Raw genomic sequence first — 111,985 nt, 5'->3', positions numbered from 1 at the left:
CCAACGCGGTGACACGCCCCTGATCCAGACCGTGGGACGACACTTCCATGGCCACGGCTTTGGCACCGGCCTTTTTCAGGTCAGCCAGGGTTGCCTGCACCGCGATCGGGTTCGGTGTGGTGTGCAGGCCGCTTTCCAGCGCGCCGTAGAAACCCGAGCCCAATGTGCCGACGATGCCGCAGTGTTGACCGAGCAGGTCCAGCGCTTGCGCCACCAACTGGGTCACGCTGGTTTTGCCGTTGGTGCCGGTCACGCCGACCAGGTTCAGGTGGCGGCTCGGGTCACCGTAAAAACGCCCGGCGATGTCCGACAGCTGCGCCGCGAGGCCTTTCACTGGGATCATCGGCACATCGGTGATCGGCAATACAGTTGCGCCTTCGACTTCATAAGCCACGGCCGCCGCACCACGCTGCAAGGCGTCGGTGATGTGCGCGCGACCGTCGAACTTGCCGCCGGGGACGGCAAGAAACAGGTCGCCTGCCCGTACGTTGCGGCTGTCCAGTGCCAATTCACGGATCAACAGATCGCGGCCGGCGTGGGCGAAAATCTTGTTCAGACTCAGAGACATCAGCCGCGCCCTCCATTGGCTTTCAGCGGAACGACCGGTGTTGCGTTGGCCTGTTGAACCGGTGGCAGGTTGTCCGGCGTGATGTTCATCAGGCGCAACGTCCCGGACATCACTTTGCTGAACACCGGCGCCGATACCAGGCCCCCGAAGTAACCGGCCTTGGTCGGTTCATCGATCACCACCACGATGGCGTAACGCGGATCGCTCATCGGGCCGAAGCCGGCGAACAACGAGCGGTAGGAATTCTCGGCGTAGCCTTTGGTGCCGACCGACGTTTTACGTGCGGTACCGGACTTGCCACCCACGTGATACGCCGGCACCTGCGCACGGAATACACCGCGCGGGGCCTCGATCACTTGTTGCAGCATGGTCTGCATGGTTTTCGCGACCGCTTCCGGCAACACTTGCGTGGTTTGCGGCGCCTTGTCGGTCTTGATCAGCGTCAGTGGCGCGAGGCGACCGTTGTTGGCCAGGGCCGAGAAGGCATGGACCAACTGGATCGCAGTCACGGAAATACCGTAGCCGTAGGACAGCGTCGCGGTTTCAGCCTTGCGCCATTCGCGGTAGTTCGGCAGGTTGCCCACGCGCTCGCCCGGGAAGCCGAGGCCCGTGTCCTGGCCGAGGCCGACTTTCTGCGCCAGACGGAAAATGGTTTCGCCGCCGATATCGAATGCGACCTTACTCATGCCGACGTTACTGGAGTTGATCAGAATGCCGGTCAGGTCGAGCACCGGACCTTCACTCTTGGAGACGTCCTTGATGGTGTACTTGCCAATCTGCAAGGTGCCCGGATACACCTCGACGGTGTCGGTCGGTTTCCAGCGGCCGGTTTCGATCGCAGCGCTCATGGAAATCGCTTTCATGGTCGAACCCGGTTCGAACACGTCGATCATCGCGCGGTTACGCATCATCGCCGGTTGCAGGTTGCGACGGTTGTTCGGGTTATAGGTCGGCTGGTTGACCATGGCGAGGATCTCGCCAGTCTTCACGTCCATGATCACCAGGCTGCCGGCCTTGGCGCCGTTCTCGATGATCGCGTTGCGCAGTTCGCGGTTGGCCAGGTATTGCAGACGCAGGTCAATGGACAACGCCAAGGGCTTGCCGGCCTTGGCGTTTTTGGTCACCTGAACATCTTTGATAAGTCGCCCGCGCCGGTCCTTGATGACCTGTCGCTTGCCGGGGACCCCGGCGAGCCATTCGTCATAAGCCAGTTCGACACCTTCACGACCGTGGTCATCGATGTCGGTAAAGCCCACCATGTGCGCGGTCACTTCGCCAGCCGGGTAGAAACGGCGGAATTCTTCAATGCCGTAGACGCCCGGTACTTTCAGGTCGAGCACGGACTGGCCTTGCTCAGGCGTCAGCCCGCGCACCAGATAAATGAATTCTTTGTTGGCCTGGGCTTCGAGACGTTCGGCCAGGGCTTTCGGATCCTGACCCAACGCGGCGGCCAGTGCGGGCCACTTCTCTTTGGCCAGCTGCATTTCCTTGGCGTTGGCCCACAGGGTGGTGACCGGGGTACTGACGGCCAATGGCTCGCCGTTACGGTCGGTAATCAGACCACGGTGAGCCGGAATCGGGATGTGACGAACGCTGCGCGCGTCGCCCTGACCTTTCAGGAAGGCACGGTCGACCACTTGCAGGTCAATGATGCGCCAGCAAATCGCCGCGACCATGACGCCGAGCAAACCCACCACCAGGCGAAAACGCCATGGGAACATTGCGCCTTCGAGTTTCATCATGGCGCCACCATCTGCACGTCAGCCGCGCCGGGGATGTGCATCTTCAGTTGCTCGGTGGCCAGGACTTCGATGCGGCTGTGGGCGGTCCAGGTGCTCTGCTCGAGAATCAGCCGCCCCCATTCCGCCTGCGCCTTGTCGCGCACGCTCAACTCGCTGTACAGCGAGTTCAACAGCTGACGGTTCCAGTGGGCGCTGTATGACACGCCGATGGCCGACACAAGCACGCCCACGAACAGCAGCAGCATGAAAAAGCTTCCGCCGGGCAGTGGCTTGGCGAAAAGCTTGCTCACCGCAGCTTCTCCGCGACGCGCATGACGGCGCTACGGGAACGTGGGTTGGCTTTGAGTTCGGCCTCGGAGGCGGACTGCGCTTTGCCATGGACTTTGATTTTCGGTTCGAAAGCGACGTGACGCACCGGCAGATTGCGCGGCAGGTTGTCGGCTTCGCCTTTCACCAGCTTGCGCATGAACAGTTTGACGATGCGGTCTTCCAGCGAATGGAAGCTGATGACGACCAGACGACCGCCGATTTCCAGGCATTCCAGCGCGGCTTCGAGGCCGGCTTCCAGATCGCCCAGTTCATTGTTGACGTGGATACGCAGGCCCTGAAACGCACGGGTCGCCGGGTTCTTGCCCTTTTCCCACGCCGGGTTGGCGACTTTCAGGACTTCAGCCAGGTCGCCGGTGCGCTCGAACGGCTTGATGTCGCGACGCTCAGCCACGGCACGCGCCATGCGGCCGGAGAAACGTTCTTCGCCGTATTCCTTGAACACCCGGGCGATTTCTTCCACCGGCGCGGTGTTGACGAACTCGGCGGCGCTGATCCCGCGGGACGGGTCCATACGCATGTCCAGCGGACCATCGTTGAGGAAACTGAAGCCGCGCTCAGGGTCGTCGAGCTGTGGCGAGGACACGCCCAGGTCAAGCAAAACGCCGCTGACCTTGCCGGCAAGACCGCGCTCGACCACTTCCGAACCGAGCTCGGCAAAGCTGCGCTGCACAACGACAAAGCGGCCGTCTTCGGCCGCTAGCGCTTGCCCGGTGGCAATCGCTTGAGGATCTTTATCAAATCCGAGCACTCGACCATCGGGACCCAGCTTGCTGAGGATCAACCGACTGTGTCCGCCGCGCCCGAACGTGCCGTCCAGATAGCAGCCATCAGGACGTACGGCGAGAGCCTCGACGGCTTCGTCAAGCAGTACGGTGATGTGGTTAAAGCCGCTATCAATAGTCACAGGATCAAATCACGCAGTTCATCAGGCATGGCGCCCGGTTGTTGAATAGCAGCCAGGTCAGCGGCAGAAACCGCATCCCAGGCATCCTCGTCCCACAATTGGAACTTGTTCAGTTGGCCTACCAGCATCGCGCGCTTGTCCAATCGGGCATATTCACGAAGACGCGGCGGAACCAGAAAACGACCACTGCCATCGAGCTCGAGGTCGACGGCATTACCAATCAGTAAACGTTGCAGACGGCGGTTCTCTTCGCGAAGCGAAGGCAGTGCGCGCAGTTTGGTTTCAATAATTTCCCACTCATCGAGGGGGTAAACACACAAACACGGATCAACGGCATCAATTGTGACGATTAGCTGCCCGGAACTACGCGAAACGAGCTCGTCACGGTACCGGCTCGGCATGGCGAGACGGCCCTTTGCGTCGAGACTGATAGCGTTAGCTCCGCGAAACACGTCAGCGTTTCTCCAAATATTAGCGTTTTGCGTTCAAAAAACCCACTTCATGCCACTTTCCGCCACTTGCGCACACTATAGGAATGCGGCCACCGCACCGTCAAGGCGCGGATTAAAGGAAAACCCTTACAGAACTGAGATTTAGGAGCGTATTAGGAGGGGTAACGAGAATCTGGCGGATGAATCTGTCCAATAACTTGAATCAGCACTGGAGGCTGCACTCAGAAGTTAAAGTAGTTTGTTAAGAGTAAGATTTTTTCGGTATTACAAAAGAGGATATGCGATGGATTATGCAAGGAGGGAAACTGCCATTACGAGCGCCCTGCTCAACGATTCAAGCAGGGAGGAAAAAAGGTGGAGAGTCGATCTGTAAGCCGGGTTCTGTCTTGAACAGTCATTCGTCTACGATGGCCATCACTGGACATCTTTAGCAACCTACCCGGTCCCAGCGCGGGCCACGCCTTGGGACCCTATTTGGTCTTGCTCCAAGTGGGGTTTACCTAGCCACGAACTGTTGCCAGACGTGCGGTGCGCTCTTACCGCACCTTTTCACCCTTACCGGCGCCGAAGCGCTTAGGCGGTTATTTTCTGTGGCACTTTCCGTAGGCTCACGCCTCCCAGGCATTACCTGGCACTTCGCCCTATGGAGCCCGGACTTTCCTCCCCCCCCTAATTTTCATAGAAGGCAGCGACTGTCCGATCGACTCTCCGCCGCGAAGGTTAACGGCAGAGCGGCCGAAGAACAAGCGTTAAACGCCTTCAGCCACGCCTGCACGTCGGGTTTTACTCGCCCTTCTGTTTATCCAGCGCCACCTGATACAGAACATTCTTGCGCTCGCCGGTAATTTGCGCCGCCAAGGCTGCGGCACGTTTGAGCGGCATCTCTTCGAGCAACAGATTGAGAATGCGCATGGCTTCACTGCTGACGGCGTCCTCGGTTTCGGGGGCCGACCAGCCCGCGACCAGCACCACGCACTCACCGCGCTGCTGATTGCTGTCCGACTCGACGAACTCGCGCAGCTCGGCCAAGGGCAGGCCTTTGAGGGTTTCGAAGGTTTTGGTCAGCTCCCGCGCCAGCAACGCCGGACGCTCCGGGCCAAAAACCAGCTCCATGTCTTGCAGGCATTCAAGGATGCGGTGTGGGGCCTCGTAGAAAATCAGCGTACGCGGCTCTTCTTTAAGCAGTTCAAGACGGGCACGACGACCGACAGCCTTCGCCGGCAGGAAGCCTTCGAAGATAAAACGATCCGAAGGCAGACCCGCCGCCGACAGCGCCGCGATCAATGCACAGGCGCCCGGAACCGGCACCACGTTGATTCCCGCCGCGCGAGCCTGACGCACCAGGTGATAACCCGGATCGGAAATCAGCGGCGTCCCGGCATCGGAAATCAGCGCCACATCGTCGCCAGCGAGCAGGCGGGTAATAAAGCGGCTACCTTCATCCCGCTCATTGTGTTCATGGCAGGCTGCCAGCGGCGTAGGAATGCCGAAGTGCTGCATCAATCGCTGGGAGTGACGCGTGTCTTCGGCGGCGATCAAGGCCACTTCGCGCAGGATCTTCAGCGCGCGCGCGCTGATGTCGTCCAGGTTGCCGATGGGCGTCGCCACCACATAAAGCGAGCCAGCAGCGGAATTCAAAGCACCTGGAGCAGTCAAAGCGCACACCTCATGATCGGTAAAAGCCGCCATTGTAGCGCGTAGCGATGCTTTCGATACGCGCAAGCAAGCCCGGTTTTTTAAGCCATTTGTGCAGTGCTGCAACATTTGTACGAGCTAAATTGATCGATTCACGCCAGCAACATCGCGCCCCGGCCAGTGCTTGGGTACAATTCCACGCTAATTTGATCGAGTATCAGGAACACTACATGATCGCTTGCCTGCGGCTGTTCACTGCCCTCTGCCTCGCTGCCTTGCTGGCGGCTTGCGCCAGCTCGCCCTCTTCCAGCCTTGGCGAACTTCCACGGACCCCGGATGCCAGCATCGAGCAACTGCTCGATCAGGCCGCCAAAAGCAAAACACCGGAGCAAGCTGCCCTGCTTCGCTTGAGTGCGGCAGACCTGGCTTATCGCCAGGGCAATGCCGGCCAGTCCGCGCAAATCCTGCAACAAGTGCCGGTCGAACAACTCAAGCCTGGCCAACAGGTATTTGCCAGCACCCTGGCGGCTGAACTGGCCATGACGCGCAATCAGCCGAAAGCTGCGCTGACGGCCTTGAGCCACCCGAGCCTGCAGCGCCTGGGCGAATTGCCTGTCGAACAACAGGTTCGCACTGGCACCGTGCATGCCCGCGCCCTTGAAGCCGATGGCCAGACCCTCGCCGCCGCACGGGAGCGTATTTTCATCGCGCCGATGCTGAGCGGTGAAGCGGCAAGCAAAAACCACGAAGCGATCTGGACCCTGATCGCCTCGCTGCCAACCGATCAACTGCAACCGACCACCAACGACGACCTCGGTGGCTGGATGGGCCTGGCGCTGGCGGTGAAAACCGCTGGCACCCTGGAGCAGCAGCAAGCCGCGATCGACACCTGGCGCGCCCAGAACCCTAAACACCCGGCCGCCGCCCAGTTGCCCCTGCCACTGACCAGGCTCAAGGAACTGGCCAGCCAGCCCCTGAGCAAGATCGCCCTGCTGCTGCCGCAAGACGGCCCGCTGGCAACCGTCGGCAAAGCGCTTCGCGAAGGTTTCATGGCGGCCCATTACCAGGCTCAACAAGCCGGTCAGAAACCGCCAGCCATCGAGTTCTATGACAGCTCGCGCCTGACCTCCCTCGACGAGTTCTATCGCAAGGCTCAGGCCGATGGCGTGCAACTGGTCGTCGGGCCACTGGAAAAGCCGCTGGTCAAACAGCTCAGCGCTCGTCCGCAGCTGCCGATCACGACCCTGGCGCTGAATTACAGCGAAGGCGAACAAGGCCCGGCGCAGCTGTTCCAGTTCGGTCTTGCCGCTGAAGACGAAGCGCGCGAAGTGTCCCGTCGCGCTCGCGCCGACGGCCTGCATCGCGCCGCCATCATGGTGCCGAAAGGCGAATGGGGCGATCGCGTACTGAGAGCGTTCAGCCAGGATTGGCAAGCCAACGGCGGCAGCATCGTTGCCACCGAACGTGTAGACCAGCCGGTGCAACTGGCCCAGCAGATTGCCGACATGTTCCAGCTGCGCCAGAGCGAAGGCCGCGCCAAGAGCCTGCAAAGCACTGTTGGTTCGCAGGTAGCCGCCCAGCCGTCGCGCCGTCAGGACATCGAGTTCATCTTCCTGGCCGCCACACCTCAGCAGGCCCAGCAGATCAAGCCGACCCTGAACTTCCAGTACGCTGGCGATGTGCCGGTGTACGCCACGTCCCACGTGTTCAGCGCCAGCGGCGACGCCAACCAGTACAACGACATGAATGGCGTTCGTTTCTGCGAAACCCCATGGCTGCTGGATGCCAATGATCCACTGCGCAAACAAGTGACTGCACAATGGCCACAAGCCGGCGGCAGCCTGGGCCGCCTGTATGCGATGGGCGTCGATGCCTATCGCCTGGCTCCACGCCTGGGGCAACTCAAGGCACTGCCGGACAGCCGCATCGAAGGCCAATCGGGCAGCCTGGGCATGACTCAGAACCAACGCGTGGTGCGCCAGTTGCCATGGGCCCAGTTCGTCAACGGCCAGGTTCAACGCCTGCCGGACACCCCGCGCTGATGCCTGACAGGTCACGCCAGCAAAGCGGTAAAGATGCCGAGCGCCACGCGCTCGAGCATCTTCAACAACAGGGTCTGCGCCTGCTGGCGCAGAACTGGTTGTGTAAACGCGGCGAGCTTGATCTGGTCATGCTTGATGGCGATACAGTAGTATTCGTTGAAGTTCGCTACAGAAAAAACACTCAATGGGGTGGCGCGCTCGATAGCATCGATGAGCGCAAACGGCAGAAACTGATTGTTGCCGCGCAGTATTTTCTTCAGCGCGAGTCGCGTTGGGCCAATTCCCCTTGCCGTTTCGACGTGGTCGCCATCGACAGCAACCACGATCAGTTGAACTGGCTGCAGAATGCCTTCGACAGCTGATCGCGTGCGTCCCGAAACGGACACTTTCACCCAACAATTTTGCTCTTTGCTTTGCGGGCTGCACATTCATGTGCCGAGTAGCCGCGCTAATTAAGGTCACACAGATGGACATGCAATCCCGAATTCGCCAGCTTTTTCAGGCCAGTATCGACACCAAGCAAATGGCGATGGACGTACTTGCACCGCACATCGAGCAAGCCAGCCAGGTGATGGTCAACGCCCTGCTCAACGAAGGCAAAATGCTGTCCTGCGGCAACGGCGGCTCCGCCGGCGACGCCCAGCATTTCTCGTCCGAGCTGCTCAACCGCTTCGAACGCGAGCGCCCGAGCCTGCCGGCTATTGCGCTGACCACCGACAGTTCGACGATCACCTCGATCGCCAACGACTACAGCTACAACGAAATCTTCTCCAAGCAAATCCGCGCGCTCGGCCAGCCGGGCGACGTATTGCTGGCGATTTCCACCAGCGGCAACTCGGCAAACATAATTCAAGCGATCCAGGCCGCACATGATCGCGAAATGATTGTCGTAGCATTGACCGGTCGCGATGGCGGCGGCATGGCGTCGCTGCTGTTGCCCGAGGACGTCGAGATTCGCGTACCGGCCAACGTCACCGCACGTATTCAGGAAGTCCACCTGCTGGCGATCCATTGCCTTTGCGACTTGATCGACAGCCAACTGTTCGGGAGTGAAGAATGACCCCTAATCGCCTAGGCCTTCTGGCCTTGACTCTGTGCCTTGGCATCAGCGGCTGCACTTCGGTGGTTAACGCCAGCCGTGAAGCACCGATCGATGATGACCGCGGCACGCGCACCTTGGGCAGCAAGATCGACGACTCTCTGATCGACACCAAGGTCGGCGTGAACATCGCCAAGGCCGATCCAGCCCTGGACAACGATTCGCACATCGTCGTCACCAGCTTCAACGGTGTCGTGCTGCTCGCCGGCCAAACCCCACGCGCAGATCTCAAGGCCAAGGCCGAACAGGCCGCCGCCGCTGTCCAGCGCGTGAAAACGGTACATAACGAACTGCAGGTGCTGCCGCCCTCTGGCTTCCTTGCCCGCCAGAACGACACCTGGCTGACCTCCAAGATCAAGACCCAGATGCTCACAGATCCGAACATTCCGGGCTCGCGCATCAAGGTTGTCACCGAGAACGGTATCGTTTACTTGCTGGGCCTGCTGACCAAACAGGAAGCGGCTCAGGCGACCAATCTGGTGCAGGGTGTTTCCGGGGTGCAGAAGATTGTGAAGTTGTTTGAGTACATCGACTGACACTGTACGAGCTATCGAGCGAAACGAGGCTGCGATCTTCTGATCGTGGTTAAAAGCAAAATCAAAAGATCGCAGCCTTCGGCAGCTCCTACGGTTTGAAAGTGGTGAAGTAATAAAAAAGGCGATCCTCTCGGATCGCCTTTTTTATTACTTCACCACTTTCAAACTGGGTCGACCGCTGGGACGCGGCGGCTCACTGTCGGGTGGCGGAAGATCATCATCCGGCTCAATCTCTTCCTCGTCTTCCATAGGCGATTCCAGATCAAACACCATGCCCTGACCGTTCTCCCGGGCGTAAATGCCCAGGATCGATGCGATAGGCACGTACAGAGTGTGCGGCACGCCACCGAAGCGCCCTTCGAAGCTGACCGCTTCGTTGTCCATGTGCAAATGGCGCACGGCGGCCGGCGAAACGTTCAGGACAATCTGTCCGTCACTGGCGAAACCTTGTGGCACCTGCACCGACGGATATTCGGAGTTGACCAGCATGTGCGGGGTGCAGTCGTTGTCCACAATCCACTCGTAGAGCGCGCGGACCAGATAAGGTCGACTGGAGTTCATAGCGGCTCCTTAAGCCTTAGCGCATATCGCGTTCGACACCAGACAGACTCGCCTGGAAAGCCTCACGCGCAAACGAGCGCTCCATATAATCAAGCAGCGGCTTGGCAGGCCGCGGCAGTTCAATACCTAGAATCGGCAAGCGCCAGAGTATTGGCAATAGGCAGCAATCCACCAGACTTTGTTCCTCGCTGAGGAAAAACGGCTTGTCGGCGAAAAGCGGCGACACGCCAGTCAGGCTTTCGCGCAGCTCTTTACGAGCCACCACGCGAGCTGCTTCCTTGGTCCGCGAATCCAGGATCAGATCCACCAGACCACACCAGTCACGCTGAATACGATGAATCAGCAAACGGCTGTTGGCACGCGCCACTGGATAAACCGGCAGTAAAGGCGGATGCGGGTAACGCTCATCCAGATATTCCATCACCACGGTCGACTCCCACAACGCCAGGTCACGATCGACCAGGGTGGGCAGGCTTCCGTAAGGGTTCACCTCAATCAGTTTAGGCGGCTGACGGCCAGCTTCCACATAAATGATCTCGGCGCTGACACCCTTCTCTGCAAGTACGATACGCACTCGGTGGGAATAGTGGTCGGCGGGGTCGGAGTAACAGGCCAACCGATTGGTCACGCCCATGGCGGTCCTCCTCGCTTGTTGAAATTATCGGAAGCGGAAAAAACGCGCGCGCCCAGAGGGCGCCTCCCGTAACGCCTGGATGACCAGACTCGTTACATTTTCAGAGACGCCCTGGGGCGCGCGCGATTAACAGCAATTGCTTGAAACTTTATCAGTGCACATCTTTCCAGTATTCGCGCTTGAGCAAGTAGGCGAATACAAAGAAGAACGCCAGGTACAGCAACACATAGGTACCGATGCGCTGATGCTCCAGCTTAACCGGGTTAGCCGAGTAAGCGAGGAAGGTTACCAGATTCTTGACCTTCTCATCGAACTGCTCTTCGGTCAGAGCACCGCTCTTCGGCACAATGGTTAGCTGATCGCACGCTTCATGAGTCAGCGCGGTACCGGTCAGCGGATCATATTGCTTCTTGCCGTCCTCGACGATCTGGACCTGTTTGCAACCGACGACCTGACGACCTTGCAGGCCCACCAGGACGTTCGGCATGCCCACGTTCGGGAAGACCTTGTTGTTCACGCCCCAAGGACGCGCCGGGTCTTCGTAGAACGACTTCAGGTAACCGTAGAGCCAGTCCGTACCGCGAACACGAGCCACCAGGGTCAGGTCGGGCGGTGCAGCACCGAACCAGGTCTTGGCGTCAGCCGGCTGCATGCCGATGCTCATGTGGTCGCCAATCTTGGCGCCGGTGAACACCAGCTTCGACAACATCAGATCGTGAGGAATACCCAGATCGTCGGCAACACGTTCGTAGCGTTGGAACTTGGCGCTGTGGCAGCCCATGCAATAGTTGGCGAACGTACGTGCGCCGTCCTGCATGGCAGCTTTATCGGAAACGTCGATGTCGACTTTTTCCAGCGCCGGGCCCGCTTGTCCTGCTGCGAAAGCAAACACTGGCAGTGCAGTGAGCATCAATACCGCAAATAGCTTTTTCATCAGCCAGTCACCCTTTCCGGAACCGGTTTGGTCTTCTCGAGCCTGGTGTAGAACGGCATCAGAATGAAGTAGGCGAAGTACAGGAAGGTACATACCTGCGACAGCAGCGTACGACCCGGCGTCGGAGCCAGAACACCCAGAATGCCGAGGATCACGAACGAAATGCAGAACACCACCAGCCAGATTTTGCTCAGCCAGCCTTTGTAGCGCATCGACTTGACGGGGCTGCGATCCAGCCACGGCAGGACGAACAGCACAGCGATGGCTGCGCCCATGGCGATAACGCCCAGGAGCTTGTCCGGAACCGCCCGCAGAATCGCGTAGAACGGTGTGAAGTACCAGACCGGAGCGATGTGCTCAGGGGTCTTGAAGGCGTTCGCCACTTCAAAGTTCGGCTTCTCGAGGAAGTAGCCGCCCATTTCCGGGAAGAAGAACACGATCGAGCAGAAGATAAACAGGAACACCACCACGCCGACGATATCTTTCACGGTGTAGTACGGGTGGAAGGCAATGCCGTCCAGCGGTACGCCGTTTTCGTCTTTGTGTTTCTTGATGTCGACGCCGTCAGGGTTGTTCGAACCGACTTCGTGCAAGGCCAGAACGTGCAGCACCACCAGACCGAGAATCACGATCGGCAGGGCAACAACGTGCAGGGCAAAGAAGCGGTTCAGGGTGATACCGGAAATCAGGTAGTCACCACGGATCCACTGGGTCAGGTCGTTACCGATGACCGGGATCGCACCGAACAGCGAGATAATCACCTGGGCGCCCCAGTAGGACATCTGGCCCCACGGCAGCAGATAACCCATGAAGGCCTCAGCCATCAGCGCCAGGTAAATCAGCATGCCGAAGACCCACACCAGCTCACGCGGCTTCTGGTACGAACCGTAGAGCAAGCCACGGAACATGTGCAGATACACCACGATAAAGAACATCGAAGCGCCGACGGCGTGCAACATACGCAGGATCGAGCCGTACTCGACGTCGCGCATGATGTATTCGACGGAGGCAAAGGCTTCTTCCGCCGACGGGGTGTAGCTCATGGTCAGCCAGACACCGGTGACGATCTGGTTGACCAGAACGAGCAGTGCCAAGGAGCCAAAGAAATAGAAGAAGTTGAAGTTCTTCGGGGCGTAGTACTTGCTGAGATGGTCTTCCCACATCTTGGTCGCGGGAAAGCGCGCATCAACCCAATCCATGAACTTGCTCATCACGCTTTCTCCGTATCGACGCCAATGACAATGATGTCATCGGTCTCATAGGAATGCGGGGGAACTGGCAGGTTCAAAGGCGCAGGTTGCGACTTGTAGACGCGGCCAGCCAAATCGTAGTGGGAACCGTGGCAAGGGCAGAAATAACCACCTACCCAATCCTTGCCCAGATCCGCGGGCGCCACTTCTGGACGGAAGGTCGGCGAGCAACCCAGGTGTGTGCAGATACCGATCAGCAGCAGAACCTCTGGCTTGATCGAACGCGTTTCCGGGTCGACATAAGTCGGTTGAGTCGAGTTCTTGGAGGTAGGGTCAGACAGCTGGCCCTCGATCTTTTTCAGATTCCCCAGGATTTCCTCGGTACGGCGGACGATGAACACCGGCTGACCGCGCCACTCAGCAATCATCTGCTGGCCTGGCTCGATTTTGCTGACATTCACTTTCACCGGTGCACCTGCGGCTTTCGCCTTGGCACTGGGAAACCATGACCCCACGAACGGGACCGCAGCCCCCACCGCTCCTGCAGCACCCACCACGGATGTGGCTGCTACCAAGAAGCGACGCCGGCCTGCATTCACGCCGTCATTGCTCATTCAGTCCTCTCCCATCAGCTTTGTGGCCTGTTAAATCAGGCATCTACTAAGTAAAACTATGTACTTATAAAAATTTTGCCGAATGGTAATGAAAAGCCCCAATTCTGACAAGGTAATTACCGAAGGGCTCCACTGCCAAGCCTTGCAGTATAGGGGCTCTACGGCTGTGGCAAGTTGTCACAGAGCAATTCTTTGATAAATCGCGCCCATAAAAAAACGCCCAGCTTCGCGAGGAAACTGGGCGTTCTTTTTGAACGCGAAAGCGAATTAACGCTTCGAGTACTGCGGACGCTTACGCGCTTTACGCAGACCGACTTTCTTACGTTCAACTTCACGTGCGTCACGGGTTACGAAGCCGGCTTTGCGCAGAGCACCGCGCAGAGTTTCGTCGTAGTCCATCAGAGCGCGAGTGATACCGTGGCGGATTGCGCCAGCTTGACCACTTACACCACCGCCGATCACGGTGACGTAGATGTCGAACTTCTCGACAGTCTCAGTCAATTCCAGCGGCTGACGAACTACCATGCGGGCAGTTTCGCGGCCGAAGAAATTATCCAGCGAACGGTTGTTGATGGAGATGTTACCAGTGCCCGGACGCAGGAAAACGCGTGCGGTTGCGGTCTTGCGACGGCCAGTGCCGTAATTTTGAGTCGCCGACATAATGAACTATTCCGTTAAAACTTCAGTTCTTGGGGCTGCTGAGCAGTATGAGGGTGTACAGCGCCCGCATAGACTTTCAGCTTACGATACATGTCGCGACCCAGCGGGTTCTTAGGCAGCATGCCTTTGACCGCGGTCTCGATCACGCGCTCAGGGGCTTTAGCGATCAGCTTTTCGAAGTTGATCGACTTGATGCCGCCCGGGAAACCGGAGTGGGAGTAGTAGATTTTGTCGGTGGTTTTAGCACCGGTTACACGAATCTGCTCGGCATTGATAACGACGATGTAATCGCCGGTGTCAACGTGAGGAGTGTACTCAGCTTTATGCTTGCCACGCAGACGGCTCGCGATTTCGGTGGCCAGACGACCCAGGGTCTGACCTGCAGCGTCGACGACAAACCAGTCGCGCTGTACTGTTTCCGGTTTAGCAGTAAAAGTTTTCATTCTTTATAGCCTCAGGGGCCGCCCTGTAAATTAGACGGCGGATCTTACTGAATAGTGCGTACTTTGACAAGTCAAAGGCAGCCGGATACAGACGCTTTCGGGGGCTCGGGTCGGCGCGTCCGTTCAACGGCAAGATTCTTCGGCGGCGGCGCATCACTTCCACTGCAGAAAGAGGTGCGCAATTATGCAGATTGCGAAAAATATTTCAACCTGCTTTTATGATTGTTTTGCCCAAGGAGCACCCGATGGACTATCGACAGCTAGGCCGAACCAATCTGAACGTGAGCGCCATCTGCCTCGGGACCATGACCTGGGGCGAGCAAAACAGCGAGGCTGAAGCCTTCGCACAGATTGAACGGGCCAAGAGTGCCGGGATCAATTTCATCGACACTGCCGAGATGTACCCGGTGCCGCCGAAGGCCGATACCTATGCCACCACCGAGCGCTACATCGGCAATTACTTCAAAAGCCGCGGCGATCGTGCCGACTGGATCCTGGCCAGCAAGATCGCCGGCCCCGGCAACACCATCGACTACATCCGCGACAAAAACCTGCGCCACAACCGCCAGCACATCACCGAAGCGGTGGATGCCAGCCTCAAGCGCCTGCAAACCGATTACATCGACCTCTATCAGTTGCACTGGCCGGAGCGCAGCACCAATTTCTTCGGTCAACTGGGCTACAAACACAAAATCGAAGCCAACCTGACGCCGCTGGAGGACACCCTCGAAGCGCTGGACGAACAGGTCAAGGCCGGCAAGATCCGCCACATCGGCCTGTCCAATGAAACGCCGTGGGGCACCATGCGTTTCCTGGCGCTGGCCGAAGCCCGTGGCTGGCCACGTGCGGTGTCGATCCAGAACCCGTACAACCTGCTCAACCGCAGCTTCGAAGTCGGCCTGGCGGAAATCGCCATCCGCGAACAGTGCGGCCTGCTCGCCTATTCGCCACTGGCGTTCGGCTTTCTGTCGGGCAAGTACGAAGGTGGCGCGCGTCCGCCGAAGGGCCGCCTGAGTCTCTACAGTCGCTTCAGCCGCTATTTCAATCCGCAGTCGGAAGCAGCGTGCAGCCGTTATGTCGCACTGGCCCGTGAGCACGGCCTGGACCCGGCGCAAATGGCGCTGGCGTTCGTGACGCAGCAACCGTTCGTGACCAGCAACATCATCGGCGCGACGACGCTGGAACAGCTGGACAGCAATATCGCCAGTTTCGAGCTGAAACTATCCGACGAAGTGCTTGCGGGGATTGAGGCGATTCACAAGGATCACCCGAATCCCGCGCCGTAAATTGTAGCGCCAAAGAAAAAATCGCAGCCTTCGGCAGCTCCTGCATGGGATTGACGTACACCCTGCAGGAGCTGCCGCAGGTTGCGATCTTTTCACCCATCACAGAGATTCAAAGCGACCGCGCAATAATCTCCTTCATGATCTCGTTGGTGCCGGCATAAATCCGCTGCACCCGCGCATCCGCCCACGCACGCGCAATCGGGTATTCCCACATGAACCCGTAGCCGCCATGCAACTGCACGCACTCGTCGAGCACCTTGCACTGCAGGTCCGTGCCCCAATACTTGGCCATCGCCGCCGTCGGCACATCGAGTTTGCCTTGCAGGTGCAACTCCAGGCAGCGATCGACGAAGACCCGGCCAATCTGAATTTCGGTCGCCATTTCCGCCAGCTTGAATCGGGTGTTCTGGAAGTCGGCAATCGCCTTGCCGAACGCCTTGCGCTCGCGGGTGTACTCCAGCGTCCATTGCAGCGCAGCCTCCGCCGACGCCAATCCGCCCACAGCGACCGTCAGACGCTCCTGCGGCAATTCCTGCATCAGATACGCGAAGCCCATCCCGGCCTGCCCCAGCAGGTTTTCCTTGGGCACCCGAACGTCCTGGAAAAACAGCTCCGACGTGTCCTGCGCCTTCATGCCGACTTTCTCCAGGCGCTTGCCCTTGGCAAAGCCGGGCGTGTCGGCCTCGACCAGAAACAGACTGGTGCCCTTCGCGCCCGCCTTCGGATCGGTCTTGGCCACGACAATCACCAGGTCCGCGAGATAGCCGTTGGTGATAAAGGTCTTCGAACCGTTGATCACGTATTCGTCGCCATCAAGCACCGCGGTGGTTTTCACCCCTTGCAGGTCGGAACCCGCGCCCGGCTCGGTCATGGCAATCGCCGTAACCATCTCGCCAGACACCAGTTTCGGCAGGTATTTGTGTTTCAGCGCTTCGCTGCCGTAATGCAGGATGTACGGCGCGACGATGTCCGAATGCAGGGAAAAACCGATGCCGGTCAGGCCCAGACGCCCCACTTCTTCGATCACCACCGCACTGTAGAGAAAATCAGCTCCCAGCCCGCCGTACTCTTCCGGCAAATGAGAACACAACATCCCCGCCTCCCCCGCCTTGTTCCAGAGTTGGCGATCGATATAGCCCTGTTTCTCCCACTGCCCATGAAACGGCACGGCCTCTTTTTCGAGGAAGGTTCGCACGCTGTCGCGAAAAAGTTCGTGCTCGGGACTGAACAAGGTTCTGGGGATCATGCGACACCTGTCGTTATTGTTAGGAGGAATTGACCTTCAGAGACTAAGCCCCGCATCCGATACAGGACACTGGACACATCCGACAAAAAATAAGACGATCCAGCCGTCTGGTGACCACTTTCCCCTATAAGAATAAAGTTGAATTATGTCTAACCAAGTCTCCACGCCCTTGCGGCGCGTCAGCATCCTGGCTATCGACCGGGTTTTCGCTTCCACCCTCATGCAAGCCAAGGATTTCTTCCACCTGGCCAGCCTGCGCTACGGCAAACAACTGGGCCAGGGCCTGACACCGGCGTTCGAAACGCGGCTGGTCAGCCCCGATGGCAAACCGGTGAACAGCTTCAGCGATGTGATCATGCCGGTGGACGGCGGCCTGGAAAACGCCGACGTCATCATCCTCCCGGCGTTCTGGGACGATTTCGAAACCCTTTGCCAACGTTACCCACAGGTCCTGCCGTGGCTGCGCCAGCAACATGCTCGCGGCGCGGTACTTTGTGGCGAGGCCACGGGGGTGTTCTGGCTCGCCGAAGCCGGGCTGCTCAATGGCAAGGAAGCGACCACCTACTGGCGCTTCTTCAATGCGTTTGCCGAGCGTTTCCCGAAGGTTCACCTCAAGCAGGACAAGCACCTGACCGACGCCGACAACCTGTATTGCGCTGGCGGTACGACCTCGGCGTGCGATCTCTATATCTACCTGATCGAGCGCTTCTGCGGCGCCAACGTGGCCCAGGCCGTGGCTCGCGACATTCTTTATGAAGTGCAGCGCAGCTATTCGCCGGGACGCATCGGTTTCGGCGGGCAGAAGCTGCACCAGGACGTGATCATCCTGCAGATCCAGCACTGGCTCGAAGAACATTTCGCCGACAAGTTCCGCTTCGAAGACGTCGCGCGCGAGCACGGCATGAGCATCCGCAACTTCATGCGCCGCTTCCAGACCGCCACCGGCGACAAGCCGCTGCATTACCTGCAACGCCTGCGCATTGAAACGGCAAAGGGCTTGCTGTCCGGCAGCCGCAAAAGCATCAAGACCATCAGTTATGAAGTCGGATATGACGACGCGAGTTTCTTCGCACGACTGTTCCGCCAGCACACGGAATTGTCTCCGAACCAGTATCGGCAGCAGTTTCAGCAGGCGGCTTAAACGCTCGACATTAAACACACGTGGGAGCTTGCTCCCACTGTGGACCTTGCATGTGCAGGGAGTTGGCCATGCATTTTCCTACGCAAATTGCTGAATAAAGAACGACAAAGCCACCGATCAGGCTCACAGACACAACCCCTGAAAAGTCCCAGCATCCTTCCCTGCTTTCAACATCAGGGAGGATCAACAGTGACCATCGGATCAAGCTACGAATACCCGGCACACGCGACCAAGACTGCCGCTCGAACAAAGCGCTCGACTGACGCCAAATGGACGGCACGTTTTCCAAATCCCCCAGACCTCTGCTTCGACTATCGAGCATTGGTCGAACAGGAAAACGGCATCGCCAAAGCCACCACCCCGCACCATAAGATCTGCATCATCGGTGCAGGTGTCACCGGGCTTACTGCCGCCAGAGAACTCTATCGTTGCGGCTTTACCGATATCACCCTCATTGAACAATCCAGGAGAATTGGCGGCCGGCACCTGACCGTTGCTGGAAGCCAGCGCTCCTCGACGAGCCACACCCCCTTTGAAATGGGCGCAATGCGCATGCCTTTCTTCAACAGGGCAGACGAACCGCCGACAGACGGCCGCTCGCTGATGGCCTACTACGCGAAGACGTTTGATTTGGCATTTTCGGATTTCGCCAATCCCGGAAGCCAATGGGTGACCTCGACCGGAATTTATCTGCGAGAGGGCAGCATGGGCGACGGTCAAACTCCGCAAATGCTTATCTGGAAGAATGAAGATGGCCAGACACCACCTCCCGGCGATGAACTGCAAAAGGTTTATGCCAAGTGGAAAACCTTTGCCGATCGCATGACTCGGCACGTCGCAGAGGTCTACGCCAGCCAGGAATGGGAAGGCATGTGGGACGCGATCGTCGAAAAGTACCAAAACATTTCATTTCGCGACCTCGTGAGCATGGCGCCCCTTGAAGATTGGGATGAACGATCGCCGGGAGACTTCGGCGGAATGGGCATGTCCGCGCAAGAGTCGGCCGTTTTCTATGCCATCGGCATCGGCGATGGCAGTTGGGGAGCGTTTTATGATGTCTGCTCCCTTTATCCCCTGCGTACTGCGATTTTCGGGTTCAGCAGCCAGTTGCAACTGATCCATGGCCGGGTGGATGCTCAGGGCGATCCGTTGGCGTCACCCTATCTGCAGAGCAAAGCCGTATTTGATTCAAAAGGGCTGACTTTCGACGGCCCCCGTTACATCGGACTCGCTGCTCTGGACGAATGTCTGCTGTTCATGAAAACCGCGGAAACCGGAAAATCTTTCTACGATCATTGCAGTGAAAGGGGCAGTGGTTTGCTGACGGATTCGTCCGTCACAAAACTCAAAAAACTGCCCGATCAAAAAATACGCGTCTGCTACGACTGGAAACACAGCCAAGACGAGCACTCCCAGGAACAGTTCGAGGACTTTGATTCGGTCATCATGACCCTTCCTTCCTGGTTGATCGAAACCCGGATCAAGCTTGAAAACTTCACGCCACACATGCTGCCTTTCGAAACGATCAATGCCTATAAAACGGCGCATTGGGAAACCAGCTGCAAAGTCTTCGCACCGCTGAAGAAATCTTTTCTTTCGAAAAACGGAAAAATCCCGCAAGCCATCGTCACCGACAGTTTTATCCACGACGTCTACACCTATCGCTACAACGATACCTACAGCTATGACTGCATCCTGTTGAGTTACACATGGGAGGACGACGCCACCAAGCTGGCCTCATTTACGGACAAGGAACTGGTAAGCAAATGCGCCAAAGAGCTGGACCGAATCCTTATGAACGCCGCCAACATCCAGGAAAAGATCTCTCCCTACATCGGGCTTGATCAAGCAGTGGTCCAACGTTGGATGACCGACAAAAATGCCCTGGGATGTGCAAAGTTGTACCGGCCCGGCACCTACTACGACGCCGTAGGCCTGATGAAATACAACAGAGACTTCGCGCATGTTTCAGGCCTGTATTTGTCCGGAGAGTCATTTTCAGTCGATGCCGGCTGGACGGAGCCTTGTTTCCGAGGCGCCGTTGATGCGGTCATTCACATCTGCAACAAAACGTCTGCGACCTTCAATGGCGGGTTTTCCTTGAGCGACTATCCACACTACAACGTCAGGGCCTGATCACTTGCAGGAGCCACGAACGGGTCTGATTAGGATCCGGACTACAACCTAAACGGAAGTGGCTGACTTACGCCGATCTGCTGATTCACCTCTTATAAACACGCAATTAAACAGCGTGAATAACTATAAAAAGAGGTCATCAACAATGAGTGAGCCAATAAGCCCTGTTCGTGTAGCAGTCGTGCAATTCGACCCTCAGGTCGGCGTGAAGAATCGTGAAGGAAATCTGCATCGCAGCCTGCAACTGGCGCTGGAAGCTGTAAACGGCGGAGCGAATCTCATCGTCCTGCCTGAACTCTCAAGCACCGGGTATTACTTCAGCAGTAGACAGGATGCGTTCGATCACTCGGAGGCGATTCCCGGAGGTGCAAGCCTGCAAGCCTGGATGGAATTCGCCCGCCAGCACAGCGTTTACCTCGTAGCCGGTCTCGCCGAGCGCGACGGCATGCAGCTGTTCAACACCGGCGTCCTGGTAGGGCCGGAAGGACTCATCGGCAAATACCGAAAGGCTCATTTGTGGAACCTGGAAAAACTGTGGTTCACGCCGGGCGATCTGGGTTTTCCGGTTTTCGATACACCGATCGGCCGTATCGGGTTGTTGATCTGTTGGGATATCTGGTTTCCGGAGGTGCCGCGAATTCTGAGTCAGCAAGGGGCGGATATCATTTGCAGCCTGAACAACTGGGTCTGGACGCCACCACCTCTGTTCGATGACGCCGGCAAGTGCATGGCTTCGTATCTGACAATGACCGCTGCGCATGTAAACAATGTGTTTATCGCCGCGGCCAGCCGAATCGGCGAAGAACGAGGGGCTCGTTATCTGGGTTGCTCGCTGATTGCCGGAACCAATGGCTGGCCGATCGGCACTGTCGCCTCGGCGGACCAACAAGAAATCCTGTTTGCCGATATCGACCTGACCAGTGCCCGCAGCGCACTCATCTGGAACAACCTGAACGATCTGCATCGCGATCGCCGAGCCGATCTCTACGATCAGATGCTCGGTTACCGCCAGCATTCGTGCCTCCCGCGCTGACAGGGGGGTTGACTCATGCAAACCACAACCCAGAAAAAACGACTTGCCCACCGATCGCCATTCGACACGGCGATCATCCTGCTGATTATCGGCACCCTACTGCTGGCGACCTGGCTTTCATTCACCCACCGTACTGCCTGGTCCGCTCATTGGCCCGGTTACGGCGATTTGCTTTCAGGTCTTCCCGAACCAAGTGCCTGGTTACGCTGGGTGCTCGGAGACATCAGCGAAGTGGCGTTCTACAAGCACGAGTTCGCCTCTATCGGGCTGTTGGCTGGCGCCTATCTGGCCTACTGGGCGAATCGGACCGGAAGATCCTGGCAAGGTTTTGCCATCTCGTACGGCAGCGGATTATGGCCGTGGCTGGTCACCAGTTCATTGCTTGGGCTACTGCTGAGCAACCTGCTTTGGGGCTGGACGGTAACCGCCACTAGCTGGCAACCCACCTTCGCCGCCTTCGTTTCACTGCCGGCAGCAATGGTGCTGATGTTTGGCGGTGGCTGGAAGGTCACGGTCAACGGCGCAATCATGGGGGCCATGCTCGTCACACCGATGTGTCTGCTGATGGTCAATTACCTGTGCAACCCGCTGGGACTGCCCGTGGTGATTGGTAATGTCTCGGGCATGGCGGTCGCCAGCGTGCTGGCCTTTCTGCTCTGCCGTTATCTGCCAAGCCTGGTGAAGTCAGAGCCATCTACAAATCCATGCCACCCAGCGCCCGAACCCACCGCCACCCAAACGCCTGACTACGGAGTGATCTGGAGTATGCGCCGAGTCTTGGCGGACTTTTCGGAAGCGCCATTCTTTGGCAACGAATGGGCGAGCCTCGGCCTGATTCTGGGCGCCTTGCTGGCGTTCACGCTTAACCCGTTGAGTCCGGTCTACGGTTCGCAGCTGCTGCCCCAGTTGATTGGTGCACAAGCACTGACCTCAGCGCTGGGTGTACTGATTTGGCGTCGGCACTGGATATCGTATGGCTGGTATCCCACCTACGTTCCGCTGGTGTCGGTGGTGCCGGCGGCGCTGCTGACGTACGGCGGCAGCTGGCAGGTCATCGTCATGAGCGCACTGCTGGGGGCCTTGATTGCGCCGCCTCTGGCGTGGGCGATTGCCAGGCGGTTGCCGGCGGACATGCATGGTTTCATCGGCAACGTTCTGTCCATGGCCATCAGTACGCTGCTGATCATTCCATTCATCGGTTTCCTGATGACCCACTAACCCCAAGCCACTCGGCTGTAGCGCGGACGCGGTACAGCCAACCTCTTCACGCTCAAGCGAGGTAGCACATGGACTTACCCGAACTGGCCATCGCGGCGCTCGGCGGCACCGTAAGCATGCAAGCCAGAAACGCCGGCGAAGGTGTTATTCCCACACTCACCGGCGAAACGCTGCTGAATTCGGTACCGGAACTGACGACACTGGCACGGGTCAACGTTGAAACACTCGGGCTTATGCCAAGCGCATCACTGGATTTCGAATTCCTGCTGAGCGTCCTGTCCTGGGCAAAATTCCAGATCAAGCAAGGTGCCGTCGGAGTTGTCATTACCCAAGGCTCGGATACCCTCGAAGAAACGGCCACCTTTTTCGACTATTTGTGGGACTGCGATGAACCGTTGGTCCTGACCGGCGCCATGCGTTCAGCGGCCCAGGCGGGGGCTGATGGTCCCGCGAATCTGTTGGATGCGTGCCGGGTAGCACTGGCTGCAAACAGCCGTCGGCGAGGCGTTCAAGTGGTCATGAACGGGCAGATTCACGCCGCGAGCGCCGTCCGAAAAACCGACTCATTGGCGTTGCAGGCGTTTTCCTCGCCCATCGTCGGTCCTGCCGGCATGCTCATTGAGACCAGCGTCCGATATATGCGCCCGCCAACCCAGCGGAACATCTTGCCGCTGCCGCAGCAAACAACGCAGAAAATCGCCCTGCTGGAAGTCTCGCTTTCTGCGGACACCCTTTTCCTGAACAACATCCTCGACCTCGGATACGACGGGCTTGTAATCGCAGGATTTGGTGCAGGGCATGTTCCCGGAAACTGGTCTGATGTGATCGAAACTATCGCCCAAAAAATTCCTGTCATCATTGCAACCCGGACAGGGTCCGGTTCTACCGCGCGATCCACCTACGGTTTTATTGGCGGCGAGATGGACTTGATCCGTAAAGGCGCGTTGATGGCTGGATTGCTTTGCCCTCGCAAAGCCCGAATTTTGTTGTGGTTGCTCGTTGGTTGCCAGCGGCAGCATCAACTGACGAGTTATCTCTGGGAAATCTGATACTCCCCCCTGTGGGAAATTCTATGGCGCAGGCTCGTTCCCAGAAATTGTGGTGAGCAGACAGCGCACAAAAAAAGGGCCTGCATCAGCAGGCCTTTTTTATTTTCCGAAACGTCCTACGGCTTATGCGCCCGGGACAGGAATTCGTGGGACTGCATTTCCAGCAGCCGGCTGAGGGTGCGCTGGAACTCGAAGTTCAGGCGACCGCCGGTGTAGAGGTCTTTGAGCTCGACCTCAGCGGAAATGATCAACTTCACGTTACGGTCGTAGAACTCGTCGACCATGTTGATAAAGCGTCGGGCGATGTCGTCGGTGGTGACGCTCATCTGCTCGACACCGCTGAGCAACACGGCGTGGAAGATCTTGCCCAGTTCGATGTAATCGTTCTGGCTGCGCGGACCGTCACACAGTTCGCGGAAGTCGAACCAGGCCACGTCATCGCAGGTGCGCAAGGCACGTATCTCGCGGTTCTCGATCATCAGCACATCGTTCTCGATGGCTGCCGTGCATTCCGGCGTCAGGGCGCGGAAGCTCTTGCGCAGGCTTTCGTGGGACGCTTCGTCGAGCGGGAAGTGGAACAGCTCCGCTTGCTCGAGGTGACGCAGGCGGTAATCGACGCCGCTGTCGACGTTGACGATTTCGGTGTTCTGCTTGATCAGCGCGATGGCCGGCAGGAAGCGTGCGCGTTGCAGGCCGTCCTTGTACAGGCCGTCCGGCACGATGTTGGACGTCGCGACCAGGGTCACGCCGTTCTTGAACAGCTCTTCCATCAACGTACCGAGGATCATCGCGTCGGTAATGTCGGAGACGAAGAACTCATCGAAACAGATCACTCGCGACTCGTCAGAGAAGCGCTTGGCGATGATGGTCAGCGGGTTTTTCTCGCCGCCGAGGGTCTTCATCTCTTCGTGCACGCGCTTCATGAAGCGGTGGAAGTGAGTGCGGGTCTTTTCCTTGAACGGCAACGCTTCGAAGAAGGTGTCGACCAGGTAGGTCTTGCCGCGGCCTACGCCACCCCAGAAATACAGGCCCTTGACCGGCGCCTGCTCTTTCTTGCCGAACAGCTTGCCGAGCAGGCCCGGTTTGCTCTGCGAGGCGGCGACCAGATCGTCGTACAGGCGCTGCAAATGGCGCACGGCAGTTTCCTGCGCGGCGTCATGGAAGAATTCCGGGCGTTTCAGATCAGCTTGATATCGTTCTAGGGGCGTCATAATTCGTTAGCAAGGCAACAAAAACGGGCCGTCACTGTAGCGACGGCCCGCAGGAATGGCAATCAGCCCTTGGTCGGGCCGAGCCGTCGATTATTCCTGAACCGGTGTCAGCGCAATCCGCAGGGCGTCGATGGCGACGTCGCGAGCGGCACTGTCGGCGAAGGCCGGGCTATCGGCAACGCACTCGCCTTCCAGCCAGACACTGAAGCTCAAGTCTTCGCTGCGCACGTCCAATGGCTGGCCCGCTTGCAGTTGCTTGGTCACCTGACCGGCGGTTTTACCATCGGCGAAGTTGCGCGACAGCAGCAATTGCTCTCCATCGGCCGCCAGCAGACGGAAGCGGAAGCTGCCGTCGTCTTCACGGAAGCTGACAAAACGCGCGGCTTTTGCGGCTTTCTTCTTGGTGGTCGCCGCGACCTGAGTCTGAGCAACGAAAGAACGCAGGCCCACCGCTTCACGCAGTTCGTGGAGGAACGGTGTCGCCACCGAGCGAGCCTTTTTGGCACCGACTTGCAGGATGTCTTCCAGATCCGCCGGGCGCTCGATCAGCTGGTGATAACGCTCACGGGACTCGCCCAATTCGCTGTCGAGCAGCTGGAACAGGCGATTCTTCGCCTCGCCCCAACCCAGCCCCTGCAACAGTTCGCTGCGGAATTCGTCGGACTGCGCCGGGGTGGCGAAGGCCTGGAACAGCGTGAACAGGTGCGAATTGTCCGGATCCTTGGCTTCGCCCGGCGCGCGGGAGTCGGTGACGATCCGCGAGATGGCGTCCTTCATTTCCTTGGCGCTGCTGAACAACGGGATGGTGTTGTCGTAGCTCTTCGACATCTTGCGACCGTCGAGGCCTGGCAGCGTGGCGACGCTTTCTTCGATCAGCGCCTCGGGCATGGTGAAGAATTCTTTGCCCTGGCCGAACAGGTGGTTGAAGCGCTGGCCGATGTCCCGGGCCATTTCCACGTGCTGGATCTGGTCACGACCGACCGGCACCTTGTGGGCGTTGAACATCAGAATGTCTGCGGCCATCAGCACCGGATAGCTGTACAGGCCCATGGTGATGCCGGCATCCGGGTCTTCGCCGGTTTCGACGTTCTTGTCCACCGAGGCCTTGTAGGCGTGTGCGCGGTTGAGCAGCCCCTTGGCGGCGACGCAGGTCAGCAGCCAGGTCAGCTCGGGAATTTCCGGGATGTCGGACTGGCGATAGAACGTCACGCGGTCCACATCCAGGCCACCGGCCAGCCAGGTCGCGGCGATTTCCAGACGCGAGCGCTGGATGCGCAGCGGGTCATCGCATTTGATCAGGGCGTGGTAGTCGGCCAGGAAGTAGAACGAATCGGCATTGCTGTCGCGGCTGGCAAGGATCGCCGGGCGGATGGCGCCGGCGTAGTTGCCCAGGTGCGGCGTGCCGGTGGTGGTGATGCCGGTGAGAATACGGGTACGAGTCGTCATGGGTAATCGCTTGTCAGACTGCAATCAATTCGAAAGACGCGGCAGGATCAGATCCTTGAGATCAGTCAGCTTGCCATGAAAAAAGTGTCCGCATTCTGCCACTTTCAGCAGCTCATGGGGGCGCTCGAGTTTCGAGGACCAGTCGTAGACAAGTTGCGGATCGATGACTTCGTCGGTTTCCGGCTGGATCAGGGTCAGTTCGCCATGCTGCGGCAGTTGATCCTGATCTCCCAGACGCATGACCGCAGGCGCGATCATGAACACATGCTTGAGCTGCTCGCCCTTCACTTCCAGGCGTCCGCCGAGACTGGCTGCAACAAATCCGCCGAAGGAGAAACCGAACAGCGTCAGCGGCAAATCAGGATGCTCGGCCCGCAGCCATTCGGCCGCCGCCTGAGCATCGTCGACTTCGCCGGTGCCCATGTCGTGCGTGCCTTCGCTGGCACCGACGCCACGGTAATTGAAACGCAAAGTAACCAAACCGGCATCGCGCGCGGTGCGCTGCAGGGTCGAGACCACTTTGTTGAGCATGGTGCCGCCCTGCACCGGGTTCGGGTGGCAGATCAGCGCAATGCCGCGAGGCGCTTCATTGTTCAGGTAAAGCGCTTCCAGTTGGCCGACCGGGCCATCAATCACTACAGGGGTTTCGCGCATAAGCAAGGAAGGAACTCCGTGACCTCGAATCGGGTCGACTCGTCTAGCAAATTGTCTGTGCCGATGTATTGCGAGTGAATCGCGGTATACAGCGCAGGTTCGAGCCGTTAACGTAAAGCAAAGCCGTTTATAGAGGAAGGACTCGTGGAACACTCGCTCTTAGTTTGGTTGTTGCCGACTCTTGCCCTGGTTGTGGGTGTCGCCATTGGTTTCCTGATCGCTCGCCTGGTGCCGAACGCCGCGCCGAGCAGCACACAACGTCAGCTGGAAGACATTCAGGAACGTTTCGACAGTTATCAGAACGAAGTGGTCACCCACTTCAACAGCACTGCAACCCTGGTCAAGAAACTGACTCAGAGCTATCAGGAAGTGCAGGATCATCTCGCCGAGGGTGCCAATCGCCTGGCCCTGGACGAGCAGACCCGCCAACGCCTGCTGGCCTCGCTGCACGCCGACGCGGCAGCCGCCCCACGGGAGCGCCTGACGCCGCCGCGCAATCAGGAGCCGCCTCGCGATTACGCCCCCAAAGCCCCGAACGCGCCGGGCATGCTCGATGAGCATTACGGCCTGAAGAAGTAATCAGGTTTCACGCGACATGAAAAAGCCCCCGGATGAGTGATTGTCCGGGGGCTTTTATTTCCAATGAGCTCTTCGCTGAAACGGGCGGCCTCCGGTAGGAGCTGTCGAGTGCAACGAGGGCTTTTGATTTTTTTAGAAGCAAGATCAAAAGATCGCAGCCTGCGGCAGCTCCCACACAAAAAAAACCGCCCGATCTGTTGAGAATCGGGCGGTTTTTTTACGCCTGGGGTTCAGTCAGACGATTATGGATACTGTTGAACAGTACCTTGCTGCTGACCACCATACTGCTGACCCGGAATGGCCTTCAGGTTGACCTCGACCCGACGGTTCTGCGCCCGGCCATTGACGTCAGCGTTGCTGGCAACCGGATTGTCCGGACCGGCACCCCGTGCCGACAGGTTTGCACCGCTCACGCCTTGCGACGTCAGGTAGGTTGCCACGCTCTGGGCGCGACGCTGGGACAGGTCCATGTTGTGCTGACGGCTGCCGGTGCTGTCGGTGTAGCCGACGATCTCGATCTGGTTCTGGTTGAACTCCTTGAGCGAGCCTGCCAGGTTGTTCAGCGGCTGATAGAAGCTTGAGGCGATGTTCGCCGAATCGGTGGCGAACGTGATATTGCCAGGCATGATCAGCTTGATCTGATCGCCCTGGCGCTGCACTTCGACGCCGGTATTGGCCATGCTCGCGCGCAGCTTTTTCTCTTGCTGGTCGGCGTAGTAACCGTAACCGGCAGCGGAAGCCCCCACCACGGCGGCACCAATCAGCGCCCCCTTGCCTCGGTTGTTGTGGTCAATGGCGGCACCGGCCAATGCGCCGGCCAGAGCACCGAGGCCACCGTACTTCGCGGTTTTGCTCATGCCCGTGGAACCACCGTCGGCCTGGCCTTGATTGTCGTAAGGATTAGGCGAGGCACAGCCCGACAGCAAAGCCACAGCCGTAGCGACAATAATCAAACGCTGCTTGGTGAACATGAAGAGCTCCTACTTTCTGCATTCTAGGGTGCAACGGAACAAGGCATCGGCCTTAGCGGGCTTTGGATCATTTCGGGCGGCGAAAATTCCATCGGCTACCGTCAGGCCCGCACAAAAGGGTTGTCACGCATTTCATCGCCCAGGCGCGTGTCCGGCCCGTGCCCCGTCACCACTGTCGCGTCCTCATCAAGCGTATACAGCCGTTGCTTGATCGAACGCACGATGGTCGCCTGATCGCCACCCCACAAATCCGTGCGCCCTACCCCGCGACGAAACAGCGTGTCACCGGCAATCAGCAGCTTGGCCTCTGAAAACCAGAAGCTCATGGACCCCGGCGTGTGACCGGGCGTATGCAATGCCACGCCGCAGCCGCAGGCCAGTTCTTCATCATCAGACAACCAGCGATCGGGGGATGGAACCGGGGTATAAGGCACACCGAACATCTGGCATTGCATCTCCAGATTGTCCCAGAGGAACTGATCTTCCTTGTGCAGATGCAAGGTCGCGCCGGTTTTTTCCTTCAACTGACCGGAAGCCAGGAAATGATCCAGGTGCGCGTGGGTGTGAATGATGCTGACTACCTTCAGGCCCAAGGCGTCGAGCCGAGCCAGGATCAGCTCGTGATTACCACCCGGATCGACCACGATGGCCTTTTTCGTTACCGGATCGCCGATGATCGTGCAGTTGCACTGCAACGGGCCGACTGGGAAAGTTTCGCGGATGAGGGTCGGTAGTTGGGACATCGGGGCATGCTCGATAAACAGGGACGGGGGATTTTCGCACACATTGGCATCCCGCCCTTTACCGCCATGTGTATCGACAAACGACGTCAGCCCAAAACGCCCAACGCCTTCGCCCGAGCCACCGCCTGCGTGCGACGCTCAACCCCGAGTTTGCTGTTGATATGGCTGGCATGGGTTTTAACCGTGTGCAGGGAAATAAACAGCTGGTCGCTGATTTCCTGGTTCGAGCAGCCTTGGGCAATGAGTTTCAGAACTGACAGTTCCCGGGAGCTGAGCTGTTCGCAGGATTGTGAGGGTTCCGGGGCAATGCGTGCAGCGACAAGGGGGAGCCGTTCTGAAAGGCTCTGCGAAACCGCCGCTTTTGCGCAGTTCTGCAGCTGCTCGCGAACCCAGTCAGGATATCTGCTCAACAAACCGTCAAAAGGCTGCAACGCGCCGCCGCTGGCCGCTTCCAGGGACTGAGCGAAGGCTTGACGGGCTTCAGGCTCACGGTTGTGCGCAAGGAGCAGTTCGGTTTTCTGTGTCAGGGCCATCACACTGAGCAACTGCCGACCGGATTGCTGACCATGCTCGAGCAACGCGTTCAATCGCCCCTCGGCCAGCATCGGTTGCGCCTGAATGACCTCCAGCAAGGCCTGTTGCAACTCGATATGCAGCGGCAGTTGCGGATGGAACTCCGGAGGCGCCGCCGGCTTTTCGCCGTTGTAGGTCTGGCCCAGTCGCGCCAGCCAGGCCTCCGCCAGATCGGTACGGCCCTGAGCCAGCCAGAGTTCGCATTTGACCAGGGTGATCATCGCCAGGTAGTAGATCGGCGGTACGTCCCAGATGTGCATCAGCCGTTCGGCTTCGGCGAGTTCGGCAAACGCCTTGGCGAATTCACCGCTGCTGCCTTCGAGCCTGGCGATCACGCAGTGGCCGATCAGTACGCTGATGTCCCGGCAAGCACGAGCTTCAGTCAACCCCGCCTGCAAGCGCACCTGCGCCGCCTGCGGTTGCAGGCGCAGGGCCAGCAGAAACCCCTCGTACAAGGTCAGCCGGGCGCGTACGGCATAGAGTCGTTGCGGCGACAGACCTTGCAGTCGTTGCAGCCCTTGGCGCACCTCATCCAGCGAACGCAGGATTTCCCCTCGCGCCTGCAGCACCCGGGCGCGATCGTAATGGGCCAACGCTTCGAACAATGGATTGCCCACCCGTTGCGCCAGCTCCAGGGAATCACGGTTCAGGCCGCGCGCCCGCCATAAGTCGCCGTCGGCAATCGCCAGGTTGGACAGGGTTGAAAGGCACATCAGGCGCTGGCCGTAACGCTTGGACGGCAGACTCTCCAGCGCTTCGGTGCAATACAGCAGCGTCAATTCGCGATTGCCGCGACCGCGCGCAATGATCCCGCTCAAGGCCAGCCATTGCGCCAGCATGGACTTCTGCGCAGTGGCCGACGGCGCCGGCAGGAAGCGGCTCAGGTGACTGGCCAGCTCCTCGGCGGCATCCAGCTGACAGGCCAGCCCCAGCGCCCAGCTGTAGAGCACGATCAAGCGTGGCGTGCTGATCAGCAGGCTGTCGGGCAAGTCCATTTTCCAGCGCAGCAACATGCCGACGTTCTGTTCGGCCAGCAGTTGTTCTTCGGAAAGGTTCTGTACCAGGTTGGCCGCCACGTCCAGGTGCCCGGCGCGCAACGCCTGTTCCACCGCTTCATCGAGCAGGCCCTGGGCATTGAACCAGCGACAGGCGCGCAGGTGCAGGCTGGCCGCCGGCACCATTGCCTGACGGGTAGGCCGGGTGCGCAGCAGGTCGGAAAACAGGTGGTGATAACGATACCAGTGACCGTGTTCGTCCAGCGGTACCAGGAACACCTGATGCGCGAGCAGAAAACCCAGGATCTCGGCACTGTCATGCGCCTCGCGAACGGCGTCGCACAGTTCGCTGCAAAAACGCTCCTGAGGCGCTGTGTCATACAGAAATGCCTGCACCTCGGCGGGCAGGCAATCGATGACTTCTTCGAGCAGGTAATCGCGAATCAGCCCTTCCCCACCGTGCAGGGACTGGGGCAACGCGCCTTCGGAGCCGGCTTCGGAAGCCGCCAGCAACCAGAAACGCAAGCCAGCGACCCAGCCCTCGCTGCGCTGGATCAGGCTCTCCAGCGCTTCGCCGCGCAGGGAGGTGCTGTGTCGATCGAGCAGGGTCAAGGCTTCGTCGTGGGTCAGGCGCAGATCCTGTTCATGCAACTCGAGCAATTGCCGCGACAGGCGCAGGCGTGCCAGATGCCAGTCCGGACGCTGGCGACTGGTGACCATCACCAGCAAGCCGTCGGGAAGATGATTGAGGAAAAATTGCAGGCAACGATCGAGCACCGGCCCCTGGGCCAGATGGTAATCATCGAGTACCAGCAGCAGTGGCGCCGTCGGCAACAAATGCACGGCCAACTCGTCGAGCAAACCGTCCAGCCATTCTTCGAAGGCAAACGGCTGATGCCGCTGACGCATTTTCAACAGGCCCAGGGACTGCCTGCCCAATTGCGGGAAAAAATCCTGAAGGCCTTCGAGCAATCGCTCGAGAAATCGGCCGGGGTCGTTGTCTCGCGGACTCAACCCCAGCCACAGACTTTGCCAGTGAGCTGGCAGCCCTTGGCAGAACTCTACCGCCAGCGAACTCTTGCCAAACCCCGCCGGTGCGCTGACCAGCAACAGCCTGCCACCAAGGCCGGCACTCAGACGCTCGCATAAACGAGGCCGCAGCACGTGCCCGTCAGGCAGCGGTGGCCGAAAGAAACGGCCGTCCAGTGTCGCGACGGCAACGCTTGCGGGGCCCGGGAGTGGGGACAGATCAGTCATGGCCGGCTCTTGTTTGAAATGCTGTTGGCGGCGTTGCAGATGTCCGCAGACTAGCGGTAAACGAAGAGGTATTGAAGGTTATTGCTACAAATGGCTACAAAAAGTCTACACGCAAAAAAAAGCCCCGAACCAGTCGGGGCTTTTTTTCGAGGATGCGGCCTCAGTTCAGTTCAGCTTATCGAACCCCGGACTGACGCAATGCCGCCGGTGTGAAGTCGCTGGTCGTGGCGGTGAAGCCGAAGTTATACGCCGACTTCTCTTCGTTCTTCATACCGAGTGCCAGGTAACGACCGGACTGCAGGTCGTACAGGGTTTCCAGGGTGTACCACGGCACTTGAACGTTGTAGTAGTTCTGGGAGTGAGCTTCCGCCACACGCCACAGTTGGTTACGACCGTCGTAGTGATCGATGACCGCTGCTTGCCAGGTGTCTTCGTCGATGTAGAAGTCACGCTTGGCGTAGATGTGACGCTGACCTTCCTTCAAGGTTGCCACGACATGCCAGACCCGACGCAGCTCGTAACGAGCCAGGTCCTGGTTGATGTGACCCGCCTTGATGATGTCGCTGTACTTCAGCTTCGGATCGTCGAGTTTGTAGCTGTCGGAGGCGATGTACATCTCCTTCTTGCCTTCGAGTTTCCAGTCGTAACGATCCGGTGCACCGTTGTACATGTCCAGGTTGTCAGAGGTACGCAAGCCGTCTGCCGCAGTACCCGGCCCGTCATAGGACACTTGTGGCGCACGACGCACGCGACGTTGACCGGCGTTGTAGACCCACGCCGAACGAGGTTCCGCCACCTGGTCGAGGGTTTCGTGCACCAGCAGCACACCACCGGCCAGACGCGCCGGCGCGGTCACTTCCTGCTTGAAGTAGAACAGGATGTTGCCCGGGTTCGCCGGATCGTAATCCTTCATCTTGTCGCGGAACACGAACTGGTCCTGGAAGTACACCAGGCTGTACGAACCGTTCGGCTGCGGCGTGGCCTGAGTCACCAGACGGGTCACGCTGCCACCGCGGTAGCGGGTGATGTGGTTCCAGATAACCTCGATGCCGGTCTTTGGAATCGGGAACGGTACGGCTGTCTCGAAGTTTTTCAGCCCGTTGCCGCCGGACACCAGTTCCGTGGCAGTGGCGTTTTTCTTGATGGCCGCGAACACGTCATCCGGCACGGTCGCGCCGCGATGGGACGGGTAGACCGGCATCTTGAAGGTTTCCGGGTAGCGCTTGAACATCGCGTACTGGCCCGGAGCAAGCTTGTCCTTGTATTGGTCGACGTTCTGCGCCGTGATGGTGAACAGCGGTTTTTCACTGGCGTACGGGTCGGACAGGAAACCCTTGCTGTCGACAGCGCCAGCGTTTTTCGGCAACGGCTTCCAGGCCGGAATCGAACCGTCGGCATTGCCGGCCATCTCGGCGCCCATCGGGGTCAGACTCTTGCCCAGCTTGTCCGCTTCGGCCGCAGGGACCGCTGCCATGACGCTGGTCGCCAGCAGCGTTAGCCCCAGAAATCCAGCGTGGAACAGACTCTTTGTTGTTTTCATAGGTGTGTTCGTCCTGAAAATGCAGTGCTTAGAAGTTCACGCCGAAGCTGAGCGCAACGAAGTCGCGGTCATCCACAGTGGTGTACTTGCCGTCAAAGAAGTTGGTGTACGCCAGGGACGCGGTGTAGGTGTTCTGGTACTCGGCGTCGAGACCCAGGCTGACCGCTTTGCGACCTTCCTCGAAGTTGCCACCAGGGCCAGGCGAGTAGCCGTCCACGTCATGGGACCAGGCAATGTTTGGCTTGAGGTTTACACCGGCGAACACGCTGTTGTAGTCCCAAATGGCACGAGCACGATAACCCCAGGAATCTGTGGTGGTGAAACCATCGTTTTCGCAGTAGCGATTGACGTTGTTTTGTGGTCCGCCCGCTCCCAGGGTGCTGGCGTTCAAAGCCTGGCACTGACCGCCTGGCAATGGGCCAGGGCCGTAGCTCGGGTCACGGCCGTAACGTGCTTTCGAGGTGCTTTCCAGGCCGCCGACGTGGGTCCAGCCCACCTCGCCCACCAGGGTCAGTCGCTCGGCGCCCATCACTTGGTCGAAGAAGTGAGTGAAGGTTGTCTGCAGCTGGCTTACTTCCTTGCGGCGATAGCCATGTTGATCTTCACCTGGACGACCTTGCAGCACGGAAACGTTAGGGTTCAGTGGTGTCAGGCCGGAAAAGAGGATATCGGTGGTGTTGAGCTGTACCGGTGCGTTCGGACGGTAGCTGAATTCACCACTCCACGCGGTACCGGTAGGCAACGTGGTGGAGAAGCTCAGGCCATACAGGCGAATATCTTCAGGGTACTCGACGAAGTAGCTGGAGTTAGCCGCTACCACCAATGGCAGGGTTTGCGCCGTCAGTCCGTTCGCACCACCCACGATGCCACCCACAGCACCCGGCGGAATGCCCGCGCCAATCAATGCGCCGCCCAGTGCGCCACCCAATGCCTGTGCGTTATAAGCGCTCGCTGGAGCACCCTTGCCACTGAAGATCGGCGCACGGCTGTGGTAGTTCATGAAATAGGCACCGAACTCGGTGTCCAGCGGCTCGAACATGTACTTGAAGGACACGCCGAACTGGCCGCTGTCACGCGCATCACGGTCCGGACCACGCTTGACAATGGCGCCTTCGTCCGGACTACCCCAGTTCACGCCCCTTGCAGCCAGTGTATTGATGACAGCGTTACGGGCCCCGGGCGGCAATGCACCCAGTGAGCTGTTGATCCCGTTACGGGTCCGCAGCACGGCCAGGTTCTGGTCGCAGCCATCCGAGATCACGTCAGGTTGCGAGAAGAACGTGCCGCAGTTGTCGGTAACGGTCTGGTCCCATTCCAGTTGATAGAACGCTTCGGTCGACAGGTTCTCGGTCAGGCTCTGGGACACGTAGAACATGTTGACCGGGATCAGGCCTTCCTTGATCTCGGCACCTGGACGGCGGAACGCGGAAACGTCGATCGGGTTGATCGAGTTGATGCCGCCGCCGATGAACGTACTCTCACCCCAGCTCACGACCTGCTTGCCCAGACGCACGGAACCCGGCTCATCGGCAATCGAGTAGTTGTGGTAGATGAAGGCGTCGAGAATTTGCCCGCCGGAGGACTTGGCGCCTTCCTTGCGGTTGCTGTCGCTGATGTCCTTGAACGGACGGTCTTCGTCCTTGAGTTCGAAGTCATACCAGTATTTGCCCCGGACGAAAATGCCGGTGTCGCCATATTTCAATTCAAGATCATGGATGCCTTTGAAGATCTTCGAGAAGGTTTCCCCGCTCTTGAAGTTCAAGTGACCGTCATCGGAGGTCTGGGACAGGCCGCGACCGCCGTTGTTGACGCCGATGAGGTTCTTGTTGGCGCTTTCGGTAGACCAACTGGCACCAATCGACAGGGATGAGTCGAACTGACCTTCGATTTCACCAACGTTGAAACTGACGCCGAATGCGGGCCCGGCGAGCGAAGAGGCAAGACTGACAGCCAGGGGCAGTTTAGCCCGGCGCCAGAACTGGTTTACTGATGTCATCGACGCTACTCCATGTGCATTATTGTTATGGCAGTGAGTACTTTTAAAAACGCTGTGGTTGACCGGGGGCCAAGGCCTCCCGAAATCATTCCAAAGTTGCATCGCCCCGTTTTGTGCGTGTGCCCCGTTCTTAAAAATCCTTGAGCGGACTATAGCCAGCAGGTAGTACTGCTTGATCCCTCTAAAGTGTGATTTGCAGCTGCCAGCCACTCTGGAACAGTCCTTTCGCCAGACCGACACCTGTCGGCACGGGAAGGATGGCTGAAAATTCGGATTTCACAAGCCAAGCGCTTGCTTGGTGGGGCTGGCGTGCCCTTTTGGGGCACGCCGGAAGACGCTAAAGCGTCGAGAGGAAGGTGCTGTTGTTGGCTTGCCATTCGGTGATGTCGACGCGGATGCGTTTCTTGTCGAGCTTGCCGACGCTGGTCTTGGGAATTTCAGTAACAAGGGCGATCTGACTAGGGATAGCCCACTTGCTCAGGTGCCCCAGCTCCACAAACGGCTTGAGGTGCTCCTTGAGTTCTTTGGCCCCGATTGCATGGCCCTCGCGGATCACCAGCAGGGCAAACGGGCGCTCGCCCCACTGCGGATCGGCAATGCCCACCACTGCTACTTCGCGTACCGCTGCGTGGCGACTGATCAGGTCTTCGAGGTCCAGGGAGGAAATCCATTCGCCACCGGTCTTGATCACGTCCTTGATCCGGTCGCGAATATCGATCACGCCCATGCTGTCCAGCGTCGCCACGTCTCCGGTGTGCAGCCAGCCGCCAGCCCAGAGCTCGGCGCCCTTTTGCGGCTCATTGAAATAACCTTCGGTGAGCCACGGCGCGCGCAGCACCAGTTCGCCCTGAGTCTCGCCATCGGCAGGCAGGAAGTTGCCATCGGTGTCGACGATCGCCGCCTCCACCAAAGGTCCCGGCACGCCGGCCTTGATTCGATACGTGGTGCGCTCGTCTTCGGTGCCGGCCATCAACTCGTCATTGAGGTGCGCGCACGAAACCAGTGGCCCGGTTTCCGACATGCCGTAAGCGGCGGTCAGCTGAATGCCCTTGGCCTTGGCCGCTTCGTACAACGCACGATTCAACGCGCTGCCGCCGATGACGATTTTCCAGCCAGCGAAATCCGTGCCTTGCGCAGCCTTGGCATTCAGGACCATTTGCAGGATGGTCGGGACGCAGTGCGAAAAGGTGACCTTTTCCTTGCGCCACAGCTCCACCAGGTATTCCGGATCGTAGCGCCCCGGATAAACCTGCTTGAGCCCGAGCATCGTCGCCACATATGGCAAACCCCAGGCGTGGACATGGAACATCGGAGTGATCGGCATGTACACGTCGTTAGTGCCCAACAGCCGCACGCTGTCGATGGCGCCCATGATGGTCGACACACCCATGGTGTGCAGCACCAGTTGCCGATGGGTGAAATACACGCCCTTGGGATTGCCGGTGGTGCCGGTGGTGTAGAACGTGGTCGCAACCGAGTTCTCGTCGAAATCCTGGAAGTCGTAGTGCGTGCTCGCGTCCGCCAGCAATTGCTCGTATTCGCCGACGAGGTTCGGCAAGTCGGCGGTTTTTTCCGGCAGATCGGTCAGCAGCAGGGTTTTTTCCACCGTGGTCAGGTGACCGGCAATCGCGTTGTACAGCCCGACGAACTCGCTGTTGACCAGCACGAAGCGGTCTTCGGCGTGGTTCATGGTGTAGAGAATCTGTTCCGGCGACAGGCGCACATTGATGGTGTGGATCACCGCGCCGATCATCGGGATGGCAAACATGCATTCCAGGTAGCGATGGCTGTCCCAGTCCATCACCGCCACGGTATCGCCGGCCTTGACGCCGGCTGCCGTCAGTACGTTGGCCAGGCGTGCGACCCGTTCGATCAGGGTCGGATAGCTGTAGCGCAACTGATCGCGGTAGATGATCTCGCGGGTTTTCTCATAGCGCGCGCCAGACATCAGCAGCCGTTTGATCAGCAACGGGTACTGGTAAGCGCCTTCGGCTGGGGGGATAACGCGAGTCTGCAACATAAGAATCCCTTTTCTGACTGCACGGTCGTGACTGAAAGTAAGCACTCTAGTGCCCTTCCATGACAACCAAATCAGCCGAAGGAATGATTTGCAACATCCAGCAAATGCTAGCGTTGCGCCAGCACTCGACTGCAATCCGGTCCTGTAGGAGCTGCCGAAGGCTGCGCCTACAGGGGTTATCGTGCGATCAATGCATCTCGGTAAAGGCCAGTTTCACGCCAATGGCGATCAGCACCGCGCCCATGGTCCGGTCGAACCAGTGACCCATGCGGGCGAAACCGGCGCGCACGCGTTGCTGACTGAACAGCATCGCTACCAGGCAGAACCACAGAGCCGTCGCCGCCGCGAGGTAAATCCCGTAGCCCGCCTGCACCGACAGCGGTGTATGCGGATTGATCACCACGGTGAACAACGACAGAAAGAACAACGTGGCCTTGGGGTTCAGACCATTGGTCACGAAACCCGAGGTGAAGGCGCCGCGAGCGGTGCGCTCACCCGCTTCCTGGTGCAGGTCGTCGGCCACCGGTCTGGCCGGTTGCGCACGCAAGGCCTTGAAGCCGATATACAGCAGGTAAGCGGCGGCGGCCCATTTCAAGGCGTTGAACAGCACAATCGACTGGGACACGATCAGGCCGATGCCGAGCAACGAATAGCCGACGTGCAGGAAAATCGCCGTACCGACGCCCAGCGCGGTCCAGGTGCCGGCGCGACGACCGTGGGTCACGCTCTCACGCACCACCACGGCAAAGTCCGGGCCGGGGCTGGCTACGGCCAGCAAGTGAATGAGGGCAACGGTCAAGAACTCGGTCCAGTACATGGGGGCTCCTATAGGGCAGGCCGATCAATAAAAATTTTCAAGGTGAACTCACCTTTTTGCCATCTTCAATTTTGTGGCGAGGGAGCTTGCTCCCGCTGGGCTGTGTAGCTGCCTCAACTCAGGCGACCGCGTTTTGTCAGGCGCATTGCGTCATCCGGCTTACGGCTGCTTCGCTGCCGAGCGGGAGCAAGCTCCCTCGCCACAGGCTTTGTGCCAGACCAGCCAGCGAAGTAACCATTTGTTTCTATCTGGTAGGCTCGGCAGATTACGCCTTCAATTCCATGCACAAAAGGTACAGTTGATGACGAACCCTCGCCGCGCCGTTTTCCTCGACCATCCCTCGCTGGACCTCGGCGACCTCGACCTCAGCCCATTGCGTGCTTGCTTCGACGATTTGCAGCTGTTCGCGCAGACCGCGCCGGATCAGGTGATCGAACGTCTCAAGGGCGCGACGGTTGCCATCAGCAACAAAATCCTGATCGACGCCGCAGCCATTGCCGCCAGCCCCGAGCTGAAGCTGATCCTGATCACCGCCACCGGCACCAACAACGTCGATCTCGCCGCCGCCCGCGCCCACGGCGTTACCGTCTGCAACTGTCAGGGTTACGGCACGCCGTCGGTGGCGCAGCACACGATCATGTTGCTGCTAAACCTCGCGACGCGCCTCGCCGATTATCAGAAAGCGGTCGGCGAAGGTCGCTGGCAACAAGCGAAACAGTTCTGCCTGCTGGATTACCCGATCGTTGAACTGGAAGGCAAAACCCTGGGCTTGCTCGGTCACGGCGAGCTGGGTGGCGCGGTCGCACGGCTGGCCGAAGCCTTCGGCATGCGCGTGCTGCTCGGGCAGATTCCGGGGCGCCCTGTCCGGCCGGACCGCTTGCCGCTGGATGAGCTGTTGCCGCAGATCGATGCGCTGACCCTGCATTGCCCACTCAACGAACACACTCGTCACTTCATCGGTGCTCGCGAACTGGCCTCCATGAAACCGGGCGCCTTCGTGGTCAACACCGCCCGTGGCGGCTTGATCGACGAACAGGCGCTGGCCGATGCCTTGCGCAACGGCCACCTGGGCGGCGCCGCCACCGACGTGCTGAGCGTCGAGCCGCCGACCGCCGGCAACCCGTTACTCGCTGCCGACATCCCACGCTTGATCGTCACACCGCACAACGCCTGGGGCAGTCGCGAGGCGCGGCAGCGGATCGTTGGCCAATTGACCGAAAACGCTCAGGGATACTTCAGCGGTAAGGCGCTGCGGGTCGTCAGTTGATAAACTGCGGCACTTTTTTTCACAGGAGCAGAGTATGGATCCGCGCAGTGAAGTACTGCTTCGTCAGGCCGAGTTATTCCAGGGCCCGGTGTTGCTGGCCGGTTTGCCCGCCGATGATTTGCTCGGTCGCCTGCCCGACGCCCATGGCTGGTGCTGGCACGCTGGCGACCAGGCTGCGCTGGACGCTCGCTTCGCCGAGCGCAGCCATTTCGGCGTGACCGCGCCCGAGCGCGAGTTCGATACCGCGGTGGTGTTTCTGCCCAAGTCCAAGGACCTTACCGATTACATCCTCAACGCCCTGGCCTCGCGGCTGGCCGGTCGCGAGCTGTATCTGGTGGGTGAAAAACGCAGCGGCATCGAAGGCGCGGCCAAACAACTGAACCCGTTCGGCAAACCGCGCAAGCTCGACAGCGCGCGTCACTGCCAGCTCTGGCAGGTCACTGTGGCCAACGCGCCAGCGGCCAAGTCGCTGGAAAGTCTGGCTCAGACCTATGAATTGCCGTTGGCCGAAGGCCCGTTGAAAGTCATCAGCCTGCCGGGCGTGTTCAGCCACGGTCGCCTGGATCGCGGCAGCGCATTGTTGCTGGAGCATCTGGACAAATTGCCGAGCGGTCATTTGCTGGATTTCGGCTGCGGCGCGGGCGTGTTGGGGGCAGCGGTCAAACGTCGTTATCCGCACAATCAGGTCACGTTGCTCGACGTGGACGCTTTTGCGGCCGCCAGCAGTCGCCTGACGCTGGCTGCCAACGGTCTTGAAGCAGATGTCATTACCGGTGATGGCATTGATGCGGCGCCGATGGGTTTGAGTGCGATTCTGAGCAACCCGCCGTTCCATGTCGGCGTGCACACCGACTATTTCGCTACCGAGAACTTGCTGCGAAAAGCGGCCAAACATCTGAAAAACGGTGGCGAACTGCGCCTTGTCGCGAATAGCTTCCTGAAGTATCAGCCGCTGATCGAAGAGCACCTGGGCGTGTGTGCGATCAAGGCTGAGGGACAGGGTTTCAGAATCTACCGGGCCAAACGCGGCTGAAAAATAAGTGCTTGCCTAACGGGTTTCGCCTAGGCAGAATCCGCTCCGTCCTAGGGGAGTAGTCTCCCACGAGCGCCATGCTCGTCCGGCATACGTCAACATACTTGGTCCTCAGACCATGGCGTATGCGACCCAAGCGTCCGCATCAGACGGCTCGCCAGGGTTTGACAAGACCTATGACACGAACACCTTACCCGGGGCGGGAAGGCTGTACGTGTCATAGCCGTGTCGACCCGCCCCTTAGGAAAACCCTGATGCTGGATTCACTTCTCGTTCCCACCGCAATCGTTGCCTTGGCCGAAATCGGCGACAAGACGCAACTGCTCGCACTCATTCTCGCTGCCCGCTTTCGCAAACCGTGGCCGATCATTGCCGGCATCGTCGCCGCCACCCTGGCCAACCACGCGGCAGCCGGTGCGGTAGGCGCCTGGGTCGGAGGTTTCTTCTCGGATGCGATGTTGCACTGGATTCTCGCCGCAAGCTTCACCGCGACGGCGTTGTGGACCCTGGTGCCGGACAAGATGGATGACGACGAAGCCAGCACCGCCCGCAAGTTCGGGCCGTTCCTGACGACACTGATTGCGTTCTTTCTGGCCGAAATGGGCGACAAGACTCAAGTCGCTACCGTGATGCTCGCCGCGCAATACCCTGAGCTATGGCTGGTGATCATCGGCACCACCGCCGGGATGTTGATTGCCAACGTGCCAGTGGTACTGGCGGGTAACTTTGCGGCGGACAAACTGCCCTTGACGTTGATCCGTCGACTGGCGGCGTCGGCGTTTTTCGTCCTGGCGATTGTCGCGGTGTACAAGGCGATGCAGAGCAGTGGGTGGGTATGACGGGCGAGGGAGCTTGCTCCCGCTCGCTGCGTAGAAGCCGTAAATTCGGATGAGCGACAAAAACGCGCTCATCTGAAATGGGGCTGCCTTGCAGCCCCAGCGGGAGCAAGCTCCCTCGCCACAAAAGCCCTATCTACATCAGGATTTAGGCGCTTTCTCGTACAACGGCATCACCTTCGGAATCGCTGCCTGCAACGAAGCAATCCGACTGGACGACGCTGGGTGAGTGCTCATGAACTCCGGTGGCGAACCTTCCGAGGCCTTGCTCATCTTGTTCCACAGGGTGATCGCGGCATTCGGGTTGTAGCCGGCGCGAGCCGCCAATTCCAGGCCGATCAGGTCAGCTTCGTTTTCATTGGAGCGGCTGTTGGGCAACGTCATGCCATAGTTGGCCACGGTGTCGGCCAGCGCCAGGCTGTCCTGACCCAGACCGAACAAGGCACCGGCGCCCTGCTTGGCCATTTCGATGCCGTAGGCCTTGGACATCGCTTCACGACCGTGCTCGCGCAGGGCGTGGGCGATTTCATGGCCCATGATCGCGGCGATTTCATCGTCGGTCAGTTTCAGGCTGTCAATCAGCCCGGTGTAGAAAATGATCTTGCCGCCAGGCCCGCAGTTGGCGTTGAGTTCGTCGCTCTTGATCAGGTTGACTTCCCATTTCCACTGGGCCGAATCCGGACGGAAAACCGGCGCCTGGGCAATCAGCCGATTGGCGATCGCCTGGATGCGCTTGGCATCGTTGCTGGTCTTGTCCAGCACACCTTTGCTGGTCGCTTCGCCGACCGTCTTCTGGTACGACTGGGCGTACATCTGGTTGACTTCGTCCGTGGACAACATACTGAACATGTACTGTTTGCGCTCCACACCCACGGCGCCGCCGCTGGTGGTGTTGACCGACTGACAACCGGCGAGCAACAGACCCGCACTCAGAGCACACAAAACCAATCGCTTGTTCATCAAAAAACTCCCTGAAAACATGCCGGGTATCCTAGGCGGGGAAATGTATCGACGCCAGATACAACAGACATTCAGACGCATATTTCGGATAAAGCTCTCATCGCCGTAGGAAAAAATTCACATAACCTCCCCCGCCGCGGCGGGTAACGGCCCGCAATGATTCATTTGCGACATCTACCACTCCAAAACAGCCATTTCACCCTGCCTCGCTCATGGCCCTCGAACCGCGTGCCGATACAGCACCGCAGATGTCCTCTTGCGTGCGGAGCACCCATGAAATTCAAGTCGATCCAGTTTTCCGTGGCGGCCCTGGCCGGCGCCATTGTTTTAAGCGTCGTGGCGGCACTGGTGCTTTACGCCCTGTTTTCCGGTGCCCGGACCCAAGACATGGTCCAGGAGCGGACCCAGGCGCAATTCGAGCAAGTCATCGAACAGCGCCTGACGTCCCTGGCGCAAACCCAGGTCAGCCAGATCCAGCGCGAACTCGAGGCTCCCCTGTTGATTGCCGGCGGGTTGGTGCGGGTCAACGCCCTGATCGGCACGCCGGGCGCCGACGGCCAGCCGCAACTGAGCCTGAGCCGTGAGCAATTGATCAGCCTGATCAAGGAAAACGTCGCCAAAAACCCGAAAATCCTCGGGACTTACATTGGCTGGGAAAAAGACGCACTCGATCACAACGATGCGGCTTACGTCGGCACCAAGGTGGTAGGGATCGACCCCAGCAACGGCCGCTTCCTGCCATGGTGGTTCCGCAACGAAGACGGCACTCTGGGCCTGGACAAACTGGTGGACGTCGACGACCAGAAAACCCTGTCCACCGGGGTGCGCGCCAGCGAGTACTACCTGTGCTCGAAAGAAACCAAAAAATCCTGCGTGATCGATCCGGCGCCCTACAAGGTCGGCGACAAGATCGTCATGCTCGCCTCCTTTATTGAACCGATCATGCTCGACGGCGCCTTCCAGGGCATCGTCGGCGCCGACCTGTCGGTGAACTTCATCCAGGAAATGCTGCTGGGCGCGAACCAGAAGCTGTACAACGGCTCGGGCGTCATGGCCCTGATCGGCGGCAACGGCCGGATCGTGGCCTACACCAAGGACCCGAGCAAATTCGGCGAGAAGGTCAGCGACATCCTCGATAGCCAACAGATCGCCAACATGGCCAATCTCAAGCGCGGCGAAGTGACCTACACCGTCGACAAGGCCCAGGGCCGGATCGAGTTGTACCTGCCGTTCGGCATCGGCCAGACCGACGCCCGCTGGACCCTGATGCTGCAACTGCCGCTGAACGCGGTGATGGCCGACCTGCAAAAACTCCAGGCCGACCTCGACACACAGCGCAAATCCGACACCTTCGGCATGGCCATGGTTGGCCTGCTGATTGCCGGCATCGGTCTGCTGGTGATCTGGCTGGTGGGCCACGGCATTGCCCGGCCACTTAAACAGATGGTCGCCATGCTCGACGACATTGCCAAAGGCGAAGGTGACCTCACCCGTCGCCTGACCAGTGATCGTGCCGACGAACTGGGCTCGATCGCCAAAGGCTTCAACACTTTCCTCGCCAAGTTGCAGGCGATGATCACTCAGGTCGTGACGTCGGTGCAGAGCGTCAGCGATTCGTCGGAACACACCGCCGACATCGCCATTCGCACCAACATCGGCGTGCAGAAACAAATGGTCGAGATCGATCAGGTCGCCACGGCTGTGCATGAAATGACCGCCACCGCCCAGGACGTGGCGCGCAACGCGACCCAGGCGGCGCAAGCGGCCAGTCATGCGGATCAGGCGGCGGCGCAGGGCAAACAGATCGTGCGGGACACATCGAATTCGATCGGTGTGCTGGCAGTGGAAATCGGCAAGGCTGTCAGCGTGGTGCAAACCCTGGCCAAGGACAGCGAGAACATCAACGCGATCCTCACGGCCATTCGCGGGATCGCCGAGCAGACCAACCTGCTGGCCTTGAACGCGGCCATCGAAGCGGCACGCGCCGGTGAACAGGGCCGCGGTTTTGCAGTGGTGGCCGATGAAGTGCGCAACCTGGCGCAGAAAACCCAGAAGGCCACCGAAGAAATCCAGACCATGATCCAGCAACTGCAACAAGGCACGCGCGATGTAGTGCGGGTCATGGAGGACAGCCAGAACCGTACCGATGAAAGTGTTCAGCACGCCGCGAAAGCCGCCGAAGCGCTGGATGCGATCACTCAGGCGGTGTCGGTGATCAACGACATGAACACGCAGATTGCCAGTGCGGCCGAAGAACAGAGCGCGGTGGCGGATGACATCAACCGTAACGTGATCAACATTGGGCAAGTGGCCAATGAAGTGGCCGGTGGGGCGGATGAATCGAGCGCGGCGAGTGCGGACCTGACCAAGCTGGCGGAACAGCAGCGGCGGTTGATCAACCAGTTCAAGGTTTGAGGTTTAAGAGCAAGATCAAAAGATCGCGGCCTTCGGCAGCTCCTACAGGGTATACGCCTACCTAATGTAGGAGCTGCCGCAGGCTGCGATCTTTTTGATGACACCACTTAACCTGGGGTCAAACACTCCGGCCCGTTCAACTTCGGATCATTCACCAGATTCGCCAACACCCGCTCGCGCAACGCAGCGGGTTCACTGGCCAACAACCCCTGCAACACATGCAAAGGCGTCTCGGGATCAAGCCACGCCTCCTGCCCCGCTGCATCCAGAATCAACGGCCGACGCTGACTCGCCGCCGGTTGCGTGATCACTGCCGTGCTCAACCACACTTGCTCCTGCACCGGATACGCTTCCCAGATCGCCGCAAAAAACAGCGTCGAGCCCTCCCCCGGAGTCAACCAGTACGGCCGCTTGCGCGTCGTGCCGCGCCATTCGTAAAAACCGTTGGCCGGCAGCAGGCACCGGCGCTCGCGCAGGGCCTGACGGAACATCGGTTGCTCGGCCACGGTTTCGGCCCGGGCATGGGCCGGCGTGCGGGACAGATCGGTCAGCCACGGCGGCGTCAAACCCCAGCGCGCACGGGCCAACTCGCGTTGGCCGTCGGCGCCGGCACGCAGCATCAACACCGAATCGTTTGGGGAAATATTCCACTGGGCCTGCTGATCGGCAGGGAAGCCAGGCAGGGCCGCGAAGGCGGGGTTCCAGCGAAACAGGGCATAACGTCCACACATGGGGCAACACGACTCTTGATAAAACGAACGTCAGCCTAACAGACCAGCGTGCCGGGAAAGCTTTCCGGCTCATCGCCGGGTAGCGGCAGCGCGGCATTGTACGCGGCGATCAACTCGCGGGCGTATTCGGCCTGGTCATTATCGACCGACAACCCCAACAGACCGAAAATGGGCAACTCCCCGCTGCCACCGAGCAAATCACGCCCGACCAGATGCGCCTCGATGCCCTCACTGGCCAGCATGCCTTGCAGCAGCTCACCTTCCATCAGGTTTTCCGGTTCATAGATTCGCTGCATGGAGCGCCCCTTCATTCGTTTTCGCTGTGAACTTCAAGTAACCATTCCTGACCATCAGTCTGCAGGACAAACGTGATGGGGCGGCAACACACCGGACAGTCTTCGATATAGGTCTGATCGCCACCGGACAAATCCAGCACCGCCTCGGCCTCTTCACCACAATACGGACATTCGTAGCGCTCGGTTTCCAGCATCGCGGTCTCCAGGGTGACTTGTGCGTATAATCGCCGGTCTATTTGCAGGGCTATTTTTGTCTGGCTACCTTTTCAGACCGTGCCCCGTTGGTTTTCGATCAAAACCTTTACTTACCCTAGCCGTTTCTAACAAGAGAGCATGATGGGCGAATTCGATGCCATCCGACCTTACGACGACAGCGAAGTCCCAGCGGTGCTGGCACGATTGCTCGGCGACAAGGCGTTTCTAGATATCCTCACCCACTTCCGCTTCCCGCGTTTCGCCGGTGCTTTCGGCTGGATGCTCAAACCTCTTATAGCTCATCGGTTGCGCCGTGAGTTCGCCGGCATCAATTCGGTGGCCACACTGCAGGACAAAGTCGAGTATTACGTCGACCACACCATCGAACGCGCCACGGACGGGGTAACGTACACCGGCGTCGAGCAGTTCAAGTCCGGTAGCGCCTACCTGTTCATCGCCAACCACCGCGACATCGTCATGGACCCGGCCTTCGTCAACTATGCCGTGTACCACGCCGGCCTGCCGACACCGCGCATCGCCATTGGCGACAACCTGCTGCAGAAACCCTTCGTCAGCGACCTGATGCGCCTGAACAAGAGTTTCATCGTGCACCGTTCGATCACCGGTCGCCGAGAGAAAATGGCGGCCTATCAGCTATTGTCAGCCTACATCAACCACTCGATCCGCAACGATTGCGCGTCGATCTGGATCGCTCAGGCCGAAGGCCGGGCCAAGGACGGCGACGACCGCACCGAGTCAGCGATCCTCAAGATGTTCCACATGAGTCGCAAGGATGAACCGTTCGGCGAGGTCATCCGCTCGCTGAACGTCACTCCGGTGTCGATCAGCTACGAATACGACCCGTGCGACCAGGCCAAGGCCCGCGAGCTCTACATCCGCGCCACCACCGGCAGCTACACCAAGGTGCCGGGCGAAGACGACGTCAGCATCGCCAAAGGCATCACCGGCTACAAGGGCCGGGTCCACGTGAACTTCGCCGCGCCGATCACCGAGTTGTTCGAAGACACCAAACAATTGGCGATCGAAATGGACAAGCAGATCCTCGGCGGTTATCGCTTGTTCCCGGTGCACTACCTGGCGTACGCGCAGTGGAAAGACGCCGATCCGCAGTTGCAGGTGCCGAAAGCGGCTGACGTGTTTGCAGCCGACGAGCTGGCGAAGGCCCAGGAAGAATGGCAGCGGCGCCTTGAGGCCTGCCCGGAAGAACATCGTCCTTTCCTGGTGCTGCAATACGCCACACCGGTGCGTAATCAGTACCGGGTGAAAGCCGGGTTGGCGCTGTAGGTTTTTACAGCAAGATCAAAAGATCGCAGCCTTCGGCAGCTCCAACATCAATGTAGGAGCTGCAGAAGGCTGCGATCTTTTGCTTTAAGGGATCAAACCCGCGTGCTGATCCACGACACCAGCAACGCCAAGCCCAGGCAGGCAAAACCGAAACGATAGAAAAACCGGTTCATGCGCAAGGTCGCCCAATCCAGCACGGGCTCTTCACTGGGACGGCTCTGACGCTGCGCTGCCAGACTGGCCTGCGCGCGCTGTTCGCGGCGACGCGTAGCGTGCAGCAACCAGCTGCCCGGAAAGGCAAACAGCAAGGCGAGCAGGTTGATCAATTTGGCGGGATGGGCGGTAAACAGCGTCATCAAATGCAGCGACATCACAAACCTCAGTCAAAACAGGTGTGGCGAACGCCGGACCGACGACCGCGGCGCAAATTCTACCGAAAGCCGTCCCTCCTGCCCGCCGCTTTACGACAAATAACTCACCATTTGGCAGATTCCTGCTCTGCGTCACGGCTTCGTCATCTGAATGCGCCAGTCTCTCGGCCCATCGAAACCGACACGGAAACCGTCATGCTCCACGCCGAAAACCAGGATCGCCTCTACCTCATCGCTCAAAGCGACGAACAACAAGCCCTCGTCGGCAGCCTCGCCTTCAACGTTCAGGATTGCCATTGGCTGGTGTATTGCGCACTGGGTGGGCATCAACATGCGGATTTACCGGAGGCGGACTTGCTGACGGGCGTGAGTGTGCTGGATTTTTATTCGCAAGCCGCCTGACTCCGCAGAATCCTGCCCCGCAGGAGCTGCCGAAGGCTGTGATCTTTTGATTTTTTGAGGGAGTAGCCGAAGATCAGGATCAAAAGATCGCAGCCTTCGGCAACTCCTGCGGGGCTCGCATTACTCGCTGAGAATCTGACCAATCGTCGGGTCCTTGAACAGACGCGTCAATGCGTCGCTCAATACATCGCTGACCAGCTTGGTGTTGGTTTCCTGATTCGGCGCCATGCCGAAACGCTGATCCAGCGACGCACCGTAACGACCGCTGTAGCGGCGGTTGGCGTTCTGTACGTCGGAGCGGAAGGTCGCGCCAATGGTCGCCTCGGTCACGTACATGCCTTCCTTCGGCGACTGATACTTCAGCTCGGCGAGGGTCACGGTCAATTGCGGGGCATTCATCGCATTGGATGTCGGGGTAAAGCCCAGCAAACGCACGGCCGCTTCAGCCTGGGCCTGCAACTTCGGCAGGATCTGCGCGCCCTGCACCGTGATTGCACTCGTTTCCGGATACAGACCGCCACGGGTGCCCAGGGTTGGCGACGGACGACCGTCCACCACACGCACCACCACTGGCTGACCATGGCCGACCGGCGCCAGCTGAGTTGTCAGCTTCGGCTCCGGGTTCAGTTGTTGCGGGCTGTGGGCGCAGCCAACCAGGGTCAAACTGGTCACAGTGATCAAACCGAACAACAGGCGTTGCAACATGCTCTTCTCTCCAGAATCAGGCACAAACAGGCCGGCAGTATAGCGGTGGGCCACTGCGGGTAACCAGCGCCTCGCAGTGAATACTGAAATGTCTGACAAACCCTTGGGAAGCCGGTTCCTGTCACACAGATGTCACCGCCCATACACTTGCATGTCACGGCGCTTTGACAACCTTCACGACAGTCACCCCTTGAAGGTACTTTGCCATGCGCCACCTGATCTCGCTGTTCGCTCCGCGCCCATTGCATCGCTGCTTTGCCCTGCTCGACCGCTATGGTCATTGCCAGGCGTTCAAGCAGTGCAGCCTGCAGCCGATGGGCGATGGCTGGGTCGAAATCGAAGAAATCCGCCTCAACTGGCTGCACCATCCCCTGCCTGCCAGTGCCCGTGTCAGCCAGCACAAACCACGCGCGCGGGCGCAGCAGCTGTTGACCACCTGACCAGACGCCTAATAAAAGTCATTAAACACGTCCATTTCCCTGCGTTTCTTAGATACAATCTCCCCCCGATTATAAGGACGTCTCCTGATCGGGCCTCGCAGCATCGTCAATGCTTCGGTATTGGCACCCCGCACCGCCCACAGAGAGCCGCCCACACAGATCGAGTGAAGCTGGCGTGCTTGCTGTTCCTTGAGCAAAACCCCCACTTTTCGCGAATCTGCAGAGCTGTCATTACGCTCGGTCACTGAGCTGTTTGCCCGTTTTGCCTGTCATGCATCCCATGGCGGCAATCCATCCGGGCACGGTGCCAGGCTGGGGCAGCCCTTTTTTGAGGTTCACGTCTTCAAAAGAGCGTGAAAAAAACGGGTTTTCACAACTTCACAAGAGTGTGGCGAGCAAATGAATAGTTTTGCGTCTGAATATGCACCATTAGCGTCTGGAACAGCCCAACGACACAGGACCGAGTATTCCTCGAACACCGGAGCCTGAAGCCTGTCCGCTACGGATTTGGTTGCACAAACGGATGTCTCGACCATAAGTCGAATTGCCAGTCGCGCGTTGAAATGAGTTCATAGACCTCATTGACCCGGCCGGTAGCGTCCGTCGAAGTTGCGATAAATTGCGAAGATTCGGACATGGCGATACTGCCATGAGTACCAGGGGCATCACTGACTCGCCCCGGAACGCCTGGCAGCCATGCCGACAATTTGGTGCTGCAGATTTTGGAGACGCGTTAAATGGCGCATAACGAAGCAGTCGACGTAGTACTGGTTGGGGCCGGCATCATGAGTGCCACCCTCGCAGTACTGCTCAAAGAGCTCGACCCCGCGATCAAGCTGGAAGTCGTCGAGCTGATGGATTCCGGTGCCGCGGAGAGTTCGAACCCGTGGAACAACGCCGGTACCGGTCACGCCGGGCTGTGTGAGCTCAATTACACGCCGCAGGCCGCCGACGGCACCGTCGACATCAAGAAAGCCGTGCACATCAACACCCAGTTCGAGGTGTCGAAGCAGTTCTGGTCGTACCTGACCAAAAAAGGCACCTTCGGTTCGTGCAAGTCCTTTATCAGCCCGGTGCCGCACCTGAGCTTCGTGCAAGGTGACAGTGGCGTGTCCTTCCTCAAGGAGCGCTTCAACGTGCTGAGCAAGCACCACGCCTTCTCCGACATGGAATACACCGAAGACAAGGCAAAAATGGCGGACTGGATGCCATTGATGATGCCTGGTCGTCCGGCTGACGAAGTCGTCGCCGCCACCCGCGTGATGAACGGCACCGACGTCAACTTCGGCGCGCTGACCAACCAGTTGCTCAAGCACCTGACCAGCGCACCCGATGCCCAGGTCAAGTACTGCAAGCGCGTGACCGGTCTGAAGCGCAACAACGGCGGCTGGACCGTCAGCATCAAGGACGTGAACAGCGGCAACACCCGCGAAGTCGACGCGAAGTTCGTCTTCCTCGGCGCGGGCGGTGCGGCATTGCCGTTGCTGCAGGCGTCGGGCATCGAAGAAAGCAAAGGCTTCGGCGGCTTCCCGATCAGCGGCCAGTGGCTGCGTTGCGACAACCCGGAAGTGGTCAAACACCACCAGGCCAAGGTGTATAGCCAGGCCGCCGTGGGTTCGCCACCGATGTCGGTGCCGCACCTCGACACTCGCGTGGTCGATGGCAAGAAGTCCCTGCTGTTCGGACCTTACGCCGGTTTCACCACCAAGTTCCTCAAGCACGGCTCCTTCATGGACCTGCCGATGTCGGTTCGCGCCGGCAACATCGGCCCGATGCTGGCCGTGGCGAAAAACAACATGGACCTGACCAAGTACCTGGTCAGCGAAGTGATGCAGTCGATGGAGCAACGCCTGGATTCCCTGCGTCGTTTCTACCCTGAAGCGAAAGCCGAAGACTGGCGCCTGGAAGTGGCCGGCCAACGGGTTCAAATCATCAAGAAAGACCCGAAAAAGGGCGGCGTCCTGCAGTTCGGCACCGAGCTGGTCGCGGCCAAGGACGGTTCCCTTGCTGCACTGCTCGGCGCTTCGCCAGGCGCGTCTGTGACCGTTTCGATCATGCTGGAGCTGATCGAGAAATGCTTCCCGGCCAAAGCATCCGGCGAGTGGGCGGCCAAACTGGCGGAAATCTTCCCGGCCCGTGAAAAGGTTCTGGAAACCGATGCTGCGCTGTATCGCAAGATCAATACGCAGAACAACATCGCGCTGGAACTGGTTGAAGAAAGCAGCGAGACCCCAAGCTACGCTTGATCGTCGCGCATAAAAAACGCCCCGTTCTCATTGAGAGCGGGGCGTTTTTTTATGGGCGGCAAAACAATCTTGTGGCGAGGGAGCTTGCTCCCGCCGGGCTGCGAAGCGGCCCCAAAAATCTGCCAACGGCGTAGATTTTGTGAGTGCTGCGCACTAAAGCGGGAGCAAGCTCCCTCGCCACAGGTATTCGGTTCGCTTCGGATACGATCAGCCGCGAGCCTTGTTGATCAGTTCGATGTACTCGGCCGCGTTGCGCTGATCCTTGATCAGGTCAACGAAGGTCTTGCCGTGTTCATCCTGGCCATCAACGTCGTAGCCGGCTTCGACGAAGAACGTCAGAAAACGCTCGAAGTCGTCAATGCGCAGGCCACGGTAGGCCTTGATCAGTTTGTGCAGGGACGGCGAAGTGGCGTCGACCGGTTCGAAATCGAGAAACAACTTGATCTGCTCGTCGCCGATCTCGTCACCAATCACTTGTTTCTTATCTTTACGCATTGCCGACTCCAGCTCGCAGACATTTCACGGGGCGGGCAGTTTACCCCTCACAGGGCGCCGGGCTCAACGCGGACGAACGGCCCCGGTGTGCAGGTCAGCCCAGACATGGCCATTGGCGTAGCTGAGGAACTGGCAATACACCGTGTCATTGCGCAACAAGTCGATCACCACGCGGTACTGCGCCATCGGATAAAACAGCGTCAGGGTTTTGCTTTTGTCGTCGTAGATCGGCTTTTTCAGGCTTTTGCTCTCGCCATCGAAGTTGACCAGTACCTGATTGATGGTCGCGCCCTTGTTCAAGGGTTTGCCCTTGAGGCGGATCAGCAACGGAGACGTCACCGGGATCGGTTGTTGGGTGGACTGGCGCTGACTGCCGACCACCACCGAATATTCGGTGACCTGCAGCAGTTGTTGCTGCTCGGGTTCGGCGTCACGCAGGGTCAGGTCGTCCGGTGGCAGAAACTGCGCATGCATCGGCGCCGGCGCGGCGGCCAGGGGCAGGCTGAGGGTCAGCAACAGGGCGGCGCAGCTGCGGATCAAAAGGCTCATGACGGGCTCCCAGGGCGAAGCGGAGCACTCTAGCATGAGGATCATCTGCGCGAATTAGCGATATGGGTCAATACTTCGCAGTACCAAGCTGGCCATGCTGGAAGAGCTTTCAGCCGTCGATCAATGGTGCACCGTCTACCGTGGAGTGCTCATGTCGTTCTCCGTTCCCCCGTTATTCGCCGCCTGGCGTCAGACCTGGCACGCCGGCTACACCCTCAGACGCTTACGCGGCGACATCAGTGCCGGAGTGACGGTAGGGATTATCGCCATCCCATTGGCCATGGCCCTGGCGATTGCCGTAGGTGTACCGCCCCAGCAAGGGTTGTATACGGTACTGATCGCCGCGCCCCTGATCGCTCTCACCGGCGGTTCGCGTTTCAATGTCAGTGGGCCGACCGCCGCGTTCGTGGTCATCCTGCTGCCCATCACCCAACAATATGGCCTGGGCGGCTTGCTGCTCTGCACCATGCTTGCCGGCGTCATCCTCATTGCCCTGGGACTGATTCGCGCCGGGCGGTTGATTCAGTACATTCCGTATCCGGTCACGCTGGGCTTTACCGCCGGGATCGGCATTGTCATTGCCACCCTGCAATTGAAGGATTTGCTGGGCCTGAACACCCCCAGCCAGGCAGAACACTACATCGAACAGCTGGGTGTACTGATTCTCGCGTTGCCCACCGCTCGGCTGGGGGACGGGATCATCGGTATCGCCTGCCTGGCCGTTCTGATTGTCTGGCCACGGTGGGTACCGAGGATCCCGGGGCATCTGGTGGCGCTGACCGTCGGCGCCCTCCTGGGGTTGGCGCTGGAACACGGCGGGTTGGCGGTGGCGACCTTGGGTGAGCGTTTCAGCTACATGGTCGAGGGCGTCAGCCATCCCGGCATTCCACCGTTCCTGCCGAGCTTCGATTGGCCGTGGAATCTACCCGGTCCCGACGGCCAGCCGCTGCACCTGTCCTACGACTTGATCCGTCAATTAATGGCGCCGGCGTTCGCCATTGCCATGCTCGGTGCCATCGAGTCCTTGTTGTGTGCGGTGGTGGCGGATGGCATGACCGGCAGCAAACACGACCCCAACGCCGAACTGCTGGGCCAGGGCCTGGGCAACCTTATCGCACCGTTGTTCGGCGGCATTACCGCCACGGCTGCGATCGCCCGAAGCGCCACCAATGTGCGCAGCGGAGCCTTTTCGCCATTGGCCGCCATTATTCACAGCGCGGTGGTACTGATGGCGATACTGGTGCTCGCACCGCTTTTCAGCTACCTGCCGATGGCTGCGCTGGCCGCATTGCTGGTCATGGTGGCGTGGAACATGAGCGAAGCCCGGCACGTGCTGCATACACTGCGCATCGCGCCCCGCAGCGATGTGCTGGTCTTGCTGACCTGCCTGAGCCTGACGGTGTTATTCGACATGGTAATGGCCGTCGGTGTCGGCCTGTTGCTGGCCGCCGGGTTGTTTATCAAGCGTATGAGCGATCTGACGGACACCGCCGAACTGCCACGCGCCTACCATCAAGCCTTGCAGGACATGCCGGCGCACGTTCGTTGCTACGCGATACGCGGGCCGTTGTTTTTCGGTGCGGCCGAAAAGGCCTTGGGAGTCCTGCGCAAATTCAGTCCGGAGGTCAAAGTGGTGATCGTCGAGATGAGCGCCGTGCCCATGCTGGACATGACGGCGCTGGCGGCCTTCGACAATATCCTCAGGGATTACCGCACGGACGGCATTGGCCTGATTCTGGTGGCGACCTCCCCGCGGGTGCGCCTGAAGCTCAGACGCGCGGGTATCCATCGGGAGCAGCGTCAGTTGGCCTACGTGAACAACCTGGAACAGGCTCGTCGCAAAAGCGAACGCTGGCTGGCCGGGAAAAACTGAGCGCGCTTCAGGCGAACTGCGCGCGCATCCACGCCTGATATTCAGCCACACCCGGCTCGCCTTCGCGCGGCGCCCAGTGAGCAAGCTCTCCCTCACCGACGGGACGATAAGGGCCGGCCTTGCACTCGAACATCAGGCTGTCGGCTTCCAGCACCACCAGGCCATGGAACACACCGGTTGGCAGGTCAACACCCACGCAATCGCCACCGGCCTGCAGAATCTGCTTGCGCACCACCACACCAGACTCATCGAAAATCAGCAGACCAAGCCGACCTTTGAGGACCAACAAGGTTTCAGCCTTGCTCTCACACAGATGCCGATGAGGCGGAATGTACGTGGACGGCTGCAGACCCACCGCCATGCGATGGCAAGCGTCTTCCATCCGATGGAAGTTGTGATGCTGGCGCCCACGTGGATTTGCCGCAGCCTTCCCGGCCAATTCATTGAACAAGGATTGATCAAGAAAGCTCGGCGCGCTCATCGCTTACATCCCTTTAACGGCGAAAATTCCGTTGGCGTTACGCCAGTAGCCTTTGTAGTCCATGCCGTAACCGAAGATGTAACGGTCGATGCACGGCAGGCCGACGAAATCGGCTTTCAGGTCCGGGCGAGCCTTGCGGTCGTGGTCCTTGTCGATCAGCACGGCGGTGTGCACTTTGCGCGCGCCAGCGTGTTTGCAGAAGTCGATGATCGCGCCCAGGGTGTGACCTTCGTCGAGGATGTCGTCGATGATCAGCACGTCACGGTCAATGAACGACACTTCCGGCTTGGCTTTCCAGAACAGGTCGCCGCCGCTGGTTTCGTTGCGATAGCGGGTGGCGTGCAGGTAGGACGCTTCCAGCGGGAATTGCAAATGGGTGAGCAGCTTGCCGGCGAAAATCAGGCCGCCGTTCATCACACAGAACACCACCGGATTTGTTTCAGCCAGTTGTTCGTTGATGTGTGCACCGACGCGGGCGATGGCCGCCTCGACTTCAGCTTCGGTGTACAGGCAGTCAGCCTCTCGCATGATTTGACGGATATGCTCGAGATCAGCGGACATGGCGCTCTCCAGGGGGGACGGGATTCGGGAAAAGCGGGCAAAGGTACGCATCCCGCACGGCCAGATCAAGCGTTTGTGGACTAACGTACTCTATGTCTATAGGACAACACCCTCGGATAGATTAATCTAGGCCGGTTTTTTTGCCCGCCGCCGGAGCCTTTCCCATGCCCATCCTCGAGATCCGCCATCCGCTGATCCGTCATAAACTCGGCCTGATGCGCCGCGCAGACATCAGCACCAAGAATTTCCGTGAGCTCGCTCAGGAAGTCGGCGCCCTTTTGACCTATGAAGCCACCAAAGACCTGCCGCTGGAATCCTACGACATCGAAGGCTGGTGCGGCACTGTGTCGGTCGAGAAAATCGCCGGCAAGAAGATTACCGTGGTGCCGATCCTGCGCGCCGGTATCGGCATGCTCGAAGGTGTGCTCAGCCTGATTCCGGGGGCCAAGGTCAGCGCCGTGGGCGTGGCCCGCAACGAAGAAACGTTGCAGGCCCACACCTATCTGGAAAAACTGGTTCCCGAAATCAACGAACGCCTGGCCATGATCATCGACCCGATGCTCGCCACCGGCAGCTCCATGGTCGCCACCATCGACCTGCTGAAAAAGGCCGGTTGCCGCGACATCCGCGCCATGGTGCTGGTCGCCGCGCCGGAAGGCATTGCCGCCGTGGAGAAGGCTCACCCGGACGTGACCATCTACACCGCTTCCATTGACGAGAAACTGAACGAACACGGTTACATCATCCCAGGCCTGGGCGATGCCGGTGACAAGATCTTCGGCACCAAGCAGAAGGACGCGTGACCATGCAGCAAGAGTTCAACGATCCGCTCTGGCGCACGGTGCTGTCCGGCGCCCAGATGCTGTTCGTGGCGTTCGGCGCGCTGGTGTTGATGCCGCTGATTACCGGCCTCGATCCGAACGTAGCGCTGTTCACGGCGGGCCTGGGGACGATTCTGTTCCAGATCGTCACCGGGCGTCAGGTGCCAGTGTTCCTGGCTTCGAGCTTCGCCTTCATCACCCCGATCATTCTCGCCAAGGGCCAATTCGGCCTCGCGGCGACCATGGGCGGTGTGATGGCGGCCGGTTTCGTCTACACCTTCCTCGGCCTCGCCGTGAAGATCAAAGGCACCGGCTTCATCGACCGCTTGCTGCCACCGGTGGTGATTGGCCCGGTGATCATCTCCATCGGCCTGGCCATGGCGCCGATCGCCGCCAACATGGCGATGGGCAAGGCTGGCGACGGTAGCGAGCTGATCCACTACCAGACGGCCATGCTGATCTCGATGCCTGCGCTGCTGACGACGCTGATCGTCGCGGTGTTCGGCAAAGGCATTTTCCGCCTGGTGCCGATCATCTCCGGCGTGCTGGTCGGTTTTGCGATGGCGTTCTATTTCGGCGTGGTCGATACCGCGAAGATTGTCGCGGCACCGTGGTTCGCGATCCCCAACTTCACCGCGCCGGAATTCAACTGGCAGGCGATTCTGTTCATCGTTCCGGTGGCATTGGCCCCGGCCATCGAGCACATCGGCGGCGTGATCGCCGTGGGCAGCGTGACCGGTCGCGACTACCTGAAGAAGCCCGGCCTGCACCGCACCCTGCTCGGCGACGGCATTGCCACCACCGCCGCCGGTTTGTTCGGCGGTCCGCCCAACACCACCTACGCCGAAGTGACGGGCGCGGTGATGCTGACCAAGAACTACAACCCGAAAATCATGACCTGGGCGGCGATTTTTGCCATCAGCCTGGCGTTCATCGGCAAGTTCGGCGCGCTACTGCAAAGCATTCCGGTACCGGTGATGGGCGGGATTCTGTGCCTGTTGTTCGGTTCGATTGCGGCGGTGGGGATGAACACGCTGATTCGCCACAAGATCGACCTGGGCGAAGCGCGCAACCTGGTGATCGTTTCGGTCACGCTGGTATTCGGGATAGGCGGCGTGCTGGTCGGCACCGGCACCGGTCCGGACGACTTCGGCCTCAAAGGCATCGCGCTGTGCGCGGTGGTGGCGATTGCGCTGAACCTGTTGCTGCCGGGCAATGACAGCTGGAAGCACAAGAAGGCGGATGAGCCGCTGATCTAAGGCTGACACAACACCCTGTGGCGAGGGAGCTTGCTTCCGCTTGAGTGCGCGCAGCACTCACAAAATCTTCATGGATTGCGAGAATTTTGGGGCCGCTTCGCGACCCAGCGGGAGCAAGCTCCCTCGCCACGGTTTGTATTTCTACAGCGCCAACGGCGCTCTTTCGCACAAAGTTCTCAGCGCCTTGGCCCACTGCGGATCATCGTTGAGACACGGCACCAGCACCAACTCATCTCCCCCCGCTTCGCGGAACAGTTCATTCCCGCGATCACCGATTTCCTCAAGCGTCTCGATGCAATCGGCAACGAACGCCGGGCACATCACCAGCAACTTCTTCACGCCCATTCCCGCCAGCTCATCGAGGCGTGCTTCGGTGTAGGGTTCGATCCATTTCGCCCGACCCAATCGCGACTGAAACGACACCGACCACTTGCCGTCCGGCAAGCCCAGCCGCTTGGCAAACTCGGAAGCAGTGCGCAGGCATTGGGCGCGGTAGCAGGTCGACAAAACTTCTGGCGAAGCGTTCAGGCAGCAATTATCGCTTTGGAAGCAATGGTGACCGGTAGGGTCGATTTTCTTCAGATGCCGCTCCGGCAAACCGTGGAAGCTCAGCAGCAGGTGATCGTAATCCTGCAGTAAATACGGCTTGGCGCTGGCCACCAACGCATCGAGGTATTCCGGCTGATCGTAGAACGGCTGGAGAATCGAAAACTGCACGTCGAGTTGCTTCTCCCGCACGACCCGCCGGGCTTCCTCGATCACCGTCGTGACGGTGCTGTCGGCGAACTGTGGATAAAGCGGCGCGAGGGTAATTTTCTTGTGACCCTGGGCAGCGAGCTGCACCAGTCTCGTTTCAATCGACGGCTCGCCGTAACGCATGGCCAGTTCTACCGGACCGTGAGTCCACTCAGCGGTCATGGCCTGCTGCAAGCGACGGCTGAGCACCACCAGCGGCGAGCCCTCCTCCCACCAGATCGAGGCATAGGCGTGGGCCGACTGCTCCGGGCGCTTGATCAGAATCAGCGACACCAGCAAACGTCGCACCGGCCATGGCAGGTCGATCACGTACGGGTCCATCAGAAATTGATTGAGGTAGCTGCGCACATCCGCCACAGAGGTGGAGGCAGGTGAACCCAGGTTGACCAGAAGCAACGCGTGATCGGTCATGCAACGTCCTATTTCAGAGGCGGCTGGACAAGTCGTCCAGGGCCGCGCGCAAATCAGTGAACTGGAATGTAAAACCCGCTTTCAACAAACGCGCCGGCACGGCTTTCTGGCCGCCCAGCAACAGCAATGACAATTCGCCCAAACACACCTTCAACGCCAGGGCCGGCATGGGCATGAATGCCGGGCGATGCAACACGGCGCCCAGCGTGCTGGCAAACTCACGATTGCGCACCGGTTTGGGCGCGCAGGCATTATAAGGACCGCTGGCGTCTTTCTGATGCAGAAGAAAATCAATCACGGCGATTTGATCCTTGATATGGATCCACGGCATCCACTGCCGACCATCGCCAAGAGGCCCGCCCAGCCCCAGTTTGAACGGCAACAACAGCCGCGACAAAAAGCCGCCCTCGGCAGACAACACCAACCCCGTGCGAATCAGGATCACTCGAATGCCCAAGGCCTCGGCGCGCTGCGCGGTTTCCTCCCAGGCAATGCACAACTGGCTGGCGAAATCGTCGATGACGGGTGGAGATTCCTCAGTCAATTCCCGCTCGCCACCGTCGCCGTACCAGCCCACGGCGGAGCCTGAGATCAACACCTGCGGTTTCTGTTCGCGGGTGTCGAGCCAGGCCAGCAGGGTTTCGGTCAGGGTGATGCGACTGCTCCAGAGCAAGGCCTTGCGCTTGGTCGTCCAGGGCCGGTCGGCAATCGGAGCACCCGCCAGGTTGATAATCGCGTCCACGGGCTCTTGTCCGAGATCTTCCAACCGCGCGACACCACGAACTTCTGCACCGCAGATTTTCGCGACTTTTTCAGGTGCCCGACTCCATACCGTCAGACGATGTCCCTGGCTCAGCCAGTGTCGGCAGAGTTGACTCCCTATCAAACCAGTACCGCCGGTCAGCAATATGTGCATGACTTCTTCCTCGCGTGGCGTTTTACCCTGATCACTAGTCTATTTTTATAAGCAGGGATCTTTGATATCGGGCAGGCTCTGTTGATAACAATAGGCCAAGCTGTCAGAACGAGAACGCTAAAAGTTATACCAAAAAACAATATTGTACAGGTTTCATCCACGGCGTAGTCTGTACAGAAAGGCAAACGAGGCCCCTATGACTGTACCTATCGCAATCATCGGCACCGGCATCGCCGGACTCTCAGCCGCCCAGGCGCTTACGGAGGCCGGGCATGTCGTTCAACTTTTCGATAAAAGCCGCGGCAGTGGCGGACGCATGTCGAGCAAACGCAGCGACGCGGGTGCCCTGGACATGGGCGCGCAATATTTCACTGCCCGCGATCGCCGCTTTGTCACGGAAGTCCAGCGCTGGCAAGCCAACGGCTGGGTCGCCGAGTGGACGCCACAGCTCTATACCTTCCACGGTGGTCAGCTCAATCTGTCGCCGGACGAACAGACGCGCTGGGTCGGCACGCCGCGCATGAGTGCCATCACCCGCGGCTTGCTCGGCGATTCGGAAGTACATTTCGCCTGTCGCATCACCGAGGTCTATCGGGGTGAGGAGCATTGGCATCTGCAGGACGCCGAGGGATTCACCCATGGCCCGTTCAGTCATGTCATCGTCGCCACGCCCGCGCCCCAGGCGACCGCATTGCTGGCCTCCGCGCCGAAGCTCGCCGGTGCCGCCGCCGGGGTAAAAATGGACCCCACCTGGGCGGTCGCGCTGGCCTTCGATACACCGCTGGACACCCCCATGGAAGGCTGCTTCGTGCAGGACAGCCCGCTCGACTGGCTGGCCCGCAACCGCAGCAAACCGGGGCGTGACAACACAATGGACACCTGGGTGCTGCACGCCACGAGTGCCTGGAGCCGGCAACATATCGACCTGCCCAAAGAGGCTGTGATCGAGCAATTGCATGGCGCGTTCGCCGAACTGCTCCACAGTGCGATGCCAGCGCCTACGTTCAGCCTCGCCCACCGCTGGCTCTACGCCCGCCCCGCCACCAGCCATGAATGGGGCACCCTGGCCGATGCCGATCTGGGGCTTTACGCGTGTGGCGACTGGTGCCTGTCCGGTCGTGTCGAGGGGGCATGGCTCAGTGGTCAGGAAGCCGCTCGCCGCCTGCACGAGCACCTGCAATGAACCGAATCAACCCGAGCAAGCTGCTGCTGTCGAAATGGACAGCAGCCCAGCCGCAAAACCGCGAAAAACATTTTCTGGTCACCGAGCTGTTCCGCGACGAGGAAGGCACGGTGCTGGACGTCGAATTGCAGGCGGTGCTGACCAAGCGCAGTGAGCGGCTCGACTGGCAAACGCTGAAAAACAGCGACGCCTGGATACTCGGCTGGAAATAGATCGCCTGTAGAAGCGAACTCGCAATGTCCGTCAATGCCTTCGCTTTAAACCTGACACGCTTCAGCAATCTCAGGTTCATGGTGATCAGCCTCGCTCCCACAGGGCTCCCGCAAAAACCTATACAAATAATTTGACTTGTACACCTTTGAATCTATGATGAAGGCATGTTGTACAGAAATTTAATTTTGTACAGGTCTTGGATTCGAGGTGCACCCATGCCCCACGCCAGCGCGAAACCGAAAATTGCTATCAGCGCCTGCCTGATGGGCGCCGAGGTGCGTTTCAACGGTGGGCACAAGGAATCGCGGCTGTGCAGCCGCACCCTCACTGAATATTTCGAATTCGTCCCGGTCTGTCCGGAGGTCGCGATCGGTCTCGGCATCCCTCGGCAACCCATACGACTGGTCGGCGACGCTGAACAACCTGAAGCCCTTGGCACTGTTGACCCTGAACTGAATGTCACCCGAGCGCTGGCCGATTACGGCGAGAAAATGGCTATTGAGCTGGACAATATCTGCGGCTACATCTTCATGCAGAAATCACCGTCATGCGGCCTGGATCGGGTCAAGGTCTACCACGCCAACGGCGCGCCCGTAGACGGCGGCGGCCGAGGCATCTATGCCCAGGCTTTCTGCGCGTTGCATCCGGACCTGCCAGTGGAAGAAGACGGTCGTCTCAATGACCCGGTGCTGCGGGAAAACTTCCTTACCCGAGTGTTCGCCTACAGCGCCTGGCAAGAGCTGCTGCAAGCGGGCCTGACTCGCCGCGGACTGACGGAATTTCACTCGCGGTATAAATACCTGCTGATGGCCCACAATCCGGTGCAGTACAAAACCCTGGGCAATCTGCTGGGCAACATGGGCCAGATCGATCCGAAAGAACTCGGCCCACGCTATTTCAGCGAACTGATGGCGGCCTTGAAGAAGTGCGCCACGCGCCGCACCCACACCAATGTTCTGCAACACATCAGTGGATACCTCAAACAGGTCATCAGCGCTGACGACAAACAGGAAGTGCAACACGTCATCGGCCAGTACCGCCACGGCATCGTGCCGCTGGTGGTGCCGCTGACGCTGCTCAAACATCACTTTCGCCGACATCCGGATCCGTACATTGCACAACAGGTTTACCTGCAACCGCACCCGGAAAACCTAAGCCTGCGAAACGCGATCTGATGAAAACTCCACTCGACACCAGTGCCCGCGAAGACCTCGGCGCCGACTTTAAAAAAGCCCTCGATGAAGGCTGGCTGCCGATTCGTGAAGTGGCCCGGCAGACCGGCGTCAACGCCATCACTTTGCGCGCCTGGGAACGACGTTACGGGCTGATCGTGCCGCAACGTACGCCCAAAGGGCATCGACTGTTCAGCGCCGAACACGTGCAACGCATCCTGACGATCCTCACCTGGCTCAATCGTGGCGTGGCCGTCAGCCAGGTCAAGCAACTGCTCGACTCCCCGCAAGCTTTTAGCGAGTCGGTCGAAAATGATTGGCAGGTGCTGTGCAACACGCTGCTGCAAGCGGTCACTTCGCTCAACGAACGCACCCTCGATGACACCGTCAACCAGGCGATCGCTTTGTACCCACCGCGGACCCTGTGCGAACAGTTGCTGATGCCGTTGCTGGCCGAGCTTGAACAACGCTGGCAGGGCCAGTTTGGCGCGCAGATGGAGCGTGTGTTTTTTTACTCCTGGTTACGCAGCAAATTCGGCGCGCGCATCTACCATAACAACCGTCAGTTGCGCAGCGCACCGCTGCTGTTGATCAATCACTCCGACCTGCCGCTGGAACCACACCTGTGGCTCACCGCGTGGCTGATCAGCAGTGCCGATTGCCCGGTGGAAGTGTTCGACTGGCCGCTGCCGGCGGGCGAGCTCGCACTGGCGGTCGATCACCTGCAAGCTCGCGGCGTACTGCTGTATTCCAGCAAAGCCATGAACCTTGCGCAGTTGCCGAAACTTTTCAACGGCGTCGGCGGCCCAAAAATGATTGCCGGACCAACGGTGTGCATCCACCACGCCGAGTTGTCCGTAAAAACGACAGAGATTGCAGAATTGTTCCTGGCCGAAGATCCGTTATCGGCGCATCAGGACCTGCTTCAGCGCGGGCTTATTTAAATGAATCGTACGGATACCACCCTGCAATTGATCTGGCTGCGCAGCGACTTGCGCCTGCATGACAACACCGCCCTGTCGACCGCCGCATCCCGGGGCCCGAGCGTGGCGGTGTACTTGTTGAGCCCGGAACAATGGCGCGAGCATGACGATGCACCGTGCAAAGTGGATTTCTGGCTTCGCAACCTTCGCGAATTGAGCCGCGCACTCGGCGAGTTGAACATCCCGCTGCTCATCCGCATGGCCTCGCGCTGGGATGAAGCGCCGAAGGTTTTGCTCGATCTGTGCCAGCAGTTGAAGATCGACGCGGTGCACGTCAACGAGGAGTACGGCATTCACGAAAGCCGCCGTGATGCGGCAGTAGCCGACGCACTGAAAACCAAGGGTATCGACTTTTATAGCTACCTCGATCAGTTGCTGTTCAAGCCCGGCACCGTGCTGACCAAGACCGGTACGTACTTCCAGGTCTTCAGTCAGTTCCGCAAGGTTTGCTACGACCGTCTGCGCAGCTCGTTGCCGAGCCTGGTGAGCGCGCCAATGGCTCAATCGCGCCTGACCGTCGACAGTGATGAAATCCCTTCAAGCGTTGCAGGCTTCGCCACGCCCAGCGAAACCTTGCGCGCGCTGTGGCCCGCCGGTGAAGCCGAAGCCCGTCGCCGCCTCGATACCTTCGCCGATGCGCAGATCGACTACTACAAAAGTGAACGCGACTTCCCGGCCAAACCCGGCACCAGTCAGCTCTCGGCCTACCTCGCGGCCGGCGTCATTTCCCCGCGCCAGTGCTTGCATGCAGCCCTGCAAAGCAATCAGGGCGAGTTCGAAAGCGGCAAAGTCGGCGCCGTCACCTGGATCAACGAATTGCTGTGGCGCGAGTTCTACAAACACATTCTGGTGGGCTACCCACGCGTCTCCCGCCACCGCGCCTTCCGCCCGGAAACCGAAGCCCTGGCCTGGCGCGACGCCCCCGATGAACTGGCGGCCTGGCAAGAAGCGCGTACCGGCCTGCCGATCATCGACGCCGCAATGCGCCAACTGCTCGAAACCGGCTGGATGCACAACCGTTTGCGCATGGTCGTGGCGATGTTCCTCACCAAGAATCTGCTGATCGACTGGCGTGAAGGCGAACGTTTTTTCATGCGGCACCTGATCGATGGCGACCTCGCGGCGAACAACGGCGGCTGGCAGTGGAGTTCGTCCACCGGCACCGACTCCGCGCCCTACTTCCGGATTTTCAACCCGCTCAGCCAATCGGAAAAATTCGACAGCGAAGGCCTGTTCATCAAGCACTGGCTGCCGGAGCTGGCCGGGCTGAACAAGAAAGACGTGCACAACCCGGAAAACCTCGGCGGCCTGTTCGGGGTGGCAGGTTATCCGTCGCCAATCGTCAATCTGAGTACGAGCCGCGCTCGCGCGCTGACCGCGTTCAAAAACCTGCCATCGCGACAAAATGCCGGAGGTGGCTATGAGTGATTTTCTGCGGCGTTTCGCCCGGCAGTTTGGTGAACTCAACAAAGACAACCTGCAACGCCTGAATGAGTTGTATACCGCTGATGTGCATTTCACCGATCCGCTGCACGAAGTACAGGGCATCGGGCATTTGCGCAGCTATTTCAGTGAGCTCTACGCCAACGTCAGCGAGCTGCGTTTCGATTTTTACGGCTTCGACCAGACCGGCGAAGGCGAAGGTTATCTGCGCTGGGTCATGAGCTACCGCCATCCACGCCTGGCCGGCGGGGGCTTGATTCGGGTGGATGGCTGCTCGCACCTGCTCTGGAGTGACAAGGTCTATCGCCACCGGGATTACTTCGATGCCGGGGCTCTGCTTTACGAACATGTACCCGTATTGGGCCGGGCAATCGCTTGGTTGAAAAGGAGAATGGGATGAGCCTTACACCTCCACGACGATATTGGCTGACCGGGGCCAGCAGCGGCATTGGCGCCGCGCTGGCCGAGGAAATCCTGAAAACCGGCGCCCACCTGGCGGTCAGCTCACGCTCGCTGGCGCCGCTGAAAGTCTTGTCGCAACGCTATCCCGGGCAAGTGTTGGTGGTGGCGGGAGACCTGACCAACAGCCAGACCGTGCGCGAAATCGGCGAGCAAATTACGCATGACTGGGGCTCGCTGGATACGGTGATTCTCAATGCCGGCACCTGCGAATACGTCGACGTTCAGCAGTTCGACTCGTCGATCATCGAGCACGTGGTGCGCACCAATCTGCTGGCCAGCAGTTACTGCATCGAAGCGGCGCTGCCGCTGTTGCGCAAAGGCACCGCGCCGCACCTGGTGGGCGTCGCCAGTTCGGTGACTTACCTGCCGCTGCCACGGGCGGAGGCGTATGGCGCGTCGAAGGCCGGGCTGCGTTATCTGTTCGAATCGTTGCGCATTGACCTCGCGCCCGAAGGCATCGAAGTCACCGTGGTCAGCCCGGGGTTCGTCGACACACCGCTGACGGCGAAGAACGATTTCCCGATGCCGCTCAGTTGGCCGGTGGGCAAAGCGGCGCGGCACATCTTCGCCAAACTGAAAAACCGGCCACTGGAGATCGCGTTCCCGGCGCTGTTCATGGCGGCGCTCTGGCCGCTGTCGAAAATGCCCAACCGGGTGAAGCTCGCCATCGGCAAACGCATGGTGCGCAGCAGTCCGCCGATCAAGGACGTGCCGTGAACATCGCTATCATAGGCAGCGGCATCTCGGGGCTCACCTGCGCTTACCTGCTGAATCGAAGCCACGCGATCACCCTGTTCGAGGCCGGCGACCGGGTCGGCGGTCATACCCACACCGTGGACGTGAAGGTCGATGGCAAGGAGTATGCCGTGGACACCGGTTTCATTGTGTTCAACGACCGGACCTACCCGAATTTCATTCGCCTGCTGGGCCAGATCGGCGTCGGTTTCAAAGCGACAGAGATGAGTTTCTCGGTCACCGACCCGGACAGCGGCCTCGAGTACAACGGCAACAACCTCAACAGCCTGTTCGCCCAGCGCCGCAATCTGCTGTCGCCGAGGTTCTGGGGCATGCTGCGGGATATCCTGCGCTTCAACAAGCGCGCTCAGTCCGACCTGTCCGAGGGCCGGATCGCGGCCGACACCACGCTCGATGAATACCTCAAGGCCGGCGGTTACGGCGAACGGTTCATCCTGCATTACATCGTGCCGATGGGCGCGGCGATCTGGTCGATGCCGATGGCCCAGATGCTGAATTTCCCGGTGGAATTCTTTGTGCGGTTCTTCAAGAATCACGGTTTGCTGTCGGTCAACAATCGCCCGCAATGGCGGGTGATCGAGGGCGGTTCGAGTGCGTACATCGCACCGTTGACCGCGACCTTCAAGCAGAAGATCCGCCTCAACTGTCCCGTGATACGGGTCGAGCGCGATGCCGATGGTGTCGTGATCCACAGCAGCGCCGGCAGCGAACGCTTCGACAAAGTCGTGTTTGCCTGCCACAGCGATCAGGCGCTGAAACTGCTGGCCAAGCCCAGCGAAGCCGAACGGTCGATCCTCGGCGCCCTGCCCTATGCCGACAACGAAGTGGTGCTGCACACCGACACGCGCCTGCTGCCGTCGCGCAAACGCGCCTGGGCCAGTTGGAATTACCGCCTCGGCGGTGCCGGACATACGCTGGCCGCGGTCACCTACGACATGAACATTCTGCAAGGCATCCAGAGCGACACCACCTTCTGCGTCAGCCTCAACCAGAGCGCCGGCATCAGTCCGTCCATGGTGCTCGGCCGATTCACCTACGCCCATCCGCAGTACAGCCTGGCGGCAGTGGCCGCACAGGCGCGCTGGGAAGAATTGAATGGCGCGCAACACAGTTTTTATTGCGGCGCCTACTGGGCCAACGGTTTCCATGAAGACGGCGTGGTCAGCGCGTTGCGCGTGGCCCGCTCGTTCGGGGAAGTGCTGTGAACAGCGCCCTCTACAGCGGCTGGATCGCCCATCGGCGGTTTGCCCCAAGGCGCCATGAATTCCGTTACCGGATCGGCCTGCTGTACCTCGATCTAGATGAACAGGACGTCGTGCTCGGGTTGTCACCGCTGGCGGGCAACCGCCGTTTCTCGCCGTTTTCGTTTCGCGAAAGCGACTACCTCAAAACCTGCACCGGCAACGGCATGCGCCTGATCGATGCCGTGCGCGAACAGGTCCGCCTGGCCATTGGTCATGCGCCACAAGGGTCGGTGTGCCTGTTGACCCAGCCTCGCAGTTGGGGCCTGGCGTTCAACCCGGTGAGTTTTTTTTATTGTTACGAAGCTGACGGCCAACTGGCGGCGATTCTTGCCGAAGTCACCAATACCCCGTGGCGCGAGCGTTATCACTATGTGCTGCCAGCCAGGACGCCGGAGGACCTGCGTGACTTCCATCAGCATTTCGCCGTGGCCAAGTCGTTTCATGTGTCGCCGTTTCTGCCACGCGATCTCGAACACCGCATGAGCTTCAGCCCCGTCGCGAAAAAGCTCGGCGTGCACATGGCCGACTGGCAGGGCGAGCTGAAGCTGTTCGACGCCACGCTCAACCTGAAACGCGAAGACTTGAGTCGCGCCAGCCTGCACCGTTACTTGCGGCGCTTTCCGTGGATGACCGCGAAAACCTGCCTGGCGATTTATTGGCAAGCCCTGCGCCTGCTGCTCAAACGCACGCCGATATTTGCTCATCAAGCTGCCAATGGCAGCTTTCAAACCGCCACCGTTCCGCCCAAGGATCGCCGCCATGAAATCCTCTAGTGTCTCGGCCAAGGCCACACCGCGACGCATCAACGGTCTGACCGAGATGTTGCTGCGTCGCGGTGTGCTGCGGCAACTGGCCCACCTCAAACATGGACAACTGGTGGTCGTCGAGGACGGCGAGCGTCTGGTCTTCGGCACCGCTGGCAGCCATTTGCTGGGGGAGATTCACATCCTCGATGCCGCAGCGTGGGGACTGGTGGCAAGCAACGGTTCGATCGGCGCGGGCGAGGCGTTTATCCACGGTTACTGGAGTTCGCCGGACCTCACCGCAGTGGTTCGCGTGTTCGTCAGCAACCTGGAAGTGCTGGATGCGCTGGAAGGCGGTCTGGCAAAACTCAGCCGGCCGTTCGTTCAAGGGTTGCACTGGCTCAACCGCAACACGCGCAAGGGCTCGCAGAAAAACATCGCCGCGCACTACGACCTCGGCAACGACCTGTTCGAACAGTTTCTCGACCCGACCATGATGTATTCGGCGGCACAATTCCTGAGTCCCGAGGACAGTCTGGAACAGGCTCAGTTGAACAAACTGCAACGGATCTGCCAGAAACTCGACCTCAAACCAAGCGATCACCTGCTGGAAATCGGCACCGGCTGGGGCAGCATGGCGCTGTACGCGGCACAGCATTATGGCTGCAAAGTCACCACCACCACGCTGTCCAGGGAGCAGTACGCCTTTACCGCGCAACGGATCGACGCCCTCGGGTTGCAAGATCAGGTCACGTTGTTGCTCAAGGATTACCGCGACCTCACCGGGCAGTACGACAAACTGGTGTCGATCGAGATGATCGAAGCCGTGGGCCATCGCTTTCTGCCGACCTATTTCAAGCAGTGCGCGCACTTGCTCAAAAGCAATGGCTTGATGCTGTTGCAGGCGATCACCATCCGCGAGCAGCGCTACGAGCAGGCCAAGGGCAGCGTCGATTTCATTCAGCGCTACATCTTCCCTGGCGGCGCCCTGCCCTGTGTGCAGAAAATGCTCGAGATCGTCAGCCGCGACACCGACATGAACTTGCTGCACATGGAGGATTTCGGCCTGCACTACGCACGAACCTTGCGCCTGTGGCATGAAAACTTTCGCCGCGCCCAAGGTCGCTTGAGCGAATTGGGCTATGACGATTATTTCCTGCGGCTGTGGGAGTTTTACCTGTGCTACTGCGAAGGGGGTTTCCTGGAGCGCACCATCGGCACTGCGCAGTTACTGCTGGCCAAACCTTCGGCGATCACCGAGCCGCTGCTTGGCCGCTTCGATGCTTGAACGCTTGGCCAACGCGGCGCTGTTCCAGCTCGGCTGGTTTGTCTGCGTGATCGGCGGCAACAGCTTGTGGTTGTTGGTGGCGGTGGGCGCTTTGGTGATTCATCTGCTGTGGATAAGTCGTTGGGTGGACGAAGGCCGGCTGATTCTCAGCGTGGTGTTGCTGGGCACGACCGTCGACAGTTCATTGCACTGGCTGGGGGTGTTCGAGTTCAACGAGATCGTGCCGCTGATTCCTCTATGGCTGATGCTGTTATGGGCGTTGCTGGCAACGACGTTGCGCCATTGCCTGCAATGGACCGCAACGCCCTGGTGGCTGGGCAGCCTGCTGGGCGCCGTGGGTGGACCGTTGTCGTATTACGCGGGAGGACAACTGGCCGGGGTGCAATTCCCTTATGGCCAAGTACCGACGCTGATCGGCATCGGACTACTCTGGGCACTGCTGTTTCCCACGTTGCATTTCATGGCCCAGCGGTTGGCGGCGTCCGACACCCATGGTTGAGCGTCCGTCAGGCCTTTCACACAGCGCCGACCGACTGACTTACACTGCGCGCCATGAAGACCATTCCCCACACACAAATCGCCGAAACGGCGGTCACCTGCTCGACCTGCGCAGCCTGCTGCTGCCAGCTCGAAGTGATGCTGATCACCGACACGGGTGTGCCCGAGCGTTTTATCGATACCGATGATTGGGGCGGGGAAGTCATGCTGCGTCTGGACGACGGCTGGTGTGCCGCGCTGGATCGCAACAGCATGATGTGCACGATCTACGAAAAACGCCCGCTGATCTGCCGGGAATTCGAAATGGGTGCACCGGAGTGCATCGATGAGCGCCAGGGGATTACTACGGCGTATCGGTGATCTGCATTAATGCCGTCACAGTCGCCAAAGCGAGACACAGAACCTGTGGCGAGGGAGCTTGCTCCCGCTGGACAGCGCAGCAGTCCCCTTTCTTATTGACAAGAAATGGGGCCGCTCTGCGCCCCAACGGGAGCAAGCTCCCTCGCCACAATTTTTAAACCTTACAACGGCATCGTGTAGTGCAGTGCGTAACTTTCTACGCCATCGTTCGGGCTGCTGAACCCTGCATTGGAATAGTGCGTCGCACGAATCCCGACTTCATGTCCGCCCGCAAAACGCAGACCGAAGCCGAAACGGTCTTCGAACTGAAAGGCACTGCCCAGTTTGTTGTCTTCAAGTTCGGTATTCGAGAACAACGCCACGCCAACCCCGAGCTCTACATAAGGTTTGACGTTCTGACCGGCAAACTCATAAACAAGAACCGGCGAAAACGAAAGGCTGTTGTTGCTGGAAGTCTTGTCGCCTTCCCAATAGGTGTAGGCGCCGCTCCAGTACCCGGTCAATCGACCGACATCACTCTGCAACCAACTCGTGTCCCAATCGAATTGCATGCCCAGTCGATAGGTCATGGTCGAATCGCTGGTCTGGCCGACCCCGAACTCCACGCCTGCCGCCTGTGCGCTAACACTTTGCCCCATTAGTGCGGCCGCAATCGCGGCCAAGCAGAATAGTCGCTTCACTAGAAACATCCTTTTCCGAACGATTTCATAGGTTTTTTTTGTTGCTCACCGCTATAGAAGTCCGCGCTTAATCAGAAGTTCACCCCAATTATTCGTTCCCCCAGGATTTTTTTTCATCTCTTGAAGCTTTGCACAACGCCAGCGGTATTCCACAGGATCGGCAAGATATTCCTGAAATGCTCCGGATCGGCACTCGTCCAGAACTGCGCAGCACGTGCAGGTCCCTCGGCGAGCAATTCACGCTCAGCCAACAAGCGCTGAAGTTGCCGCGCTACAGCGGCGCCGGTATCAATCAAGCTGATATCTTCAGGGATCATCTGCTTTAGCAACGGTTTTAGAAAGGGATAATGCGTGCAGCCGAGAATTATCGTGTCGCAGCCGGCGGCGAGCAGCGGCCCTACATAGCTGGCCAGCAATTCACGCAGGGCAGGACTGTGCAAATCGCCGTTTTCAATCAACTCCACCAGCCCCGGACACGGCTGAGTGATCACCCGTACATCGGTGGCGAAGCGGTCGAGTAACGCGGCGAATTTGGCACTCTGCAAGGTGCCGGTGGTGGCGAGCACACCGACCACTCCGCTGCGGGTAGCCGCTGCAGCCGGCTTGACCGCGGGCTCCATGCCGACGATGGGCCAGTCTGGATAATCGCGCCGCAAATCCGCAACGCCGGCGACCGTTGCCGTGTTGCAGGCCAGCACCAAGGCCTTGGCGCCCTGCTGCTGAAAGAAATCGGCCATCACGCGGCAACGCTGCTGGATGAATTCCGGGGTTTTCTCGCCGTAGGGAATATTTCCGCAATCGGCGACGTACAGCAGGGTTTCGTTGGGCAGCAATCGCTGGATCTCGGCCAGCACCGACAGCCCACCGACACCGGAGTCGAACACGCCAATCGGCGCTTCACGCATGTGTCGACCCACAGACGCTGCAACCCGGATCACGCTTGACCCGCAGCTCGCGAAAACGCGAACCCAAGGCATCAATCAACAACAACCGTCCCACCAGCGGCTCGCCGAAACCCACCAGCAGTTTCATCGCTTCCAGCGCCTGGAGGCTGCCGACCAGCCCCACCAGCGGACCGACGACGCCGGCTTCACTGCACGTCAGTTCAGCTTCACTGCCGTGCCCGTATAGACAGTGGTAGCACGGACTTTCCGGACGACGCGGGTCGAACACCGACAATTGCCCTTCGAGGCGAATCGCCGCGCCGCTGACCAACGGCTTGCCCGCGGCCACGCATGCGGCGTTGACCGCTTCGCGGGTGGAAAAATTGTCGGAGCAGTCCAGCACCAGATCCACGGCCGCAACGGCGGCGGCCAAAGAATCTTCGTCCAGCGCAGTGCGATGAGCGACTAACGTGATCTCGGGGTTGATTGCGCTCAGTCGGCGAATGGCCGAATCGACCTTGGTCTGACCGACGCTGTCGGTGTCGTGAACGATCTGGCGTTGCAGGTTGGTCAGGTCGACGGTGTCGAAGTCCGCCAGATGCAGTTCACCGACGCCAGCCGCGGCGAGGTAAAGCGCAACCGGTGAACCGAGACCGCCAAGACCGACGATCAACACGCGGCTTTCTTTCAGTCGCAACTGACCGTCGATATCGACGTGCTGCAACAGAATCTGCCGACTGTAGCGCAACAATTCCTGATCATTCAGCACGGCAGGCGCCCCAGGCTGATCCGTTGGTGGCCGCCCAGATCGGTGCGGCTGTGGACTTCTTCAAAACCGTGGGTCTGCAGCAGATCGCGTACGGCTTCGGCTTGATCATAACCGTGTTCGAGCATCAACCAGCCACCCGCGTCCAGGTGATCCGGTGCCTGGGCGACGATCAGACGCAAGTCGTCGAGCCCGTCGATACCCGCTACCAGCGCACTGGCCGGTTCGAAACGCACATCGCCTTCCACCAGATGCGGATCGGTTGAAGCAATGTAAGGTGGATTACTGATGATCAGCTGAAAACGCTGACCTTCCAGCGCGCCGAACCAATGGCTGTTCAGCACGGTGGCATTGTTGAGGTGCAGGCGCTGACGATTGCGCTCGGCCAGGGCCACGGCTTCGAGCACGCGATCCACAGCGGTGACGCTCCACGCCGGACGTTCACTGGCCAGGGCCAGGGCGATGGCGCCACTGCCGGTGCCGAGATCGAGGACCTTGGCGGGTGCCGCGGGCAACAATTCAAGCGCGGCCTCCACCAGCAATTCGGTGTCGGGGCGCGGGATCAGCGTGTGCGGGGCGACTTCCAGATCGAGTTTCCAGAAACCTTGCTGGCCGAGAATGTACGCCACCGGCTCTCCGCCACGGCGGCGTTGCAGGTATTCGGCGAATTTCAGCGCAGCGTCGCTCGGAACGATGCGCTCCGGCCAGGTGTGCAGAAAACTGCGGGACTTGCCCAGCGCCGCCGCCAGCAGCAATTCGGCATCCAGACGCGCCGTCGGCGAGTCGGGCAAATCAGCGGCGCGCAACAGACTGGCAATGATCGTCATTCGATGGCCGCCAGTTGGTCAGCCTGATATTCGGCCAGCAACGGCTCGATCACCGCATCGACACCGCCCGCGAGAATTTCATCGAGGGAATACAGCGTCAGGTTGACCCGGTGATCGGTGACCCGGCCCTGAGCAAAGTTATAGGTACGGATCCGCTCCGAGCGATCCCCCGAACCCACCAGCAATTTACGCTCGCTGGCGATGGCATTGGCGGCGGCGCTGGTCTGCTGGTCGTTGAGCTTGGCCGACAGCCAGGACATCGCCCGGGCGCGGTTTTTGTGCTGGGAACGTTCTTCCTGGCACTCGACGACGATACCGGACGGCAAGTGCGTGATGCGGATCGCCGAGTCGGTCTTGTTGACGTGCTGTCCACCGGCGCCAGAGGAACGATACGTGTCGACCCGCAAATCCGCCGGGTTGATCTCGATCGCTTCCTGTTCGTCCGGCTCGGGCAATACCGCCACGGTGCAGGCCGAGGTGTGGATGCGCCCCTGGGATTCAGTGGCCGGAACCCGTTGCACGCGGTGCACGCCGGATTCGAATTTCAGCTTGCCGTAGACGTTATCGCCTTCAACCCGGGCGATGACTTCTTTATAACCGCCGTGTTCGCCGATGTTCTCCGAGAGGATTTCCACCCGCCAGCCACGCCGCTCGGCGTAACGCGAATACATGCGGAACAGGTCGCCGGAGAAAATCGCCGCCTCGTCGCCGCCGGTGCCGGCACGGATTTCGAGGAACACGTTGCGCCCGTCGTTCGGGTCCTTGGGCAGCAAAAGCCGTTGCAGGCTGGCTTCGATCTCGATCAGTTGCTCCTTGGCTTCGCGAACTTCTTCCACGGCCATTTCGCGCATGTCCGGGTCGCTGTCCTTGAGCAGGGCCTGGGCGCCTTCGAGGTCGCTTTGCACCTTGAGCAACTGTTTATAGGTGTCGACGATCGGCTCGACCTCCGCGTACTCCTTGGAATAGGCGCGGAATTTGGTCTGATCGGAAATGACCTCGCCATCGCCAAGCAAGGCGGTCAATTCCTCGAAACGGTCCTGGAGGATGTCCAGCTTATTGAGCAGTGACGCTTTCATTGCGGTTTTTTATCCGAAAAGCTATCCGATGAGCCCTCACCGAGGGCAAAGAGTTCCTGGGCCATGGCCAGTGCGTCGAGGCGACCTTCGGCAGAGAGCTTTTTCAACTGCACGCTCGGTGCGTGCAGGAGTTTGTTGGTCAAGCCTCGCGCCAATTGCACCAGCACGTCTTCGGCGCTGCTGCCATTGGCCAGCATCCGCTGGGCCTTCTGCAATTCTTCGTCACGCAGGCGCTCGCTTTGTTGGCGATAGGCCTTGAGCACATCCACCGCCGCCAGTTCGCGCAGCCGGACCATGAAATCTTCAGCGCCGACCGACACCATCTCTTCCGCCGCTTGCGCAGCGCCCTGACGGCTCTTGAGGTTTTCGGCGACCACTTCGTGGAGATCGTCGACGCTATACAGGTAAACGTCGTCAAGCTCGCCGACTTCAGGCTCGATATCGCGCGGTACGGCGATGTCCACCATGAAGATCGGCTTGTGCTTGCGCAGCTTCAAGGCACTTTCCACCGCGCCCTTGCCGAGGATCGGCAACTGGCTGGCGGTGGAGCTGATGACGATGTCGCTGCGCACCAGTTCTGCCGGAATGTCCGAAAGCAACACGGCATGAGCGCCAAACTGCTCGGCCAGAATGCTTGCGCGTTCCAGGGTGCGGTTGGCGACAACGATGCGTTTTACGCCAAGCTCATGCAAATGCCGGGCGACCAGGGTGATGGTCTCGCCGGCGCCGATCAGCAAGGCCTGGCTGCGTTGCAAGTCGCTGAAAATCTGTTTCGCCAGGCTGACCGCGGCAAACGCCACGGACACCGGGTTTTCCCCGATGGCGGTATCGGTGCGCACTTGCTTGGCGGCATTGAACGTCGCCTGAAACAGACGCCCGAGCAGCGGACCGATGGTGCCAGCCTCGCGGGCCACGGCGTAGCAGGATTTCATCTGGCCGAGAATCTGCGGTTCGCCCAACACCAGCGAATCGAGCCCGGAAGCAACCCGCATCATGTGACGAACTGCCGCATCATCTTCGTGCACATAAGCGCTCGCGCGCAGCTCGTCGAGGCTCAAATGGTGATAATCGGCCAGCCAGCGCAGCACGATGTCAGCCGAAAGGTGATCCTGTTCTATATAGAGTTCACTGCGATTGCAGGTGGAGAGGATCGCAGCTTCGCGGCTGTCGGTGAGTCGGCAGAGCTGCTGCAAGGCCTCAACCAGCTGCTCAGGGGTAAAGGCCACGCGCTCGCGGACGTCTACTGAAGCAGTCTTGTGGTTAATACCGAGTGCAAGGAAGGCCATTCAAGGTCGCTGATGGTGACGTGAAGCCGGCAATTGTCCTACTTCGACACAACGAGAACAACTACTCGATCTCTATTGCCCCGGTAGGCCATGCCCGGCTTTGCGAGCGGTTCTCGTTTACACGAAGCGTACACCGGCCCCCGGGGGCGCTGGCTTGCCGGCGATGGACTGAGACACACAGCCAGTTCCCTGTAAAAACTCGTCATCGTTAACGACCATCGCTGGCAAGCCAGCCCCCACAGGACACGACGCAGAAGGGAAAATGCCCGGCCGGTTATGTTTGGCCGAAGGCTTGTGTCATGATGATCCGACCGCAGGTTAGTCGTCCTCTTCCTATATGAATAGATCTTCCGCGTTGCTCCTCGCTTTTGTCTTCCTCAGCGGCTGCCAGGCCATGGCACCCGTTTCGTCGGACGGTACGCCGCCGGTCGAAGACAGCACTCCGGCCCCTGAAAAGCCCAAGGTTTACAGCTCATTCAGTGAAGAAACCGTCTTCAGTCTGTTGAGCGCCGAACTGGCTGGCCAACGCAATCGTTTCGACATTGCGCTGGACAACTACGTGACCCAGGCCATCAATACCCAGGATCCAGGCATCTCCGAGCGGGCGTTTCGCATCGCCGAGTACCTGGGCGCCGACCAGGCCGCCCTGGATACCGCGCTGATATGGGCGAAAAACGCACCGGACGACCTCGAGGCGCAACGGGCCGCCGCCGTGCAACTGGCGCGCGCCGGGCGTTATGACGACTCCATGGTCTATATGGAGAAAGTCCTGCAAGGCAAGGGCGACACGCATTTCGACTTCCTTGCCCTGTCCGCGGCCGATACCGATCAGGAAACCCGCAACGGCCTGATGAAAAGTTTTGACCGCTTGCTGCAGCGCCATCCCCACAACAGCCAGCTGATTTTCGGCAAGGCCTTGTTGATGCAACAGGACGGCGACAGCAAAGGCTCGCTGGCCTTGCTGGAAGACAACCCGCCGGACGACGGTGAAATCGCCCCCATTCTGCTGCGCGCACGCTTGCTGCAAACCCTTGATCGCGGCGATGAAGCGTTGCCTCTTCTGCAAAAAAGCATCAAGAAATACCCGGACGACAAACGCCTGCGCCTGACTTACGCACGCATGCTGGTCGAACAGGACCGCATGGACGACGCCAAAGCCGAGTTCTCGAGCCTGGTTCAGCAGTACCCGGAAGACGATGAACTGCGATACTCCCTGGCGCTGGTGTGCCTGGAAGCCAAGGCCTGGGACGAGGCCAAGGGCTACCTCGAAGACCTGATCGCCCGGGAAAGCCATGTCGACTCGGCCCATCTGAACCTCGGTCGCATCGCTGAAGAGCGCAACGATCCCCAGGGTGCACTGATCGAATACGCCCAGGTCGGCCCGGGCAACGATTACCTGCCGGCGCAATTGCGTCAGGCCGATATCCTGATGAACAACGGCAAGACCGCCGAAGCACAAAGCCGTCTGGCGAGCGAGCGCGATGAGCAGCCCGACTACGCGATTCAGCTGTACCTGATCGAAGCCGAAACGCTGTCCGCCAACAAACAGCCGGAAAAGGCCTGGAGTGTTTTGCAAAAAGCCTTGCAGCAATACCCGGACGATCTGAATCTGTTGTACACCCGCGCCATGCAGGCGGAAAAACGCAATGACCTGGCGCAGATGGAAAAAGACCTGCGCCTGATCATCAAGCGTGACCCGGACAACGCCATGGCACTGAACGCCCTCGGCTACACCCTGTCCGACCGCACAACGCGTTACGCGGAAGCCAAGGCCCTGATCGAACAGGCACACCAGATCACCCCGGAAGACCCGGCGGTACTCGACAGCCTCGGCTGGGTGAATTTCCGCCTGGGCAATCTTGATGAAGCCGAGCGGTATCTGCGCCAGGCACTGGATCGCTTCCCCGATCAGGAAGTCGCGGCTCACCTGGGTGAAGTCCTGTGGGCCAACGGCAAGCAACGGGAAGCCAAGCAGATCTGGGGCAAATTCCTCAAGGCACAACCCGACAGCCCAATCCTGCGCGGCACCATCAAGCGCCTGACCGGATCAGAGACTCTTTAAGATTATGTTTTTGCGCCACTTCATCGTTTTCAGTTTTATCGCCCTGCTCGCCGGTTGCGCGGGCTTCGGTGCCCGCGAATCGGTTCAGGGCCAAGGCGACGCCAGTCTATGGCGCGTTCACAAAGAGCAACTGACCAGCCTCGACGGCTGGCAGATCAACGGCAAGATCGGCATCCGCGCGCCAAAGGACTCGGGGAGCGGCACGCTGTTCTGGTTGCAACGCCAGTCCTATTACGACATTCGCCTTTCGGGCCCCCTGGGTCGCGGCGCCGCACGCCTGACCGGGCACCCCGGAAAGGTTTCGCTGGAAGTCGCCAATCAGGGGCGCTACGAAGCGCCGACGCCGGAAGTGCTGCTTGAAGAACAGCTCGGCTGGAAGCTGCCGGTGTCGCACCTGGCCTGGTGGGTCCGCGGACTCCCGGCGCCGGACAGCAAAAGTCGCCTGACACTGGATGCCGACAGCCGCCTGGCCAATCTGGATCAGGATGGCTGGCAAGTCGAATACCTGAGTTATGCCGAGCAAAACGGCTTCTGGCTGCCCGAGCGGATCAAACTGCATGGCACCGACCTTGACGTCACGCTGGTGATCAAGGAATGGCAACCGCGCAAACTGGGGCAATGAACATGACGGCCCCACGCTTGACGCTGCCCTCCCCGGCCAAACTCAATTTGATGCTGCACATCCTCGGCCGCCGCGAAGACGGTTACCACGAGCTGCAGACGATTTTTCAGTTTCTCGACTACGGCGATGAAATCACCTTTGCTGTGCGCGACGACGGTGTGATCCGACTGCACACTGAATTCGACGGTGTGCCTCACGACAGCAATCTGATTGTTCGTGCTGCAAAAAAACTTCAGGAGCAATCCGGTTGTTCGCTCGGTATCGACATCTGGATCGAAAAAATTCTGCCCATGGGCGGTGGCATCGGTGGCGGCAGTTCAAATGCCGCGACGACTTTGCTCGGCCTGAATCATCTCTGGCAGCTGGGTTGGGATGAGGATCGGCTGGCCGCACTGGGCCTGACGCTGGGCGCCGACGTCCCGGTTTTCGTGCGTGGCCACGCGGCTTTCGCCGAGGGCGTGGGAGAGAAACTTACCCCTGTAGACCCCGAAGAACCGTGGTATCTCGTGCTTGTGCCGCAAGTATCTGTAAGTACAGCAGAAATTTTTTCAGATCCGTTGTTGACACGTAACTCTTCTCCCATTAAAGTGCGCCCCGTTCCCAAGGGAAACAGTCGAAATGACTGCTTACCGGTGGTAGCAAGGCGTTATCCAGATGTACGTAACGCATTGAATTTGTTAGGTAATTTTACCGAAGCAAAACTAACCGGAACTGGAAGTTGTGTGTTTGGGGGCTTCCCAAGCAAAGCTGAAGCTGATAAAGTCTCGGCCCTTCTTACAGAGACCCTTACAGGGTTTGTAGCAAAAGGAAGCAACGTTTCGATGTTGCATCGCAAGCTGCAAAGTCTGCTCTAAAGGAATCGAGTACTGGGTACTCGTTGCAACAGATACAGGGGCGTCGCCAAGCGGTAAGGCAGCAGGTTTTGATCCTGCCATGCGTTGGTTCGAATCCAGCCGCCCCTGCCATTTTCCTATACTCATCCAGGTTACCCTCAGCCTCTAGGTACTGCGCGTGTCCAAGATGATGGTCTTTACGGGGAACGCTAACCCCGATCTGGCTCGACGTGTCGTACGTCAGCTGCATATCCCTCTCGGTGACATCTCTGTCGGCAAGTTTTCCGACGGCGAAATTACAGCCGAGATCAATGAAAACGTCCGCGGTAAAGACGTCTTCATTATTCAGCCGACTTGCGCTCCGACCAACGATAACCTGATGGAACTGGTAGTGATGGCTGATGCCTTCCGCCGCTCCTCGGCTACTCGTATCACTGCTGTTATTCCTTACTTTGGTTATGCCCGTCAGGATCGCCGTCCGCGTTCCGCACGTGTGGCTATCAGCGCGAAAGTCGTCGCTGACATGCTTACCGTAGTCGGCATCGACCGTGTTCTCACGGTTGATCTGCATGCTGACCAGATCCAGGGTTTCTTCGATATTCCGGTAGATAACATCTACGGCTCCCCAGTATTGGTGGATGACATTGAAGATCAGCGCTTCGAAAACCTGATGATTGTGTCCCCGGACATTGGCGGCGTCGTGCGTGCACGTGCTGTTGCCAAATCCCTGGGCGTGGATCTCGGGATCATCGACAAACGCCGTGAGAAAGCCAATCACTCTGAAGTGATGCATATCATCGGTGATGTCGAAGGGCGTACCTGTATTCTGGTCGATGACATGGTCGATACCGCCGGCACTTTGTGCCACGCGGCAAAGGCTTTGAAAGAGCATGGCGCTGCCAAGGTTTTCGCCTACTGCACACACCCTGTGCTGTCCGGTCGGGCGATCGAAAACATTGAAAATTCCATGCTGGACGAACTGGTGGTGACCAACACCATCCCGTTGTCCGCTGCTGCTCAAGCCTGCTCGCGTATCCGTCAACTGGATATCGCGCCGGTAGTTGCCGAAGCGGTCCGCCGCATCAGCAACGAAGAATCGATCAGCGCGATGTTCCGTTAAGGGCCCTGCCCTTCTCGAACATCTCGTTGACGAAAAGCGCCCCGCCCCGGCATTCCTGTCGGGGCGGGGCTTTTTTGCCCATATCGCCTTTAGCGCTGGTCGCAAACGCTGGGGCGAATGTGGTTATTTTGGAGATACAACATGAACGAATTTACTCTGAATGCTGAAGTGCGTTCCGACCTGGGGAAAGGTGCGAGCCGCCGCCTGCGTCGTCTCGCAAGCCTGGTACCAGCTGTAGTTTACGGTGGCGAAAAAGCCCCTGAATCCATCAGCATGCTGGCTAAAGAAGTTGCCAAACTGCTCGAAAACGAAGCGGCTTACAGCCACATCATCGAGCTGAACGTTGGCGGCACCAAGCAAAACGTAATCATCAAGGCTCTGCAGCGTCACCCGGCCAAAGGCCACGTGATGCACGCTGACTTCGTACGCGTTGTAGCTGGCCAGAAACTGACCGCTATCGTGCCTGTACACTTTGTTGGTGAAGAAGCTCCGATCAAGAAAGGCGGCGAAGTTTCGCACGTTGTTGCCGAGATCGAAGTGAGCTGCCTGCCTAAGGACCTGCCTGAATTCATCGAAGTCGACCTGGCTAACGCCGAAATCGGCTCGATCATTCACCTGTCCGACCTCAAAGCCCCTAAAGGCGTTGAGTTTGTTGCTCTGGCACACGGCGATGACAAGGCTGTTGCCAACGTCCACGCTCCACGTGTTGCTCCAGAAGCTACCGAAGAAGGCGCAGCAGAGTAATTTACTCTGTGATGCCGGAGTGACCCGGTAACATCGCGGACTGGAACGTAGCGAGAAAGCGGGCGAGAACGCGGAGTTTACATAATGGTAAATGAGCACTTGTCGTCCACTTTCGCCGCACACCCAGGTTGCGGCGATGTTATCCACCACTCCAAGGAAGGGCCCCTATCGTGACTGCCATCAAACTGATCGTTGGCCTGGGAAATCCAGGCGCTGAATACGAACAGACCCGGCATAACGCAGGGGCCCTTTTTGTTGAGCGCATCGCGAACGCACAAGGCGTGAACCTTGTGGCGGATCGCAAATATTTCGGCCTGACCGGGCGCTATTCGCATCAGGGTCAGGATGTTCGTCTGCTGATCCCCACCACGTACATGAACCGTAGCGGCCAGGCCGTAGCGGCGCTTGCCGGCTTCTTTCGCATCAAGCCGGAAGAAATCCTCGTGGCGCATGACGAACTCGACCTGCCACCGGGCGTTGCCAAACTCAAACAGGGCGGCGGCCATGGCGGTCACAACGGGTTGCGCGACATCATCGCGCAACTGGGCAATCAGAATACCTTCTACCGCTTGCGGCTTGGCATTGGCCACCCGGGCGTAGCCAGTATGGTTTCAAATTTCGTCCTGGGTCGTGCGCCACGCGCCGAACAGGAAAAACTCGATGCCAGCATCGACTTTGCCCTCGGCGTGCTGCCGGATATCCTCGCCGGGGAATGGAACCGCGCGATGAAAAACCTGCACAGCCAGAAGGCCTGACTCTTATCCGAGGGGAAACACCATGGGATTCAATTGCGGCATCGTCGGCCTGCCTAACGTCGGCAAGTCCACCCTGTTCAACGCCCTGACCAAATCCGGGATCGCGGCCGAGAACTTCCCCTTCTGCACCATCGAACCGAACACCGGTATCGTACCGATGCCGGATCCACGACTGGAAGCCCTGGCGGCCATCGTCAATCCAAAGCGCATCCTGCCGACCACCATGGAATTCGTCGACATCGCGGGCCTCGTTGCCGGCGCCTCGAAAGGTGAAGGCCTGGGCAACAAATTCCTCGCCAACATCCGTGAAACCGATGCCATCGCCCACGTGGTCCGCTGCTTCGAAGACGAGAACGTGATTCACGTCTCCAACAGCGTCGACCCGAAACGCGACATCGAGATCATCGACCTGGAACTGATCTTTGCCGACCTCGACAGCTGCGAAAAGCAACTGCAGAAAGTCGCCCGTAACGCCAAGGGCGGGGACAAGGACGCCGTTGTCCAGAAGGGCCTGCTGGAGCAGTTGATCGCTCACTTCACCCTCGGCAAACCTGCGCGCACCTTGATGAAGAACATGGCAGCCGACGACAAGGCGGTGATCCGTGGCTTCCACCTGCTGACCACCAAGCCGGTCATGTACATCGCCAACGTCGCTGAAGACGGTTTCGAGAACAACCCGCTGCTGGACATCGTCAAAGCCATCGCCGAAGAAGAAGGCGCCATGGTGGTTCCGGTCTGCAACAAGATCGAAGCCGAAATCGCCGAGCTGGAAGACGGCGAAGAAAAAGACATGTTCCTCGAAGCCCTGGGCCTGGAAGAACCTGGCCTTAACCGCGTGATCCGCGCCGGCTACGAAATGCTGCACCTGCAGACCTACTTCACCGCCGGTGTCGAAGAAGTCCGCGCCTGGACCGTCCGCGTCGGTGCCACCGCACCGCAAGCCGCCGGCGTGATCCACACCGACTTCGAAAAAGGCTTCATCCGCGCCGAAGTCATCGCCTACGACGACTTCATCCAGTACAAGGGCGAAGCCGGCGCCAAAGAAGCCGGCAAATGGCGTCTGGAAGGCAAGGACTACATCGTGAAAGACGGCGACGTGATGCACTTCCGCTTCAACGTCTGAGTCATTCAGGACGGGACACCCGCCCAAGAAAAAGCCGCGTTTGATACGCGGCTTTTTTGCACCTGAAATAAATACCTGCCACACCATCAATCTTCTGAGCGAGCAGCTCGCTCCCTCAGGAGGATGCTGTCAGATCATGCCTTATTGGTTCTTGGCAGCAAGATTGCCAACACACCCAACAGCGGCAGGAACGAGCACAGGAAGTACACGTATTCGATACCGTGCACGTCCGCCAGGTGCCCCAGCAACGCCGCGCCAATCCCGCCGAAACCGAACATCAGCCCGAAGAACACCCCGGCGATCATCCCGACATTGCCCGGCACCAATTCCTGTGCATAAACCACAATGGCCGAGAATGCCGACGCCAGGATGAAGCCGATCACCACGCTCAGAATGCTGGTCCAGAACAAGTCAACATGCGGCAGGATCAAGGTGAACGGCGCGACCCCAAGGATCGAAAACCAGATCACCGCCTTACGCCCGATCTTGTCGCCGATCGGTCCACCGAAGAACGTCCCCGCCGCCACCGCCCCCAGAAACAGGAATAAATGCAGCTGCGAACTGGCCACCGACAGGTCGAACTTCTCGATCAGGTAGAAGGTGAAGTAGCTGGTGAAACTGGCCATGTAGAAGTACTTGGAGAACACCAGCAACCCGAGCACCACCAGCGCGCTGATGACCCGGCCCTTCGACAAGCCATGCGTCGCCGCCTGGCCTTGCTTGAGTTTGAACAGGCTCAGGTGATTGGCGTACCAGCGGCTGATCCGGTAAAGCACAAACAGCGCAAACACTGCGAACAAACCAAACCACGCCACATGGCCCTGACCGAACGGAATGATGATCGCCGCCGCCAGCAACGGGCCGAAAGCGGAGCCCGCGTTACCGCCGACCTGGAAAGTCGATTGCGCCAGGCCAAATCGCCCGCCCGACGCCAGCCGCGCCACGCGAGACGCTTCCGGGTGAAAGGTCGACGAGCCAATGCCGATCAACCCCGCCGCCAGCAGAATCAATGGAAAGGTGCCGACCACCGACATCATCAAAATACCGATCAACGTGCACACCGTCCCGGCCGGCAGCAGCCAGGGTTTGGGGTGGCGATCGGTGTGGTAACCGACCCACGGCTGCAATAGCGAAGCGGTCAGCTGGAAGGTCAGGGTGATCAGGCCGACCTGGGTAAAGGTCAGGCCATAGTTGGCCTTGAGCATCGGATAGATCGAAGGCAGCACCGACTGAATCAGGTCGTTGATCAAATGCGCCAGCGCCACGGCGCCGATGATGCGCATGACCAGAGGGCTGCTTTGTGAAGTCGCGGATGCCGGCGTCGCGCCGGTCTGGGCATTGCTGATAGCCATGGGAAATTCCGTACAACAGATGGGTGCACACGGGCAGGTGGGTCAATGTGCCATTTTTCAGTGCAGCAGCGCCATCCCCTTAGCCAGCTAACGAACTAAATTCAGACGGTAATAGCGCAACGCCATGGTCTGAATCTTGCCTTGTTTATTCCCTTCAACGCGGCGCCCTTACAAAGGGCACCGAGAATGGGAAGTTTCGCTACAGAGTCGGCCTACAGAGCTGGCGAGGGTGAACTTTCGAGGCCTTTAAAACGGGCACATGTCGCGGTCGCTACGACCTCGACGCACGCGATTGGTGCGTGGTGTCCAGGGGAGTCATGGGGCATGCAGGCTTTTTTATCTCCGGGGATCGGGTTGCTGGGGCGTTTTGGCTTCGCCCGCAAGTTTCAGCTGTTGTTTCTGCTGTTTATCCTGCCACTCGCAGGCAGCCTGCTGATGATCGGCCAGGACTATCGCGCCAAACTCAACCTGATTTCCGGCGAGCGTGCCGGCGTCCGGCAACTGCTCGCGCTGGATGCGCTGGATAACCTGCTCGCCGCCCAGCGTGACCGCGCCGCGCGCTGGCGTGCCACCGAGACCAATCGCCAGCCGACACCGGCCACTCTTGCTGCGATGGCTGCGTTCGATGCGGTTCAGCCAGCGGTCGCCCAAGCCACCACGGACCTTGGCAACGCGTTGCAAACCGAAGGCGCCGTGGGCGAAACCCTGGCCCGCTATCAAGCCCTGCAGACAGCCCTCGATGGCCTCGACTCGAAAAGCCTGAGCAGCGTCGGCTGGTGGCCGGACGGTTACGATCGTTTCACCAATGCCTTGAGCGCTCTGCAGGCCTTGCGTGAACAGATCGCCATGGACAATCGTCTGACGCTGGCACCATGGCTGGAAACCTACCTGCTGACGCAGATTTCCACGCAACACGCGCCGGACCTGATTGAGCGCGTAGGCCGTCTGGCCAGCGTCGGCCAGGCGTCGGTGGTGTCCGGTCAGTTCACCCTGCAAAGCCGTCTGCAATTGCGCGATCTGCGCAGCCGCATCGGCGACGCCCGTGAGCAGCTGGCGAAAACCGCCACGCTTCTGGAAGCACGTCTGCCCAGTGCCTTGCAGACTTGGGCCGGCCAATACCATGACAGCCTCAAACACCTCGATGCCGAGCTGAAAGTCCTTGATGACGGCGTGTTTGGCGGCAGCATCAAACTCAAGCCCGAGGAGTTCGAGCGCAGCCTGGACAGCCTGCTCACCGACCTCGCTTCGCTGCGCCAGCAGTCGTTGGTCTCGCTGGATCAGCGTCTGGATTACTACCACGGCTCGGCGATCCGCCAGTTCATGGTGGTGGCGGCGATTTTTGGTTGCCTGTTGCTGGCCGCGCTGTACCTGTTTATCTGCTTGCAGGCCTCGATCCGTCGCAGCGCCAGCGGCATCACGCTGCTGGCCGAAGCCTTGCGCGACGGCAATCTGAGCCTGCAAGTGCCCGTTGAAGGCCGCGACGAACTGGCGGCGATCAGCACCGCGCTCAACGTCGCAGTGGTGCAACTGCGCAACAGCTTGCTGGGGGTCGATCACGAAACCCTGCAACTGAGTAATGCGGTGCGCACGCTCAACCATCATTCCAGCGGTGCGCTGGGCGAAGTCGAAGCCCAACAATTGCAGATCAGTCAGATCGCGGCGGCGGCAACGCAATTGGCCGCCACCTCCCAAGGCGTCGCCCAGAGTTGCGAACAGGCTTCCGGCAGCGCCCAGCACACCCAGCGCATTGCTGCCGACAGCAGCCGTGACAGCCAACGTACCACCGCGAGCATTCAACAGCTCAACCAGCGTTTGAACGAAACGGCGGCGGCACTCGGACGGGTCAGCGAACAAGGCCAGCAGATCCAGTTGGTGGTCGACACCATTCGCGGGGTTGCCGAGCAGACCAACCTGTTGGCGCTCAACGCCGCCATCGAAGCCGCTCGTGCGGGTGAACAGGGTCGAGGCTTTGCGGTGGTCGCCGATGAAGTGCGCAGCCTGTCGCAACGCACCCAATCGTCCACCGCGCAGATCGCCGGCACCGTCGACAGTTTGCGTAGCACGGTGAATGAAGCCGTAAGCCTGATGGAAGCCGCGTGCGGCCAGGCGCAATCCGATGCGCAGTCGGTCACAGGGTTGGGTGAACGCCTCGGGGAAATCGCCCACGCGGTACAAGGCGTCACCGACACCCTGGCGCAAATTGCTACGGCGGTAGAAGAGCAAGCCAGCACCGCCGACGAAGTCAGCGGCAACATCCAGCAAGTCGATCAGGCGGCGGTACGCCTGCTCGAAGGCGCGCGGGCGGTGAACCTGGCTGCAGACACCTTGAGCCAAGGCAGCAAAGCGCTGAGTGCCAATACCGGGAGATTTCAGCTCGGTTGACGCCCTCCCCTGGCCCGATTTTGCGGGTCAGGTGGATAAGCGGTTGAAAGCGTAGAGAAATATTTTAGATTTACGCTTGACACATCATCATTACGAGCCAATAATGCGCGCCACTTGGCTACATAGCTCAGTTGGTTAGAGCATAGCATTCATAATGCTGGGGTCCGGGGTTCAAGTCCCTGTGTAGCCACCAAGTACTAAAAACGGCTTACCGAAAGGTAGGCCGTTTTTTTATGCCTCGAGAAAAGTGCCCCGAAAACACAGAGGTGACTTCAGGCAACAAGAGCAAGCCTCAGGATCGCACCAGCGCCAACGCGGACAATGCCCGCTCCCATATCTGCCACGTACGCAACCAGACCATCGCCTGCCAGTCGTTGTCGGCAGGATAGAACTGCTCCAGCAGATTCAGTTTGATTTCCCGCCCGACCGCATCACTCGGATTGCCGTGCAGATGCAGCCAATGGTCGTCGCGCAAATGACGATGAACCTCGGCTCCCGGATAAGTCCCGCATTCGATCACGAAGGGCATCAATCGCACCTGCGGCAGCGCGTCGATCAGCGCCTGCGAGGTGTAGCCGGTGGCCGTGGCCGCCACACCGGTTTCGCTCAGCGTGTCGGCGCCGGTCAGCAGCGTGTAGAGCCACGGTCCATAGATCGACTGCGCCTCCGGCAACGCTGGATAGGCGGACTCGGTAATGGTCAACAACATCGGATGGCCGTATTCCCCGGCGCCGGTGTGCAAGTCGAAGCACATCGCAACATCGGCATGAGCGACATGTTTTTGAAGGATCTGGTGCAATGTGCGGTTCGACCAGCTCGGCGCTCGTCCGCCGTAAAACAGACCGTCGGGATGACTGTGCTGGCCGCCCTCGACAATCGACATCACCGCCGGCCAGCCGTGTTCCTGGATCTGCTGGTCAAGCAGTGCATCGGCGCGATCACGCTCCGGGCCTGTCAGCTCGGTGCAGGCATAGATTTCATGCAGCGCGGCGTAGGCCGGATTGTCCGGCAGCGGATGTTCGAAGTTCAGGTGATTGCGATTAAGGTCGATGTTGTCTTCGTTGACCCGGCGCAGCCACGCCGTGCCCCACGGATTGATCAGATGAACAAACATCACCGCGACATCGGCCGGCAATGAACGCTTGCCCAACTCCTGCAGCCACTTGATCTGACAGCCCGAGCCATAGAAGCCTTCGACCCCGTGAGTGCCACTCAGCGCTATCAGCAAGCGCTTGGCGGCCGGATCACCGAGCACCGCCACATCGGTGCTCAGAGGCTCCCCGAACGGTCCTTTGAGCGGGTGCGGATACTCGGTCAATCTCGCGCCGGCCGCCTTCGCGGCTGCCAGAAACTGTTCACGCTGAGCGCCATAGCTCGGCTGTGCGGGGAAGTCGGTCTGCATATCTGCCTCTTGTTGATCTTCTGACTCGTCTACTGCCCTTGACCCTACAGAAATTCCGTCAATGGATGAAGGACAAAAACGGCCATGGTTTGCGTCACTGGCTGTCGGCCGATAAAGTCCCCTGACCTTTCCCACGGACGGAGTGCCCCGCGTGTTTACAGCCATTCACTGGAATCGCTATCGCCTGCCAGCCCTTTCGCTGATTGTCGGCGCATTAACCCTCGCGGCGTGTAACGTTCCGCCCGCGTCGAAGTTGCCGATCGCACCGGAAGCCGCCTCGGGTTATCGCGCCGACCTGCAGACCCGGCACGCCTCGAAGCATATGGCTGCGGCGGCGAATCCGCTCGCCGCCGAAGCCGGGCGAGCAATGCTGCGTCAGGGCGGTTCGGCGATTGATGCCGCTATTGCGATGCAAGCGGTGTTGACGCTGGTCGAACCGCAATCCTCGGGTATCGGCGGTGGTGCGTTTATCGTGCTCTGGGACGGTAAAACCGTGCGCACTTACGACGGTCGAGAAACCGCGCCGGCCGGCGCCACCGAGAAGTTGTTCCTGCAAGCCGACGGCACACCGATGCCATTCACTCAGGCGCAGATTGGCGGTCGTTCCGTGGGCACCCCCGGTGTGTTGCGAGCGCTGGAACTGGCCCATCGGAAACACGGGCGCCTGCCATGGGCGCAGTTGTTCGAACCGGCGATAAAACTCGCGGAGCAAGGTTTTCCCATCTCGCCACGCCTGCATCAGCTGATTGCTTCGGATTCGTCCATGCAGCGCTCGCCAGACATGATGGCGTATTTCCGGAATACCGATGGCAGCCCGAAAGCCGTCGGCACCCTACTGAAAAATCCGGCGCTGGCCGCTGCGTTCAAACGCATCGCCAAGGAAGGTCCTGATGCGTTGTATAAAGGCCCTATCGCGCAGGAAATCGTCGCCAAGGTTCAGGGCCACGCCAACCCCGGCAGCCTGTCGCTGAACGACCTCGGCGGCTACTCCGCCAAGGAACGCGCGCCGCTGTGCTCCGATTACAAACGCTGGCAGGTCTGTGGCATGCCTCCACCGTCGTCGGGCGGAATCGCCGTGGCGCAGATCCTCGGCACCTTGCAGGCGCTGGAAACCCGCGATCCGCGTTATGCCCTGGCGCCACTGAAACCAGTCAAAAGCACCCGCTCCGCAGGCATCGAACCGGCCCCGGAAGCCGTGCACCTGATCTCCGAAGCCGAGCGTCTGGCCTATGCCGACCGCGCACTGTATGTCGCCGACAGCGATTTTGTGCCCGTCCCGGTCAAAGGCCTGGTGGACCCGACCTATCTGGCCAGCCGCGCCGCCCTCATCGGTGATCGCAGCATGGGCACGGCCAAGCCTGGCACGCCGCCGGGCATTCAGGTGGCCTACGCGCCGGACCGTTCGCCGCTGCGCATTTCCACCTCGCAAGTGGTGGCGGTCGATGACCTGGGCGGTGCGGTGTCGATGACCACCACGGTGGAATCTGCATTCGGCTCGCACCTGATGGTTCAAGGCTTTCTGCTCAACAACCAGATGACTGACTTCTCGTTCATCCCCGAAGAAAACGGGCAGAAAGTCGCCAACCGCGTCGAACCCGGCAAACGCCCACGCTCGTCCATGGCACCCACCCTGATCTTCGACCGCCAGAGCGGCGAATTCCTCGCCACCCTCGGCTCTCCTGGTGGCTCGCAGATCATTGAATACGTCGCCAAATCCACCGTCGGCCTGCTCGACTGGAACCTCGACCCGCAAACCGCCATCAACCTCCCCAACTTCGGCAGCCGCAACGGCCCGACCGAGCTGGAACAGGGGCAGTTCAGCGCGGAGCTGATTCAGGCGTTGAAGGACAAGGGGCATAGCGTGAGCGAGATCGACATGACCAGCGGCACTCAAGCGATTGTCCGGATCAAGGATGCGCAGGGGAAAGCGTCGTTGGCGGGTGGGGCGGATCCACGACGCGAGGGGGAAGCGTTGGGGGATTGAGTCTTGCCATGGCATGGAAAAGGCTTACCGGGAGGTAAGCCTTTTAGTCCCGCGCAGCCTAGCGAGAAATCTTCAGCGCCTGCCGCGCCTGGTGTTTCTCCAGCGCCAGCTCGATCAGGCGGCTGACCAGTTCGCTGTAGGTCATGCCGGCGGCCTGCCACAGCTTGGGGTACATGCTGATGCGAGTGAAACCGGGGAGCGAGTTGATCTCGTTGATCAGCACTTCGCCGGTCTCGGTCAGGAACACATCGACCCGCGCCAGCCCGGAACAGCCCAACACCTGAAACGCCTCGACGGCCAAGGCTCGAATGCGTTCGCTGGCTTCGCGGCTGATGTCGGCCGGCACCACCACTTCAGCGGCCTGTGCGTCGATGTACTTGCTGTCGTAGGAATAGAACCCGCTGCGCACGACGATTTCGCCGCAACCGCTGGCGATGGCGTCTTCGTTGCCGAGCACCGCGCATTCGATTTCGCGGCCGCTGACGGCCGACTCGACCAGCACTTTCTCATCGAAACCCAGAGCCAGTTCGACTGCTGCCGTGTACTCGGCTTCGTCGTTGACCTTGCTCACGCCCACCGAAGAGCCCTGGTTCGCCGGTTTGACGAACAGCGGCAGGCCGAGCTTGCCCTGGACCTCGGCGAACCCGATGCGCCTCGCTGTGGCGCGGGTCAAGGTCACGAACGGCGTGACGGCCAACCCGGCATCACGCAGCAAGCGTTTGCTGATGTCCTTGTCCATGCACACCGCCGACCCGAGCACATCGGAACCTACAAAAGGCAGATCGGCCATGCGCAGCAACCCTTGCAGGCAACCGTCTTCACCCAGGGTGCCGTGGACGATCGGGAAGATCACGTCAACGTGGCCCAGCAGCTCCTGACTTGAGGTTTCCAGCAGTTGCTGACTGGCCTTGCCCGGCACCACGGCAAGTTCGCGGTTGGACTGGTTGAGGGCGATCAGCGCCGGGTTTTCCTGGTTGAGCAGGAAATTCGACGGATCATTGAGGTGCCAGTGGCCCTGCTTGTCGATGCCGATCAGCACCGGTTCGAAGCGCGACCGGTCCAGCGCGTCGACGATGTTTTTCGCCGATTGCAGCGACACCTCGTGCTCCGCCGAACGGCCGCCAAAAATAATGCCTACCCGCAGTTTGCTCATTCAGGATTCCTCAACGATTGGCCACCAGATGCGCACCGAACAGCACGTAGCAACTGCCGGCAAAGCGATCCAGCCATTTACGCGAACGGTCGTAAGCCCCCGCCATCCGACGACTGGAAAACAGCAGCGCGACGCCGCTGTACCAACTGAAAGACAAGGTCGCCATGGTCAGCACGGCCAGCGCCAGTAACATCGGCGGCACGGACGCGGGCATGGCCGTCGCAAAGATGGTCGCGACGAACAAGGCGGATTTTGGGTTGGTCATGTTGCCCAGGAATCCTTGGCCATACACCGACAGTAACGTGCGCCCCGCTCCGTCAATCGAACCGGACTTGCCCGCCACCACGGGCGGTTTACGCCTGAACTGCTTCAAGCCCAGATAGATCAGATAACAGCCACCGGCAATCTTGAAGCTCAGGTAGAGCGTCGGCGCGGCACTGAACAACGACTTGATGCCCAGCCCGCCCGCCAGCCCCCACAGCACTGTGCCAGTGGCCACGCCCAGTGCGGCCACCACCCCGTGCCGTTTGGATTGGCTGGCGGCCAGTTGCGCGATGTTGAAAAAATTCGGCCCCGGCGTCACCACGGCAACCGTCCACAACAGCGCCAGCGACAACAACGGAGCGGCATAGCTCAGGTGGGAAGTTTCCATGATGCGGGTCGCCTTCTTGGCTTCAGAGAATGTGTCACACAGTGCAACATTTGCCTTCGATTTTCTACTCGTGCGCGGGCTTACATCGGCCAGAAGACAGACAACCGCTCACTGGGTTAACGTGACCGGCATCGAGTTCCAGGCAACGATCAGCATGACCAGGCACCCACCGCACAATGACTGGTTCCACCGCGCGCCCGATGTGGCGGGGCTGCAGCGCTTCGAGGCGTTTTTTGCCGGACATGGCTACGACCTGCACCGTCATGACACTTACGCCATCGGTCACACCCTCGCCGGCGTGCAGCGCTTTCAGTACCGCGGCGGTTGGCGCCACAGCCTGCCCGGTGGGACGATCGTGCTGCACCCGGACGAAATCCACGATGGCGAAGCCGGGACCGAGCTCGGATTCCAGTACCGGATGATGTACATAGAACCGGCACTTATCCAGCAGATGCTCGGCGGTCAGCCACTGCCGTTCATCAAGAACGGTTTGTCGACCGATCCATGCCTGTTCGCCGCCACCGAGGTTCTGCTGCGCAGCCTCGATACCCCCCTCGAACCGCTGGAAGCGCAAGACGCACTGTTCGATCTGGCGCAAGCCTTGAACAGCGCTGGCGGAGTCACTGCCAGGCATGCAAGCTTCGACTACAGGGCTGCGGAACGCGCGCGGGAATACATGCACAGCGCACTGGATCGCACCGTGACGCTGGAAGAACTGGCGCACCACAGCGGCCGGGATCGCTGGAGCCTGTCGCGAGATTTTCGCCTGTTGTTCGGCACCAGCCCTTACCGTTACTTGACCATGCGCCGCCTCGACCTGGTTCGTTCGCTGCTGATTCAGGGCCAGTCGCTGGTCAGCGCCGCGCTGATCGCCGGCTTCACCGATCAAAGCCACATGACCCGCCAGTTCAGCAAAACCTACGGTTTGTCGCCAGCGCGCTGGATGAAAATGCACCGCCGCTGAGCCACGCACAATCGTACAAGAAGCACGCTGCTGCGGTGGCTATCGTGGTTTCACGATCAACCACGAGAGCTGCTCCATGAAAGCCTACGAAAGCCTGAATTTCGCTGCAAAAATCTCCCGGATCGACGCGCACTGGACACCGCGGGTCATCGCCGAAATGAACGACTACCAGTTCAAGGTGGTGAAGCTGCTGGGGGATTTCATCTGGCATGACCACCTTGATACCGACGAAGCCTTCATCGTTCTCGAAGGCCAGTTGCGCATCGATTTTCGCGATGGCCACGTGCTGGTGAATGCCGGCGAAATGTATGTGGTGCCCAAGGGGGTCGAGCACAAACCGTTCGCCGGGCAGGAGGTGAAACTCCTGCTGATCGAACCCCGGGGCGTGCTGAACACCGGCAGCAATGGCGGCGAGCGCACGGCTGAAAATGACGTTTGGGTGTGACGTCTTAGGGCTGTAGGGTTTTGCCGTCCACCGGATCACCGATTGTCAGGAAATGCCCGCCTGCCACGTGGTGCAAGGTGCGCAACGCATCGTACCCCTCGAAATGCCAGCGACCATCGCTGAATACGCGGTCGTCCGCCTGAGCGGCAATCACTTCGGCCAGGAACAGATCGTACTGTTGGTGATTGCCGGGCTCCGGCAGCAGTCGGCATTCCAGCCAGGCCACGCAACCTTCGAGCATCGGCGCATCAATCAGTTCGCCGCCGAAGGTCTGCAAGCCATAGGTCTGGAATTTGTCCCGGCCCTGGCCCTGAGTCAGCTCCAGGCCAGACGTCGAGCCAACGGTTTGCACGATATCGGCCTGGGCGGCGCAGGGTACGTTCAGCACGAATGTGCCCGACGCTTCCAGCAGTTGCCGGGTCCAGGTGGACTTGTCCAGCACCACGGCAATTTTCGGCGGTTCGAAATCCAGGGGCATGGCCCAGGCCGCCGCCATGATGTTGCGCTGCCCGTCATGGGCCGCGCTGACCAGTACGGTCGGCCCATGATTGAGCAGGCGATAAGCCTTGGACAAGGGAACCGGGCGGCGGTGGGAAGCGCTCATGGCATCTGCTCCTGGGAAAAGAGCCGATTGTAGCGAACTCCCGAGATAGGGAGTTCGAGCAGTCGAAAAGATCGCAGCCTGCGCCAGCTCCTGCAGGGTGTACGTCATTCCAATGTTGGAGCAGCCGCAGGCTGCGATCTTTTAAAGGCTAACCATCAACTCGACAGCTGATTGGCGAACTGTCCGACCGCATTCACCACCTTCTGCGCGCCGTCCTGAATCTCGACAATGACCGTCCCCGCCTCTGCCGCCAGCGCCAGGCCTTGTTCGGCCTGGAGTTTGCCGTCGGTCATCAGGGACACGGCGTTACGCGCCATGTCCTGGTTCTGACGGACCACCAGGACAATTTCATCGGTGGCCTGGCTGGTGCGCGAAGCCAGTTGCCGGACCTCGTCCGCCACCACGGCAAAACCGCGGCCCTGTTCACCGGCCCGGGCGGCTTCGATGGCCGCGTTGAGCGCCAGCAGATTGGTCTGTTCGGCAATGCCACTGATGGTTTTGACGATGGTGCCGATCACCAGCGATTGCTCGTTCAAGGCCTCGATGCCTTCGCCGGCGGTTTGCATGTGCTTGGCCAGGTCGCGCATCACGTTCACCGCTTGCGTCACCACGGCGGTGCCGCGCTGGGCGCTTTGATCGGTATGCTGCGAGGTGCCATAGGCAATGTTCGCCGCTTCAGCGACGGCCAGTTCCTGATTGACCTGATCGGTAATCACCGTGGCGAACTTCACCACTTTGTAGAGCTTGTTGTTGGCGTCGACCACCGGGTTGTAGGACGCCTCCAGCCAGACCGTACGCCCGTGGCTATCCACGCGCTTGAAGCGGCCGGCGACATATTCGCCGGCATTCAGGCGTCGCCAGAAGTCCTGATACTCGGCGCTGTTGTATTCCTGCGCATCACAGAAGGTACGGTGATGTTTGCCCTTGATCTGCGCCAGGCTGTAACCCATGCCGTTGAGGAACCGTTCATTGGCTGTGAGCACATTGCCCGCGAGGTCGAATTCGATCACCGCCGTCGAGCGCACCAACGCACCGATCAGGTTTTCGTGCTCACGGGAGGCCTCGATGGTGCGGGTCAGATCACTGGAAAAAATCGAAAAATGCTTGATCCGCCCGTCCGAGGAACGCACCGGCTGCAGGATCGAGCGCAACCAGGCCTCCTGGCCATCGCCACGCAGCAGGCGCACCGCACCGGCGAAATGTTCGCCACGGGTCAGCGCAGCCTTGAAACGGTGGTGGAATTCATCGGACTTCACGTGGGGAGGCACAATGTCTTCGATCGGACGATCGATCAGGTCATGGCTCTTGTAGAGCATCTCGCTGAGAAAGTTCTGATTCACCGATTGAATTCGCCCATCGGGATCAAGGGTCAGGACCAGCATCTCGCTTTCCAGACTTTCCTTCACTTGCTGAAGGCTGGAGAGTTCTTCGCGAAGAGCCGACAACTCTTGCTTCAAGCGTTTGTTGAACATGGGAAAGCACCGATGGGCAGAGATAGAAAGCGGCATGCAGCCTAGCCATCGGCCTTGGGAATACTTTCTGAAGAGTGTTTCAGGCTTGTCCTACAAAAATAGTTGTCATATCCGCCGCGCCACTTTCGATCAAATGGCGCCCGCCGCCGGGCAACTGCCTGTTCTGGACATGCGCGCACCGAAATACAACGCGCTGCTCACGCCCACCGCGCCCATCACTGCGCAGAAAATCACGCAGATCCAAGGGCTCCAAGGCATCAGGCCAATCAGCAACAGCGGTGTGATACTCGCCCACGCGGCGTAGGCAATGTTGTACGTGAAGGAAATCCCTGAAACGCGAATCCGCGCCGGAAACAGGCTGACCATGACCGACGGCACCGCACCGACCACGCCGCAACCGAGGCCGGCAATCGCGTACGCCAGACCGATCCAGTTGCTGCCAATGATCAGGCTGGTATAGAGCACGCCAATGCCCAGTGGCAGCAACAGGCTGTATAGCATCACGGTGCGCCAGGCGCCGATGCGGTCGACCAGCAACCCGGCGAGCACACAGCCGACGTTAAGGAACACGATGCCCAGCGCACTCAGGGCGAAGGTGTGGCTGGCGGTCATGCCGAAGGTTTTCTGCATCATGGTCGGGGTAATGACCACGAACACCACCACCGCCGAGGTCAGCACGCAGGTAAGAATCATCGCCGGTAAAATGGCCAGGCGATGCTCACGCAGAACCGTGCGCAATGGCAGTTCGACGGCGGCATCACGCTTGGCCTGCATCGCCATGAACACCGGGGTTTCGCTGAGCCAGCGGCGAAGCCAGACGCCTATCACGCCAAATACGCCACCCAGCAGGAACGGGTAACGCCATGCGTAATCGAGGATTTCCGCCGGGGTGAACGCCTGTGCCAGAAAGGTCGCCGTCAGCGCGCCGATCAAGTAACCAAAGGTCAGTCCCGCCTGCAGGAAACCGAGTGCATAACCACGGTGCGCGACCGGTGCGTGTTCGGCGACGAAGACCCAGGCACTCGGTACTTCACCGCCCACCGCCGCGCCTTGCAGAATGCGCAGGGCCAACAGCAGCAGCGGCGCGAAATAGCCGATCTGGGCGTAGGTCGGCATGATGCCGATCAGCAGGCACGGCAGCGCCATCATCAGAATGCTCAGGCTGAAGACTTTCTTGCGCCCCAGCCGGTCAGCGAAATGCGCCATCAGGATCCCGCCCAACGGCCGCGCCAGATAACCGGTCACGAAAATCCCGAAACTTTGCAGCAGGCGCAGCCATTCAGGCATTTCCGGCGGAAAGAACAGCTGGCTGAGGGTCAGGGCGAAAAACACGAAAATGATGAAATCGTAGATTTCCAGCGCACCACCGAGGGCCGCGAGGCCGAGGGTCTTGTAGTCCGAGCGGCTGAACGGTGCCGGGCGCGAATCGTTATGGGCTGTCATCAAAAAAACTCTGGTGTAGGCAAAAAACCAAGGCGCCCATGGTCTACGCAAACGCGCCAGTGGACAACCCGTTAGACCAAAGTCTCAGCCAGGTAAAACTTCGTCACAAAACATGACCGTTTGATTTACTGTTGGCACCTGTCCAGACGGGCCTCTGCGGCCTGGAAGACCACAACAAACATAAAAATAGAGGTACTCCCGTGGCTGCTGATATCGAAGATACCCGCTCTGCCCGCTTTGCCCTGCGCTGTTCAAGTTTTGCCGAACGCTGGTTTCCCGATTCCTGGGTGTTCGCCGCGCTGGCGGTGATTATCGTCGCCGTCGCCACCCTGTTCATGGGCGCCAAGCCCACCGACGCGGCCATGGCGTTCGGTGACGGGTTCTGGAGCCTGATCCCGTTCACCATGCAAATGGCGTTCGTGGTGATCGGCGGCTATGTGGTCGCCAGCTCGCCGCCTGCCGTGAAGCTGATCGACCGTCTGGCGCGAATCCCGAAGAACGGTCGTTCCGCCGTGGCGTGGGTGGCGCTGATTTCCATGGTCGCGTCGCTGCTGAACTGGGGTTTGTCGCTGGTGTTCGGCGGCTTGCTGGTGCGCGCCCTCGCCCGCCGTGTCGATCTGAAAATGGATTACCGCGCGGCCGGCGCCGCAGCGTATTTGGGCCTTGGCGCCGTGTGGGCCTTGGGCCTGTCGTCGTCCGCCGCCCAATTGCAGGCCAACCCGGCCAGCCTGCCGCCGTCGATTCTGTCGATCACCGGGGTGATTCCTTTCACACAGACGATCTTTCTCTGGCAGTCCGGCGTGATGTTGCTGGCGCTGATCGTGATTTCGCTGATCATTGCCTACGCCACCGCACCCGGCCCGAACTCGGCCCGTGATGCCAAAGCCTGCGGCATCGATCCAAGCTTCAACCTGCCGCCACTGCAACCGCGCACTCGCCCCGGCGAATGGCTGGAACACAGCCCGTTGCTGACGATTCTGCTGGTGTTGCTGGCAGCCGGGTGGCTGTTCCACGAGTTCTCGACCAAACCGGCGATCAGCGCGATTTCCGGGCTGAACACCTACAACTTCCTGTTCATCATGCTCGGCGCCCTGCTGCACTGGCGCCCGCGCAGTTTCCTCGATGCGGTGTCCCGCGCGGTTCCGACCACCACCGGCGTACTGATCCAGTTCCCGTTGTACGGCTCGATCGCCGCGCTGATGACCACGGTCAAAGGCACTGACGCGCAAACCCTGGCTCACCACATCTCGACCTTTTTCGTACAAATTGCCTCCCACGACACTTACGCGCTGCTGATGGGCGTGTACTCGGCGATCCTCGGATTCTTCATTCCGTCGGGCGGCGGCAAGTGGATCATCGAAGCGCCGTACGTGATGCAAGTGGCCACCGACCTGAACTACCACCTGGGCTGGGCCGTGCAGATCTACAACGCCGCCGAAGCCCTGCCGAACCTGATCAACCCGTTCTACATGCTGCCATTGCTGGGCGTGCTGGGGTTGAAGGCGCGGGACTTGATCGGGTTTTCGTTCGTGCAACTGCTGGTGCACACGCCGCTGGTGCTGTTTCTGCTGTGGGCGTTGGGGACGACGCTGACGTATACGGCGCCGGTGATGCCGTAAACGGAGTTGATTGCACCTGTTGTGAGGCAGGTGCAATCAGCCTTGATCGGTGGGTAACACCTTCAGAAGTTCAAGCAAAGCGGCTTGGACTTTATTCCACACCACTAGTAGCCGTGAGCAATGCGATTGCGCATGGACGAGCCTGCTCAAGCACTTGCTGGCGAAACTTCACTGGAGGATCGCCGGGCGTCAGCAGATCTACACTCACCCCCAACAAATCCTCGAGTTCGACCTGAAGACCGCCAAGATCGAAAAGCGTGGCGCCTGGCAGTGCATCTACCCGCAAATCAAGGTCACTCCGCTCTTTATCCGTTCCGAGCAGTGCCGAACCAAACACGCGAGGATTGGCTGTACGAAAGCGGCCTACAACCTCGCGAACGGCTGCTCGTTGCAGATCAAGAGCGGTGGAGGGCTTCATTTTTCACCTTTACCCAGTGCAGTATTGCGCCAGTCCAGCAGTGCTTGAGAGAGGTAAACACTGCGCCACTGGTAACCTGACCTGTCACATCCCACTGTACCCGCCTCCGCTTCAGAGGCCCACACGCTGAAAAGGATCTGAGCATGTTCAAACTCGCAGGACTCACTCTCGCGGCCCTCACCCTGAGTGCCGCCGCCCATGCGGACGCCGATCTGAAGCTGGGCAGCACCGAGCGCGTCACCCGGCTGTTTGCTTACCCCAACAACTGCAACGTGATCTGCTTTCGCAACTGGACGCTGGAGCAAACCGTCGAGCATTACCTGACGCAAAGCGTGCAGCGCGATGGTTACAGTGATGCGAAGGTGCAGGTCAAAACCGATAACGATCAACTCTATGCCGCGATCACCGGGGTGCCCCGGGGCTATGAAAAGCCGTTGGCGGCGCTGCTCGATGCAGGCGACCTGGCCTACACCGGCGCCAGCAAGCTGAATGCCGACGGCAAATGGGCTTACAGCTGGTATTTGTTCCTGCCGCTGGGCATGGCGCTGGAGAACCGCAGAAGCGTCGAGTTGCTGCACTTCCCGCCGGATTACTCTCTGACCCAGGCGCAGGATTACCTGAAGTCGGCCACCACTGATCGGTGGGCCACGTTGCTGACGGTCAACGGGATCGCTGCCGATCAGACGCCGGCATTCCAGACCATCATCGACATCGCCCCGATTGCCGCGCCCTCCAACGCCGGCAAGGATCTGGAAGGCGTCTACGACTACTTCAAGGACTACCAGACCACCATGGTCAAGGAAGTCAGCCAGAACGCCAGCGGTACCACGCTGCCGATGGTCGCGTTCGGTGCGCCGGTACGCAACTGGATCAAGCAGCAATATGGGCCTACCGTAAACGTGCTGGGCCTGGCAACCATCAGTCCGAAGGACGGGGTAAAAGTGCCGGTGCTGGGTTCCAACCACCCGAGCTACATCTGGTACGCCGCCGACCCGGACAGCTATTCCGGTAAGGATGCCCAGGCCCAGGCCGACGCGGCGGGCCTGAAAGTCATGGGCCAGGACTTGAGTGCCGCGTGCTGGCAGGCCGCCATGGGCCGAGACCCGGACAGCAATCCAGACATTGAACTGAGAAGTTGCACCCAGACCTGGCAGGTGGCCCAGGCCGATAAAACCTGCGAGCTGTTCTACACCTCGATCCGCAACCTGACGCCAGGACAAGCCACGGCCAAATGCTCGACGGCGCCGATCAAGACTCAGCTCAAACAGCTCAAGGTCCCGGCGCCTGCGACCGCGGTACCTGCTCCACATTTGTAAAAAGCTGAACCACGTTCCTGCGTGAGCCTTGGCTGTCGTGGGAACGCGCGTTTTTCCTCTGTCAGTTATGACAGTAGACCGGTTGTTTCTTTTGCGAGAGTCTTGGGACGTCCCCATTCGCTGCAGGGCTGACAGGATGTCAGCTGACGGAAGTCGCAGCGCCCCGCCGACAAGGATTGTTATGAAAGCCCACGCTGAACAAGCACTACCCCCACCGCCGTCCAAAGGCATCTACCCGTTTATTGAGCTGCCGTTGAGCCTTGGATTCCCCTCCCTGGAAGATTTTCAGATCGTCTATAGCCCTCAGGCAAAGGCAAAAGCCGTCTGCGCTCTGCGGGAGTTTCCACGCCTGAGTCGAATCTGCCGGGTTTCCGGACATCTATTGCCGTATCGCTGTCGACATACCCGGCAAATGGCGCCGGGCATCCACGTGTACGACCCACGGTTCTGTGGATTGCTCAGCCACGCCTGCGACCCCAACACCTTTCTCGACATGAGCGAGCTATGGTTATGGGCGCTGAAAGACATCAGGAAAGGCGATCGGCTGACGATTGACTTAGCCATGACCGAAGACAAGCTGCAGCGGCAATTCGCCTGCCGCTGCGCCTGTCCTTGCTGCCGAGGCTGGATCACTGGCTACGACGAAACACCGAATGTCGATGGCCAGTCGTTCTTCCAGCATTGGCGTCGGTGAAGCCTTTGCTGATGTTATTTACAGCGGCTCGAACGGACGCAGGCGGTACTGTGGCGGCAACTGCTCAAAACCACTGATGGTTGCGTTCAGGCTCTTCCACCGACCGTCCTTGATGCCATAGATGCAGCCGTGAATCGACAGTTTCTGCCCGCGGTGCCAGGCATTTTGAACAATGCTGGTGTGCCCGACGTTGGCCACTTGCTGGATCACGTTGAGTTCGCAGAGGCGATCAACCTGCTCCTCCTCGGTAGGCAGTTTGGAGAGTTCTTCACGCTTTTCGTAATAAAGATCGCGAATAGAACGCAGCCAGCCGTCGATCAAGCCAAATTGGCGATCCTGCATCGAGGCGCGCACACCCCCGCAGCCATAATGGCCGGTAACAAGGATGTGTTTGACCTTGAGCACGTCAACCGCGTACTGAATTACCGACAGGCAATTGAGGTCGGTGTGCAGCACCACGTTGGCTACGTTGCGGTGGACGAACAGGTCGCCGGGCAGCATGCCGACAATCTCGTTCGCCGGCACGCGGGCGTCGGAGCAGCCGATCCAGAGGAACTCCGGTGTTTGCTGACGGGCCAGTTTGGCGAAGAAGTCAGGATCTTCTTTAGTGATCGCGTCAGCCCAGCGCTCGTTGTTATCAATCAGATCTTGTAATTCGTTCATGCAATGAAGCCTCGATAATGATGCGCAGCTTTGACAGACAACCGTCCGTCGGGGTCACGCGCGAGATGCAGATTGCCGCTGATGCATATTACCTGAACGCCATGGCGGTTGAATTCTGAGGAACCCAGTGGGTCCACCGTAGTAAGGCCCACAGTATGAGGAATTGCCATGACTGATTCACGACGTCCGTTCGATGCGGTGCAACCCGAGCCCATCGACGACAACGAAGACCGCATGGGCTCGATGCATGAGCTGGATTTCGATGAGGAAGAACCTAGTGCCAAAATCGGCGATGAACTGCCGGAAAACGAGCGCGAGCAACTCATGCCGCGCGAGCGCGTGCGCGAAGCCGGCATGACTGGCGCCTCGACCGCCGACCATGAGTCTACCGATGATGACATGAGCCCGGAAACACTGATCCGTGAAGACGGTGCGCGGGATGCCCATGAGGCGGGTGAAGGAGGCCAGGCCGATTGGGATTTGAGCGTTGTCGATGAAGATGACATCGGCGGGGGTAATGGTCTGGATGAGGAGGAATTGGCGAAGCGGGAACCGATGGATGGGAATCGGTGAGTCTGTAATTCTTTGACTCTGTGGCGAGGGAGCTTGCTCCCGTTCGGTTGCGAAGCAGTCGCATAGATTATGACCTGCTCACGATCAGGCCCGCTTCGCGGCCCAGCGGGAGCAAGCTCCCTCGCCACAATGGTTATGCGTCAGTCAACCAGGGTGCAGGCCATGACCACCGCGTCTTCGCGCCCGCCCACCGCCGGATAATAATCCCGACGCCGGCCAATCTCGTTAAACCCATACCGCTCATACAGCCGAAACGCCGGCCGATTGCTGTCGCGCACTTCCAGAAAACATTCCCGCGCCTCAGCCTTGCAGGCAATCGCCATCAGGTGCTCCAGCAGCGTCAAACCCAGCCCACGCCCCTGACTTTCCGGTTTGACGGTGATGTTCAGCAGGTGCGCTTCATCAAGAATGATCTGCACCACGCCGTGCCCGACCTGTTGCGAACCTTCAAACATAAGCCAGATCTGGTACTTGCCCAGCCCATCGAGAAAAATCCCGCGGGTCCACGGATGGCTGTACGCCGCGTATTCGATTTTCAGCACAGCGTCCAGGTCCGCCTCGGTCATCGGGCGAAACGATACAGCGTCACTCATTCGATTCTTTCCAGCGCGCCATCAGCCGACGCATGGCTTGCCAGACATCAGCCTTACGCTGTGGCTCTTCCATTAATAATTCCAGACCCGGCAGGGCCCAGACCGTACCCAGGCCGTCGACCTGGAGTTCACGGTTGAAGGATTCGGCATTTGCCTCTGCGGCGAAACGTACCGCCGGCAGGCCGATCAGCCACACACAGACGCAGGGTGCGTCTTCCAGGCGGGCCGAGAGAAAACCTTGCACAAAATCACGAGCGGCTTCCGGGCCTTGATCCATCGTACCTCGGGCCAGCAGCGGCCAGCGCACCGGTTCGCCGACGATCTGCGGGCTGTCCGGCAGACCGGCGGCGCGCAGCATGTCCTTGAGCAGCAGATACGCGGGGTCGCGGGTCTGGAAGGTTTCGCCTGTGGGTAACTCCACCAGCAGCAGGCAGCGACCGGCGCGCAACAGTTGCAGGGCGAATCGCGGCGGTGGCACGACGGGCGCCTTGACCGCGACCGGTGCCTCCTCTTCTTCAACCTTGGCGTTGTCACGCGTGCTGGCCAATGATGGCCGCGGCACCTCTATTTTTACCCGTTCGGCCGGTTTGACCACCGGTTCCGCGGGCGCATCGACCACTGGCGCCAGCGCCACCGGTGCGACGACCAATGGCTCGGGCATCTCCAGTAGCTCTGGCCGCGAAGGCGCGGCAAAGGGCAATTCGGTGCGCGGCAGCCAGTTGACCACCTGCATGGCGGTCAAATAAGCGCGACGACGGGACTCGATTAGCAAAGGTCGGCCACTTGTGGATAACTAAAGTGCGCTGATTCTACCGCCCTTCGCTCAAGATCGCCCGCGCTGTTGGTCGATAGACTTCACCGACAGTCTTTCCACCTAATCGCATCGCCCCCGATGCAGTACAATCGCGGCTTTTAATCGCCAACCAGCCGGCCATTCCGATGATCGAACCCAAGCGCGTCTTGCGCGCCCTCGCTGAACACTGGGCACTTCTGGAGCCACTGTGCGAGCACTTCGACCAAGGCACACTGAGCCTCAACGAACTGCGCACGCAATTGGCCGCCCAGCAACTCGACAGTACGCCGCAGGACATCACCAGTCTGCTGGACGTGTGGATCCGCCTCGACATTCTGGTTCCCGTGGCGAAAAGCCCGAACCGTTTCGAGCTCAACGCGCAAATCCACGACTTCCTCGCTTACCTGCGCCGAGAGCACCGTCTGGGCCTGTGCCTGGAAATCGAAGCCTATTTGCGCCACCTCGAACGCCTGGCCGGTTACATCCAGGACGCCTTCGACATCCGCGACGGCCACGACCTGGCGCGCCAGTTGCGCCTGCTCGACATGCGCGTACGGGATGTATTGAAGAAACTCGCCAACGACGAACAGGCCCTGGTGGCCGTGGCCGAGCGCGCCAAGACCAGCGACCGGCAGATTCCCCTGCGTCAGCGTTACGCTGAAGTACTGGCGACCTGGGACGAATACGTCGAACCGATGATTCAGTTGGTGAACGCTGACGGCGCCTTCGAGCAAGGCGTGCGCAAGGTCGAAAATGTCCTGCTGAAGATGCTCACCGAGCAGCAACGCCTCGGCCACCTGGTCGATGACGACATGCTGCTGCGCACCCACGCGCGCATCCTCGAAATGCAAACCAGCGCCCAATTGACCCTGCGTCATGCCCGCGAACTGCTGCTGCCGCTGCGCGAAGAAGCCCGTCGTCACAACGCCGTGACCCGTGGCGCGGCGCTGGCCTTGTCGGCCATTCGTCGCAAAGGCATCGATGCGGTGCCGCAAGCGGCAATGCCGATGTTCACTCGGCCGCAAAGCACCTTCCTCGGCAGCGCCAGTCAGGTCGAAGCCTATGTTTACGCATTGGCCCGTTTCGAGCCAAAGCCAGCACGCTTCCCCAAGGCCCACAAGACCCAGAAAGGCGAAGCACCGCGTGCGCCACGCACCGTTCGGGAAATGCTCGAACGCTGCGAAGATGCCCTGCCGATGCCGGACCTGATGAGCTGGTTGCTGGAGCAGGAGCCGGACGGCGCCACCGACGAACTGCTTTATTGGTTCTCTCGCCTGTCACGGGAAAAACGTTTCAAACGCGAGCGTCTGGAACGCCGCGATTACCACACTCACGAGCACCAGGTCAGCCTGCGCTCCTTCGCCCTGCTCTCGGCCCGCGATACCGCCGCCGAGGATTCTGCGAGCATCCCACATGCATCTTGATCTATCCGAACTGTCCCAGCTGGCGCCGATCTTTCGCGAGCTGTTCAAGGGCTACCACGTCAGCCGCCGCGATCCGGAGCTGTACGCACAACTGTCGAACTTCCAGGATCAGTACCGCACGCTGTTCAAGGCGTTGGGTTTTGAACTGGTCTGCGATACAAGGGGTTTCTACTACTTCGTGCCGGACCTCGCCGCCGCTGCGGTGAACAAGACTGCGCAACGTCTGGCGCTGTTCACCTTCATCCTCGTCGAGCATCTGGCCGATCAGGGCCGTGACCCGATTGCCGTGCTCGACGGCGGCAGCCTCGGTCGCGACGAACTGCCGTCGTTGCTGGAAAAGTACCGCGACCTGTTCATTCAGGCTGAAGTGCAGACTGTCGAAGAACTCGAAGAAAAAATCATGCGCCGCATGACGCAGCTCGGTTTCGCCGGCGAAGAAAACGGCGTTTACCGTTTCCTGCCGCCGATGCACCGTTTCCTCGATGTTTGCCTGTCGGTCCAGCAGGACCGTGACCTGGCCGCCAGCCTGCACAGCGTGTTGCCGCTGCCGGTTCCGGTGCTGATCGACGACGACAGCGACGAAAAACTGTTGCAGACCGATGATCCGCTGGACCTCAGCGATTTCGCTGAAGAAAGCGAAGAAGACGCCATGGCCCGCGCCATTGCCGAAGAACAGGAGACCGACGCATGAGCAAGGAACGCTACGGCATCCGCCGCTTTGCCCTTTTGAATACCGCCGGTTACAGCCTCGGCCTGTTCCCGCTGGAAGAACCGCTGTCGGTCTACGGCGCGAACAACCTCGGTAAATCCGCCTCGATCAACGCGCTGCAATTCCCGATTCTGGCGCGCATGTCGGACATGAGTTTCGGCAAGTACAGCCTGGAACAATCCCGGCGCTTCTACTTCGCCTCGGACACCAGTTACATCCTCGTTGAAGTCTCGCTGCCCCACGGTCCGCACGTGATCGGTGTGGTCGGTCGCGGCCCGGGCGGTGGTTTCGGCCATCAGTTCTTTGCCTACGCCGGCAAACTGGATCTGGCGCATTACCAGAAAAACGACACCTGCCTGCGTCAGAAAGAGCTGTTTACCAACCTTGAACGCGAGGGCCTGAAGGCCTACGAACTCAAGCCGGATGAACTGCGTCGCTTGCTGGTCGGCGGCCACACGTCGATCCCGCTGGATTTGACCCTGATCCCGCTGCGCTCCACCAGCGAACAGAGCCTGAAGACCTTCCGCGCTCTGTTCATCAACCTGCTGCACATGCGCGAAATCACCGCTGCCAAACTCAAGCAGCTGTTCCTCGATGCCTTCGAACACAGCCTGCGTTCCGGCAGCGTCGATTACATCGCCGCGTGCGAAGAAGCGTTCCGCGATGTACGACGCATGGAGCAGGACTACAACTCCCTGGTCACTGCTGGTCCATTGGTTGAAGCCCTCGCGGCAGGCGTGACCCAGCGCAATATCCTGCGCGGCAAACTGCACCGGATCTCGCCGCTGCTCGATTCGTTGCTCGGCACCTGGTCGGACTACGCCAGTGCGCGCAAGGAAGAGCTGACGATTCAGGCCGAGCATTACCGTAACGAGCAGGACGCACTGCAAAACGATCAGCGTGGCGGCACTCAGGAGCTGATGCGCCTGGAGCGGGAAATCACCGGCATCCAGCGTTGGCTCGGCGAACTCTCGGCGCTGAAGAATCGCTTCGCGCTGGTCGATGACGTGAAAGTGCTGGAACAGCAGTTGCTCGCGGCCAAGGACGCTCACGATGAACTGGCCGGCGCATTGGCGCAGTCGCGGCAATTCTCTGCCGAAGACCTGGAAGAACGTCTGCGGGATCTGGAAAAACGCCTGAAGTCGGTCAAGCAGCAACTCGATCATGCCGACAACAACAGCTACGCCCGCCTGCGCGAAGAGTTCTCGCAACAGGATGTCGAGCGCCTGATGCGCCTGTTCAACAGCGCATTGTTCAGCCTGCCGCTGGGCGAGCACGGCATCGCGCTGGACGAAGACGGTCAGTGGGTCAAATCCATGGAGCTGATCCTCGACGGTTTCAAAGGCGAACGCTTCGAAGTGCCGGGCCTGTCCATCGACCTCTCGCACATCGAACCTCCGGCGTTGCAGGCGCTGGCTGACCGTGCAGCATTGCGCGATCAGAAAGAGCGTCTGGACAAAGAACTCAAGCAACTGAAAACCCAGCAAGCCGTGGCCGCCGACCGCGCCGCGAGCAAGACCCAGACCGAAGCGCTGTACCAGCAAGTGCTGGACGCGCAAAAAGCCCTGGAAGATTTCCGTCGCGCGCAAACCCTGAGCGCCGAAGAAGGCGACAAGCTTGAGCAACTGGCACAGATGGAAGCGGCACAGGACGAGTTGAAGCGTTCCAGCGACGCCTTCACCGAACGCGTCCAGCAACTGTCGGCCAAGCTGCAACTGGTCGGCCGACAGATCGGCGACATGGAAGCCAAGCAGCGCACCCTCGACGACGCCCTGCGCCGCCGCCAACTGCTGCCGGCAGACCTGCCGTTCGGCACGCCGTTCATGGACCCGATCGACGATTCCATGGACAACCTGCTGCCGCTGCTCAACGACTATCAGGACAGCTGGCAGGGTTTGCTGCGCAGCGATGGCCAGATCGACGCGCTATACGCTCAGGTGCGCCTCAAGGGCGTGGCCAAGTTCGACAGCGAAGACGATATGGAGCGTCGCCTGCAACTGCTGATCAACGCCTATGCGCATCGCACGGACGAAGCCCTGACCCTCGGCAAGGCACGTCGCGCGGCGGTCACCGACATCGCCCGGACCCTGCGCAATATCCGCAGCGACTACGACAGCCTCGAGCATCAACTGGCGCTGTTCAACCGCGAGATCAACAAGCGTCAGGTCTCCAACCTGCAGAGCTTCCGTATCGTCCTCGCGCCGAACAAGGAAGCGTTGAAGCACATCGACCAGATCATCCACAGCGCCGGCCAGTACGAAGAAGGCGAAACCCTTTCCGTGTTCGACTTGAGCCAGAGCGCCGATCAGGACAACAAGAACGAAGAAGCCAAGGAATACCTGGCGCGCCTGGTGGCCGCGAACCACAACCAGCTCGGTCTCAAGGACTTGTTCGAACTGGCGTTCGAGATCACCAAGGTCAACGGTCAGCCGGTGATTCATACCGACATCGATGGCGCCGCGTCCAACGGCACCACGATGACCATCAAGGCGTTGACCAACATGTACTTGTTGCTGCACTTGATGGACCGCGACCAGGCCGGCCGCGTGCGCCTGCCGTACTACCTCGACGAGGCAGCGGACATCGACGAGAAGAACCAGGCAGCGCTGCTGGAAACCAGTCTGCAACTGGGCTTCGTGCCGATTCTGGCGAGCGTGAAACCTCAGGTCTGTGCCAGTGTTGCGATTGACCTGGAAGGCGGGAGCGGGCCGAACGGCATCTACATTGATGAGGCGGACTGGAAGTACATTCGTCGTCACGATGAGGTGAAGGCTGCCGTTAACGTTGAAGCAGACGAGCCGGAGCTGGATGCGGTCTGATTTGGGTTAATTGAAGTCAATAAAAAGGCCGCGATCCAAATGGATCGCGGCCTTTTTATTGCGTGGGATTTTTAGTGAACTTTAGGGCCGCATCGCGGGCAAGCCCGCGAAAGCGTCCTCACAAACGCCCACTCAGGTACTTGCTATTTGCCGAGGGAAATCTTCGGCGCCCAGGTCAGCCATTCATCTTCAAACTTGTCGAACAACGGGAACGTCTGCTCAGGCCGTGCCGGGCTGCCCATGCGATCACCGTCCGGGGTGGCGAAGGCAATGCCGCCCTGAATCAACGTCTCCAGCGACTCGGTGCGCACCGTCGCCCCCTTGAACAAACCGTAGTCGAAACCAAAACCGCTGGTGTTCCAGAAACGTGTGCCGCTGCGCACCAACGGTGCGTATTTCGGTTCGATCAGAATGTGTACCAGAACACGGTCAGCGGTCTGGCCGAGTTCATAACCCGTCACCTTGCCCACCGTGACCTCGCGATAGGTCACCGGCACACCGGTTTTCAACGAGCCACGGCGAGCGGCGCTCAGGACCAGGCTTAAACCGGGTTCCTGTTTGGCGGTTTCCGGTGCATTCGCCAGGGCGACGAAGTTTTTCTGTGGGCCAAGGTTCTTCGCTGCAGGCTGCACTTCGATGTACTGGCCAGTCACCAGGGTTTCCAGGTTCGAGGTCTTGATCAGACCCAGCTCGGGTTTGACCACCCAGAACTGACTGCCGACGCGGGCAATGCGCTCCGGCACTTCGGTGATCCGCGCGGTCAGCAGCACCGATTGCAAATCATCACTGAGGTCGACGTCTTCAATCTTGCCCACATCCAGGCCTTTGAATCTCACAGGAGTGCCGCTGCGCAAACCATCGGCACGATCGACCTTGATCGTAACCACGGTGCCTTTCTGGTTGGCTTCGTCATGGCTGGCGAACAGACGGAAACGTGGAATGCGTTTTTGCAATGGCGCTTTGGCTTGCGGTGTTTCGAAGGCGATACCGCCGGCCATCAGGCTTTGCAGCGACTCACTTTTGACCTGGATTCCTCCGGTCAATCCACCCGTGAGCGTAATACCGCTGGCGTTCCAGAAACGGGTTGAGGCGTTAACCAGCCCTTCGTATTCCTTCTCGATGTGCACGCCAATCACCAACTGTTTCTTGGTGCGCGAGAACTGATAGCTCTGGACCGAACCGACCTTGACCTGCTTGTAGAGAATCGGGCTGCCGACTTCCAGTGAGCCGAGGTTCTCGGTGAACAGCACCAGGTGCAGGCCCGGTGCACGCAAGTCGAGCGGCGGCGCTTTCGGCCTCGCCACGAATTCGCGCTGCGGAGCTGCCCCCTTGTCCCCTGGGCGCACGGCAATGTAGTTACCTTTGACCAGCGCTTCGAGACCGGTAATGCCCGCGAGGGAGATCGAGGGTTTGACCACCCAGAACTGGGTGCCATCAACGAGGTAATCCTCAGCCAGCGGATCAAGGGTCAATTCCGCGGTGGCACTGGACAGATCAGGATCGATCTTGAGCGCTTTGAGCGTGCCGACCTGAATGCCTTTGTACATCACCGGCGTCCGGCCAGCCTGCATGCCTTCGAAGTCACTGAGTTTGACCTTGACCCGGATACCGGCTGCGGCGGCATCGAAATCTTCGTAGAGACGAAATGGCAGGCTCGGATCGGTGGGCGGGCTGTCCTTGCGGTTCTCCGGCGTGGCGAAGGCGATACCGCCGGCGACGATGCTCGCCAGGGATTCGCTGCGCACTTTCACACCGGACAGGTTAGCGTCGATGCTGATGCCGCTGGCATTCCAGAAACGCGTGTGTTTGCGCACCAGCTTGGCGTAGGTGGGCTCGATGAACACCTTGAGCTCAACGGTACTTTGGTCTTCGGACAACAGGTAGCTTTTGATCTGGCCGACCCTGATCTGCTTGTAGAACACCGGGCTGCCACGGTTCAGCGAGCCAAGGCGATCAGCCTTGATGGTCAGGTGCAGACCGGGTTGGGCGTCAGACAGCGGCGGCTCTTCGGCCAGCGCCTTGAACTTGCGCGTAGGTTCCCCTTCGCCCGGACTGATCGCCACATAGTTACCGGAGACCAGGGTTTCCAGCCCTGTGATACCGGCCAGGGTCACGCTCGGCTTGACGAGCCAGAAGCGTGTACTGGTGCGCAGGTATGGCTCCACGTCCTTGTTCATCTCGACGGTGGCGATCACCCCTTTTGAGGCGCCTTCATCGTCGAGCGTGAGGGTTTTCACCTTGCCGACCGACATGCCTTTGTAAACGACTTCAGTCTTGTTGGCCTGAATGCCTTCACCACTCTCGAAACGCACCTGAATCTCGATGCCGGTTTCGCTGTAGGCACGCCAGCCGAGCCAACCGCCAATGATCAGAGCGATCAGGGGCAACACCCAAATGGCGGACCAGTTCGAGGCCGGTCGGGTTTTCGCTGTAGGCAAATCAGTCATGGTCGTCGTCCGACTCCGTGTTATCCCAAATCAGTCGGGGATCGAAAGTTACTGCGGCAAGCATCGTCAAAATCACCACACTGGCGAAAGCGATGGCGCCAAGATTGGCTTCGACACTGGCAAGCCGTCCAAAATTCACGACGGCCACCAGGATAGCGATCACAAAAATATCGAGCATCGACCAACGGCCGATGAACTCGATAAAGCGGTACATCCAGATGCGTTGGCGTGCAGAAAGTGGCTGGCGGCGCTGCACGGAAAACAGCAGCAAGGCGATGCCCACCAGTTTGAACGTCGGTACCAGAATACTGGCGATGAAAACCACGGCGGCGATGGGAATCATGCCGTGCTGAACCAGTTGGATCACACCGGACATGATGGTGCTCGGATCGCCCTGACCCAGAGAGCTGACCGTCATGATCGGAAGCACGTTGGCTGGGATGTAGAGCACCGCGGCCGTCACCAGCAGCGCCCATGTGCGCATCACACTGTTCGGGCGACGCGCGTGAACCAGCGCACCACAACGAGTGCAGACCTGTTCGTCGGTGTCAGCGTCCTGCTTGTTCAACTCATGGCATTCGGTACAAATCAGAATGCCTGCATCAATCGCCCGCATGGGCATCCTCTCCTGATAAAGCCTGCCAGATCTGATGAGGCGACATCACAACTTCCAGCCAAACCTGAACCAACAACAAACCGATAAAGCACGCCAGGCCAAGACCGACAGTGATTGCTGCCATATCTGCCAGTTTGACGATCGCCACCAGAACGCCCATGAGGTAAACCTCGAGCATCCCCCAGTCTCGTAAATGGTGATAAATCCGATAGAGCAGCAAACCGTAACTACGGCCGACATCAAAACGAATACTCAGCAGCACGGCCAGTTGGCAGAGCAGCTTGAGTAGCGGAATTCCCATGCTGCACAGAAACACGATGACCGACACACCTTGCATCCCGGTATCGAACAGACCGACAACGCCGGTCCAGACAGTGTCTTGTGACGACTGCCCGAGTAGATTGAGCTGCATGATGGGTAAAAAGTTCGCAGGGATGTACAACAACAGTGCGGCGAGGACCAAGGCGAGACTGCGTTGCACAACATTGTGCCGATGGGCGTAGAGCTCGTAGCCGCAGCGCGGACACAGGGCTTTCTCGCCATGGGCGAGCTCGGGCTTGCGCATCAGCAAGTCGCACTCATGACACGCCACCAAGTCGTCCAGCGGTAATTCTGACAGCCCGGAGGCGTCAACCGGATCTGGCATAAAGGCTATGACTCCGAAAAAGTTGGATCTATTCTAGTGTCATGAGTCGAAAATAACTGTGCAAATTTGTGCAGGTCCGAATCGTGCTTTTATTCCGGAC

107 protein-coding genes, 2 tRNA genes, 1 other RNA gene, 4 pseudogenes and 1 riboswitch (1 of these 115 cut by a window edge) are annotated in these 111,985 nt (G+C 59.6%); of the genes and pseudogenes, 56 read left to right on the top strand and 58 right to left on the bottom strand.

Going from position 1 to position 111,985, the window contains the following annotated elements; all coding sequences use genetic code 11:
* From ACM6IQ_RS29880 to rsmI, 7 genes are all read right to left on the bottom strand, one after another.
* Positions 1-568, bottom strand: the start of a protein-coding gene (locus ACM6IQ_RS29880) for a UDP-N-acetylmuramoyl-L-alanyl-D-glutamate--2,6-diaminopimelate ligase (RefSeq protein ID WP_017340689.1). 896 nt of this gene lie to the left of the window's left edge; 568 of the gene's 1,464 nt are visible here — the first part of the coding sequence; its start codon is at positions 566-568; its stop codon lies beyond the left edge, outside the window.
* Positions 568-2,307 carry a peptidoglycan D,D-transpeptidase FtsI family protein gene (locus ACM6IQ_RS29875; protein WP_193393040.1) on the bottom strand — a complete coding sequence of 580 codons (1,740 nt, stop codon included), beginning with the start codon at positions 2,305-2,307 and terminating at the stop codon, positions 568-570. Before ACM6IQ_RS29875 ends, ACM6IQ_RS29880 begins: the two co-directional genes overlap by 1 nt.
* On the bottom strand, positions 2,307-2,600 hold the full coding sequence (gene ftsL, locus ACM6IQ_RS29870; protein ID WP_017340691.1) for a cell division protein FtsL: 294 nt from the start codon (positions 2,598-2,600) through the stop codon (positions 2,307-2,309). The genes ACM6IQ_RS29875 and ftsL overlap by 1 nt, the downstream gene beginning before the upstream one ends.
* Positions 2,597-3,544 (bottom strand): 16S rRNA (cytosine(1402)-N(4))-methyltransferase RsmH, encoded by a 948-nt coding sequence (gene rsmH, locus ACM6IQ_RS29865; RefSeq protein ID WP_017340692.1) that lies wholly within the window; start codon positions 3,542-3,544, stop codon positions 2,597-2,599. The genes ftsL and rsmH overlap by 4 nt, the downstream gene beginning before the upstream one ends.
* Positions 3,541-3,996: a division/cell wall cluster transcriptional repressor MraZ gene (gene mraZ / locus ACM6IQ_RS29860; protein WP_008025967.1), complete on the bottom strand. Its 456-nt coding sequence runs from the start codon at positions 3,994-3,996 to the stop codon at positions 3,541-3,543. The genes rsmH and mraZ overlap by 4 nt, the downstream gene beginning before the upstream one ends.
* Before the next feature lie 354 nt (positions 3,997-4,350).
* Positions 4,351-4,704, bottom strand: an RNA gene (gene rnpB, locus ACM6IQ_RS29855) — RNase P RNA component class A.
* Positions 4,705-4,779: 75 nt separating this feature from the next.
* Positions 4,780-5,685: a 16S rRNA (cytidine(1402)-2'-O)-methyltransferase gene (rsmI, locus tag ACM6IQ_RS29850; RefSeq protein WP_017340693.1), complete on the bottom strand. Its 906-nt coding sequence runs from the start codon at positions 5,683-5,685 to the stop codon at positions 4,780-4,782.
* Positions 5,686-5,861: 176 nt separating this feature from the next.
* Between rsmI and ACM6IQ_RS29845 the strand changes: the two genes are divergently transcribed.
* The 4 genes from ACM6IQ_RS29845 to ACM6IQ_RS29830 all read left to right on the top strand — a co-directional run bounded on the left by ACM6IQ_RS29845 (position 5,862) and on the right by ACM6IQ_RS29830 (position 9,308).
* Positions 5,862-7,673: a penicillin-binding protein activator gene (locus tag ACM6IQ_RS29845; RefSeq protein WP_017340694.1), complete on the top strand. Its 1,812-nt coding sequence runs from the start codon at positions 5,862-5,864 to the stop codon at positions 7,671-7,673.
* Complete coding sequence (locus tag ACM6IQ_RS29840) at positions 7,673-8,035, top strand: YraN family protein (RefSeq protein WP_017340695.1); 363 nt, start codon at positions 7,673-7,675, stop codon at positions 8,033-8,035. The genes ACM6IQ_RS29845 and ACM6IQ_RS29840 overlap by 1 nt, the downstream gene beginning before the upstream one ends.
* A gap of 104 nt (positions 8,036-8,139) precedes the next feature.
* On the top strand, positions 8,140-8,733 hold the full coding sequence (locus ACM6IQ_RS29835; protein WP_008025961.1) for a phosphoheptose isomerase: 594 nt from the start codon (positions 8,140-8,142) through the stop codon (positions 8,731-8,733).
* On the top strand, positions 8,730-9,308 hold the full coding sequence (locus ACM6IQ_RS29830; RefSeq protein ID WP_008025960.1) for a BON domain-containing protein: 579 nt from the start codon (positions 8,730-8,732) through the stop codon (positions 9,306-9,308). The genes ACM6IQ_RS29835 and ACM6IQ_RS29830 overlap by 4 nt, the downstream gene beginning before the upstream one ends.
* A 147-nt stretch (positions 9,309-9,455) precedes the next feature.
* Here the strand turns inward: ACM6IQ_RS29830 and ACM6IQ_RS29825 are convergent, their stop codons facing one another.
* The 7 genes from ACM6IQ_RS29825 to rplM all read right to left on the bottom strand — a co-directional run bounded on the left by ACM6IQ_RS29825 (position 9,456) and on the right by rplM (position 14,344).
* Complete coding sequence (locus ACM6IQ_RS29825; RefSeq protein ID WP_008037283.1) at positions 9,456-9,869, bottom strand: ClpXP protease specificity-enhancing factor; 414 nt, start codon at positions 9,867-9,869, stop codon at positions 9,456-9,458.
* Positions 9,870-9,885: 16 nt separating this feature from the next.
* Positions 9,886-10,503 (bottom strand): glutathione S-transferase N-terminal domain-containing protein, encoded by a 618-nt coding sequence (locus ACM6IQ_RS29820; RefSeq protein WP_007905304.1) that lies wholly within the window; start codon positions 10,501-10,503, stop codon positions 9,886-9,888.
* Positions 10,504-10,654: 151 nt separating this feature from the next.
* Positions 10,655-11,437 carry a cytochrome c1 gene (locus ACM6IQ_RS29815; RefSeq protein WP_414880537.1) on the bottom strand — a complete coding sequence of 261 codons (783 nt, stop codon included), beginning with the start codon at positions 11,435-11,437 and terminating at the stop codon, positions 10,655-10,657.
* Complete coding sequence (locus ACM6IQ_RS29810; RefSeq protein ID WP_017340697.1) at positions 11,437-12,648, bottom strand: cytochrome b; 1,212 nt, start codon at positions 12,646-12,648, stop codon at positions 11,437-11,439. The genes ACM6IQ_RS29815 and ACM6IQ_RS29810 overlap by 1 nt, the downstream gene beginning before the upstream one ends.
* Entirely contained in the window at positions 12,648-13,241 is a 594-nt protein-coding gene (gene petA, locus ACM6IQ_RS29805; RefSeq protein ID WP_007905300.1) for a ubiquinol-cytochrome c reductase iron-sulfur subunit, read from the bottom strand. The genes ACM6IQ_RS29810 and petA overlap by 1 nt, the downstream gene beginning before the upstream one ends.
* A 267-nt stretch (positions 13,242-13,508) precedes the next feature.
* The gene (gene rpsI / locus ACM6IQ_RS29800) at positions 13,509-13,901 is read right to left on the bottom strand and encodes a 30S ribosomal protein S9 (protein WP_003205364.1); all 393 of its coding nucleotides are present in this window, start codon (positions 13,899-13,901) and stop codon (positions 13,509-13,511) included.
* 14 nt (positions 13,902-13,915) lie between these two features.
* Positions 13,916-14,344, bottom strand: a complete 429-nt coding sequence (gene rplM, locus ACM6IQ_RS29795) for a 50S ribosomal protein L13 (protein WP_007905295.1) — start codon at positions 14,342-14,344, stop codon at positions 13,916-13,918.
* A 245-nt stretch (positions 14,345-14,589) separates the two neighbouring features.
* On the opposite strand from rplM, the gene ACM6IQ_RS29790 reads away from it, so the two are divergent.
* Positions 14,590-15,630 (top strand): NADP(H)-dependent aldo-keto reductase, encoded by a 1,041-nt coding sequence (locus tag ACM6IQ_RS29790; protein ID WP_017340698.1) that lies wholly within the window; start codon positions 14,590-14,592, stop codon positions 15,628-15,630.
* Between the two features lie 109 nt (positions 15,631-15,739).
* Here the strand turns inward: ACM6IQ_RS29790 and ACM6IQ_RS29785 are convergent, their stop codons facing one another.
* Positions 15,740-16,876 (bottom strand): acyl-CoA dehydrogenase family protein, encoded by a 1,137-nt coding sequence (locus tag ACM6IQ_RS29785; RefSeq protein WP_017340699.1) that lies wholly within the window; start codon positions 16,874-16,876, stop codon positions 15,740-15,742.
* Positions 16,877-17,120: 244 nt separating this feature from the next.
* Here ACM6IQ_RS29785 and ACM6IQ_RS29780 point away from each other — a divergent pair, with 244 nt between their 5' ends.
* The 5 genes from ACM6IQ_RS29780 to ACM6IQ_RS29760 all read left to right on the top strand — a co-directional run bounded on the left by ACM6IQ_RS29780 (position 17,121) and on the right by ACM6IQ_RS29760 (position 23,453).
* Positions 17,121-18,017: a GlxA family transcriptional regulator gene (locus tag ACM6IQ_RS29780; RefSeq protein WP_193393041.1), complete on the top strand. Its 897-nt coding sequence runs from the start codon at positions 17,121-17,123 to the stop codon at positions 18,015-18,017.
* A 189-nt stretch (positions 18,018-18,206) separates the two neighbouring features.
* Positions 18,207-20,153 carry an FAD-dependent oxidoreductase gene (locus tag ACM6IQ_RS29775; RefSeq protein WP_414880536.1) on the top strand — a complete coding sequence of 649 codons (1,947 nt, stop codon included), beginning with the start codon at positions 18,207-18,209 and terminating at the stop codon, positions 20,151-20,153.
* 145 nt (positions 20,154-20,298) lie between these two features.
* Positions 20,299-21,186, top strand: a complete 888-nt coding sequence (locus tag ACM6IQ_RS29770) for a nitrilase family protein (protein ID WP_414880535.1) — start codon at positions 20,299-20,301, stop codon at positions 21,184-21,186.
* Positions 21,187-21,201: 15 nt separating this feature from the next.
* Complete coding sequence (locus ACM6IQ_RS29765) at positions 21,202-22,404, top strand: hypothetical protein (protein ID WP_414880534.1); 1,203 nt, start codon at positions 21,202-21,204, stop codon at positions 22,402-22,404.
* A 68-nt stretch (positions 22,405-22,472) separates the two neighbouring features.
* Positions 22,473-23,453, top strand: a complete 981-nt coding sequence (locus tag ACM6IQ_RS29760; protein ID WP_414880533.1) for an asparaginase — start codon at positions 22,473-22,475, stop codon at positions 23,451-23,453.
* 116 nt (positions 23,454-23,569) lie between these two features.
* On the opposite strand, the gene zapE is transcribed toward ACM6IQ_RS29760, so the two are convergent.
* The 3 genes from zapE to ACM6IQ_RS29745 form a co-directional block, all read right to left on the bottom strand.
* Positions 23,570-24,664, bottom strand: coding sequence for a cell division protein ZapE (gene zapE / locus ACM6IQ_RS29755; RefSeq protein ID WP_017340705.1), 1,095 nt, complete (start codon positions 24,662-24,664; stop codon positions 23,570-23,572).
* 90 nt (positions 24,665-24,754) lie between these two features.
* The gene (locus ACM6IQ_RS29750) at positions 24,755-26,110 is read right to left on the bottom strand and encodes a tryptophan--tRNA ligase (RefSeq protein WP_150654043.1); all 1,356 of its coding nucleotides are present in this window, start codon (positions 26,108-26,110) and stop codon (positions 24,755-24,757) included.
* Positions 26,111-26,134: 24 nt separating this feature from the next.
* Positions 26,135-26,764, bottom strand: a complete 630-nt coding sequence (locus ACM6IQ_RS29745; protein ID WP_017340707.1) for an alpha/beta hydrolase — start codon at positions 26,762-26,764, stop codon at positions 26,135-26,137.
* 144 nt (positions 26,765-26,908) lie between these two features.
* Here ACM6IQ_RS29745 and ACM6IQ_RS29740 point away from each other — a divergent pair, with 144 nt between their 5' ends.
* Positions 26,909-27,343, top strand: a complete 435-nt coding sequence (locus ACM6IQ_RS29740) for a YhcB family protein (RefSeq protein ID WP_017340708.1) — start codon at positions 26,909-26,911, stop codon at positions 27,341-27,343.
* Between the two features lie 242 nt (positions 27,344-27,585).
* On the opposite strand, the gene ACM6IQ_RS29735 is transcribed toward ACM6IQ_RS29740, so the two are convergent.
* The 7 genes from ACM6IQ_RS29735 to ACM6IQ_RS29705 form a co-directional block, all read right to left on the bottom strand.
* Positions 27,586-28,314: an OmpA family protein gene (locus ACM6IQ_RS29735; RefSeq protein WP_017340709.1), complete on the bottom strand. Its 729-nt coding sequence runs from the start codon at positions 28,312-28,314 to the stop codon at positions 27,586-27,588.
* Between the two features lie 101 nt (positions 28,315-28,415).
* Complete coding sequence (locus tag ACM6IQ_RS29730) at positions 28,416-29,057, bottom strand: MBL fold metallo-hydrolase (protein ID WP_017340710.1); 642 nt, start codon at positions 29,055-29,057, stop codon at positions 28,416-28,418.
* An 86-nt stretch (positions 29,058-29,143) separates the two neighbouring features.
* Entirely contained in the window at positions 29,144-31,882 is a 2,739-nt protein-coding gene (locus ACM6IQ_RS29725) for a LuxR C-terminal-related transcriptional regulator (protein ID WP_017340711.1), read from the bottom strand.
* Positions 31,883-32,057: 175 nt separating this feature from the next.
* The gene (locus ACM6IQ_RS29720) at positions 32,058-33,422 is read right to left on the bottom strand and encodes a DUF1329 domain-containing protein (RefSeq protein ID WP_017340712.1); all 1,365 of its coding nucleotides are present in this window, start codon (positions 33,420-33,422) and stop codon (positions 32,058-32,060) included.
* Positions 33,423-33,450: 28 nt separating this feature from the next.
* Positions 33,451-35,418 carry a DUF1302 domain-containing protein gene (locus ACM6IQ_RS29715; RefSeq protein ID WP_414880532.1) on the bottom strand — a complete coding sequence of 656 codons (1,968 nt, stop codon included), beginning with the start codon at positions 35,416-35,418 and terminating at the stop codon, positions 33,451-33,453.
* 337 nt (positions 35,419-35,755) lie between these two features.
* Positions 35,756-37,438, bottom strand: a complete 1,683-nt coding sequence (locus tag ACM6IQ_RS29710; RefSeq protein WP_017340714.1) for a fatty acid--CoA ligase — start codon at positions 37,436-37,438, stop codon at positions 35,756-35,758.
* A 187-nt stretch (positions 37,439-37,625) separates the two neighbouring features.
* The gene (locus ACM6IQ_RS29705) at positions 37,626-38,255 is read right to left on the bottom strand and encodes a LysE family translocator (protein WP_017340715.1); all 630 of its coding nucleotides are present in this window, start codon (positions 38,253-38,255) and stop codon (positions 37,626-37,628) included.
* Positions 38,256-38,556: 301 nt separating this feature from the next.
* On the opposite strand from ACM6IQ_RS29705, the gene ACM6IQ_RS29700 reads away from it, so the two are divergent.
* From ACM6IQ_RS29700 to ACM6IQ_RS29690, 3 genes are all read left to right on the top strand, one after another.
* Complete coding sequence (locus ACM6IQ_RS29700; protein ID WP_414880531.1) at positions 38,557-39,522, top strand: 2-hydroxyacid dehydrogenase; 966 nt, start codon at positions 38,557-38,559, stop codon at positions 39,520-39,522.
* 34 nt (positions 39,523-39,556) lie between these two features.
* Entirely contained in the window at positions 39,557-40,555 is a 999-nt protein-coding gene (locus tag ACM6IQ_RS29695) for a class I SAM-dependent methyltransferase (protein WP_017340717.1), read from the top strand.
* A gap of 41 nt (positions 40,556-40,596) precedes the next feature.
* Positions 40,597-40,720: riboswitch (yybP-ykoY riboswitch) on the top strand.
* A gap of 89 nt (positions 40,721-40,809) precedes the next feature.
* Positions 40,810-41,394 carry a TMEM165/GDT1 family protein gene (locus ACM6IQ_RS29690; RefSeq protein WP_017340718.1) on the top strand — a complete coding sequence of 195 codons (585 nt, stop codon included), beginning with the start codon at positions 40,810-40,812 and terminating at the stop codon, positions 41,392-41,394.
* Between the two features lie 138 nt (positions 41,395-41,532).
* Here ACM6IQ_RS29690 and ACM6IQ_RS29685 read toward each other — a convergent pair whose 3' ends face one another.
* Positions 41,533-42,351 carry a M48 family metallopeptidase gene (locus ACM6IQ_RS29685; protein ID WP_017340719.1) on the bottom strand — a complete coding sequence of 273 codons (819 nt, stop codon included), beginning with the start codon at positions 42,349-42,351 and terminating at the stop codon, positions 41,533-41,535.
* 156 nt (positions 42,352-42,507) lie between these two features.
* On the opposite strand from ACM6IQ_RS29685, the pseudogene ACM6IQ_RS29680 reads away from it, so the two are divergent.
* Positions 42,508-43,911 (top strand): annotated as a pseudogene (locus ACM6IQ_RS29680) (HAMP domain-containing protein); the annotation flags it as partial.
* Positions 43,912-43,923: 12 nt separating this feature from the next.
* Entirely contained in the window at positions 43,924-44,766 is an 843-nt protein-coding gene (locus ACM6IQ_RS29675) for a methyl-accepting chemotaxis protein (RefSeq protein WP_414880581.1), read from the top strand.
* 107 nt (positions 44,767-44,873) lie between these two features.
* Here the strand turns inward: ACM6IQ_RS29675 and ACM6IQ_RS29670 are convergent, their stop codons facing one another.
* From ACM6IQ_RS29670 to ACM6IQ_RS29660, 3 genes are read right to left on the bottom strand one after another with little or no spacing between them, the layout of a single operon-like run.
* Positions 44,874-45,497: an SOS response-associated peptidase gene (locus tag ACM6IQ_RS29670; protein WP_017340721.1), complete on the bottom strand. Its 624-nt coding sequence runs from the start codon at positions 45,495-45,497 to the stop codon at positions 44,874-44,876.
* Positions 45,498-45,532: 35 nt separating this feature from the next.
* Positions 45,533-45,793: a putative signal transducing protein gene (locus ACM6IQ_RS29665; protein WP_031319115.1), complete on the bottom strand. Its 261-nt coding sequence runs from the start codon at positions 45,791-45,793 to the stop codon at positions 45,533-45,535.
* Between the two features lie 11 nt (positions 45,794-45,804).
* Positions 45,805-45,987 carry a CPXCG motif-containing cysteine-rich protein gene (locus ACM6IQ_RS29660; RefSeq protein WP_008153387.1) on the bottom strand — a complete coding sequence of 61 codons (183 nt, stop codon included), beginning with the start codon at positions 45,985-45,987 and terminating at the stop codon, positions 45,805-45,807.
* Positions 45,988-46,126: 139 nt separating this feature from the next.
* Between ACM6IQ_RS29660 and ACM6IQ_RS29655 the strand changes: the two genes are divergently transcribed.
* Complete coding sequence (locus ACM6IQ_RS29655; RefSeq protein WP_414880530.1) at positions 46,127-47,293, top strand: 1-acyl-sn-glycerol-3-phosphate acyltransferase; 1,167 nt, start codon at positions 46,127-46,129, stop codon at positions 47,291-47,293.
* A gap of 92 nt (positions 47,294-47,385) precedes the next feature.
* Here the strand turns inward: ACM6IQ_RS29655 and ACM6IQ_RS29650 are convergent, their stop codons facing one another.
* Positions 47,386-47,664 carry a hypothetical protein gene (locus ACM6IQ_RS29650; protein ID WP_017340724.1) on the bottom strand — a complete coding sequence of 93 codons (279 nt, stop codon included), beginning with the start codon at positions 47,662-47,664 and terminating at the stop codon, positions 47,386-47,388.
* Positions 47,665-47,859: 195 nt separating this feature from the next.
* Here ACM6IQ_RS29650 and ACM6IQ_RS29645 point away from each other — a divergent pair, with 195 nt between their 5' ends.
* Positions 47,860-48,066, top strand: a complete 207-nt coding sequence (locus ACM6IQ_RS29645; protein WP_017340725.1) for a hypothetical protein — start codon at positions 47,860-47,862, stop codon at positions 48,064-48,066.
* Between the two features lie 120 nt (positions 48,067-48,186).
* Here the strand turns inward: ACM6IQ_RS29645 and ACM6IQ_RS29640 are convergent, their stop codons facing one another.
* On the bottom strand, positions 48,187-48,771 hold the full coding sequence (locus ACM6IQ_RS29640) for a YajG family lipoprotein (RefSeq protein ID WP_017340726.1): 585 nt from the start codon (positions 48,769-48,771) through the stop codon (positions 48,187-48,189).
* Positions 48,772-48,977: 206 nt separating this feature from the next.
* On the opposite strand from ACM6IQ_RS29640, the gene ACM6IQ_RS29635 reads away from it, so the two are divergent.
* Positions 48,978-49,211 carry a hypothetical protein gene (locus ACM6IQ_RS29635; protein ID WP_414880529.1) on the top strand — a complete coding sequence of 78 codons (234 nt, stop codon included), beginning with the start codon at positions 48,978-48,980 and terminating at the stop codon, positions 49,209-49,211.
* A 737-nt stretch (positions 49,212-49,948) separates the two neighbouring features.
* On the top strand, positions 49,949-51,457 hold the full coding sequence (gene mqo / locus ACM6IQ_RS29630; protein WP_017340728.1) for a malate dehydrogenase (quinone): 1,509 nt from the start codon (positions 49,949-49,951) through the stop codon (positions 51,455-51,457).
* 207 nt (positions 51,458-51,664) lie between these two features.
* Here the strand turns inward: mqo and ACM6IQ_RS29625 are convergent, their stop codons facing one another.
* The gene (locus tag ACM6IQ_RS29625) at positions 51,665-51,952 is read right to left on the bottom strand and encodes a PA4642 family protein (protein ID WP_017340729.1); all 288 of its coding nucleotides are present in this window, start codon (positions 51,950-51,952) and stop codon (positions 51,665-51,667) included.
* A 63-nt stretch (positions 51,953-52,015) separates the two neighbouring features.
* Positions 52,016-52,501, bottom strand: a complete 486-nt coding sequence (locus ACM6IQ_RS29620) for a hypothetical protein (RefSeq protein WP_017340730.1) — start codon at positions 52,499-52,501, stop codon at positions 52,016-52,018.
* 151 nt (positions 52,502-52,652) lie between these two features.
* Here ACM6IQ_RS29620 and dauA point away from each other — a divergent pair, with 151 nt between their 5' ends.
* Positions 52,653-54,374: a C4-dicarboxylic acid transporter DauA gene (gene dauA / locus ACM6IQ_RS29615; protein WP_414880528.1), complete on the top strand. Its 1,722-nt coding sequence runs from the start codon at positions 52,653-52,655 to the stop codon at positions 54,372-54,374.
* 7 nt (positions 54,375-54,381) lie between these two features.
* Here dauA and ACM6IQ_RS29610 read toward each other — a convergent pair whose 3' ends face one another.
* Positions 54,382-54,855: a WbuC family cupin fold metalloprotein gene (locus tag ACM6IQ_RS29610; protein WP_414880527.1), complete on the bottom strand. Its 474-nt coding sequence runs from the start codon at positions 54,853-54,855 to the stop codon at positions 54,382-54,384.
* Between the two features lie 3 nt (positions 54,856-54,858).
* On the bottom strand, positions 54,859-55,416 hold the full coding sequence (locus ACM6IQ_RS29605) for a hypoxanthine-guanine phosphoribosyltransferase (protein ID WP_017340733.1): 558 nt from the start codon (positions 55,414-55,416) through the stop codon (positions 54,859-54,861).
* A 164-nt stretch (positions 55,417-55,580) separates the two neighbouring features.
* Here ACM6IQ_RS29605 and upp point away from each other — a divergent pair, with 164 nt between their 5' ends.
* Together upp and ACM6IQ_RS29595 are read left to right on the top strand one after the other, a co-directional pair.
* Positions 55,581-56,219, top strand: coding sequence for a uracil phosphoribosyltransferase (upp, locus tag ACM6IQ_RS29600; protein ID WP_017340734.1), 639 nt, complete (start codon positions 55,581-55,583; stop codon positions 56,217-56,219).
* 2 nt (positions 56,220-56,221) lie between these two features.
* Positions 56,222-57,496 (top strand): uracil-xanthine permease family protein, encoded by a 1,275-nt coding sequence (locus ACM6IQ_RS29595; RefSeq protein ID WP_414880526.1) that lies wholly within the window; start codon positions 56,222-56,224, stop codon positions 57,494-57,496.
* A gap of 141 nt (positions 57,497-57,637) precedes the next feature.
* On the opposite strand, the gene hemH is transcribed toward ACM6IQ_RS29595, so the two are convergent.
* Together hemH and ACM6IQ_RS29585 are read right to left on the bottom strand one after the other, a co-directional pair.
* Entirely contained in the window at positions 57,638-58,663 is a 1,026-nt protein-coding gene (gene hemH, locus ACM6IQ_RS29590) for a ferrochelatase (RefSeq protein ID WP_414880525.1), read from the bottom strand.
* A 13-nt stretch (positions 58,664-58,676) separates the two neighbouring features.
* The gene (locus tag ACM6IQ_RS29585; RefSeq protein ID WP_017340737.1) at positions 58,677-59,579 is read right to left on the bottom strand and encodes a TIGR01777 family oxidoreductase; all 903 of its coding nucleotides are present in this window, start codon (positions 59,577-59,579) and stop codon (positions 58,677-58,679) included.
* A gap of 196 nt (positions 59,580-59,775) precedes the next feature.
* On the opposite strand from ACM6IQ_RS29585, the gene ACM6IQ_RS29580 reads away from it, so the two are divergent.
* The 12 genes from ACM6IQ_RS29580 to ACM6IQ_RS29525 all read left to right on the top strand — a co-directional run bounded on the left by ACM6IQ_RS29580 (position 59,776) and on the right by ACM6IQ_RS29525 (position 69,924).
* Positions 59,776-60,762 carry an NAD(P)/FAD-dependent oxidoreductase gene (locus ACM6IQ_RS29580; RefSeq protein ID WP_017340738.1) on the top strand — a complete coding sequence of 329 codons (987 nt, stop codon included), beginning with the start codon at positions 59,776-59,778 and terminating at the stop codon, positions 60,760-60,762.
* Positions 60,759-60,974: a TIGR02450 family Trp-rich protein gene (locus ACM6IQ_RS29575; RefSeq protein ID WP_414880524.1), complete on the top strand. Its 216-nt coding sequence runs from the start codon at positions 60,759-60,761 to the stop codon at positions 60,972-60,974. Before ACM6IQ_RS29580 ends, ACM6IQ_RS29575 begins: the two co-directional genes overlap by 4 nt.
* Positions 60,975-61,190: 216 nt before the next feature.
* Positions 61,191-62,150 carry a YbgA family protein gene (locus tag ACM6IQ_RS29570; RefSeq protein ID WP_017340740.1) on the top strand — a complete coding sequence of 320 codons (960 nt, stop codon included), beginning with the start codon at positions 61,191-61,193 and terminating at the stop codon, positions 62,148-62,150.
* Positions 62,150-63,091, top strand: coding sequence for a MerR family transcriptional regulator (locus tag ACM6IQ_RS29565; protein WP_017340741.1), 942 nt, complete (start codon positions 62,150-62,152; stop codon positions 63,089-63,091). The genes ACM6IQ_RS29570 and ACM6IQ_RS29565 overlap by 1 nt, the downstream gene beginning before the upstream one ends.
* A 21-nt stretch (positions 63,092-63,112) precedes the next feature.
* Positions 63,113-64,558, top strand: coding sequence for a deoxyribodipyrimidine photo-lyase (gene phrB, locus ACM6IQ_RS29560; RefSeq protein WP_414880580.1), 1,446 nt, complete (start codon positions 63,113-63,115; stop codon positions 64,556-64,558).
* Positions 64,551-64,973, top strand: a complete 423-nt coding sequence (locus ACM6IQ_RS29555; protein ID WP_017340743.1) for a nuclear transport factor 2 family protein — start codon at positions 64,551-64,553, stop codon at positions 64,971-64,973. Before phrB ends, ACM6IQ_RS29555 begins: the two co-directional genes overlap by 8 nt.
* Positions 64,970-65,752 (top strand): SDR family NAD(P)-dependent oxidoreductase, encoded by a 783-nt coding sequence (locus tag ACM6IQ_RS29550; protein WP_017340744.1) that lies wholly within the window; start codon positions 64,970-64,972, stop codon positions 65,750-65,752. The genes ACM6IQ_RS29555 and ACM6IQ_RS29550 overlap by 4 nt, the downstream gene beginning before the upstream one ends.
* Positions 65,749-66,996 (top strand): NAD(P)/FAD-dependent oxidoreductase, encoded by a 1,248-nt coding sequence (locus tag ACM6IQ_RS29545; protein ID WP_017340745.1) that lies wholly within the window; start codon positions 65,749-65,751, stop codon positions 66,994-66,996. Before ACM6IQ_RS29550 ends, ACM6IQ_RS29545 begins: the two co-directional genes overlap by 4 nt.
* A complete protein-coding gene (locus tag ACM6IQ_RS29540; protein ID WP_017340746.1) occupies positions 66,993-67,808 on the top strand; it encodes a DUF1365 domain-containing protein in 816 nt (271 codons plus the stop codon). The genes ACM6IQ_RS29545 and ACM6IQ_RS29540 overlap by 4 nt, the downstream gene beginning before the upstream one ends.
* Positions 67,795-69,066: an SAM-dependent methyltransferase gene (locus ACM6IQ_RS29535; RefSeq protein ID WP_017340747.1), complete on the top strand. Its 1,272-nt coding sequence runs from the start codon at positions 67,795-67,797 to the stop codon at positions 69,064-69,066. The genes ACM6IQ_RS29540 and ACM6IQ_RS29535 overlap by 14 nt, the downstream gene beginning before the upstream one ends.
* Positions 69,059-69,565: a DUF2878 domain-containing protein gene (locus ACM6IQ_RS29530; protein WP_414880523.1), complete on the top strand. Its 507-nt coding sequence runs from the start codon at positions 69,059-69,061 to the stop codon at positions 69,563-69,565. Before ACM6IQ_RS29535 ends, ACM6IQ_RS29530 begins: the two co-directional genes overlap by 8 nt.
* Positions 69,566-69,618: 53 nt before the next feature.
* Positions 69,619-69,924 carry a YkgJ family cysteine cluster protein gene (locus ACM6IQ_RS29525; RefSeq protein WP_017340749.1) on the top strand — a complete coding sequence of 102 codons (306 nt, stop codon included), beginning with the start codon at positions 69,619-69,621 and terminating at the stop codon, positions 69,922-69,924.
* Between the two features lie 161 nt (positions 69,925-70,085).
* Here ACM6IQ_RS29525 and ACM6IQ_RS29520 read toward each other — a convergent pair whose 3' ends face one another.
* The 6 genes from ACM6IQ_RS29520 to hemA all read right to left on the bottom strand — a co-directional run bounded on the left by ACM6IQ_RS29520 (position 70,086) and on the right by hemA (position 75,443).
* Positions 70,086-70,604 (bottom strand): acyloxyacyl hydrolase, encoded by a 519-nt coding sequence (locus tag ACM6IQ_RS29520; protein ID WP_017340750.1) that lies wholly within the window; start codon positions 70,602-70,604, stop codon positions 70,086-70,088.
* Between the two features lie 113 nt (positions 70,605-70,717).
* A complete protein-coding gene (gene murI / locus ACM6IQ_RS29515) occupies positions 70,718-71,509 on the bottom strand; it encodes a glutamate racemase (RefSeq protein WP_017340751.1) in 792 nt (263 codons plus the stop codon).
* Positions 71,502-72,257: a molybdopterin-synthase adenylyltransferase MoeB gene (locus tag ACM6IQ_RS29510; RefSeq protein ID WP_017340752.1), complete on the bottom strand. Its 756-nt coding sequence runs from the start codon at positions 72,255-72,257 to the stop codon at positions 71,502-71,504. The genes murI and ACM6IQ_RS29510 overlap by 8 nt, the downstream gene beginning before the upstream one ends.
* A complete protein-coding gene (gene prmC / locus ACM6IQ_RS29505) occupies positions 72,251-73,081 on the bottom strand; it encodes a peptide chain release factor N(5)-glutamine methyltransferase (protein ID WP_414880522.1) in 831 nt (276 codons plus the stop codon). The genes ACM6IQ_RS29510 and prmC overlap by 7 nt, the downstream gene beginning before the upstream one ends.
* Positions 73,078-74,157 carry a peptide chain release factor 1 gene (gene prfA, locus ACM6IQ_RS29500; RefSeq protein ID WP_017340754.1) on the bottom strand — a complete coding sequence of 360 codons (1,080 nt, stop codon included), beginning with the start codon at positions 74,155-74,157 and terminating at the stop codon, positions 73,078-73,080. The genes prmC and prfA overlap by 4 nt, the downstream gene beginning before the upstream one ends.
* Positions 74,154-75,443, bottom strand: coding sequence for a glutamyl-tRNA reductase (gene hemA / locus ACM6IQ_RS29495; RefSeq protein WP_017340755.1), 1,290 nt, complete (start codon positions 75,441-75,443; stop codon positions 74,154-74,156). Before hemA ends, prfA begins: the two co-directional genes overlap by 4 nt.
* A 337-nt stretch (positions 75,444-75,780) precedes the next feature.
* Between hemA and ACM6IQ_RS29490 the strand changes: the two genes are divergently transcribed.
* The 8 genes from ACM6IQ_RS29490 to ychF all read left to right on the top strand — a co-directional run bounded on the left by ACM6IQ_RS29490 (position 75,781) and on the right by ychF (position 82,702).
* Positions 75,781-77,505 carry a tetratricopeptide repeat protein gene (locus ACM6IQ_RS29490; RefSeq protein WP_017340756.1) on the top strand — a complete coding sequence of 575 codons (1,725 nt, stop codon included), beginning with the start codon at positions 75,781-75,783 and terminating at the stop codon, positions 77,503-77,505.
* A gap of 4 nt (positions 77,506-77,509) precedes the next feature.
* Positions 77,510-78,127, top strand: a complete 618-nt coding sequence (gene lolB, locus ACM6IQ_RS29485) for a lipoprotein insertase outer membrane protein LolB (RefSeq protein WP_017340757.1) — start codon at positions 77,510-77,512, stop codon at positions 78,125-78,127.
* 2 nt (positions 78,128-78,129) lie between these two features.
* Positions 78,130-78,981 (top strand): 4-(cytidine 5'-diphospho)-2-C-methyl-D-erythritol kinase, encoded by an 852-nt coding sequence (gene ispE, locus ACM6IQ_RS29480; RefSeq protein ID WP_031319119.1) that lies wholly within the window; start codon positions 78,130-78,132, stop codon positions 78,979-78,981.
* A 36-nt stretch (positions 78,982-79,017) separates the two neighbouring features.
* Positions 79,018-79,092 (top strand) — tRNA-Gln (locus ACM6IQ_RS29475).
* Positions 79,093-79,138: 46 nt separating this feature from the next.
* On the top strand, positions 79,139-80,080 hold the full coding sequence (locus ACM6IQ_RS29470; RefSeq protein ID WP_003208392.1) for a ribose-phosphate pyrophosphokinase: 942 nt from the start codon (positions 79,139-79,141) through the stop codon (positions 80,078-80,080).
* A 141-nt stretch (positions 80,081-80,221) separates the two neighbouring features.
* The gene (locus ACM6IQ_RS29465) at positions 80,222-80,824 is read left to right on the top strand and encodes a 50S ribosomal protein L25/general stress protein Ctc (RefSeq protein ID WP_017340759.1); all 603 of its coding nucleotides are present in this window, start codon (positions 80,222-80,224) and stop codon (positions 80,822-80,824) included.
* A 170-nt stretch (positions 80,825-80,994) separates the two neighbouring features.
* Positions 80,995-81,579 (top strand): aminoacyl-tRNA hydrolase, encoded by a 585-nt coding sequence (gene pth / locus ACM6IQ_RS29460; protein WP_008037207.1) that lies wholly within the window; start codon positions 80,995-80,997, stop codon positions 81,577-81,579.
* A 22-nt stretch (positions 81,580-81,601) separates the two neighbouring features.
* A complete protein-coding gene (gene ychF, locus ACM6IQ_RS29455; protein ID WP_017340760.1) occupies positions 81,602-82,702 on the top strand; it encodes a redox-regulated ATPase YchF in 1,101 nt (366 codons plus the stop codon).
* Between the two features lie 134 nt (positions 82,703-82,836).
* Here the strand turns inward: ychF and ACM6IQ_RS29450 are convergent, their stop codons facing one another.
* Entirely contained in the window at positions 82,837-84,054 is a 1,218-nt protein-coding gene (locus tag ACM6IQ_RS29450; protein WP_017340761.1) for an MFS transporter, read from the bottom strand.
* A 186-nt stretch (positions 84,055-84,240) separates the two neighbouring features.
* Between ACM6IQ_RS29450 and ACM6IQ_RS29445 the strand changes: the two are divergent.
* The 3 genes and pseudogenes from ACM6IQ_RS29445 to ACM6IQ_RS29435 all read left to right on the top strand — a co-directional run.
* Positions 84,241-85,575: pseudogene (locus tag ACM6IQ_RS29445) on the top strand (hypothetical protein); the annotation flags it as partial.
* The gene (locus tag ACM6IQ_RS29440) at positions 85,573-86,436 is read left to right on the top strand and encodes a methyl-accepting chemotaxis protein (protein WP_414880579.1); all 864 of its coding nucleotides are present in this window, start codon (positions 85,573-85,575) and stop codon (positions 86,434-86,436) included. The pseudogene ACM6IQ_RS29445 and the gene ACM6IQ_RS29440, both read left to right, overlap by 3 nt.
* A gap of 116 nt (positions 86,437-86,552) precedes the next feature.
* Positions 86,553-86,629: transfer RNA gene (locus tag ACM6IQ_RS29435), tRNA-Met, on the top strand.
* A 99-nt stretch (positions 86,630-86,728) separates the two neighbouring features.
* Here the strand turns inward: ACM6IQ_RS29435 and ACM6IQ_RS29430 are convergent.
* Positions 86,729-87,838, bottom strand: a complete 1,110-nt coding sequence (locus ACM6IQ_RS29430) for a DUF2817 domain-containing protein (RefSeq protein ID WP_414880521.1) — start codon at positions 87,836-87,838, stop codon at positions 86,729-86,731.
* A gap of 151 nt (positions 87,839-87,989) precedes the next feature.
* Here ACM6IQ_RS29430 and ggt point away from each other — a divergent pair, with 151 nt between their 5' ends.
* Positions 87,990-89,822, top strand: coding sequence for a gamma-glutamyltransferase (gene ggt / locus ACM6IQ_RS29425; RefSeq protein ID WP_414880520.1), 1,833 nt, complete (start codon positions 87,990-87,992; stop codon positions 89,820-89,822).
* 58 nt (positions 89,823-89,880) lie between these two features.
* Here the strand turns inward: ggt and ddlA are convergent, their stop codons facing one another.
* Positions 89,881-90,975 (bottom strand): D-alanine--D-alanine ligase, encoded by a 1,095-nt coding sequence (gene ddlA, locus ACM6IQ_RS29420; protein WP_414880519.1) that lies wholly within the window; start codon positions 90,973-90,975, stop codon positions 89,881-89,883.
* 10 nt (positions 90,976-90,985) lie between these two features.
* Positions 90,986-91,627: a LysE family translocator gene (locus ACM6IQ_RS29415; protein WP_414880518.1), complete on the bottom strand. Its 642-nt coding sequence runs from the start codon at positions 91,625-91,627 to the stop codon at positions 90,986-90,988.
* 154 nt (positions 91,628-91,781) lie between these two features.
* Between ACM6IQ_RS29415 and ACM6IQ_RS29410 the strand changes: the two genes are divergently transcribed.
* Both ACM6IQ_RS29410 and ACM6IQ_RS29405 read left to right on the top strand, forming a co-directional pair.
* Positions 91,782-92,591: an AraC family transcriptional regulator gene (locus tag ACM6IQ_RS29410; protein WP_031319120.1), complete on the top strand. Its 810-nt coding sequence runs from the start codon at positions 91,782-91,784 to the stop codon at positions 92,589-92,591.
* 76 nt (positions 92,592-92,667) lie between these two features.
* Positions 92,668-93,036, top strand: a complete 369-nt coding sequence (locus ACM6IQ_RS29405) for a cupin domain-containing protein (protein WP_017340768.1) — start codon at positions 92,668-92,670, stop codon at positions 93,034-93,036.
* A gap of 4 nt (positions 93,037-93,040) precedes the next feature.
* Here the strand turns inward: ACM6IQ_RS29405 and ACM6IQ_RS29400 are convergent, their stop codons facing one another.
* The 4 genes and pseudogenes from ACM6IQ_RS29400 to ACM6IQ_RS29385 all read right to left on the bottom strand — a co-directional run bounded on the left by ACM6IQ_RS29400 (position 93,041) and on the right by ACM6IQ_RS29385 (position 96,555).
* Positions 93,041-93,640 carry a flavin reductase family protein gene (locus ACM6IQ_RS29400; protein ID WP_017340769.1) on the bottom strand — a complete coding sequence of 200 codons (600 nt, stop codon included), beginning with the start codon at positions 93,638-93,640 and terminating at the stop codon, positions 93,041-93,043.
* Between the two features lie 155 nt (positions 93,641-93,795).
* Positions 93,796-94,230 (bottom strand): annotated as a pseudogene (locus ACM6IQ_RS29395) (methyl-accepting chemotaxis protein); the annotation flags it as partial.
* 159 nt (positions 94,231-94,389) lie between these two features.
* Positions 94,390-95,022: pseudogene (locus ACM6IQ_RS29390) on the bottom strand (PAS domain-containing protein); the annotation flags it as partial.
* A 219-nt stretch (positions 95,023-95,241) separates the two neighbouring features.
* A complete protein-coding gene (locus tag ACM6IQ_RS29385) occupies positions 95,242-96,555 on the bottom strand; it encodes an MFS transporter (RefSeq protein ID WP_017340771.1) in 1,314 nt (437 codons plus the stop codon).
* A gap of 200 nt (positions 96,556-96,755) precedes the next feature.
* On the opposite strand from ACM6IQ_RS29385, the gene ACM6IQ_RS29380 reads away from it, so the two are divergent.
* Positions 96,756-98,174, top strand: coding sequence for a short-chain fatty acid transporter (locus ACM6IQ_RS29380; protein ID WP_008037184.1), 1,419 nt, complete (start codon positions 96,756-96,758; stop codon positions 98,172-98,174).
* A gap of 91 nt (positions 98,175-98,265) precedes the next feature.
* On the opposite strand, the gene ACM6IQ_RS29375 is transcribed toward ACM6IQ_RS29380, so the two are convergent.
* Entirely contained in the window at positions 98,266-98,592 is a 327-nt protein-coding gene (locus tag ACM6IQ_RS29375; protein WP_414880517.1) for a nucleotidyltransferase family protein, read from the bottom strand.
* Positions 98,593-98,735: 143 nt separating this feature from the next.
* On the opposite strand from ACM6IQ_RS29375, the gene ACM6IQ_RS29370 reads away from it, so the two are divergent.
* Together ACM6IQ_RS29370 and ACM6IQ_RS29365 are read left to right on the top strand one after the other, a co-directional pair.
* The gene (locus ACM6IQ_RS29370; protein ID WP_017340773.1) at positions 98,736-99,908 is read left to right on the top strand and encodes a hypothetical protein; all 1,173 of its coding nucleotides are present in this window, start codon (positions 98,736-98,738) and stop codon (positions 99,906-99,908) included.
* Between the two features lie 181 nt (positions 99,909-100,089).
* Positions 100,090-100,602, top strand: coding sequence for a lysine methyltransferase (locus ACM6IQ_RS29365; protein ID WP_414880516.1), 513 nt, complete (start codon positions 100,090-100,092; stop codon positions 100,600-100,602).
* A gap of 18 nt (positions 100,603-100,620) precedes the next feature.
* On the opposite strand, the gene can is transcribed toward ACM6IQ_RS29365, so the two are convergent.
* The gene (gene can, locus ACM6IQ_RS29360; protein ID WP_017340775.1) at positions 100,621-101,265 is read right to left on the bottom strand and encodes a carbonate dehydratase; all 645 of its coding nucleotides are present in this window, start codon (positions 101,263-101,265) and stop codon (positions 100,621-100,623) included.
* A 168-nt stretch (positions 101,266-101,433) separates the two neighbouring features.
* On the opposite strand from can, the gene ACM6IQ_RS29355 reads away from it, so the two are divergent.
* Positions 101,434-101,838, top strand: coding sequence for a hypothetical protein (locus ACM6IQ_RS29355; RefSeq protein WP_017340777.1), 405 nt, complete (start codon positions 101,434-101,436; stop codon positions 101,836-101,838).
* 140 nt (positions 101,839-101,978) lie between these two features.
* Here ACM6IQ_RS29355 and rimI read toward each other — a convergent pair whose 3' ends face one another.
* Both rimI and ACM6IQ_RS29345 read right to left on the bottom strand, forming a co-directional pair.
* Complete coding sequence (rimI, locus tag ACM6IQ_RS29350) at positions 101,979-102,431, bottom strand: ribosomal protein S18-alanine N-acetyltransferase (protein ID WP_017340778.1); 453 nt, start codon at positions 102,429-102,431, stop codon at positions 101,979-101,981.
* The gene (locus ACM6IQ_RS29345; protein WP_031319121.1) at positions 102,424-103,164 is read right to left on the bottom strand and encodes a hypothetical protein; all 741 of its coding nucleotides are present in this window, start codon (positions 103,162-103,164) and stop codon (positions 102,424-102,426) included. The genes rimI and ACM6IQ_RS29345 overlap by 8 nt, the downstream gene beginning before the upstream one ends.
* A 206-nt stretch (positions 103,165-103,370) precedes the next feature.
* Between ACM6IQ_RS29345 and mksB the strand changes: the two genes are divergently transcribed.
* The 3 genes from mksB to mksF are packed head-to-tail and all read left to right on the top strand — an operon-like array spanning position 103,371 to position 108,176.
* Positions 103,371-104,648: an Mks condensin complex protein MksB gene (gene mksB, locus ACM6IQ_RS29340; RefSeq protein WP_414880515.1), complete on the top strand. Its 1,278-nt coding sequence runs from the start codon at positions 103,371-103,373 to the stop codon at positions 104,646-104,648.
* Positions 104,638-105,339: an Mks condensin complex protein MksE gene (gene mksE, locus ACM6IQ_RS29335; protein ID WP_017340781.1), complete on the top strand. Its 702-nt coding sequence runs from the start codon at positions 104,638-104,640 to the stop codon at positions 105,337-105,339. Before mksB ends, mksE begins: the two co-directional genes overlap by 11 nt.
* Positions 105,336-108,176 (top strand): Mks condensin complex protein MksF, encoded by a 2,841-nt coding sequence (mksF, locus tag ACM6IQ_RS29330; RefSeq protein ID WP_414880514.1) that lies wholly within the window; start codon positions 105,336-105,338, stop codon positions 108,174-108,176. The genes mksE and mksF overlap by 4 nt, the downstream gene beginning before the upstream one ends.
* A gap of 143 nt (positions 108,177-108,319) precedes the next feature.
* On the opposite strand, the gene ACM6IQ_RS29325 is transcribed toward mksF, so the two are convergent.
* From ACM6IQ_RS29325 to ACM6IQ_RS29315, 3 genes are read right to left on the bottom strand one after another with little or no spacing between them, the layout of a single operon-like run.
* Positions 108,320-110,623 carry an intermembrane transport protein PqiB gene (locus ACM6IQ_RS29325; RefSeq protein ID WP_017340783.1) on the bottom strand — a complete coding sequence of 768 codons (2,304 nt, stop codon included), beginning with the start codon at positions 110,621-110,623 and terminating at the stop codon, positions 108,320-108,322.
* Positions 110,616-111,239, bottom strand: coding sequence for a paraquat-inducible protein A (locus ACM6IQ_RS29320; protein WP_017340784.1), 624 nt, complete (start codon positions 111,237-111,239; stop codon positions 110,616-110,618). The genes ACM6IQ_RS29325 and ACM6IQ_RS29320 overlap by 8 nt, the downstream gene beginning before the upstream one ends.
* Positions 111,226-111,885: a paraquat-inducible protein A gene (locus tag ACM6IQ_RS29315; RefSeq protein ID WP_017340785.1), complete on the bottom strand. Its 660-nt coding sequence runs from the start codon at positions 111,883-111,885 to the stop codon at positions 111,226-111,228. The genes ACM6IQ_RS29320 and ACM6IQ_RS29315 overlap by 14 nt, the downstream gene beginning before the upstream one ends.
* Between the last annotated feature and the right edge of the window lie 100 nt (positions 111,886-111,985).

It is taken from the genome of Pseudomonas sp. IT-P100 (genome assembly GCF_949767185.1).
GTDB lineage: Bacteria > Pseudomonadota > Gammaproteobacteria > Pseudomonadales > Pseudomonadaceae > Aquipseudomonas > Aquipseudomonas fluorescens_B.
Note: the sequence above shows the minus strand (reverse complement) of the source record. Positions and strands in the feature narration are given on the sequence as shown.

What these genes read in the sequence shown, in the direction of transcription:
- ACM6IQ_RS29875 (WP_193393040.1), bottom strand. Translation starts at nt 2,307, where the DNA reads ATGAAACTCGAAGGCGCAATGTTCCCATGGCGTTTTCGCCTGGTGGTG.
- rsmI (WP_017340693.1), bottom strand. Translation starts at nt 5,685, where the DNA reads ATGGCGGCTTTTACCGATCATGAGGTGTGCGCTTTGACTGCTCCAGGT.
- ACM6IQ_RS29845 (WP_017340694.1), top strand. Translation starts at nt 5,862, where the DNA reads ATGATCGCTTGCCTGCGGCTGTTCACTGCCCTCTGCCTCGCTGCCTTG.
- ACM6IQ_RS29840 (WP_017340695.1), top strand. Translation starts at nt 7,673, where the DNA reads ATGCCTGACAGGTCACGCCAGCAAAGCGGTAAAGATGCCGAGCGCCAC.
- ACM6IQ_RS29835 (WP_008025961.1), top strand. Translation starts at nt 8,140, where the DNA reads ATGGACATGCAATCCCGAATTCGCCAGCTTTTTCAGGCCAGTATCGAC.
- ACM6IQ_RS29830 (WP_008025960.1), top strand. Translation starts at nt 8,730, where the DNA reads ATGACCCCTAATCGCCTAGGCCTTCTGGCCTTGACTCTGTGCCTTGGC.
- ACM6IQ_RS29825 (WP_008037283.1), bottom strand. Translation starts at nt 9,869, where the DNA reads ATGAACTCCAGTCGACCTTATCTGGTCCGCGCGCTCTACGAGTGGATT.
- ACM6IQ_RS29820 (WP_007905304.1), bottom strand. Translation starts at nt 10,503, where the DNA reads ATGGGCGTGACCAATCGGTTGGCCTGTTACTCCGACCCCGCCGACCAC.
- ACM6IQ_RS29815 (WP_414880537.1), bottom strand. Translation starts at nt 11,437, where the DNA reads ATGAAAAAGCTATTTGCGGTATTGATGCTCACTGCACTGCCAGTGTTT.
- ACM6IQ_RS29810 (WP_017340697.1), bottom strand. Translation starts at nt 12,648, where the DNA reads ATGAGCAAGTTCATGGATTGGGTTGATGCGCGCTTTCCCGCGACCAAG.
- petA (WP_007905300.1), bottom strand. Translation starts at nt 13,241, where the DNA reads ATGAGCAATGACGGCGTGAATGCAGGCCGGCGTCGCTTCTTGGTAGCA.
- rpsI (WP_003205364.1), bottom strand. Translation starts at nt 13,901, where the DNA reads ATGTCGGCGACTCAAAATTACGGCACTGGCCGTCGCAAGACCGCAACC.
- rplM (WP_007905295.1), bottom strand. Translation starts at nt 14,344, where the DNA reads ATGAAAACTTTTACTGCTAAACCGGAAACAGTACAGCGCGACTGGTTT.
- ACM6IQ_RS29790 (WP_017340698.1), top strand. Translation starts at nt 14,590, where the DNA reads ATGGACTATCGACAGCTAGGCCGAACCAATCTGAACGTGAGCGCCATC.
- ACM6IQ_RS29785 (WP_017340699.1), bottom strand. Translation starts at nt 16,876, where the DNA reads ATGATCCCCAGAACCTTGTTCAGTCCCGAGCACGAACTTTTTCGCGAC.
- ACM6IQ_RS29770 (WP_414880535.1), top strand. Translation starts at nt 20,299, where the DNA reads ATGAGTGAGCCAATAAGCCCTGTTCGTGTAGCAGTCGTGCAATTCGAC.
- ACM6IQ_RS29765 (WP_414880534.1), top strand. Translation starts at nt 21,202, where the DNA reads ATGCAAACCACAACCCAGAAAAAACGACTTGCCCACCGATCGCCATTC.
- ACM6IQ_RS29760 (WP_414880533.1), top strand. Translation starts at nt 22,473, where the DNA reads ATGGACTTACCCGAACTGGCCATCGCGGCGCTCGGCGGCACCGTAAGC.
- zapE (WP_017340705.1), bottom strand. Translation starts at nt 24,664, where the DNA reads ATGACGCCCCTAGAACGATATCAAGCTGATCTGAAACGCCCGGAATTC.
- ACM6IQ_RS29750 (WP_150654043.1), bottom strand. Translation starts at nt 26,110, where the DNA reads ATGACGACTCGTACCCGTATTCTCACCGGCATCACCACCACCGGCACG.
- ACM6IQ_RS29745 (WP_017340707.1), bottom strand. Translation starts at nt 26,764, where the DNA reads ATGCGCGAAACCCCTGTAGTGATTGATGGCCCGGTCGGCCAACTGGAA.
- ACM6IQ_RS29735 (WP_017340709.1), bottom strand. Translation starts at nt 28,314, where the DNA reads ATGTTCACCAAGCAGCGTTTGATTATTGTCGCTACGGCTGTGGCTTTG.
- ACM6IQ_RS29730 (WP_017340710.1), bottom strand. Translation starts at nt 29,057, where the DNA reads ATGTCCCAACTACCGACCCTCATCCGCGAAACTTTCCCAGTCGGCCCG.
- ACM6IQ_RS29725 (WP_017340711.1), bottom strand. Translation starts at nt 31,882, where the DNA reads ATGACTGATCTGTCCCCACTCCCGGGCCCCGCAAGCGTTGCCGTCGCG.
- ACM6IQ_RS29720 (WP_017340712.1), bottom strand. Translation starts at nt 33,422, where the DNA reads ATGAAAACAACAAAGAGTCTGTTCCACGCTGGATTTCTGGGGCTAACG.
- ACM6IQ_RS29715 (WP_414880532.1), bottom strand. Translation starts at nt 35,418, where the DNA reads ATGACATCAGTAAACCAGTTCTGGCGCCGGGCTAAACTGCCCCTGGCT.
- ACM6IQ_RS29710 (WP_017340714.1), bottom strand. Translation starts at nt 37,438, where the DNA reads ATGTTGCAGACTCGCGTTATCCCCCCAGCCGAAGGCGCTTACCAGTAC.
- ACM6IQ_RS29705 (WP_017340715.1), bottom strand. Translation starts at nt 38,255, where the DNA reads ATGTACTGGACCGAGTTCTTGACCGTTGCCCTCATTCACTTGCTGGCC.
- ACM6IQ_RS29700 (WP_414880531.1), top strand. Translation starts at nt 38,557, where the DNA reads ATGACGAACCCTCGCCGCGCCGTTTTCCTCGACCATCCCTCGCTGGAC.
- ACM6IQ_RS29695 (WP_017340717.1), top strand. Translation starts at nt 39,557, where the DNA reads ATGGATCCGCGCAGTGAAGTACTGCTTCGTCAGGCCGAGTTATTCCAG.
- ACM6IQ_RS29690 (WP_017340718.1), top strand. Translation starts at nt 40,810, where the DNA reads ATGCTGGATTCACTTCTCGTTCCCACCGCAATCGTTGCCTTGGCCGAA.
- ACM6IQ_RS29685 (WP_017340719.1), bottom strand. Translation starts at nt 42,351, where the DNA reads ATGAACAAGCGATTGGTTTTGTGTGCTCTGAGTGCGGGTCTGTTGCTC.
- ACM6IQ_RS29675 (WP_414880581.1), top strand. Translation starts at nt 43,924, where the DNA reads ATGATCACTCAGGTCGTGACGTCGGTGCAGAGCGTCAGCGATTCGTCG.
- ACM6IQ_RS29670 (WP_017340721.1), bottom strand. Translation starts at nt 45,497, where the DNA reads ATGTGTGGACGTTATGCCCTGTTTCGCTGGAACCCCGCCTTCGCGGCC.
- ACM6IQ_RS29665 (WP_031319115.1), bottom strand. Translation starts at nt 45,793, where the DNA reads ATGCAGCGAATCTATGAACCGGAAAACCTGATGGAAGGTGAGCTGCTG.
- ACM6IQ_RS29660 (WP_008153387.1), bottom strand. Translation starts at nt 45,987, where the DNA reads ATGCTGGAAACCGAGCGCTACGAATGTCCGTATTGTGGTGAAGAGGCC.
- ACM6IQ_RS29655 (WP_414880530.1), top strand. Translation starts at nt 46,127, where the DNA reads ATGATGGGCGAATTCGATGCCATCCGACCTTACGACGACAGCGAAGTC.
- ACM6IQ_RS29650 (WP_017340724.1), bottom strand. Translation starts at nt 47,664, where the DNA reads ATGTCGCTGCATTTGATGACGCTGTTTACCGCCCATCCCGCCAAATTG.
- ACM6IQ_RS29645 (WP_017340725.1), top strand. Translation starts at nt 47,860, where the DNA reads ATGCTCCACGCCGAAAACCAGGATCGCCTCTACCTCATCGCTCAAAGC.
- ACM6IQ_RS29640 (WP_017340726.1), bottom strand. Translation starts at nt 48,771, where the DNA reads ATGTTGCAACGCCTGTTGTTCGGTTTGATCACTGTGACCAGTTTGACC.
- ACM6IQ_RS29635 (WP_414880529.1), top strand. Translation starts at nt 48,978, where the DNA reads ATGCGCCACCTGATCTCGCTGTTCGCTCCGCGCCCATTGCATCGCTGC.
- mqo (WP_017340728.1), top strand. Translation starts at nt 49,949, where the DNA reads ATGGCGCATAACGAAGCAGTCGACGTAGTACTGGTTGGGGCCGGCATC.
- ACM6IQ_RS29625 (WP_017340729.1), bottom strand. Translation starts at nt 51,952, where the DNA reads ATGCGTAAAGATAAGAAACAAGTGATTGGTGACGAGATCGGCGACGAG.
- ACM6IQ_RS29620 (WP_017340730.1), bottom strand. Translation starts at nt 52,501, where the DNA reads ATGAGCCTTTTGATCCGCAGCTGCGCCGCCCTGTTGCTGACCCTCAGC.
- dauA (WP_414880528.1), top strand. Translation starts at nt 52,653, where the DNA reads ATGTCGTTCTCCGTTCCCCCGTTATTCGCCGCCTGGCGTCAGACCTGG.
- ACM6IQ_RS29610 (WP_414880527.1), bottom strand. Translation starts at nt 54,855, where the DNA reads ATGAGCGCGCCGAGCTTTCTTGATCAATCCTTGTTCAATGAATTGGCC.
- ACM6IQ_RS29605 (WP_017340733.1), bottom strand. Translation starts at nt 55,416, where the DNA reads ATGTCCGCTGATCTCGAGCATATCCGTCAAATCATGCGAGAGGCTGAC.
- upp (WP_017340734.1), top strand. Translation starts at nt 55,581, where the DNA reads ATGCCCATCCTCGAGATCCGCCATCCGCTGATCCGTCATAAACTCGGC.
- ACM6IQ_RS29595 (WP_414880526.1), top strand. Translation starts at nt 56,222, where the DNA reads ATGCAGCAAGAGTTCAACGATCCGCTCTGGCGCACGGTGCTGTCCGGC.
- hemH (WP_414880525.1), bottom strand. Translation starts at nt 58,663, where the DNA reads ATGACCGATCACGCGTTGCTTCTGGTCAACCTGGGTTCACCTGCCTCC.
- ACM6IQ_RS29585 (WP_017340737.1), bottom strand. Translation starts at nt 59,579, where the DNA reads ATGCACATATTGCTGACCGGCGGTACTGGTTTGATAGGGAGTCAACTC.
- ACM6IQ_RS29580 (WP_017340738.1), top strand. Translation starts at nt 59,776, where the DNA reads ATGACTGTACCTATCGCAATCATCGGCACCGGCATCGCCGGACTCTCA.
- ACM6IQ_RS29575 (WP_414880524.1), top strand. Translation starts at nt 60,759, where the DNA reads ATGAACCGAATCAACCCGAGCAAGCTGCTGCTGTCGAAATGGACAGCA.
- ACM6IQ_RS29570 (WP_017340740.1), top strand. Translation starts at nt 61,191, where the DNA reads ATGCCCCACGCCAGCGCGAAACCGAAAATTGCTATCAGCGCCTGCCTG.
- ACM6IQ_RS29565 (WP_017340741.1), top strand. Translation starts at nt 62,150, where the DNA reads ATGAAAACTCCACTCGACACCAGTGCCCGCGAAGACCTCGGCGCCGAC.
- ACM6IQ_RS29555 (WP_017340743.1), top strand. Translation starts at nt 64,551, where the DNA reads ATGAGTGATTTTCTGCGGCGTTTCGCCCGGCAGTTTGGTGAACTCAAC.
- ACM6IQ_RS29550 (WP_017340744.1), top strand. Translation starts at nt 64,970, where the DNA reads ATGAGCCTTACACCTCCACGACGATATTGGCTGACCGGGGCCAGCAGC.
- ACM6IQ_RS29535 (WP_017340747.1), top strand. Translation starts at nt 67,795, where the DNA reads ATGAAATCCTCTAGTGTCTCGGCCAAGGCCACACCGCGACGCATCAAC.
- ACM6IQ_RS29530 (WP_414880523.1), top strand. Translation starts at nt 69,059, where the DNA reads ATGCTTGAACGCTTGGCCAACGCGGCGCTGTTCCAGCTCGGCTGGTTT.
- ACM6IQ_RS29525 (WP_017340749.1), top strand. Translation starts at nt 69,619, where the DNA reads ATGAAGACCATTCCCCACACACAAATCGCCGAAACGGCGGTCACCTGC.
- murI (WP_017340751.1), bottom strand. Translation starts at nt 71,509, where the DNA reads ATGCGTGAAGCGCCGATTGGCGTGTTCGACTCCGGTGTCGGTGGGCTG.
- prmC (WP_414880522.1), bottom strand. Translation starts at nt 73,081, where the DNA reads ATGACGATCATTGCCAGTCTGTTGCGCGCCGCTGATTTGCCCGACTCG.
- prfA (WP_017340754.1), bottom strand. Translation starts at nt 74,157, where the DNA reads ATGAAAGCGTCACTGCTCAATAAGCTGGACATCCTCCAGGACCGTTTC.
- hemA (WP_017340755.1), bottom strand. Translation starts at nt 75,443, where the DNA reads ATGGCCTTCCTTGCACTCGGTATTAACCACAAGACTGCTTCAGTAGAC.
- ACM6IQ_RS29490 (WP_017340756.1), top strand. Translation starts at nt 75,781, where the DNA reads ATGAATAGATCTTCCGCGTTGCTCCTCGCTTTTGTCTTCCTCAGCGGC.
- lolB (WP_017340757.1), top strand. Translation starts at nt 77,510, where the DNA reads ATGTTTTTGCGCCACTTCATCGTTTTCAGTTTTATCGCCCTGCTCGCC.
- ispE (WP_031319119.1), top strand. Translation starts at nt 78,130, where the DNA reads ATGACGGCCCCACGCTTGACGCTGCCCTCCCCGGCCAAACTCAATTTG.
- ACM6IQ_RS29465 (WP_017340759.1), top strand. Translation starts at nt 80,222, where the DNA reads ATGAACGAATTTACTCTGAATGCTGAAGTGCGTTCCGACCTGGGGAAA.
- ychF (WP_017340760.1), top strand. Translation starts at nt 81,602, where the DNA reads ATGGGATTCAATTGCGGCATCGTCGGCCTGCCTAACGTCGGCAAGTCC.
- ACM6IQ_RS29450 (WP_017340761.1), bottom strand. Translation starts at nt 84,054, where the DNA reads ATGGCTATCAGCAATGCCCAGACCGGCGCGACGCCGGCATCCGCGACT.
- ACM6IQ_RS29430 (WP_414880521.1), bottom strand. Translation starts at nt 87,838, where the DNA reads ATGCAGACCGACTTCCCCGCACAGCCGAGCTATGGCGCTCAGCGTGAA.
- ddlA (WP_414880519.1), bottom strand. Translation starts at nt 90,975, where the DNA reads ATGAGCAAACTGCGGGTAGGCATTATTTTTGGCGGCCGTTCGGCGGAG.
- ACM6IQ_RS29415 (WP_414880518.1), bottom strand. Translation starts at nt 91,627, where the DNA reads ATGGAAACTTCCCACCTGAGCTATGCCGCTCCGTTGTTGTCGCTGGCG.
- ACM6IQ_RS29410 (WP_031319120.1), top strand. Translation starts at nt 91,782, where the DNA reads ATGACCAGGCACCCACCGCACAATGACTGGTTCCACCGCGCGCCCGAT.
- ACM6IQ_RS29405 (WP_017340768.1), top strand. Translation starts at nt 92,668, where the DNA reads ATGAAAGCCTACGAAAGCCTGAATTTCGCTGCAAAAATCTCCCGGATC.
- ACM6IQ_RS29400 (WP_017340769.1), bottom strand. Translation starts at nt 93,640, where the DNA reads ATGAGCGCTTCCCACCGCCGCCCGGTTCCCTTGTCCAAGGCTTATCGC.
- ACM6IQ_RS29385 (WP_017340771.1), bottom strand. Translation starts at nt 96,555, where the DNA reads ATGACAGCCCATAACGATTCGCGCCCGGCACCGTTCAGCCGCTCGGAC.
- ACM6IQ_RS29375 (WP_414880517.1), bottom strand. Translation starts at nt 98,592, where the DNA reads ATGAAGCCCTCCACCGCTCTTGATCTGCAACGAGCAGCCGTTCGCGAG.
- ACM6IQ_RS29370 (WP_017340773.1), top strand. Translation starts at nt 98,736, where the DNA reads ATGTTCAAACTCGCAGGACTCACTCTCGCGGCCCTCACCCTGAGTGCC.
- ACM6IQ_RS29365 (WP_414880516.1), top strand. Translation starts at nt 100,090, where the DNA reads ATGAAAGCCCACGCTGAACAAGCACTACCCCCACCGCCGTCCAAAGGC.
- can (WP_017340775.1), bottom strand. Translation starts at nt 101,265, where the DNA reads ATGAACGAATTACAAGATCTGATTGATAACAACGAGCGCTGGGCTGAC.
- ACM6IQ_RS29355 (WP_017340777.1), top strand. Translation starts at nt 101,434, where the DNA reads ATGACTGATTCACGACGTCCGTTCGATGCGGTGCAACCCGAGCCCATC.
- rimI (WP_017340778.1), bottom strand. Translation starts at nt 102,431, where the DNA reads ATGAGTGACGCTGTATCGTTTCGCCCGATGACCGAGGCGGACCTGGAC.
- ACM6IQ_RS29345 (WP_031319121.1), bottom strand. Translation starts at nt 103,164, where the DNA reads ATGCAGGTGGTCAACTGGCTGCCGCGCACCGAATTGCCCTTTGCCGCG.
- mksB (WP_414880515.1), top strand. Translation starts at nt 103,371, where the DNA reads ATGATCGAACCCAAGCGCGTCTTGCGCGCCCTCGCTGAACACTGGGCA.
- mksE (WP_017340781.1), top strand. Translation starts at nt 104,638, where the DNA reads ATGCATCTTGATCTATCCGAACTGTCCCAGCTGGCGCCGATCTTTCGC.
- mksF (WP_414880514.1), top strand. Translation starts at nt 105,336, where the DNA reads ATGAGCAAGGAACGCTACGGCATCCGCCGCTTTGCCCTTTTGAATACC.
- ACM6IQ_RS29325 (WP_017340783.1), bottom strand. Translation starts at nt 110,623, where the DNA reads ATGACTGATTTGCCTACAGCGAAAACCCGACCGGCCTCGAACTGGTCC.
- ACM6IQ_RS29320 (WP_017340784.1), bottom strand. Translation starts at nt 111,239, where the DNA reads ATGCGGGCGATTGATGCAGGCATTCTGATTTGTACCGAATGCCATGAG.
- ACM6IQ_RS29315 (WP_017340785.1), bottom strand. Translation starts at nt 111,885, where the DNA reads ATGCCAGATCCGGTTGACGCCTCCGGGCTGTCAGAATTACCGCTGGAC.